The organism is Nonomuraea sp. NPDC049480, assembly GCF_044465905.1.
Lineage (GTDB): Bacteria > Actinomycetota > Actinomycetes > Streptosporangiales > Streptosporangiaceae > Nonomuraea.
Genome location: NZ_JBITMD010000002.1, coordinates 507,967 through 623,309 on the forward strand (window position 1 = coordinate 507,967; position 115,343 = coordinate 623,309).

Genomic DNA, 115,343 nt, shown 5'->3' on the forward strand with positions numbered 1-115,343 from the left:
CGCGGCGATATGGGAGTCGGGCCGGACGAGCCACGCCTCGTCCGGACCGGCGCCGAGCCGGCCGGCGAGCGCGCCGGTCCCGTCCAGCTCCGCGAAACCGCGCACGGACAGCGGCGCCGCGGTGTCCTTGCCCAGGACCTGCGCGAACACGCCCGGATCCGCCGCCTCGCCCAGAAGGACGAGGAACCCGTCACGGCAGCACTCGCGCAGCCGTCCCTCCGGCAGCGCCGCGTCGGGCATGATCACGCCGGGCGCGGGCTCGCACAGCGCCCCCTTGGGCGGCCTGCCCCGGAAGGGGCGCGAGGGCTCCGGCGTGGTCAGCGGCGAATCGACATACCAGTACGGCTCGGCGAACCGGCCGGAGTCGACCTCGGCCACCAGCCCGCCCTCCAGCACGGCCCGCCGGCGCATCCGCTCCTCCACGGTCCTGGGCGCGAGGAAGCGCATGGTGGCGGCGGTGATCTCGAGGTTCTCCAGCGCGGCCGCGTGCCGCTCGACGTGGTACGACTCCAGCAGCTCCGCCCCCGCCCAGCCGTTGAGCACGAAGGCGAGCTTCCAGGCCGCGTTCTCGGCGTCGGGCACGCCGGAGTTGAGCCCGCGTGCCCCGAACGGGGCCACCAGGTGGGCGCAGTCGCCCGCCAGCAGGACCCGGCCGACGCGCATGCGGGAGGCGATGCGGGAGTGGAAGCGGTACGTGCTCTGCCAGATCAGTTCGTAGGACCGGTCACCGATGATCTGCCTAATTTTCCGCGAAATATCATCCTTTGTCGGGATGAAGTCGGGCGCGATTTGCCAGTCGATCCTGAACGTGCCTCCCGGACAGGGATGGATCAGCACCTGCCGGCCCGGGTTCCAGACGGGGTCGAAGAAGAAGCGGCGCTCGTTCTCCCAACCGGGCAGGCCGGCCTTGATGTCGCAGATCAGGAACTGGTCGTCGAACGTCTCCCCGCCGAACGTCACGCCGAGCGCCCGGCGTACCGGCTCCGCCCGGGCGCCCGCGCAGGCCAGCGCGTACGGCGCCCGCAGCAGCCGCTGCCCGCAGTGCACCGTCACGCCGGAGGCGTCCTGCGTGAGCCCGGTGACCTCGTGACTCCAGCGGACCTCGATGAGCGGCTGCCCGGCGATGGCCTCGTCGAGGATCTGCTCGGTACGGGCCTGTGAGATGTTCACGAACGGCGGCAGCGGCCCCTCCCGCTCGAACGACCAGGAGAACAGCTCGCGGTCGCGGTAGTAGGTGCGCGCGGTCGTCCAGGTCAGCCCCTCCTCGGCCACCTTCCCCGCGCCCACGGCGGCCCAGACGTCGAGCACGTCGCGCTGCTGGCAGATGGAGCGCGACCCGGCCGCGTCCCGCGCGGGCCGCCGGTCGAGCACCAGCACCTGGATGCCCCAGCGGGCCAGCAGCAGCGCGGCGCTCTGCCCGACCGGGCCGGCGCCGATCACGATGACCTGCGGTTCGGTGCTCATGGCCGCGGCTCACCTCCCATGGCTCTCCTCCCGTCACCACCACCCGGAGAATCCCTTCCCCTCTTGCGGCCCGGCTCTCCGGCACGGGCGGAGGACCTCCAGGCCGAGCAGCACGCCGGGGCGGGTGGTCATGCCGGGCGTCGGGACTGGACCATGTGGAAGCGGCCGGCCACGTAGCCGGGGTCGGTCAGGGAGGCGGTGGCGGCCGGGTTGGCGCCGGTGCCGTGGTAGTCGCTGAAGGCGGCCGACTGGTTGACGAAGACACCGCCGGTCAGGTTGCACGACAGGTTCACGCCCGCGTCGAGCGCGGCGCGTTCGGCCTCGTCGAGCACCTGCGACGACGTCGAGTAGGCGGCGGCGGTCAGGGCGCCGCGGGCCTTGATCGTACGCCGCAGCACGTCCAGGCTCTCCTCGGTCGAGGAGGTCGGGATGAGGAACGAGATGGGCCCGAAGTGCTCGCGCCCGTAGACGCCGGCCGCGGACGGGTCCACGCGGACGATCATCGGCGTCCTGATCACCGCGTCCGGGAACGACGGATGCGAGACGGCCCGCGACGCCAGCACCACGTCCCCCAGCGACGGCGCGCCCTCCACCCGGGCCAGCACGTCGGGGTTGACGATGGCGCCGGTCAGCTCGACGGCGCGGGCGTCGTCGCCGAGCAGTCTGCCGACCGCCGCGGCGAGCCCCGCGGCGACCTCGTCGAAGCTCTTGTGCCCCTCGTCGGTCTCGATGCCGGCGGCGGGGACGAGGATGTTCTGCGGCGCGGTGCACATCTGGCCGCTGTACAGGGACAGCGAGAACGCCAGATTGCCCAGCATGCCGCGCCACGAGTCCGTCGAGTCCACGACGACGGTGTTGACCCCGGCCTTCTCGGTGTGGACGAGGGCCTGGTGGGCGTTGCGCTCCAGCCAGTCGCCGAACTCGGTGGAGCCGGTGAAGTCGACGATGCGCACGTCGGGATGCGTGGCCAGGGTCTTGGCCAGCCCTCGGCCCTCCTCGGCGGCCAGTGACACGAGCGCCGGGTCGAAGCCCGCCTCGGCCAGCACCTCGCGGGCGATCCGCACGGTGATCGCGAGCGGCAGCACGGCACGGGGATGCGGCTTGACGATCACGGGGTTGCCGGTGACGAGCGAGGCGAACAGCCCCGGGTACGCGTTCCACGTCGGGAACGTGTTGCACCCGATCACCAGCGCCACGCCCCTGGGCACGACGGTGAAGCGCTTGTCCATGACCAGCGGCTCGCCCTTGCCCGGCTTCTCCCAGCGGGCGGCGGCGGCCGAGGAGGTCATGGCGGCGTAGCCGTACGCGACGGCCTCCAGTGCGCGGTCCTGCGCGTGCGGGCCGCCGGCCTGGAAGGCCATCACGAACGCCTGCCCGGTCGTGTGCTGCACCGCGTTGGCGAGCTCGAAGCTGTGCCGGTTGATCCGGTTGACGATCTCGACGCAGGTCAGGGCGCGGGCGTCGGGGCCGGCGTCGCGCCAGGCCAGCATCGCCTCCTTGGCGGCGCCGATCAGGTCCTCGACGACCGGCTCGGGGTAGGTGACGCCGAGGTCGATCCCGTACGGCGAACGCTCGGCGCCGATCCAGGACCCGGTGCCGGGCTGTTCCAGGGGGAACGGCTTGCCGAGGTAGGACTCGAACGCCTCCTTGCCCCGCTCGGCCGCCCCCTCGCCGTACACGCGCGGGCTCGGCGACTCCGGATAGGCGCTCCAGTATCCCCGGCCGGCGATCGCGGAGAGGGCTTTCTCCAGGGTGTCGCGGTGCTGTTCGAACATGGTTGCTCACCCTCTTGACAGAGATCGGCCAGACGGTGAAGTGTTTACCGAACATTCGGTCAGTTGACAAGGGAGACTTGCGTTGGAGAGCGCGCGTCGCATGCTGGACGCCGACACCGCCTCCGCGGCCCTGGGCATCGAGCTGACGGAGCTGGCGGAGGGCCGGGCGGTGTGCCGCATGACCGTGACCGCCCAGATGATCAATGGGCACGACCTGTGCCACGGCGGCTACGTCTTCCTGCTCGCCGACACGGCCTTCGCCTGCGCGTGCAACACCCGCGGCCCGGTGACGGTGGCGGCGGGCGCGGAGATCACGTTCGTCTCCCCCGCCCGCAGGGGCGACGTGCTGGTGGCCGAGGCCGCCGAGCGGACCCGCTACGGCCGCAGCGGCATCTACGACATCACGGTACGCAGGCCGGACGGAGAGGTGGTCGCGGAGTTCCGCGGCCGGAGCCGGGAGTTGAGGTGACAGCGATGTCCGACCACCCGAGCCGGGAGCCGGGATGAGGCTCGCGGATCCCCCACGACCCGAAGAGCTCGACCCGATCGAGCGGGCGTCCCGCGACGAGCTCATGGCGCTGCAGGTGGAGCGCCTGCGGCGGACGCTCAGCCATGCCTATGAAAATGTCCCCTTCTATCGGCAAAAGTTCGACAACGCCGGCGTGCATCCGAGCGACTGCAAGGATCTCGGCGACCTGGCGGCGTTCCCCTTCACCACGAAGCAGGACCTCCGCGACCACTACCCGTTCGGCATGTTCGCCGTCCCGCGCGAGCAGGTGGCCAGGATCCACGCCTCCAGCGGCACCACGGGGCAGCCGACCGTGGTCGGCTACACCAGGGGGGACATCGACGTCTGGGCGGACGTCATGGCCCGTTCGATCCGCGCCTCCGGCGGCCGGCCCGGCGACATCGTGCACGTGGCCTACGGCTACGGCCTGTTCACCGGCGGCCTGGGCGCCCACTACGGGGCCGAGCGGCTGGGCTGCACGGTGGTGCCGGTGTCCGGCGGCATGACGTCCAGGCAGGTACGGCTGATCGCGGACCTGCGGCCCGACATCGTCATGGTGACGCCGTCGTACATGCTGGCCCTGCTGGACGAGTTCGCGGCCCAGGGGCTGGACCCGCGCGCGTCGTCGCCGCGCATCGGGATCTTCGGCGCGGAGCCGTGGACCGAGCGCATGCGCGAGGAGATCGAGGACCGCTTCGATCTGCACGCCGTCGACATCTACGGGTTGTCGGAGGTGATCGGGCCCGGGGTGGCCAACGAGTGCGTGGAGAGCAAGGACGGCCTGCACGTCTGGGAGGACCACTTCTACCCGGAGACGGTCGACCCGTTCACCGGCGAGCCGGCGGACGGGGGCGAGCTGGTGCTCACGAGCCTCACCAAGGAGGCCATGCCGGTCATCCGCTACCGCACGCGCGACCTGACCAGGCTGCTGCCGGGCACCGCGCGGCCGGCGTTCCGGCGGATGGAGAAGGTGACGGGCCGCACCGACGACATGATCATCCTGCGGGGCGTGAACGTGTTCCCGACCCAGGTCGAGGAGCTCGTGCTGCGCGTTCCGGGTCTGTCGCCGCACTTCCAGCTGCACCTGACCCGGCCGGAGCGGCTCGACGTGATGACGGTCAGGGTCGAGGCCAGGCCGGGCTTCGAGGGCCGGGCGGAAGCGGCCGAGGCGCTGCGCGAGTCCGTCAAGGACAGCGTCGGCGTACGCGTGGAGGTCGAGGTGGTGGACCCGGAGACGCTGGAGCGGTCGGTGGGGAAGCTGAAACGGGTCATCGATAAACGTCAGGGATAATTGGCATAAAGGATAATCAGGCATATGGCCACCCCCGTCACCCCCGTCACCCCCGCCCCCACCCGTCAGCGCAGGCGCGGGCACGATCCCGAGTCCGTGCTGTCGATCGCCGTGGACGTCTTCAACGAGCGCGGCTACGACGGGACGAGCATGGAGGACCTGGCCAGGGCGCTCGGCGTGACCAAGTCGGCGATCTACTACCACGTGCCCGGCAAGGAGCAGCTGCTGGCGCGGGCGCTCGACCGGGCGCTGGACGGGCTGGCCGAGCTGGCCGCCGACGAGCGCGCCGCCGCGGGGCCGGCGATCGACCGGCTGGAGTGGGTCGTACGGCAGAGCGTGCGGCTCCTCGTCGACCGGCTGCCGTACGTGACGCTGCTGCTGCGGGTGCGCGGCAACAGCCTGACCGAGCAGGCGGCGCTGGAGCGGCGCAGGGAGTTCGACGCCTTCGTCAGTCACTTGGTCAGGCAGGCGGCGGAGGAGGGGAGCATCCGGCCGGATCTGGATCCGGCGCTGGTGACGCGGCTGTTGTTCGGCGCGGTGAACTCGATCGCCGAGTGGTATCGGCCGGCGCGTGGCGCTTCAGCGGACGAGCTGGCCGACGCGCTGGTCAAGATGGCCTTCGGCGGGCTACGGCGCTAGCTCGTCGCGCCGCGGCGCGGGCGGCAGCTTGCCGCGCAGATCGTTGCGTACGGCCTCGCCGAGCTTCTTGGTCGCCATCCTGTTGAGCGCGCCGCCGGCCACCGCGCCGGTGAGGAAGGGGCCCAGGGTGGTCAGGTGGCGGCCCAGCGTCCTCATGAGGCGGTTGCGCAGCGCGGTCTTGGTGGCGGCGCCGAGCGCGAGCGTGACGGACGCGGGAGCGAGGGGGTCGATGCCGCGTTGCCTGGCCCAGGCGGACGTGAAGGCGACCGCGCGCTGGGCGCCGGTGCCGTGCACGCGCACGCCGTAGACCTCGTGCAGCTCGGCCAGGAGCTTGACCTCGATGGCGGCGACGACGATGGTCTCGGCGACGAGCTGCGCGGGGGCGGAGAGCAGGAGGGGTGGTGCAGCGAACTCGGCCGCCGCGAGCGCTCCGCCGATGGCGCCGACCGTCATCGTGGCCTTCTGCGCGGTGCGCACCAGGTCGTCGGCCAGTTGCTCGCCGGTGAGGCCGTGATGATGCTCGGAGATGGTGTGCAGATCCCGGATCGGGATGCGCGGCGCGATGTTGAGGAAGACGTCGGCCAGCCAGCGCCCCCGGCCCGCCCCGGTCTCCTTCGCCTTCTTGGCTCCGGTCGACAGGGCCCGGGCTAGTCGGCCGAGCAGCTTGCGCCGCTCGGCCGGCTCGAGGTCACCGGGCTCGGTGAGCCTGCCTACGAGCTCGCCGACCTCGTTCTCGGGGTCGGCGATCTCGTTGCCTGGTTGTTGACGATCTTTCTCAGGTACGGCCACGCGATGCCTCCGTCTCTTGGTCGCGACCGCTCAGGTTCGTGGGCTCGGTCTCCCGATACCGTTCCCTGAGCCACGGCGATCAGGCGGCGCACTCCCGGCAAACCTGCTGGCCGTTCTTCTCGGAGGCCAACTGGCTGCGGTGATGCACCAGGAAGCAGCGTGAGCAGGTGAACTCGTCGGCCTGACGGGGAATCACCCGCAGGGACAGCTCTTCGTTCGACAGGTCCGCACCGGGCAGCTCCAGCGACTCGGCCAGGTCGGTCTCATCGATGTCGATGCTGCCAGACGACTTGTCAGTGCGCCGCGCCTGGAGTTCCTGGAGGCTGTCCTCCCCCAGGTCGTCGTCCGTCTTGCGCGGGCTGTCGTAGTCGGTAGCCATTGTGCTTACTCCATCCCCCTCATCCATATGTCTTCGCGCTCGTCGCGCGTCTTCTAACGTCCGGGAGGCCCGTCTTGTGCCCGCTCCGTCGGCGAGATTTCCCATCGGTACCCCGCGGGAACGGAACACGAACCTCCCAACACGTCAGGGCCTGCTGCCGACGGCAATGGTTAGCCAAATATGGCGAAACCCACAGCCTTGGCGTCATGCACCACCGTGTTCGACGGCACATCCAACCACATGTGCGGCGAGAACGAGACGCCCCCCGTGCATCAACACGCGGACGAACGTCCCCGAGGCAACACGGGGTCAGTGCCTCGGCAGCCGAATGGTCACCACAAGTCCTCCGCCATCACGTGGCACGGCGGCCACATTTCCGCCGTGCGCCTGTACGACCGCACGGACGATGGACAGCCCGAGACCCGCTCCCTTGGCCGATTCCACGCGATCGGCGTTGAGCCTCCTGAACGGCTCGAACAGGCTGTTCACCTCGTACGCCGGGACGTGCTGTCCCGTGTTGGCCACCTGAACAACCAAGGCACCGTCCACCATTCCCGTCCGGATCCAAACTTTTCCGTTTTCCGGAATGTTGTACTTGACGGCGTTCTCCAGCAGGTTGCTGACGGAGCGCTCCAAGAGCACGGGATCGCCTATGGTAGGCGCGCTGACCAGTTCGGTCGTTAGCGTTACCCCGTGTTCCTCGGCGAACGGCATGACCTGTTCCACGGCGGTCTGCGCGACTTCCTGAACGTCGACCGGTTTGCGCACGGCGAGTTCGCGCTCGCTCCTGGCGAGCAGCAGCAGGCCCTCGATGAGCTTCTCGTTACGCGCGTTGACTTCGAGGAGGGTGCGGCCCAGCGCTTTGAGATCCTCCGACGCCTCCGGATCAGACAGAGCGATCTCGAGGACGGTCCGGTTAATGGTGAGAGGGGTTCGCAATTCGTGGGAGGCGTTGGCCACGAATCTTCGCTGGGTGTCGAAGGCCACGTTGAGCCGGGTGAGCATGGCGTCGAAGGTGTCGGCCAGCTCCTTCAACTCGTCGTTGGGCCCGTCCAGGGCGATGCGCTGGTGGGCCAGGGTGCTTTCGGAGAGCTTGCGGGCCGTGGTGGTCATCTGCGCCACCGGGCGCAGCGCGCGGTCGGCGACGATGTAGCCGATGATGAGCGCCAGGATGCCCACCCCGATCAGGGCGAGCAAGGCGCTGCCGAACAAGGCGTCCCTGGCGTTCGCTATCGCCTGCTGCTGGAACTGCCGCCACCTGATCTGAAGCTGGGTGTCCTGGATCGGGTCCAGCCCCAGGTCGATGTCGGGCCATGCTGAGCTGATGGCGGTGCCGACGATCGCGTACATCGAGAACAGCAGCACCGCCGCGGCCGCGAAGACGAGCGCGCCGTAGGTGAGCGTCAGCCGCCATCGGATGCTGACCTTGGCGGGAAGCTCCCTCACCCGCTCTATCGTGGTGCGCTGTGCTTGCGGGCGGGCCGGCGGGGGCGGGCCGTCCCAGGCGGGCGGGCCGCTGGGCGGCGGCGCCTCCTGCACGCGCGTCGATTTCCGCGCCGAGTGCGGGCTGATCATCGGGTGTGTCGGCCCTGCCTGGCGCTCAGGCCCTTCAGTCACAGTTTGTACCCAACCCCGGGCACAGTCTCGATCACCTGAGGCTCGCCCAGCTTCTTCCGCAGCGTCATCATGGTCACCCGGACCACGTTCGTGAACGGGTCGATGTTCTCGTCCCACGCCTTGTCCAGCAGGTCCTCCTGGCTGACCACGGCGCCCTCGGCCCGCATCAGCTCCTCCAGGACCGCGAACTCCTTCTTGGTCAGCACGACCTCCCTGCCGTCGCGCTCCACCAGCCGCTTGCCCGGGTCGAGCCGGATCCCGGCCCGCTCCAGCACGGGCGGCAGCGCGGGCGCTGAGCGGCGGCCGAGCGCGCGCACCCGGGCGACGAGCTCGATGAACACGAACGGCTTGGCGAGGTAGTCGTCGGCGCCCAGGCCGAGCCCCTCCACCTTGTCGTCCACGTCGCCGGACGCGGTCAGCATCAGGATCCGTGAGGCGGTCCGCTGTTCGACCAGCTGGCGGCACACCTCGTCGCCGTGCACGACCGGCAGGTCACGGTCCAGCACGATCACGTCGTAATCGATGTAGGACGTCCGCTCGAGCGCCCCGCCGCCGTCGTAGGCCACGTCCACCGCCATGGCCTCGCGCCGCAGCCCGGTCGCGATCGCGTCGGCGAGCACCCGCTCATCCTCCACCACCAGCACTCGCACGCCTGGAACACCTCTCTCCGATTCTGGTCACTCATTCTGCCCACAGGCTCGATAAGCGCACGGTAAGGCATGTTCAGGCGTGGGTGACCAACAGGTGAGGCAGAGCACCAGGAAATTCATGTTTCGGGGGGCAACGAGGTGGGGTATGCCTGCGGGACACCCATTGACCGGACATGGAGCGGCAATGGGCGCACATCGCCCTTTGCACAGAACGAACCCCTAGAGAGTAGGTGAGATGGGCGAGTTCACGACCACGATCGAACACCGCCTCGACCAGGCTTACAAGGGCCTTCGGGAGGCCCGCAGCGTAGGCGACGAGTACCTCGCCGACACGCTCACCGCCGAGATCGAGGACCTGCGCCGACTGGCGGACGATCACGGCATCGCGTTGCCCCGCTAGCCCAGGTGAAACGGCCGGAGCCCCGTGGCTCCGGCCGTTTCGTCGTCAAGCGTCCCGCTCGGGATCCAGTGTCACCAGCAGGTCGTGCAGTTCCTCGAACAGCCCCGGAGCCGCGCACAACGCGAACTCGGGGCTCACCGCCCTGCCGCGCAGCCCGCCCAGCCTGGCCCCCGACTCGGTGGCCACCAGCCCCGCGGCGGCGTAGTCCCACGGGTTGATGCCCCGCTCGTAGTACGCGTCGAGGCGGCCGGCCGCCAGCGAGCATATGTCGATGGCGCACGAACCGCCGCGCCTGATGTCGCGCACCCGCGGCAGCACCGCCGCGACCACCTCGCCCTGGACGGCCCGTCTGGCCACCGCGTAGCCGAACCCGGTCGCGACCAGCGCCTGCGCGAGCGGCACCCCGGTGTTGCAGCGCAGCCGCTGCCCGCCGAGCCAGGCGCCCTCGCCGAGCGCGGCGGTGTAGACCTCGCCGCGCGGCGGGACGTTGACCACGCCGGCCACGACCCTGCCTCCGACCTCGACGGCGATCGACACCGCCCACTCGGGCAGGCCGTACAGGAAGTTGACCGTGCCGTCGATGGGGTCGACGATCCAGCGCACATCGGACTCGCCCGGCTCCTCGCCGCCCTCCTCGCCGAGGATGCGGTCATCGGGCCTGGCGGCCAGGATGCGCTCGCGGATGAGCTCTTCCGACGCCGTGTCGAGTGCGGTCACCACGTCGGTGGGGCTGGACTTGGTCGCGATCTCCTCCGACATCGTGGGCCGCTTGGCGAGGAGCATGTCCCCCGCCTCGCGGGCGATGTCCTCGGCCAGTCTCAGGAAGTCGCTCATCACGCCACCGAGTCCGGGCGCTTCCACTCCTGGCCGAGCACGTGCTGGGCCAGGAAGGCGAGCACGGTCTCGTACCACGCCACGATGTTGCCGGGCTTCTGAATCCAGTGGTTCTCGTCGGGGAAGTACAGGAACTTCGACTCGACCTCGCTGCGCCGCAGGTCCCACCACAGGCGCAGGGCCTCGCCGATGGGCACGCGGTAGTCCTTGTCGCCGTGGATGACGAGCATCGGCGTGGTGATCTTGTCGAGGGACAGGTGCGGGGACAGCAGCTCGTACCGCTCGGAGCCGGGCACGCCGAACTCGCGCTGCCAGTACATCGAGGCGTCGGTGGTCCCGGCGAACTGGTCGAGGCTCCACAACGAGGCGTGGGTGACGATGGCCTTGTAGCGGTCGGTGTGACCGGCCAGCCAGTTGGCCATGTAGCCGCCGTACGAGCCGCCCATGGCGGCGATGCGCTCGCTGTCGATGTCGTCCCTGGCCAGCGCCACGTCCACGATCGCGTCGAGGTCGGCTTGAGTACGCGGGCCCCAGTTGCCCCAGCCCCGATCGATCATGTCCTGACCGTATCCCGTGGACAGGCACGGGTCCGGCATCAACACGGCGTAACCGTGCGCGGCCATGATCCAGGACTGCCAGCGCCACTGCCAGTCGTTCCAGGAGGCGACGGGACCGCCGTGGATCCACAGCAGGAACGGCGCGGGGTCCTCGGCGGAGGCGCCTTCCGGCAGCACGAGCCAGCCGCGGACGGTGGCGCCGTCGTCGGCGGTGGCGGAGATCTCGGTCAGCGTGCCGCGCACCTCGGGCCGGGGCACGGGCGTGGGCAGGTCGGTGATCTCGCCGGTGGCCACGTCGATCCTGGCGGGGGCGGGGGCGAGGCCGATCCCGCTGCGCAGGGCGTACACGAACCGGCCGTCGGCGGAGGCGTTGAGCCCGAGATAGGCGGCGTCGTCCTGGGTGAGCCTGGCCACATCACCGGTCAACGGGACGCGGAAGACGGGACGGCGGCCCTGGAAGTCGGCGACGATGTAGACGGCCGAGGAGTCCGGCGCCCACTCGATGTCGGCGTGGAACAGGTCGGGCGCGTACGCCCGTCCCTCGCCGGTGGCCAGGTCGGCGATCCACAGCTCGCTGCGGGCCGAGACCTCCAGCCCGGTGAACCGATCGCGGGCGCAGGCGACCTTGCCGCCGTCCGGGGAGATCGCGATGGGCTGCGTGAAGTCGTGGCGGTCCTCGCTGAGGAGGACGCGCCGCTCGCCGGTGGCCACGTCGATGGCCACCAGGTCGGTACGCCACTCGCCCTTCGGCAGGATGGTCCGCCACGTCGAGACCACGGTGGCGCCGTCGGGCGTCAGCTCGAACGTGGCGTCGTGCAGCGCGTCGCCCGCGTCGGGCGTCAGGTCGCGCACGTCCTCCAGCCGGTCCCCGCCGCCGAGCCGGGCCGCGAACAGCCTGGTCCGGCCGGGTCCGAGATCGTGGTCCCAGTAGCGGACCGGGGAGCCCTCGTGCAGGATGGCGCTGATCCCGGCGTCCTCGCGAGCCTTGCGCTTCTCCTCGTCGGCCACCTCCTCGCCGTCGAGCACGTCGGCGGCGAAAACGACGACGTCGGCCGCGGTGCGGACCGCGGCGATCCCGCCCGGCCTGGCGGCCACCTGGCGGGCCTCGCCTCCCGCGCGCGGGAGCAGCCACAGCGCGGCGACCTCGTCGGTGGAGTCCTTCACGGTGGGGTCGGGGCGGGCCGAGGTGAACAGCACGTCGCCCGCGTCCGTGAAGACGGCGGCCGTCTCACCCTTGGCGGAGCGGGTCAGACGGTAGGGGTCACCAGTCAGCGGGCCATCGAGGGGCAGGGCCCAGAGCGCGGTGCCGTACGACTTGCCGTCGGGGTTGAGAGACTGGACCGTCGAGATCAGCCTGGAGCCGTCCAGGGAGAGCCGCAGGGAGAGAACCCGGGGTATGGCCACATAGTCACGTATGTCGTTGAATGCGCTCACTCGATCGAACCTACCGCGCAGCAGAGACCACCGACACTCTGCTCATGGCCTCACTCCGTTCGGCGGCTCGGTCGCCACACGCCGCCGCCTGCTCATGGCCTCACTCCGTTCGGCGGCCCCCGCTCTGGTCGCTGCGCTCCCGCCACTCCTCCTCCAGAAGACGGCACTCCCTCGCGGCACTAGGGTTGTCACGTGGGTGACTACGACGCTCTGCTGGTCCTGTCGTTCGGCGGTCCTGAAGGCCCCGACGACGTGATGCCGTTCCTGGAGAACGTCGTGCGCGGTCGCGGCGTGCCGCGCGAGCGGCTGCTCGAAGTGGCCGAGCACTACCAGGGCTTCGGCGGGGTCAGCCCGATCAACCAGCAGAACCGCGACCTGATCGAGGCGCTGCGCCCGGTCGTGGACGTGCCGATCTACTGGGGCAACCGCAACTGGCATCCGTTCGGCGAGGACACCGTGCGGCAGATGAAGGCCGACGGCGTTCGCAAAGCGGCCGTCTTCGCCACGTCGGCGTTCGCGGGCTACTCCAGCTGCCGCCAGTACTACGAGGACATCGCCAGGATCTCCGTCGAGGGCGGCCCCGAGCTGGTCAAGATGCGGCACTTCGGCGATCACCCCGGATTCGTCGCCGCCATGGCCGACCACACGCGCGCGGCGCTGGAGCGCCTCGGCCGCGACGACGCCAGGCTCGTGTTCACCGCGCACAGCATCCCGGTCTCGATGGCCGAGACCGCGGGCCCGTCCGGCGGGCTCTACGAGGCGCAACTGCGCAGGAGCGCCGAGCTGGTCAGCCAGGCGCTCGGCCGGACCGGGCCGTGGGATCTGGTGTGGCAGTCGCGCAGCGGCCCGCCGCAGGTGCCGTGGCTGGAGCCGGACGTCTGCGACTTCCTGCACAAGACGGACGCCCGCTCGGTGGTGCTGGTGCCGATCGGGTTCGTCTCCGACCACATGGAGGTCGTCTACGACCTCGACACCGAGGCCAGGCAGGTGGCGGCCGAGATCGGCCTGCCGCTGGAGCGGGCGGCGACCGCGGGCACGCACCCGCGGTTCGTCCGGATGGTGCGCGAGCTGATGGACGAGCCCGAGCCCGTCCCGTGCGCGCTCACCTGCTGCCCGCCGCCTCGCAGGCGTCCTCAGGCGTAGGTGCGCGCGTAAGCCTCGGCGATGCCCATGACCTTGTTCACGTAGTCCCACGAGTGGTTGTAGAACCAGATCGCCTTGCGCAGCTTCTCGCCGCCCTTGCCCGCGCCGTTGGCGCACAGGTAGTTGGCCGCGCCCGGCACCGCGTCGTACGGGCTCCAGATGTCGGCCTTGCCGTCGCCGTCGCCGTCCACGCCGTAGTGCTTCCAGGTCGCGGGCATGAACTGCATGGGACCCAGCGCGCCCGCGCTCGACGGGCCGTTGTTGCGGCCGTGCCCGCTCTCGACCTGCCCGATCGCGGCCAGCACCGTCCATGACAGGCCCGGGCAGCGGGTGGCCGAGGCCTTGTAGAGCTCCAGGTAGCTGCCGGGGCGGCCGACGTTCACGGTCTGCGGGCTCTGCTGGTCGGGCCGGTTCTGCTTCGGGGTGCGCGCGGCGGCGTCCAGCACGACGACCTGGGAGCCCTTGCCGAGCAGCCTGCGCACCCCGGACTCGTTGATCTTGCCGGGCTTGCCGTGCAGCAGCACCGCGACGCCCGGCGCGAACCCGAGTGATTTGCCCAGGTCGGCGCTCACCAGACCGTCCACGCCCGCCAGCCCGAGCGTGGCCGAGGCCGCGACGCGCAGCCTGGGACCGCCGTCCACCTGGTACATCGCTCCCAGGATCATCCCGAACTTGCGGGTCGTGCCCGCGTCGGCCACCAGTTCGCCCCTGGCCAGGGCGCTCCACACGGCCGGCTGGTCGGCGACGGGCTGCGGCGTCCATGAGCGGAAGTCGGCCGGGTCGACGGCCAGCAGGTTGAGCGAGGTGCCCGACACCTTGACCGCGCCCGCGTCCACGACGATGGCCTTCTGCACGTGCTTCAGCGCGCCGAGCCTGAGCCTGGTCTGCTTGGGCACCGCGGACCGGGTGATCGCCAGCACGCGCGGCGGGGTCGAGGTGACCCCGGGGCCGCCCGCGCCGAAGTCCTTGACCGGGCGGGCCGTGGGCACGAGCTGGTCGAGGCGGGGCGCGGCGGACGGCTGGCGCGTGGGCCTGCGTACCGGCTCTTGTGCGGTTTCGACCAGGTCGCCGTCCAGCATCACGACGATGCCGGCGGTCGCGGCGCTGACCGCGAGCACGGCGGCGACCATGAGCATGACCGCGCGGAACGAGGGAAGACCGGACACTCGGGACACGTTAGCCGAGCCGATCGAAATCCACTTGCTCTCCGGGCATTGGTGCGCAATGGTTGGCGGGCGGAAGTAAGGGGGAAAAGGGGTGGTCGGGCCTTACCGGGGGCTGTTCAACGGGCCTGGCATCAAGGCATTCGTGCTCGCCGGGTTCGTCGGCCGGATGCCGATGTCGATGATCGGGATCGGGATCGTCTTACTGATCTCCGCGCTCACCGGCTCGTACGCCACCGCCGGCGCGGTCGCCGCGGCCACCAACGTCGCCTTCGCCGTCGGCGCCCCGCTGTCCGGGCGGCTCGTGGACCGGTTCGGGCAGAGCCGGGTGATCCCGCCGTTCGCCGTGATCAACGCACTCGCGCTGGCCGCCCTCATGCTGAGCGCCGGCCTCCGGCTGCCCGACTGGACGCTGTACGCCTCCGGCCTGGTCGTCGGCGCCACCTCGCTGTCGGTCGGCTCGATGGTGCGGGCCCGCTGGTCGGTCATCCACGGCGGCTCCAGCAAGTTGCACACCGCCTTCGCCTTCGAGTCCGTGGTCGACGAGGTCATCTTCGTCACCGGACCGGCGCTGGTCACGGTGCTGGCCACCGAGCTGAACCCGTACATGGGCCTGGCCGTCGCCCTGGTCTTCATGTTCGCCGGCCTGCTGGCGCTGGCGGCGCAGCGGCGCACGCAGCCGCCCGTCCAGGAGGTCAAGTCGGCGAACGGCACGCCCATCCTGATCCCCGGGATCGCCATGCTGTCGTGCGTCTACCTGGCGATGGGGGCCGTGTTCGGGTCCGTGGACCTGATCACCGTGGCCTTCGCCGACGAGCGCGGGGCGAAGGGGGCCGCGGGGTTCCTGCTGGCCGCGTTCGCGGGCGGGTCGATGGTGTCGGGGCTCTGGTTCGGCTCCAGGCACTGGCGGATCTCGCTGCGCAGGCGCTTCATCCGGGCGCTGTGCGTGTTCGCGCTGGGGCTGCTGCCGATCGTGTTCATCGGCGACGCGCGGATCATGGCCGCCGCGCTCTTCCTGGCCGGGTTCGCGATCTCGCCGACGCTCATCACCGGCTTCTCTCTCACCGAACGGCTGGTGCCGCCGTCCCTGCTCACCGAGGGCATGGCGTGGATCTCCACCGCGCTGGGCTTCGGCGTGGCGGCCGGCGCGTGGGCGGGCGGGCGGCTCACCGAGGCGTACGGCGCGTCCAACGCGTACGTCTTCTCACTGGGCGCGGCTGTCCTGGCCGTGATGGTCGGGATCGGAGGTTCGGGTTTCCTGAGACTTCCCGAGGCGTCTTCACCCGCGAAGAGCTGATCCGCTACCGTCGGGACATCCCTCGCAACATCCATCACTATGGAAGCTCTATTTATGTCCCGACAAATCAGTTCACTTCTGGCAATCGCGGCTGTTTGCGTCACCCTCACCCCGGCGCCCGCCTCCGCTCAGGCCCCCAAGAAGGCCCCCGTCGACTGCACGCAGGTCAAGTGCATCGCGCTGACCTTCGACGACGGACCGGGCAAGTACGCGGGGACGCTGCTCGACACGCTGAAGAAGCACAACGCCAAGGCGACGTTCTTCCTCGAGGGCCAGTACGCGAAGAGCCGTCCCAAGTACGTCAAGCGCATGGTCGCGGAGGGCCACGAGCTCGGCAACCACAGCTACAAGCACCCTGACTTCACGAAACTCGAGGCCTGGGAGATCAGGAGCGAGATCAAGAAGACCCAGGACGCCGTCAAGAAGGCGGCGGGCGTCGAGCCCAAGCTGCTGCGGCCCCCGTACGGGATGGCCGACATGCAGGTCTCCGAGATCGCCGCCGAGTTCGACATGCCGATCATCCTCTGGACCGGCGGCTCGGAGGACTGGGCCAGCAAGAACGTCGACGCGATCAAGAAGAAGACCCTCGAAGTGGCCAAGCAGGACGGCATCATCCTCATGCACGACTGGGTGAAGCAGACCGTGGACGCCATGCCGTCGATCATCAAGACGCTGCAGAACAAGGGCTACCACCTGGTGACGGTGTCCGACATCGTCAAAAAGGAGAACCTGGAGCCCGGCGACATCTTCCCGGTTCCGGCAGGCTGGGAAAACTGAGTATCGTTCACGTTTAATGTGATTCTGCTCTTCTAGGGGGCTGCTCATGGGCTTCACGAACTGGGCGCAGAACCAGTCGAGCAGCCCCGCCGAGGTGCGTGCCCCGGCGTCCGTCGCGGACGTCGTACGCGCCGTGGGGGACGCCGCCGCCTCCGGGCGGCGGGTCCGCATGGTCGGCACGGGCCACTCCTTCACCGGGGTGGCCCTCACCGACGGCATCATGTTGCGCCCGCACGCGCTGACCGGCGTCAGGTCGTGGGCGGAAGACCGCGTCACCGTGCTGGCCGGCACCCCGCTGCGGGTGCTGAACGAGCTGCTCGACGAGCGCGGGCTGGCGCTGGCCAACATGGGCGACATCACCGAGCAGACCGTCGCCGGCGCGATCCAGACCGGCACCCACGGCACCGGCCGCGACAGCGGCGGGCTCGCCGACCAGGTCGCCGAGCTGGAGCTGGTGCTGGCCGACGGGTCGGTCGCCACCGTCTCTCCCGGCGAGGACCTGTTCGACGCGGCCAGGGTCGGCCTGGGCGCGCTCGGGGTGCTGACCGCCGTGACGTTCCGGGTGGAGCCCGCGTTCCTGCTGCACAACCGCCGGCGCACGATGTCGCTCAGCGAGATCCTCGGCTCGCTCGACGAGCTGACCTCCGCCAACGAGCATCTCGACTTCTTCTGGCTGCCGCACACCGACGCCTGCCTGGTCAAGACCAACAACCGGCATCCGGGGCCGGCGCGGCCGCCGAGCGCGGCCAAGCGGTGGCTGGACAACGTGTTCCTGGAGAACACCGCCTTCGGCGCGGCCTGCGCGGTCGGGGCCCGTTTCCCCGGGCTGATCCCGCGGATCAACGAGGTCAGCGCGGCGGCGCTCGGGGACTCGGAGTCGGTCGACGCCTCGTACAAGATCTTCACGGCGCGGCGGGACGTGCGGTTCCTGGAGGCGGAGTACGCCGTGCCGCGCGAGCGGCTCGCCCAGGCGTTGCGCGAGACCAGGGACCTGATCGAGCGGATGGACTGGAAGATCACCTTTCCGGTCGAGGTCCGGGTCACGCCGCCCAGCGACGCCTGGCTGTCCACCGCGTACGGGCGGGCCTCGGCGTACGTCGCCTGCCACATCTACCGGCCGACCCCGAACCCGGCGTACTTCGAGGGCGTGGAGGAGATCATGGCGCGGCTGGACGGGCGGCCGCACTGGGGCAAGCTGCACACCAGGGACGCCGCCTACCTGGGGAAGGTCTATCCCCGCTTCGCGGACTTCACCGCCCTGCGCGACCGGCTCGACCCGCGGCGCCTGTTCACCAACGACTACCTGGACCTGGTGCTCGGCTAGGCTCGCCCCTCCGCGCGCCACCACGACCCGGCCTGCGTTCCTCCACGGTGCGGGTCCCTTGAGGGCGGGGAGGGGCGACTGACCTGCGACGAAGCGGCACGCGCGGAGGACGGGGCTAGGGGGCGGGCGTCGCGGCCTGCTCCGCCTGGTCGGTCGGCTCCGCCGGGTCGGCCTGGTCCGTCGGCGGGGCCTCGGCCGCCGTCGTCGGCGCCGCGGTCGCGGTCGGCGCGGGCGACGGCGTGACCGTGTCCCGCTCCGCGGGCACCGGCCCGGGCGTCCGCTTCGTGGTCGGTGTCGCGGTCGGGGTCACAGTCGGGGTCGGGGTCGGGGTCGGGGTCCGGGGCTGCTCCGTGGCCGTCGGGGGCTGGTACGCGGGCGGATCGCCCGCCTCAGAGGTCTGCTCGGCCGGCGCCCTGTCCGCCTCGTCGGACTTCTTCGGGGACTTGCCGACGATCTGCTCGTGCACCGTCTGCTGGGCTACGGCCTGGTAGACCAGGATGCCGCCCATGCTCATGGCGAACACCACCGCCGCGGCCGCCCCCACCCTGGCCCAGGGCAGCCTCCTGCGGAACTGCTCGATCGCGGGCATGACCAGTGTCGAGCCCGCCTCACCCGGCTCCTCCGCGGATTCGTCGCGGCGGCCGGTCAGCGTGTGCTGCTTGACCCGCTCGCCCGTCCGCTTGAGGTAGTGCGTGTAGATGGCGGTGGCGACCGTGCTGGCGACGCTGACGACGGCCGCGCCGATCACCGTGCCCGCCACACCCGTATAGGAGGCGGCCACGGCGGCGGTCACCGCGGCCAGGGCGCTGCCCAGGATCTGCGGGACGCTCAGCTCGAACCTCCGCTGTTCGCCGCCCATCTCCTTGATCAGTCCCCTCTTGTCATGCGTTCGGTAAAGAGCTGTCTCGTGAATAGACGTGAAGGCGTGTCCCGTTGTTCCTGTGACATGCGTGACAGGCACCCTCCTAGCTCGTGCCCCGACGACTCGGCCTGCCCTCCCTGTACCTCGCCGCGGCCGTGGCCACGGCCGCCACGACCGCCGTCCCGCTGGCCATGACACCCGCGTCCGGACTCGCCCTGCGCCCAGCCGCCACCGAGCCCACCCGGCCCTACATCGTCATCGCCGGCAGCCGGGCGGACGCCCGCGATCTCGTCGGCGAGGTGCGATGGCGGGTGCGGCGCTACTACACCGCGGCGCTGCCCGGATTCGCCACCTTCCTCACCGCCGCCGAACTGGCCGAGCTGCGGGCCGACCCGCGGGTCAGCGCGGTCGAGCCCGATCGGCAGATCCATCCCATGCCGGTCCGGAGACCGGCCCTTCCGCCCGCCGGCCGGGCCGCGGGCGCCGGCGTCACCGTGTACGTCGTGGACAGCGGCGTGGACGCCGGCCGGCCCGCCTTCGAGGAGCGGGCCTGGCGCGCCTTCGACGCCACCGGCGGAGCCGGGCGCGACTGCACCGGCCACGGCACGCAGGTCGCCGGCCGCGTCCACGCCGCGGCGCCGGGGGCCAGGATCGCCTCCGTACGCGTGCTCGGCTGCGGCGGCCCGGGCACGCTGGCCGACGTGCTGGCGGGACTCGACTGGATCCGCAGGCACGCGCGCGGGCCGTCCGTCGCCGCCCTCTCACTCGACGGCGCCGGCTCCGTCGCGTTCGACACCGCCGTACACGCTCTGGTGCGGTCGGGCGTGTTCGTGGTGGGCGCGGCCGACTCCGCCGCGTGCCGGATGAGGCCGGGCGGCGCGGCGTACACTGCCCTCACCCCGCATCTCGCCGGGGCCGCCGCCCGCTACCTGGAGCTCCACCCCGGCGCAAACCCGGCCATCCTGACGTCTCGGTTCAACTGCACCTCAGCCCGCGGCGCGATTCGCCAGAACCCGTCGAGGGCCTCTAACCTCCTCATGCACAGCGGCGGGCTCTAGAGGGATGGATTCGACAAATGTGACCGGCGTCACATCGCCCCGGGGCTATCCCAGGAAGGCGATGTTCGGACATGCCGGGTACGGTGCTGGCAGGCAACCGGCACACGCGAGAGACTCAAGGGTCCGGGGGAAGAATGGCGACGCTGACGAAGGGACTCGCATGCAGGAGCTCCGACTCGTCGCGGTGAGTGAGGACGGCACCTATCTCGTGCTGGCTACGGCCGGGCGGGGCACCCGCTTCACTCTTCCCGTGGACGACCGGCTCCGTGCTGCCGTCCGCGGCAACTTCTCCCGTCTCGGCCAGTACGAGATCGAAGTGGAGAGTCCGTTGCGCCCCAAGGAGATCCAGGCCCGCATTCGCGCCGGAGAGACTGCGGAGGAGATCGCCGCGACCGCCGGCATCCCAGTCGAGCGGGTGCGCTGGTTCGAGGGGCCGGTGCTGCAGGAGCGGGAGTACGTCGCTCAGCAGGCGCAACGGGTCGCCGTGCGCATGCCGGGGGAGTCCGCCCCCGGACCGACCCTCGGCGATCTCGTCGTGGAGCGGCTGAACAGGCGCGGCGTGCCCACGGACGAGATCGACTGGGACTCCGCCAAGCGCGACGACGGCCTGTGGCGGGTCAATCTCGGCTATGTGTGGAACGGCCACACGCGGCACGCCGAGTGGCTCTTCGACCCGCGCAAGCGTCACGTGACGCCCCATGACGACGAGGCGATGCGCCTGTCCTCGGCCGACTTCGACCCCGAGCCCGCCGTCGTGGAGGACACGACGGTGACGCCGTTCGCGCCGCGCGTGGCCAAGCTGCAGCCGGTGCCGCCGCTCGCCTCGGACGCGGTGCCGTTCCCCCCGGTGGCGCGGCGCGAGCCGGAAGAGCCGGCGGTCGGCTACAACCCGCCGCCCAGGTCGTCGGAGACCGGCTACACGCGCGCCCCTGACGTTCCCTCCCGCGAGGCTCCCTTCGACCGCCCGGACGCTCCGTCCCGAGACGCCTCTTTCGACCGCTCCGGCGTTCCTTCACGTGACGCCTCGTTCGACCGCTCCGAGGTGCCGGCGCGTGAGGCGCCGTTCGACCGTGCCGCTCCCCCGCGCGAGGCGGTCCCGGAGGCGGGACGCGAGCCTTCCCGGCCCGAGCCACCTGCCCAGGAGCCCGGCCATGCCCGCCCCGGCGACAGTTCCTCCCGCCGCGGCGGGTCTTCGCCATGGCTGCCCGACTTCGGCTCCAGCGGCGACGCCGACTCCTCCATCTACGCCCCGGCCACCTCCACGGACTCCCGTCCCGCCTCTCGGCCCACCGCCGGGGAGCCCGCCGCTCCGCAGCCCGTCACCACGGAACCCGCCGCCCAGCAGCCCATCGCCACGGAGCCGGCCACCGCCCAGGAACGCACGCCGACCGCCGAACAGACCCACCACGGCACCGAGAACGCCCGCCCCCTGCCGCCCACCGGTCCTCAGCCGCAGGAGCAGCGTCCCGCCCAGGAGCCGGCCTCGGACCAGAAGCAGCCGGTCACGGCGCCCCAGCCTGCCCCGGAACCGGCCGTCGCCGCCGCCGCCGAGACGATCCCCGTCCCGGAACCGGCCGCCGCCGTCGCCGCCGCCGAGACGGTCCCCGTCCCGGAACCGGCCGCCGCCGTCGCCGCCGCCGAGACGGTCCCCGTCCCCGAACCGGCCGCGCAGCCCGAGGTGGCCACGCCTGCGCCCCTGCAGCCCCAGCCGCTCTCGAAGCCGCAGCCGACCACTCAGCCGACGCCGGCCATCCAGCCGACGCCTGCCGCCCAAACGACGCCTGCCGCCGAGACGACCACACCCGCCACTGAACCAACCGTCGCGGCGAGCACCACGACCGACCCCGGGCCGACCACCGTCGCAAGCGCCCCCTCTGAGGCTGGGGCGACCACCACCGTCGCAAGCACCACCACCGATGCCGGGCCCACCACCGTCGCGGGAGCACCCGCCGACGCCAGGTCGGCCTCCTCCACCGAACCGGCCACCGTGACGGAACCGAGCACCGCCACCGAACCGGCCACCGTGGCGGGGCCGAGCACCGGACCGACTGCCACTGGTGAGTCGCCCGCCGTCGCCGAGACGCGTTCGGAAACCGGGCCGGCCGAAAGCACCGAGCCGACGCCCGTTGCCCAGCAGGAAACCGCTCCTGAGCCTGACACCACCGGACAGGTCAGCGCTGCCGGGCAGACGGACGCCCAGGCGCCGACGGATGCCGACGGGCCAGCCACCGCCCAGCCGGCTGCTTCCGCTCAGCCCACCGCCGCCGCTCAGCCCACCTCCGCCCAGCCGGCCACCGTCACCGCGACCGCCCCCGAGCCGGTTGCGGCGTCGCCCTCCGACGTCGCGCCCGCCCCCGCGGCGGCCGCCGCGCCAACCGCGACGCCCGCGACCGCTGAGAGCAGCGCCGCCGCTCCTCCCACCGATGCGTCTCCCGCCTCTGCCGCTGGGGACACGGCCGGAACCTCGGACGCCTCTGCCTCTGCGGTGGACGTCGCGGCCGAGGCCACCGCTCAACCGGTCGAGGCCGAGGACGCTCAGACCAAGTCCGAGGCCGGAGAAGCCCCGGTCGCGGAGACGCAGGCGGACACGGAGTCCCAGACATCCGGAGCCGTGGAGTCCCAGACCCCCGAGGCCGAGGCGGCCAAGGCCGGGAAGGAGAGCAAGCCTCCGGCGCCCAAGCCGAAGCCCGCTCCCGCCGAGCCCAAGGTGCCGGCGGCGCGGGCCGGCAAGGACGAGGGCAAGGAGGAGCAGGCGGTACCGGTGCCGTCGCCGCCCCCCGCTCCGGCCGCCCGCCAGGCGCGCAAGGGCTCGAGGGGCCGCCGGGCCTCGGTGCCGACCTGGGACGAGATCATGTTCGGCGCCCGCCGCCAGGACTGATCTCGGCGCGGCGCATCCAGCCGAGGCCGGCTCAGGCAGCACCCAGCCGACGCCGGCCTCGTCACGTCTTGCTGACACGGGCCCGGCCACATCCCGCCGCCGCAGGCCGCGCCGCATGCGCCCATGTACGGGTCCCTCGGCCGGACCCGTACATTCACTCGGCAGGGGGCGGATCCCCTGCGGGCGGCGTCAGGAAGGGTGCGAGCCACTCCGGGGTCACCTCGGCCGGGAAGCCGGCCCCCTGGGACTCCGAGACGTCGATCGCCTCATAGCCTCCCTTGCCGGCCCCCACGCCGGCGACGAGTGTGAGCACCCCGGCCCGCCGTTGGAACCACGTCTGCCGCAGCCGCCATCCCACCACGGCCCGGCGTTCGACCACGGCCTGGGCGCGCCGCAGCGAACCCGACCTCACCGCCATCCGCACCCCGTCGTAGCCGTGCCCCAGGGACGCGTACCGGTCGAGCCCCAAAGGGATGCCCACGCCGGCCAGCAGCAGCGACACGACCAGCACGATCCACCACAACATCGTGCCGGTCGCCCAGACGGCCACGGCACTGATCAGCGCCATCACCGCCCACGGGAAGACGGCCCGGAACAGGCGGCGGTTGCGCGCGACAGGCGGATGCCGGCGCAGGGCCGCCTCGTAGGGACCGACCGCCTCCCTGGTCACCTCGATGGCGACCGACCTGGGCACGTCGGGCAGCAACTGCCCTCGGGTCTGCGAGTCGCCGAGCCCCGTCACGATCGCCCACACGCGTACGACCCTGGCCCATCGTTCGGCGAGGCCGTCCACGATCTCGTAGCCGCGCACCCGCTCCGACTCCAGCGACACGCTGCGCCGGTTGATCAGGCCACGCTCCGCCACCAGGTAGCCGTCGCGCCGCTTGAGCACGAAACCCCAGTTGAAGACCGCGTACATGAGCCCGCCGAGTATCGGCATCGCCAGGACGAGCAGCACCGCCACGATCAGCAGCAGGTATGGGCGGTCCCAGAGCCACCGGCCCACCTGCCAGGCGGCGTCCTGCCCGAATCCCAGCTCGTCCCCCCACTGGAACGCCAGTCCCACGGCGCCGCCGGCGAGTGCGAACGGGGTGAGCAGGTACGCGCCGGACAGCGGCCCGTACAGCAGCCACCTGCGCGGCACGCGGATGATCGGCCGTTCCGCGGGGCCGGCGGCCGCCTCTTCCCGGACATGCCCTTCCGGCGGTGCCGCACGCCGCAGGAGCAGCGCCTTGACGCGTTCGGCCTCCGCCAGTGTGACCCCGTCGAGCTCGGCCTCCTCGTCACCGCCGCTGGCACTCGTGTCGATCTTGAGTACGGCCAGGCCGAGCAACCGGTGCATGGGCGGCGTGGACACGTCGACGCCGCGGATGCGCTCCAGCGGGATGGTGCGCACGGAGCGGCTGATCAGCGACCGTTTCGTCTCCAGGCGGTCGCCGGCGATCTCGTACGTGAACGTGGCCCATCTGATGATCGCGAACACCACGGTGCCGACGACGCCGAGCGCCGCCCAGCCGTACGACCTGGCCGAGAAGCCGCCCACGAACAGGACGCCGAGGAGGGGCAGGAGCAGGGACGGCAGCATGCGTACCGGATCGATGAGCAGCACTTTGGGGCTCAACCGCAGCGGCACCCGCACGGGAACCGGAGGCCCCTGCGGCCCGCCCTCCGGCCCTTCCGGCCCGTCTACCTGCCCGCCTCCAGGCCTCGGCGGGAACCCGCTCCCGGGCGAGGGCCGCGACACGGCTCCGGGCCCCGGCGGCGGCACGTCCCCGGACGACGATGGTGAAGCGCCTTCGGGTGCGGGGCCGGTGTCGGGGTCATCGGGCGGGGAGCTGTCGTGGGCACGCCGGGGGTCGGTCATGTCGCGTCGTCCCTGAGCTCCTCGGCCCGGTGCGCGAGCCGCTCGGCCAGTCCCGCCGCCACCCGGTAGTCCAGGCCCTTGATCGTCGACGAGCCGGCGTGGGACGCGGTGCGGATCTCCAGCGTGGCCAGCCCGAGCATCCGCTCGAACCATCCTTGCCCCTTGTCGACCGTCTGGATGCGGCTCACGGGCACGAACACCCACTCCCTGGTCAGGTATCCCGACCTGGCGTAGACGACGTCACCTGAGAGCTCCCAGCGATGTACGGAGTACCGGACGAACGGCTCGGCCGCCAGGAACGGCAGGGTCACCACCACGACCGCCAGGGGCAGCAGCCAGGAGTTGAGGGCGAACCACTCCGGCACCCACGACCACCCGCTCCCCCCGACCCACCTCGATACCAGGATCGAGCCGCCGAGGAAGAACACGAACGCGAGCAGCGCCTCCAGCAGCCACAGGCGGACGGCTTTGGGCGAGACGCGGTTCGCCGGATCGCGCAGCGGGCCTGATGACGTCACAAGGCCAGCTTAGGACCGAAGGCGATCTGTCGGCGGATCGGTGAAGATCCGCCTGCCGGCGGCGGTAAAGATCCGCCGATCGCCGCGGCGTGTCCGGTCGCCCGCGCCCGGCACGGCTGCAATGCTCGGTGGCGGCCGGCCGCAGGCTGTCGAGCTTGGCCACATCGGCGGCGCCACGTTCGTACCAGCCAGGCTCGGGCCCGCGCGGGACCGCACCCCGGCGCGAACGCCTCACGCGACGTGGCAGCCGCCGTCCGCCCGAGGCGATCCCGCCCGGGGCCGAGACTCGACGCGGCCGATTCCAGTCACCATCGCGGTCGCCGTCCGACGGAGACCATCTCGCCCAGCTCCGATACCGCTCACGGCCGATCCGGCGCACCTGGTTTTTGCCCGGGCCGGCGACCGAAACCGATGTCCGTTTTGTCGCAACGCCGTACGGGACCCGGCCCGGCGGCCCGCAGGGGTGACGCAGCAGGCCAGTAAGGGTCTCCCGGCGGGACTCGATTCGGTTCGGCGGGAGGGGCGGGAGGGGCGGATGTGGCCAACCTCACTCCCCTAATGCTGCGATTCTGGCTGATTTCGGATCCTTTACCGACGACGGACCATCGAGAAACGGTCTGCGCACCGCCGAGAGCCGCGTAGCATCGTCCGGCATGGGGCTGTGTAACACGGCATCACGCGTGGGACGCATCGCTGTCACTGTGACGGCGGTGGGTGCGGCGTTCGCGTTGTCGGGTTGCAGCGGCCTCATCGGCAAGTCACAGGCCGACGACATCGCGGAGATCAACGTCTCGAGCCCGGAGCTGCGCGACGGCCGGCCGCTGCCGCGCGAATACTCCTGCAAGGGCAACCAGGGCAGCCCGCCGCTGCGCTGGTCGAGCCAGCCGCTGTCCAAAGCGAAGTCGATCGCGATCGTGGTCGACTCACAGACCTCGTCCAACGCGGCCGTGTACTGGGTGCTCTACAACATCCCGGCGACCACGACCGAGTTGGGCCCCAACGCCGCCGCGGAGCCCCCGTCAGGGGCCGGACAGGCGTCGGTGACCAGTGGAAAAGTGGGCTACGAGCCCCCGTGCGACCCGGGAAGCTACCGCTTCACGGTCTATACGTTGAACGGCAAGGTCGATCCCAATAAGGGCAGTTCCCTGCCCGAGATCCTGAAGCAGATCGCGGACCAGACCATTGCCCGGGGCCGCCTCACAGCGGTCGACATCGAGTGAGAGACCGAACACTGCAGGTAGTACGGTGTACCAATTCTTCACGTAGGGTGTGACAACGCTCATAGTGGTCCGACACAATCAGATCGAATTGTTAGGCATTGGTGATCAAAGGGGGCAGGTCGCGTCGATGGCCGCGCGATCTCACCGATGCCAGAGGGAGGCCATGGCTTTGAGGGTGGTGCAATGACTGCGGTTGTCGTGAGCTTGGTCGCTGTCGTGCTCCTCGTGCTCGTCGTCGTGGCACTGGGCATGCGTTCTATGAACAAGCGGGAGAGCTCTCTCCCTCCGGAACGGCTGAAGGAGATGGCCGAGAAGGAGGAGCAGACTCACGCGCGCTCCACGGACGAGTTCGCCGCGCACGAGCCACGGATGAACAACTTCAGCCCCGACTTCAGCCCCATTGACGCGCCCAAAGCGCCGAAACCGGTTCGCACCGGCCAGCGCGGCAAGCGTGGCGTCGACGAGTGGGGCAACCCGACCTCGGACGACGAGGACGAGGAGTTCTGGGCCAACATCCGCAGCGATGCGGAGCAGGGCGGCTTCGGCGCCGGGGGCACCGTGGCGGCCAGGAAGGCCGCCTCCCGCCCGGATGCCCCGCGTCCCGCGGGCCGGGAGCGCCCGGCCGAGCAGCAACCGCAGCGCGCCGCCGAGCGCCCGGGCCGGACCGAGCGTCCCGCCGCCGAGCGGCGTGGTGAGCGCAAGGCCAAGCCCCAGCCCGTCTCCGCGGCCGTCGACCCCAACGCGGCCACCGTCCAGGCCCCCCTGCCGCAGCGCCAGGTTCCCGCCACCGCCAACCTCGCCGATCTGGTCGAGCCCGCCAAGCGCGCCACTCCCTCGCAGGCCGAACTGGCGGACCAGCGCACCATGACGTTCGCGGCCCCGACGGCCGACGTGATGAGCATCCTCGGCGCGGGCGCCCAGCCGGTGCCCGCCGCGCGGCCCGAGCCGGCCCCGCCCACCCGCCCGCAGCCGGCCACGAACGGCAACGGTTTCGCCAACGGCAGCGGCTCCTATCCGGCCTCCCCGGCGAACGTCAGCGGGTCCTTCCCTGCCTCCCCTTCGACCGGCAGCGGCGCGTTCCCCGCCGCGGGCCCGGCCTCCAGCGGCTCGTTCCCGATCGCCCAGCCCGCGCCCATCCACGGCGCCCCGACGAGCGACCCGTTCCCCGCCTACAACGGCGCGGGCGACCCCCTCGAGACCACCTGGGCCACCCCGCCGACGCCCACCCCGTCCGGCTCCTGGCCCGCCACAGCCTCGCCCGACATCCTGGACGACCCCACCACGGCCACCGTGTACGGCGGCCCGGCGACCTCCTGGCCGGCCTTCGAGCAGCCCGCCGGCCGCTCGTCCTACCCCGCCTCGTACGAGGTGCGCCCCGGCTGGGCCGTGGCCGACGACTCCGAGCCACTCCCCAGCGCCTCCCCCGCCGGCGGCACCCCGACCACGCCGGGGCGGGCGGTGTCGGCGGGCGCCTACGACGACGTGCTCTCGAAGCCGGTTCCCCCGTCCGCGTACCCCGCGTACGAGACGGGCGACATCACGACCGCCGCGGCCGCGTTCCCCGCGTACGAGACCGGCGACATCACCACCATCCCCGCCACCGCTTGGCCTGAGCCGCCGTCGTCGAACGGCACTCAGACGACCTGGCCGGGATACACCGGGGGCGGCGACATGTTCACCGACCCGTCGCAGGCGCCTCGCGGAAACGGCGACGGCGGCCAGCGACGGCCCTCGGAGAAGGACTTCCCGCACGACTACTACCGCTGATCGCAGGCGCCATTAATGCGTAAAACCCATGTGACGCGCCGCTAAAGCGGGGTCGACGGAGCATTAGGGTTTGCTCCATGTTCCGCGACACGCAGAGTAGCTGGGTGAGCACCCTCCGGCATGACATGCCAGCCTCGCTCGTGGTTTTCCTCGTCGCGGTGCCCCTGTCGCTGGGCATCGCGATGGCGTCCGGGGCGCCGCTGGCCGCCGGGCTGATCGCCGCCGTGGTGGGCGGAATCGTGGCGGGCGCGCTGGGCGGGTCTGCCGTACAGGTGAGCGGTCCGGCCGCCGGGCTCTCCCTGGTGGTCGTGGATCTGGTGCACACGTACGGATGGCGCGCCACCTGCATGATCACCTTGCTGGCGGGGGCCGTGCAGCTCGTGCTGGGAGTGTTCAAGGCGGCCAGGGCGGCGCTCGCGGTGTCGCCGGCCGTCATCCACGGCATGCTGGCGGCCGTCGGCGTGATCATCGCGTTGTCCCAGCTCCACGTCGTGCTGGGCGGCAGCTCCCAGCGTTCGGCCGTGGCCAACCTGATCGAGCTGCCCGGGCAGATCGCCGACCTGCACGGCCACAAGGTGGCGGTCGGCCTGCTCACGATCACGGTGCTGGCCGTGTGGACGCGGCTGCCCAAGCGGGTCAAGGCGGTTCCGGCGCCGCTGGTCGCCCTGGTGACGGCGGCGGTCACGGCGTGGGTGTTCGACTGGGACGTCACGCGCGTGGACCTGTCCGACAGCGTCACCGAGTGGGCCTTCCCCGTCCTGCCGCAGGGCGACTGGCATCTGATCGTGGCCGCGGTGCTGCTGGTGGCGCTACTGGCGGGCTGCGAGTCGCTGCTGTGCTGCGTGGCGGTCGACGGCATGCACGGCGGCCGCCGGGCCGACCTCGACCAGGAGCTGACCGGCCAGGGCGTGGCGAACATGGTCACCGGCGCGCTCGGCGGCCTGCCGGTCGCCGGGGTGATCGTGCGCAGCACCGCCAACGTGCACGCCGGCGCGCGCACGCGCTGCTCGACGATCCTGCACGGGGTGTGGGTGCTGGCCTTCGCGCTCGGGTTCGGCTCGGCGATCAAGCTGATCCCGGTGGAGGCACTGGCGGCGCTGCTGGTGTTCATCGGCGTGCAGATGGTGAACCTGGGCCACGTCAAGAAGGTGCACGGCCACGGCGAGGTGCCGGTGTACGTGATGACGATGGTCACCGTGATCCTGCTCGGGCTGGCCGAGGGGGTGCTGGCCGGGCTCGCGCTGGCCGCGCTTCTCGCGCTGCGCCGGCTGACCTGGGTCACCGTGCTGAAGCGCGAGGACAGGGACGGCCGGCTGCACGTGACGATCTCGGGGTCGCTGACGTTCCTGGGCGTGCCGAGGCTGACGCACGAGCTGCGGACGATCCCCGCGGCCACCCCCGTGGACCTCGACCTGAACATCGACTTCATGGACAACGCGGCCTTCGAGGCCCTCCACTCGTGGCGGCTGGACCACGAGCGCATGGGTGGCACGGTCGACATCGACGAGCTGCACGACGAGTGGTACACACTGGCGGCCAGCGGGGCGCGCATGTTCCCCGTGAAGTCGCCGCCCGTGGCGCCGGACCGCTGGTGGCTGCCGTGGGCGCACCGGCACCGCCGCCCGGGCAGCCGCGCGGTGCCGTCGAACGGCGGGACCACGCAGGTGGAATGCCAGCTGACGGCGGGGGCGCGCGAGTACCACCGGCGCACGGCGCCGCTGGTGAAGCCCATCTTCACCGAGCTGGCGCTCAAGCAGCAGCCGTCGCACCTGTTCATCACGTGCGCGGACTCCAGGATCATGCCCAGCCTGATCACCGCCAGCGGCCCCGGCGACCTGTTCACGGTGCGCAACATCGGCAACCTGGTGCCGCGCAGGGGGTCGGAGCCGCACGACGACTCGGTGGTGGCCGCGATCGAGTACGCGACGCAGGTGCTGGGCGTGCACACGATCACGGTGTGCGGCCATTCGGGGTGCGGCGCGATGGCGGGGGTGCTGAGCGCGGGCGTGCAGGCGGGCAGCCTGCCGGGGCTGCGGCGGTGGCTGCGGCACGGCGATCACAGCCTGGCCACGTTCATCGAGACCGAGGGCGACCGGCTGCACAGCGGCGCACTGGACGTGCTGTGCCGGGTCAACGTGCAGCAGCAATTGGAGAACCTTCGCACGTACCGGAAGGTCGACGAGCAGGTCAGAGCCGGGAAGCTGGAGCTGGTGGGGCTGTACTTCGACATCGCGACGGCCCGGGTGCACCTCGTGCCGCCGCTGCGTTCTACGCCCTCGGTGAAGACTGCTGATCGCTGGGTGCCCGCGGGCGAAGAATGAGCCCATGAGGGTTCTTGTCATCGGTGGTTCGGGGTTCCTGGGGCGTGCCGTCGTGGAGGAGGCGCTGGCTCGGGGACACGTGGTCACGACGTTCAACAGAGGGCGTAGCGGGGTGGACGTGCCCGGGGCCGAGCCCGTGCGCGGCGACCGGGAGTCGGCGGAAGACCTGGAGCGGCTGGTCGAGGGGCGTTCGTGGGACTTCGTGGTGGACACCTCCGGCTATGTGCCGCGGGTGGTGGGCGCGTCGGCGCGGGCGCTGTCCGGGCACACGGGGACGTACGCGTTCATCTCCACCATCTCGGCGATCGCCGACTTCCCCGGCAAACCGGCCAAGGAAGATTCGGAGATCTGGCCGTGCGAGCCCGACGCCGGGCCCGACGACGGCAACTACGGGGTGCTGAAGGCGGGCTGCGAGCGGGCGGTGGAGCAGGGGTTCGACGGCAACGTGCTGATCGTCCAGCCGGGCATCATCCTGGGGCCGCACGAGGACGTGGCCAGGCTGCCGTGGTGGCTGACCAGGATCGCGCGGGGCGGGCAGGTGCTGGCGCCGGGGGAGCCGGACGCGCCGATGCAGTTCGTGGACGCGCGCGACCTGGGGATCTTCACGCTGGACCAGGCCGAGCAGGGCATGGCCGGCCGGTTCCTGGTGACGGGGCCGGTGGGCCAGACGACCTTCGGGGAGTGGCTGGGCCTGTGCAAGGAGGCGACCGGGTCCGACGCGGAGTTCGTGTGGGTGGACAGCACGTTCCTGGCGGAGCAGGGCGCCGGCACGTTCGTGGAGCTGCCGCTGTGGGGCGGCCCGCCGGCGGCGGAGACCGGCAACTTCTGGAGTGTGCCGACGGCCAAGGCGCAGGCGGCCGGGCTGCGGATCCGTCCCGTCGCGGAGACCGTACGCGACACGTGGGCATGGTTACGAGAGATCCCGGAAAAGCGCCGCAATTTTGGCACCAACATGACGCACGGGATATCGCCGGACAAGGAGGCCGCGATTCTCGCCGCGTGGGCGTCCCGTTCTGAGTAATCCTGCGCAGACCGCAGGGCGCGGGCGGGGTTAGTGTCGCGGTGCCAGCGAGGTACTCCAGGTGCCCACGGCGCACCTCGCAGCGCCGGTCCTGACTCCCAGGGGCCGGAGGGGCGGAGGTGCCCACTGTCCAGCCGGGGCCCCTGAGCAAGGGGCAGCCGATGGTGGCGGGACAAGCGTGATCACCTCCGCCCCTCACCGCTCGTGCGCGCTCGCGCGGAGACGGACCTCTCCGGCCCCGGAAGGCTCCACGCCCCTGATCGTAGACCCGGGATCCGGCGCCGACCGGGTCTCTGGTCCGTTCTTCGCACGATCGGTCCGTCCGGGCGTCCGTTTCTGTCACGGAAAAGCGCGTGACGGTCACATGAAGCTGCATGCGACGCCTTTATTGCGATTTTCCGGACGATATTCCCGCAGAATACCGGCCAGTAAGTTTCATAGATCCGCTTCATCGGGCCAAAATCCCTTCATGCCGTCTTACGCGCCGCTTACCCCTGGTGACCCCCAGAGGCTTGGAGATCTGGCAATCCTCGGCAAGCTCGGCGAAGGCGGACAGGGTGTTGTCTACCTGGCCAGAAACCCTTCGGGCGCGCAGGTGGCCGTCAAGTGGCTGCAGCCCGACCAGACGGACGACCACGTCAGTGTCGGGCGTTTCCTGCGGGAGGCGGAGGTCGCCCGGCGGGTGGCGCCGTTCTGCACCGCGGCCGTCCTCGGCACCGGTGTCGAAGGCGGGCGGCCGTACATCGTCAGCGAGTTCGTCGAAGGCTCCTCCCTGCAGCAGGTCGTGCAGGACGAGGGCCCGCGGCGCGGCTCGGGGCTGGATCGGCTGGCCATCGGCACCGCCACCGCGCTGGCCGCGATCCACCAGGCCGGGATCGTGCACCGGGACTTCAAGCCGGCCAACGTCATCCTCGGCGCCGACGGGCCACGTGTGATCGACTTCGGCATCGCGCGTGCGCTCAACGCCACCTCGACGTTCAGCAACTCGCCGGTCGGCACGCCCGCGTACATGTCTCCCGAGCAGTTCATGGGGGACACGATCGGACCCGCGTCCGACATGTTCTCCTGGGCCGGCACGATGATCTACGCGTCCAGCGGGTGGGCGCCGTTCGGCAGCGGCGCGATGCACCCGCTGATCAACCGGGTGCTCAGCGGGCAGCCCGACCTGGGGACGCTGGACGGACCACTGCGCGACGTGGTGGCGGAGTGCCTCTCCAAGGACCCGGCGCGGCGGCCGACGGCCCAGCAGGTCATCATGCGGCTGCTGGGGCATCCGGTGCCCCAGCAGCCCGTGGCCGACGTCGGCCTCCTGGAGCGGGGCGCCAGAGAGGCCTCGGCGGTCAGCCGCCCTCAGACGGACCGCCGTCCTGACATGGACCGCCATCCCAGCCTGGAATACCACCCCAGCGTGGAACGCCGTCCTGAGGCCGAACGGACGAAGGCCAAGGGGCGGATCGTCGTCGGCGTGGCCACCGCGGTCGTCGCCCTGATCGTCGTGATCGGGGTGGCGGTGGCCGTGGTCCTGCAGAAGATCTCGATCGCGGCCGGACCCACGACCGCGTCGGCCTCCACGACCGCGTCGCCGAAGGAGACGAGCCAGGCGCCGCAGTCCCCGACCCCCGCCACGCCCACGAAGAGCACGCTGCCCGGCGGCCAGATCACGCTCCACGAGCAATCGTCCGACCCGATCGCGCTGACGGCGTACGAGGTCTACAACAAGAACCTCGACGACGACATCGACTACGCCAGGCGGTCGCTGCGGGGCTCGTTCGACAAGCACCCCGGCAACTGGGAGTCGCTGGTCTCGCCCGACGGCCGCTACCTCGCGGGAAGGCCGCAGGACTACACCTCGGACGACTACGACTCGATCCTCTTCACCGACAGGAAGGCCGGCTCCAGCTTCCGGGTCAAGACTGTGCGCAAGCCGCTGATCAGCACCCTCCGCGCCTGGTCGAAGGACGGCTCGAAGGTCCTGCTCAACATCGACAAGAAAATCAAGGACAACAAGGGCGAGGACGACTGGATCTCAACGGGCTTCGCCGTCGTGGACGTGGCCCAGGCCAAAGCAAGCGTGGTCGAGGTGCCCGACACCTCGATCCAGGACTCCGACTTCGGCTGGGACGCCACCGGGACAGGCGTGGTCATCGTCTACGGCAAGGACGAAGGGCTGCGTTTCTTCGACGCCTCCGGCAAGCACACGCGGGACATAGCGGGCATCGGGCCGCTGGCGTCCGGAACGCTGGACATCTTCTCGCCCTCGGGCAAGATGTTCGTGACCAACTGCCGGGGCGGCGGCGACGGCGACCACTGCATCTGGGACACCGGCACCGGCAAGCGGGCGCGCACGTTCTCCTCCGACTGCGACAAGGTGCTGGGCTGGTACGACGAGTCGCATCTGTACTGCTGGGAGCAGGACAACGCGGCCAACGACGAGGTCCGGGTCGTGGCGTTCGACGGCAAGCTGATGCGCACGCTGCTGGAGGTCCCGGACACCCTGGACTTCACCCCGTACTTCACGGTCAACCCCACCAGGGGCTCATGAACCAGGGCTCCGTACGGCACGCCTCGATCGCGTAGGCTGGGCAGAGCGGCGCTCAGGGCGCCACCGGTCCGCGGGAAGGGCCAAGCCCACCTGATGCTCATCGAACGACTCGGCCCGACCTCTTTTCCAGCCTGATCATGCGGACACCAGGCCAGACGGAAAGGAGGCCCTGGTGCCCATCCATCGCCTGCCCGACAACCCCAGCATCGAACGGCTCCGCAAGCAGGCCAAGACGCTCCTTCAGTATGCGAAGGCGGCAGTTCCCGAGGCGCTCGGACTCGTCACCGAGTTCCATCCCCGGCCGCCGGAGACGCTCAAGCTGTCCGATGCGCAGCTCGTCACCGCCCGCATGTACGGCTTCGCGAGCTGGCCCAAGCTGAAAGAACACATCGGCGCCGTCGAGCGGTACTCCCGGTCGCCGCACCGGGTCGCACCGAGCCAGGAGTTGCCGGAAGAATTCCTGCGGCTGGCCTGCCTCACCTACGGCTCCGACTACCCGGGCCGGACCGGTGAGGCCGGCCTGCTGCTGGCCCGGCATCCGCGGCTGTCCACCGCGAACGTCTTCACCATGGCGGCCACCGGCTCGGCCGACGCGCTGGCAGACGCGCTGGCCGAGAATCCGGGGCTCGCCCGGGCGCAGGGCGGCCCCTTTGGATGGGAGCCGCTGCTGTACCTGGCCTACGCGCGTCTTGATGCGCCTGGCCGGTATGTGGCGGCGGCCCGGCTCCTGCTCGAGCACGGCGCCGACCCCAACGCCGGATTCCTGTGGGACGGCCTGACCTCGCCGTTCACGGCGCTCACCGGCGCATTCGGCGGAGGAGAGGGCGACCAGCCACGGCATCCGCAGGGCCTGGCGCTGGCCAGGTGCCTGCTGGAGGCCGGAGCGGACCCCAACGACAGCCAGACCCTGTACAACCTCGGGCTCGGCGGCTCCTTCTCCGACGACACCGCCCACCTTGAGCTCCTGCTGGAGTTCGGCCTGGGCCGCGGGCAGGGCGGGCCGTGGCATGCCCGGCTGGGTCCGACGCTGCAGTCCCCGCAGCAGATGCTCCGCGACGAACTGGCCACCGCCGCGCTGCGGGGCGGCCCGCAGCGGGCCCGGCTGCTCCTCGCACACGGCGCGGAGGTGAACGGTCTGGGCGGGCATCCGGCGTACGGCGGACGCACCCCCTACGAGCTCGCCCTGCTGCACGGCCACACCGAGGTCGCGGAGATCCTCGCCGCGGCAGGCGGCTCGGCGGCGCTGGAGGAGATGGACGCGTTCACCGCCGCCTGCATGCGCGCCGACGCCGGCGCGGTGGCCGGATTCGGCCCCGAACCGCTGGCACGAGCGCTCGCCCGATCCCCGGAACTCATCAACACCGCGGCCGCGCAGCGCAAGCCAGCGGCGGTGCGGCTCCTCGCCGGTCTCGGCTTCGACGTGAACCACCTGCACCGGACCACCCCGCTGCACCAGGCGGCCTGGAACGACGACGTGGAGACGGCCAGGACGCTGATCGAGCTCGGCGCCGATGCGACGATCAAGGACACCGAGCACGACTCGACCCCGCTCGGCTGGGCCGAGTACGGCGGCAAACGCCGCGTGGCGGCCTACCTGCGAAATCTAGGGCGAGAGTGATGAATGAAACTCCCCAGGGCTCCCGATCACTTCCTGTGCACGAAGACGGGCTTGCACATGGGCGTATCGAGAGGGACATGGCGGAACAGCGCCGGAACAGAGGGAAGCATGCCCTCCAAAGCCCCTGGTCAGGGGGATGGAGGTAACGAGTCGGCCTGTAGGCCGGGAAGAACCAGAGCGGCATAAGCCCAGTTCAGGCTAGTTCAGCCCGGTTCACTCTCCTGGTTTCTGCCCTGGTAGAAGGGCAAGCGGGTTTCACCCTGATTCAGCCCGCTTCCCTCCGTTCCGACCCCTTCTGATGACGCGATGACAGGGGTTCAACCAGGAGGAGAGACCCCATGTCCAGCTCTGACGAGCGGTTCACCTTCGGCTTGCTGCACGACCTGTACGCCGTCCTCGAAGCGCACGGCTACCGGCGACCCAATGACGAGAGCACACGCAACCGGGCCGCTGGCCGCTCCCTGTCCGTCGTCCTGGAGTTGCTGAACGTCCGCCGGGGCTTCGCCCCAACCCGACGAGACATGTCCGGTGCGGGCTGAGGTCCGTAGGTGGAGAACGAGTTACAGATCCGTGGAATGACCCCGGCTAGCGGCTAAGACGGTACACAATGTGTCCGTTCATTCACCGCTCGCAGCGGTCGGGTGGCCGTTGCCGGCCGAGCCTCCAACCGGAGCCTGTGATGACGCTACCGCGTACCGCTGCCGAGGTGTTGTCCGATCATGTGCTCTTCGAGATCCGGTGCGTGGACCGGATGCTGCTGTCCTTCCGGCAGCCCCGGCTACAGTACGGCTCCGGCATCCACGGCTTCTTCTGCCATCATCGCGGCAACCGCTTCGTCTCCTCCACGCTGATGCATCCGATGACCGAGCACTTCGCCGCTGACATTCACCACTGGCTCACCTCACGCGATCTGGACCTGGTCCACTTCACCAAGGACCAGCGTAAAGACGACATCGCCAAGCAATACCTGGCCGGACACGACGGCGGCGAACGGATCCTGTTCGTCGGACGGGACGGGCGCAGGAAAAGGTCCGCATCTGGCGGACCCGGCAGCGCCGCGACGCGGGCACCGGCAAGTCCTACCCATGGCTGGCCAAGGAGCCTGCGCTGGTCAACCACTGGTACTTCTACGGCTTCGACCGTGACTTCGGGCCCGTTCTATGTCAAGTTCTGCGGCTACTTCCCGTTCAACGGGCAGATCTACCTCAACGGTCACGAGTACGCCAAGCGCCAGTGCGAGCGCGCCGGGATCGGCTTCACCGCGGACGACAACGCGATCGTCGCAGCCGAGGAACCGCGGGCGATCCAGAGAATCTGTGACGGCCTGAGCCAGGAGGCGATCTACCGCTTCCTCGGCAAGTGGCTAGCCCGCCTTCCCCACCCCCTCACCCCCGAGGACGAGGCGGCCGACTACCGCTGGCAGGCCTCCATCCAGCAGATCGAACTGTCCACCGCCCAGGTGATGGACCGCCCGCGCTCCGGCCGGATCTTCTTCGACCAGCTCATCCACGACAACATCGACATTGGCCGCCCCGACAAGGTGAGCATCGTCTTCGACCGCCAGATCCGCCGCCATCACGGCAAGGGCGCCACCCCGGGCAGCTTCCGCACCCAGATCATCACCGAGGGCGTCGACCCCTACCTCTACCCGTATTACAAGAAGACCCAGGTCAAGCAGTATCTCAAGGAAGGACGCGCGCTACGGACCGAGACCACCATCAACCAGACCCGCGACTTCGCCATCGGCAAAGAGCTGACTAACCTGCCCACACTTCAGCAGGTCGGCTTCACCGCCAACCGGCGTCTGCTCGACGTCGAATGCATCAGCCACGATCCCGCCGACGGAGCCGCCGCCCTGGCCGCGATCACCGATCCGGTCATCACCGACACCGGAACCCGCATCCCCGGACTACGCTTCACCGACCCCCGCGTCCGCGCCCTGCTCAACGTCTGCTGCGCCCTGGCCCTGCTGCCCGCAGGCTTCACCAACCGCCTCCTGCGCCACCACCTCGCGCCCCTGCTAGGGCTTACCCCCGAGGCCATGACCAGCGGCCAGATCAGCTACGACCTGCGCAGACTCCGCGCCCACGGCATCATCACCCGCATCCCGCACAGCCGCACCTACCAGGTCACCCCACCGGGATCGCGCACGCACTCTTCATCACCCACCTGGCCCAGCGATTCCTGATCCCCGGCCTTGCCCAGATCACCGATCCCGATCCACCGGCCGACAGCCGTCTGCGTTCCGCCTCCCGCGCTTACCAGGCCGCCATCGACGCCCTCGTCCGGGACGCCCACCTGGCCGCCTAACTGCGACTATCACCCAGCGTTACACCGCAGCCGCCACCATCAGCCACACACGCCTCAACATGACTCGATCTTCAAAATCCCGGAGGCGAAATGAAGCTACGACCAACCCCGCCATGCGCACCGCAGACTACCTGATCACGGCGGCGAAGAACCGGCTCAAACCGTATGCAGTACCGCCCAGCCTCCATCACCGGAATCGTGATCGAGATCGCCCTGAACCCCCACCATCTACCGCCCCACTGGCGCGATTACAGCGTTTTTTGGCATTTTCCATGCGGAAGTCAGAAATAGCTCTCAGCTATCCTTAGTCGTGGCCATATCCCGAACTCGCCCCTAATCGTCATATAGCTCTGCGTGATAGCGGACGACTGCTTGTGTTCACAAATTGTTCTGAGACGGTCAGGTCTTTCGATATGGGCGCGCCCGGGCATCTTTCTCATCACGATTCAAAGACCTTATTCAAGTACTATTTCTTGGAGCTCATGCCAATTATTTACATCAACGCGAAGAGGCATTGCCCATCGTACAGTTCTTCGTTTCTGCAAGTGAGCTTATAACAGCTCCCTCCGCCAAAACTTTCACCGACCAAGAAGAGTGGGGAATCATGATCAACAAACCGGTCAGACTTGGCCTATTCGCGCTGCTCTCCATACTCATCTTCGCTGTGCAACCGGCAGCTATGGGATCGGCGTCTGTCGATCCCATAGCGCCCGCACCATCCGGCAGCCAATCGCTTGATGAGGCATCGGGACCGCTCGGCGATGCGATACGTGCCGCGCGAGAAAAGTCGAAGAAGAGTGGCAAGGCCGAAAGGGTCGAGCTGGATCCATACTCCGCGACAAGCCCGTCGTATGAGTATAAGTACTGGTACCTGCAGAACCTGGCCAGTGGGAAATGTCTGGACTTAGAGAACTGGGGCACTGGTCGCTATATCCAGCAGTACTCCTGCCACGGCGGTAGTAATCAGGTCTGGCGGGTCACCTATGACGCTGGTAACGGGTGGTACGAGATCAAACCGTGGGACCGGCCCAACGAGTGCGCTGATGTAGAGAACTATGGGCGTGGCCCCTGGGTGCAGCGGTACCCTTGCCAGCTTTCGGACAACCAGAAGTGGTTTTTCGAGGTCTCTAGTATGCAGTCTGGCATCAGAATACGGAGCGCAATGGCCGGCTATCGTTGCCTTGATGCCTCGGATTATGGCACTGGAGTTCGCATGCAGGCCTACCCGTGTGGATACCAGGCCAATCAGTGGTGGCTTTTCGCTTATATTGTATTGTAATATCAGCGAGTAATTGGAGCGGGGGTCGGGTTTGCGGCCAGGGTGGCCATCAGGGAGTCCGCGCCGGTGAAGGTGAGGTTCTCTTGACGAACTCCACTGAACCTTGTTCAGGCTCCGCGGCGGGTACCCTGGTCACAGCATGATCGCGATGCCGACGTTCGGCCAGTGACGCGAAGAAGCTCCTGGTAGACGGGTTGATCACCACAATCCACACCGTCGCCACCAGGAGCTTCAGGTGCTGTTCTATCAGTGAGGTGATCTCAGCGAAATAGTTCGGGCAATTGGGATTTCTTGGACGCCGCCAGCGGCGTTCCGGGCTTTTCGGGAGGATTCGCCGAAGGCCGGAAACAGGCGTGGAGCCCCCGGTAGAAGAGCTCTCACCACAAGAATCTCAGCCGGCCGGAAGGCTCCACGTGATTGTTCATCGTGCCACGCTCGATGTCTTCCGCGCACTCGTTCACCACCTCCCCTGGCTCCTGCGCAAAGAACGCCGGCTGCGCGCCACCCCGAAAGACAGCCGGGCCTTGACCCCATTCCGGCAAGCGGTCATGGTGCTGCACTGGTTCCGCGGGAGCGCGACATCCCCAAACTCGGCCGTGATCACCGCGTCTCCCGAGCCACCGCCTACCGCTACATCCACGAAGGAATCGACGTTCTCGCAGCTCAAGCACCCGATCTGCATCAAGCTCTCGACCGTGCACAAGCCGACGGGCTGGCGTACGTGATCCTGGACGGCACGCTGATCCCGATCGACCGCTGCGCCGAGCAGACCCTCAGCGTCAAAGGCGAGTCCATCGACGCCTGGTACGCGGGCAAGGCCCACCAGCACGCCGGCAACCTCCAGGCGCTGTCAGCACCAGATGGGCTGCCGTTGTGGATCGCCGAGGTCGAACCCGGCTCCGTCCATGACCTGACGCAGCCCGGACACACGTCCTGGGCGCGCTGTACGCCGCTGCCGCACACGGCCTGCCCACCCTCGCCGACAACGGCTACGACGGCGCCGGAATCGGCATCCACACGCCGATCAAACAACCCGACGGAAACCAGATCCTCAGCCCGGACAACCGCACCTACAACCGGCTCCTTCGAGCCCTGCGCTGCCTCGGCGAACGCGGATTCGCCCTGCTCAAAGACCGCTGGCGAACCCTCCAGCACATCACCATCAGCCCCAGCAGAATCGGCGACATCGCCCGCGCAGCGCTTGTCCTCACCCATTTCGAGCACAACTACCTACCGGAAATTCACTGAGATCACGTCAGTGAGCATCGTGCCACCGTCGTTTTATCGCATCAGACCCTGAACTACGTCGCCGGAATGATCCGGCGGCACCGCAAGACGATCGGGTCGCTCTGGCGGCGACTCAACCCGGGCCAGCAGTCGTTGGTGGTGCTGGTCTACCTGCGTAAGGGCGAGACGTTCAGCGAGCTCGGGGCCGGTTACGGCCCCACCCATGATGGCAAGACGGTGATCCGGACTGCGTCAAGGAGCAGCGTTCGGATTGGCGAAAGGTCGGATCGACTTCGACTCGGGCATGATCCGGGTCGATCAACAGGTGACCGTGGTCAAGAGTCGGCCCATGCTCGGGACGCCCAAGAGTCCGGCGTCTGTCCGAGAGGTCCCCATGCCAGCTTTCCTCGGCAGGCTCTCCACGAGCACATCGCGAAGCACGACCCCATCGACGTGCTGTTCCGCACTACCTTACGGGGCAATCTGATCCAGCGCGACTACTTCCATGATCGTGTCTGGAGACTGGAGATCAAGGCCGCTGGTCTTCTCCCGGATACGACCTTTCACGATCTGCGGCACGGGTTCACCAGTACGGCTCTCGCTGAGGGCGTCCCGATCTCTGAAGTCTCCAGGTGGCTCGGACACGAGTCGATCACGACCACCGTGGATCTGGACCTATATGGCCACCTCGTTCCGGAAGCTTCCACGCGAGCCAGAGGCGCTCCACAGGGCGTTCCGCTCCTCGCTGGTTGTGCCCTTAGAGTGCCTTGATGGTGCTCTGGTCGTGTTCCGTCCCACGTCAGACAACTAAATAGTGACGAGTCGGCCTGTAGGCCGGGTTCTGTCCTTCGTGTGAAGGGGCGACCATCCATCTAGGACCGCCGTTGCCGGCGGTCTCGAGCGGTCTACCCGCGCGGCTCGGGCGGGCAGCCCTCGAACGTCGCGCGCGGAACGCTCCGGAGAGCGTCCCTTCTTGACCTTGCTCCGGGTGGGGTTTACCTAGCCGCCCACGTCACCGTGGGCGCTGGTGGTCTCTTACACCACCCTTTCACCCTTACCTCCCGTGAACCGGGAGGCGGTTTGCTTTCTGTGGCACTGTCCCGCGGGTCACCCCGGGTCGGCGTTACCGACCACCCTGCCCTGTGGAGCCCGGACCTTCCTCGGCGGGCCCCACTGGGGCCCGACGCGGTCGCCCGGCCGACTCGTCTGCTGAACTGTACCAAGTTTCAAGCGGTTCCCAACCCAGCCGCAAGGTGGAGGCGATGAGATGGGCACGTCATCGCCTGAGGGGGGCGATGCGTCGGCGGCCGTGCCGGGCGCCCTGGCGGAAACCCGGCACGGCCCCATGACGTCAGCGCAGGTGCGAGGTGTCGTTGAACGACTTCACCACGGCCGGGCCGTCCGCGTAGTACTCGATCAGCGACAGGCACGCCAGGTCGAGGTGCATCCGGTAGAGGGACTCCAGCGGGGCCATGAGCGCGAATCTGAGGAGCATCTTGATGGGCGTCACGTGGGAGACCGCCAGGACGGTCTTGCCTTCGTACCGCTCCACCAGCCGCTCTCCCACCGCCTCGACGCGGCGCGCGGTCGTGGCGAAGCTCTCGCCGCCCGGCGGGGCGGCTTCCGGGTCGGCGAGCCAGGCGGCCAGCTCGGCCGGCCACTTCCGCTGCACCTCGGTGAACGTGTGGCCCTCCCAGGCGCCGAAGTCGGCCTCCCTGAGGTCGTCGTCCACCTCGACGTCGAGACCGGTCCGCTCGGCCACGGCCGCCGCGGTCTGCCGGGCGCGCTTGAGCGGCGAGGTGACGATCACGTCCGGCCGGTACGGCTCCCGCGACAGCCGCTCAGCCGCCGCCGCCGCCTGGGCCAGGCCGTTGGGCGTGAGCTCGGGGTCGCCCAGGCCGGAGAACCTGCGTTCCACCGACAGCTCCGTCTCGCCGTGGCGGAGGAGGAGCAACGACGTCGCCACACGGGTCGCAGGGCGCCAGCCGGTGCCTTTGCCACGCTGCTGGGCCGCGGCGACGGCAGCGGTTGGGGCGGATATTTCGGAAATGTCGCCCGCATCGAGCAGGTCCGTCGGCCGCGCGACAGGCGGAGGCGATGTCGCGGTCGCGGTCGCTCCCGGTTCCCTGAGGATCGAGCCGCCGGGTACGTCCGGCGCATCCGCGGCGGAGGTGCCGCCCGCCCTCCAGGTCAGGCCTTTGGCCGCGGCGTCCATGGCCTCGTTGGCCAGGCGGTCGGCGTGCTGGTTGCGCGCGCGGGGGATCCAGGTCCATTCCGTCACCCGCAGCCGCCGCACCAGCCCCCCGGCCTCCAGCGCGAGCGGGCGCAACCCCTCGTTCTTGATCTTCCAGCGACCCGCCATCTGCTCGATGACGAGCTTCGAGTCCATCCGCACGGCCACCGGCGCGCCCTCGCCGCCCACCCGGAGCGCGGCCGTGAGCCCGGCGATCAGCCCACGGTATTCGGCGACGTTGTTGGTGGTGACGCCGATCGCCTCGGCCACCTCGGCCAGCACCTGGCCGTCCGCGGCGTCCTTGACGACCGCGCCGTAGCCGGCCGGGCCCGGGTTGCCCCGCGAGCCGCCGTCGGCCTCGATGACGTAATGCGTCACAGGCCCGACTCTGCCGTGCGTACGAGGATGCGGCGGCACTCGTCGCAGCGGATCACCTCGTCGTGGGGGGCGGCCTTGATGCGGTTCATCTCGGCGATGGACAGGGCCACCTTGCAGCCCTGGCACCGGCCGCCGCGCAGCATGGCGGCGCCCACGCCGTACTGCTCCCTGAGCTTCTGGTAGAGCGCGAGCAGGTCTGCGGGGATCTCGCCGGCGACGGCGGTGCGGCGGCCCCGGACGTCGGCCGCCTCCTTGTCGATCTCCTTGAGCGCGGCGTCGCGGCGGTCCTCCAGGGCGGACACGGCGGCGGCCAGCTCGTCGCGCTGCGCCACCAGGTCGGTCGCCTTGGCGTCGGCGGCCTCGCGCCGTTCCATGATCTCCAGGACGATCTCCTCCAGGTCGCCCTGGCGCTTGTGCAGCGAGACGATCTCCGACTGGAGGCTCGCCAGGTCGCGGGGCGAGGTCACGGCGCCGGAGTCGAGGCGCTTCTGGTCGCGTTCGGCGCGCGTGCGCACGGCGTCCACGTCGCTCTCCGCCTTGGTCTGCTCGCGGGCCAGGTCGCCGGCCTCGGTCTCGGCCTCGATGACCTGGGTGGCGAGCCTGGCGTACCGCTTCGACCGCTCGTCGATCTCGGCCAGCTCGGGCAGGGTGCGACGCCGGTGCGCCAGCCGGTCGATCACGGAGTCGAGCTCTGCCAGGTCGAGCAGTCTCTTCTGGGCCTCAGGGGCTGCTTTCATGATCAGTATCCTCTTGTCCAAGCATCGGTGACCGTGGCGGAGACACGCGTTTCAACGGTAACGCCACTGGCGTGCAGGATGGACGCGGCGCTGTCGAGCCAGGGCCACTCGGTCGCCCAGTGTGCCGCGTCGATCAGCGCGGGGCCGCCCGACTCGATGAACTCGCTCGCCGGGTGGTGGCGCAGGTCGGCGGTGAGGAACACGTCGACTCCGGCGGCCGCGGCCGTGGCGAGCAGTGAGTCGCCCGCGCCTCCGCTGACCGCCACGCGGGTGACGGGACGCGACAGATCGCCCGCCACCCGGATCCCCCACGAGGTCCGGGGCAGCCCCTTGGCGGCCTGGGCCGCGAACTCGCCCAGTGTCGTCGCCTCCGGCAGCTCCCCGATGCGGCCGAGCCCGCGCCACGGGTCGTCGGGGAAGGGCTGGAGCGGCACCAGATCGCCGGCCAGCCCGACGGCCCTGGCCAGGGCGTCGGACACGCCGGGGTTGGCGACGTCGGCGTTGGTGTGGGCGGTGTAGAGGGCGATGTCGTTCTTGATCAGGGTGTGGACGAGGCGGCCCTTGGGGGTGGTCGCGGCCACGCTCGTGGTGCCGCGCAGGTAGAGGGGGTGGTGGACGACGATCAGGTCGGCGCCCCACTCCATGGCCTCCTCCGCCACCGCGGCGACGGGGTCGACCGCGAACAGCACCCGCCGCACCTGCTGGGCCGGATCCCCGCTGACCAGCCCCACCGCGTCCCACGACTCGGCTCGGGCGGGCGGGTAGGACGCCTCGAGCACCTCGATCACGTCAGTCAACGTCACGGCAGCCACCTGCGAAGACTACCGGCCCGAGGGAGGGCGCGCGGGCGTGCGGAGGGGTGTCGGTCGAACAGGGTTCGGCGTACGGTAAGTGGACCCTGACACGCGGAGGACGGCATGGCACCAAGGGTCGCGATCATCGGAGCGGGGTTCGGCGGACTGTGCATGGCGATCCAGCTCGAACGGGCCGGGATCCGCTCGTACACGGTGTTCGAGAAGGCGGACGGCCTCGGCGGCACCTGGCGCGACAACAGCTATCCGGGGGCGGGCTGCGACATCCCCTCGCATCTGTACTCCTACTCGTTCGAGAAGTACGCGAGCTGGACGCGCCGCTACCCGGAACAGCCGGAGATCCTCGGCTATCTAGAGCATTGCGCCGATAAGTACGACGTCAGGCGAAAAATTCGGTTCCGTACGGAAGTCCGCCGCGCCGTCTTCGACGGCTCCCAGTGGCAGGTCACGACCTCTCCCCCGGACGGCGAGGCGGAGCGCACGGAGGCGTACGACGTGGTCGTCCTGGGGGTGGGGCAGCTCAACCGGCCCCGGCTCCCGGACATTCCGGGAATGCCGGACTTCGAGGGCGTCTCGTTCCACTCCGCGCGCTGGAACCACGATCACGACCTCACCGGCCGGCGCGTGGCGGTGATCGGGAACGGGTCGTCGGCGGCCCAGTTCATCCCGCGCGTCGCCGAGCAGGCCGAGCGGCTGTACGTCTTCCAGCGCACCCCCAACTGGGTGATCCCCAAGCCGGACGCCACGTTCGGGCCGCTGGCCAGGCTCGCGTTCCGCTTCGTCCCGGGCCTCCAGCGGGCCTACCGCGAGTGGATCTACCGGTACGCGGAGACCACCCTCTACCCCGCACTCGCCCAGGGCTGGAGCGTGGACCTGCTCAAGAAGCGGGCGCTCGGGCACCTGCGCGACCAGGTGCCCGATCCGGAACTGCGGGCCAAGCTCACGCCCGACCACCCGCCGGGGTGCAAGCGGGTGGTCATCGACAGCGCCTTCTATCCGGCCCTGACCAGGCCCAACGTCGACGTGGTCACCGACAAGATCGCCCGGATCGCGCCGAAGGGCATAGAGACCACCGAGGGCCTGCGCGCGGTCGACACGATCGTGTACGCCACCGGTTTCAGGAGCACCGAGTTCCTGACCCCCATGGAGATCGCCGGGCGTGGCGGACGGTCGCTGCGGGAGCAGTGGGCGGGCGGGGCGGAGGCGTACCTGGGCATCTCCGTGCCGAACTTCCCGAACATGTTCCTGCTGTACGGCCCGAACACGAACCTCGGGCACAACTCCATCGTCTTCATGATCGAATGCCAGGTGAACCACATCATGGCATGCCTGCCGCACCTGTCCGAGCGCGGGCCGATCGAGGTGCGGCCCGAGGTGATGGCGGCGTGGAGCAGGCGGCTCGACGCGGCGATGGAGCGGATGGTGTGGGGCGCGGGGTGCCAGAGCTGGTACAAGACGGCGGACGGCCGCGTCACGAACAACTGGCCCGGCCGCACGACGCTCTACCGCAGGCTGACGGCCAGGCCACCGCTCGACGCCTACCGCCCGGTCCCCGCAGGCTGAGCGGAGCCCGGACGGGGTTCATCAGATTCCCGGCACAATGGTGCAGATCGGGCAGCCGCGATACTTTCCAGGCATGACGCTTCCCCTGCATCAGCGCGCCGTCGTGGCCGACACGCACAACGACCTGCTGATGGCCGTCTCCGCCCGGCCGCCCCGGCAGTGGGCCTCGTTCTTCCGCGAGAGATGGCTGCCCCAGCTCGTCGCGGGCGGGGTCGACCTGCAGGTGCTGCCGGTCTTCATCGACGACCAGCACCTGCCGGAGGGGGCGCTGCGGCAGACGCTGCGCATGATCGAGTGCGCGCACGTGCTCGCCGAGGGGAACGCCGGGCACGTGCGCCTCTGCCGCGACGCCGCCGAGATCGACGCGGCGCTCGACGCCGGCAAGATCGCCCTGGTGCTGGCACTGGAGAGCATGCCGGGCCTCGACACCGACGTCGAGCTGATCTCGACCGTCCACCGCCTCGGCGTGCGGGTGGCGTCCATCGCGCACTTCGGCCGCACCCCGCTGGCCGACGGCAGCGGCGAGGACGCCACGGGCAGCGGGCTGACCTCGCACGGCGTCGCGGCCCTGGCCGAGATGGAGCGGCTCGGCATCGTCTTCGACGTCTCCCACCTGGGCGCCTCCGGCGTCGCCCACGTGCTGGAGCTGGCCACCAAGCCGGTCATGGCCACCCACTCCTCCGCCCGGGCGCTGCGCGACCACCACCGCAACCTCACCGACGAGCAACTACGCGGCGTGGCCGCCACAGGCGGCGTGATCTGCGTCAACTTCTTCGCCCCCTTCCTCGCCGACCGCCCGGAGGACATGACGCTCGACCGTCTGCTCGACCACATCGAGCACGTCGCGGCGGTCGCCGGCATCGACCATGTCGGCCTCGGCCCGGACTTCATCCGCGAGGTCATGGACGACCTGACGCCCCCGTACTGCGAGGGCGTCAACACGAGGGGCGTGGACCCGAAGAGCGCGGTGCCCGGCCTGGAGGGGCCATCGGGTCTGCCCATGGTCACCGAGGGCCTGCTCGCCCGTGGCCTGCCGGAGAAGGACGTCATGCGGATCATCGGAGGGAACGTGCACCGGTTCCTCGGGGAACGGCTGGCCTGACCGGACGCGGCGCCCCGCCCCCGATCAGGCCCCGATCACGCCATGGCCACCGCTACACGACCGGGCCGAGGGCCCTGCGCATCACGCAGTCGTTCGGGAACTCGCGGTGGTACGAAACCTCCCGTCCGCGCCAGTCGCCGGTGACCTCGACGTCCACCGGCAGATAGATCAACGGACACGGGCCGGGATCGACGTCCAGGTCCCCGACCCACCCGTCGACGGCGCGCAGCACGTCACACGCGTCCGCCGGCCGGGGGTGGGTGCCGCCATCCGGGTCACACGCGAGGCCCATCGCGTACGCGCCACCGTCGACGGGAGTGACGGTGATGTACAGCTCCGCGCCCGACGCGGCGGCGGCGGCGGGCAGCGCCCCGGACGGCGCGACCAGGATCGCTGCGGCGCAGAGTCCGAGCGCGGCCGGCCTGCGGGCGGCGGTCAGCACGAAAGTCATGGGGATCCTCCTGGTCAACGGGCGTCCCGGCTGGAACGGCATACCCTCACATGACTACATTCAGTGATCGATCGATGACCATTCGTGAATCGGGCACCTCAACGTGATGACGTGGATACATCCTGCTGTCCGCGCCGGTGAACGGCCGGGTCCCGGGCCGGTCCGGACGTCCGGCGGGGGGCCGGGCGGGGTCGGATTCGGCGGGCCCCCGCTCGCCTCCGCCTGGTGCGGCGTGGGTAAATGGGGACGTGAGCAGCCAGAGCGCAAAGGCGGCGGCCAAGGCCGGCGTGGAGATCAGGGAATTGCGGGAGATCGGCGAGTTCCAGCAGGTCTACCGGCTCTTCGACCAGATATGGCATCCGGATCCACGCAACGCGCCCGTCACCGTGGAGTTGATGATCGGGTTCGCGCACACGGGCAACTACGTGACAGGGGCCTTTGACGGGGACACGCTCGTCGGCGCGTCCGTCGGGTTCCTGGCCGCCGGCCGGACGTTGCACTCGCATGTGACCGGCGCCGTCATCGGGCACGGCATCGGATACGCGCTGAAGCTGCACCAGCGGGACTGGTGCCGGGAGCGGGGACTGGAGCGGATCACGTGGACGTTCGATCCGCTGGTGCGGAGGAACGCCCGGTTCAACCTGGTCAAGCTGGGCGCGCTGCCCGAGGCGTACCTGGAGGAGTTCTACGGGCCGATGGCGGATGCGATCAACGAGGGGGACGCGTCCGACCGGCTGCTGGCGGTGTGGCGGGTGGCTCCCGGCGAAGGCGCGGGCGCGTCGCCTCCAGAGACCGAGGGGTTGCCCGTGCTGCTGGGTTCCGAGGACGAGCGGCCCGTGGTGCGAGGGGTCCTGGGGGAAGCGGTTCTGGTGGGGACGCCGCGGGACATCGAGGAGTTGCGGCGGACGGATCCTGCGGCCGCGAAAGAGTGGCGCATGGCGGTGCGGACAGTGCTGGGAACGCTCATAGGCGCGGGCGGACAGGTGGTGGGATTTACCGACAGGGGAGAGTACATAGTGATGGTTAACTAGCTATTCCACCGGCGTTTCAGGTCTCTGTAATGTGACGGATAGGTAAGCCGAACAAGGAGACCGCATGGCGGAATTCATCCCGACCGTTCCTGCGCGCGTCCTACCGCCCGTCACCATCCGCGACCTTCCCGAGCCGCCTACGTCGAAGTGGCGCATCATCGGCCCCGGCCTGGTCGGCGCGGGTGTGGGGCTGGCGTCGGGCGAATTCATCCTCTGGCCGTACATCGCCTCCCAAGTCGGGCTCATCTTCATCTGGGGAGCCGCGATCGGGATCATCACCCAGTGGTTCCTCAACATGGAGATCGAGCGTTACACCCTGGCCACCGGTGAGACGGCGCTCACCGGGTTCAGCCGGATGTGGCGGCACTGGGGACTCGTCTTCGTCCTGATGACACTCGCGTCCAACCTGTGGCCGGGCTGGGTGACCAGCTCCGCGACCATGGTGACCTACCTGACCGGGGCGGACGCGAGCAGCGTGCGCTGGATCGCCATCGGCATGCTCGTCGTGATCGCGCTCGGGCTGACGATGGCGCCGGTGATCTACGTGGCGCTGGAACGGGTGATCTTCGTGAAGATCGCTCTGGTGGCAACGCTGATCGTGGTCGCGGTCATATTCGCGATCAACGCCGAGAGCTGGGTCGAATTCGGCAAGGGGATGACCGTCGGGGCGAGGTTCCCGGTGCCGCCGCTGGAGTTCGCGCTGCTGATGGGCGCCATCGCGTACGCCGGCGCGGGCGGCGGCCAGAACCTGTGCCAGAGCAACTGGATCCGCGACAAGGGCTTCGGCATGGGCGCGTACGTGCCGCGCCTGGTCAGCCCGGTGACCGGACAGGAGGAGGCGGCCGCGTCGACCGGCTTCCAGTTCGCGCCGACCAAGGAGAATCTGGCGCGGTGGCGGCAGTGGTGGCGGTTCGCGAACCTCGAGCAGGCGTGGACGTTCGCGGTGGTGACGTTCGTGACGATCGCCCTCATGTCGATGCTGGCGTACTCCACGGTCTTCGGGAAGGAAGGGCTGGCCAACAGCATCGCCTTCCTGAAGGTCGAGGGCGAGACGCTGCAGAGCGTCGTCGGCCCCTGGTTCGGGGTGCTGTTCTGGCTGATCGGGGCGCTGGCGCTGTTCGCCTCGGCCATGGGCATCGTCGACTACACCTCCCGGCTGGCCTCGGACACGATCAAGACGATGTACCTGCGCGAGAAGCCCGTGTCCGTGAACAAGATCTACTTCTACACCGTCTGGGCGATGGTGCTGATCGGGATCGGGATCCTGCTGCTGGGCTTCGACCAGCCGCTCGTCCTGCTGGTGTTCTCGGCGAGCTTCTCGGCCGTGATGATGTTCGTCTACTCGATCCTGCTGATCATCCTGAACCGGCGGGCGCTGCCCGACGTCATCAAGGTGCGTTCGTTCCGGCTAGGGGCGCTGATCTGGTCGGTGGCGTTCTTCGGCTCGCTGACCCTGCTGACCCTCTTCCAGCAGGCGCAGCGGCTGCTCGGCGGAGACTGACGGCGACCGGGCCATCCGGATCGGCGCCTGTTCCGCCGCAGCCGGACGGCCCGGCGTACGGCCTGGCCTGAGCCGCTTCATCAACGCGGAAGCTCCCTTGCCGCATTGGCGGGCACACTGGTGACCATGCTGGAAACCTCCGCCCGCCTGCTCAAGCTGCTCTCCCTCCTCCAGGCGTACCGGGAGTGGTCCGGCCCCGAGCTGTCCGCCCGCCTCGGGGTCTCGACCCGGACGATCCGCAACGACATCGAGCGCCTGCGCTCACTCGGCTACCCCGTGCACGCCACGCCGGGCGTCGCGGGCGGCTACCGGCTGGGCGCCGGCGCCGCGCTGCCACCGCTGCTGCTCGACGACGAGGAGGCGGTGGCGGTGGCGGTCGGGCTCGGCCGGGCGGCGGGCGGCGGCGTGGAGGGCATCGAGGAGACGTCGGTACGCGCCCTGGCCAAGCTGGAGCAGGTGCTGCCGTCCCGGCTGCGCCGCAGGGTGAACGCGCTCAACGCGTACACCGTGCAGATCCCGGGCAACGCCCCGTCGGTGCCCCCGGAGGTGCTGACCACGATCGCGAACGCGGCCCGCGACCACGAGCGGCTCCGCTTCGACTACACCGGCCACGAGGGCGAGACGACCGTACGCGACGTGGAGCCGCACCGCCTGGTGCACCGGCGCGGCCGCTGGTACCTCGTGGGGTACGACGTCGATCGGCAGGACTGGCGCACGTTCCGGGTCGACCGGGTGCGGCCGCGCACGCCGCAGGGTCCCCGCTTCACCCCGCGCGAGCTGCCGGAGAACGGCGACGTGGCGGCGTACGTGGAGAAGGGCGTCAACACGGCGATGTGGCGCTACCGGGCCACCGTGCTGCTGCACGCCCCGGCCGGCCACGTGGCGGGGCTGCCGCTCGGACTGGAGGTCGAGCCGGTGGACGACGCGACGTGCCTGGTCAAGCTGGGCGGCGACGACCTGAACGGCATGGCCGTGTGGATCGGGTTCATCGGCGTGGACTTCGAGGTGCTCGACCCGCCGGAGCTGGCCGACCACGTGCTCCGGCTGTCAGAGCGGTACCGCCGGGCGGTCAGCCGCCGGTAGGTGGACGGTCAGCGGCCGGGCGCAGGCTCGCTGCCATGACGAACATGACACGTGTGGCCGGTAGCAGGGACGACTTCCAGCTCGTCCACCACCTCACCCTGACCGGCAGCCAGTTCGAGATCGGCCGGGCGCTCACCGAGGAGGCCCGCAGGCTCGGCTGGTCCCCCATGCCGGTCGATCCGATCGTGGGCCGGGCCCGCAGGACCTGGTTCGAACGGCACTGGCCGCAGCACCACGCCCGCATGGACGGCGCGGCGGCCGCCCTCGGCCTCGACCCCGACCAGGACGAGCTCGCTCTCGACGGCCTGAGCTACATCCCCGAGGGCTCGGGCTGCTCTGCTATGTGGATCCCGCCCTCGGCCGCCGCGGACGGCCACGGCCGGATCGGCCGCAACTACGACTTCTTCCCCACGACCGCCGGCGAGATCATGGGCGGCGCCCCGGGGCCGGACGAGCTGCCGATGGCCTCCCGCCCCTACGTGATCACGACGGTGCCCGACGAAGGGCTCTCCGCGACCGTGATCACCATGAACGACCTCGACGGCTGCATGGACGGCATCAACTCGGCGGGCCTGGCGGTCATGCTGCTGATCGCCGACTTCGAGACCGCCGCGCCGCCGGAGAGCGTCGCGCCGCAGGTGGGGCTGGCCAGCGTGCAGCTGCCCCGGTTCCTCGTCGACACCTGCGAGAACGCCGACCAGGCCAAGCAGGCGCTGCTGGGCGCCAAGCACTACGACTACGGCACGCCCTTGCACTACCTGGTGGCCGACGCGCACGGGCAGGCGTTCGTGTGGGAGCGCGGCCGGGACGGTCGCGAGCACATCGTCGAGTTCGGCGACGGCCCGCTGTGCGTCACGAACCACCTGCTGCACCGCAACCCGGACCCGATGCACCTGCCCGCCGACAGCCCGGCGTCGTTCGGCAGCTTCGGCCGGCTGCGCACGCTGTACGAGCGCAGCAAGGGCACCACCATGTCCGGGCAGGACCTGCGCGACAGCCTGCGGGCCGTCGCGCAGGCCGAGGACCCGGATGTGCCGTTCCGCACGCTGTGGAGCAGCGTCTTCGACACCGCGGACCGTACCCTGTCGGCCCGCTTCTACCTGGGCGAGGGCAGGCGCTACAGCGAGGAGCTGGTTTTCGCCGCGAGATAGTCCGCGCGGACCTTCGAGCGTGACAACTTGCCCGTGGGCGTGCGCGGGAGCGTCGCGCGGTATTCGACCGCCTTCGGGTGCTTGAACCTGGCGATGCGCGGTTCGCAGTGCTCCAGCAGCTCGGCCGTGAGCTCGGGCCCCGGCTCGATCCCGCCGGCGGGCTGCACGAGCGCGACCACGTTGTGGCCCCACTCCTCGTCGGGCACCCCGATGACGGCCACGTCGGCCACCGCGGGGTGCTCGAGCAGGGCGGCCTCGATCTCGGCGGGGTAGATGTTGACCCCGCCGGAGACGATCAGGTCGGTGCGCCGGTCGCACAGGAACAGGTAGCCGTCCGCGTCCAGGTAGCCGATGTCGCCCGGGGTGTACCACTCACCGCGCATGCTGGCGGCCGTCTTCTCCGGGTCCTTGCGGTACTCGAACTTGCCGAGACTGGATTTGACGTAGACCAGGCCTGGCTCGCCGGGCGGCAGCTCGTCGCCGGCCTCGTCGAGGATCCTGACCTCGAACGTGGGCGCGGGCCGTCCCACCGTGCCCGGCCTGGCCAGCCATTCGTGCGGCTTGACCGCGAACGCGATCGTCGACTCGGTCGAGCCGTAGTACTCGTACAGCACCGGCCCCCACCAGTCCATGATCTGCTGCTTGACCGCGACCGGGCAGGCCGCGGCCGTGTGGATCACCTGCCGCAGGCTGGAGACGTCGTACTTGCCGCGCACGTCCTCCGGAAGCTGCAGCATGCGGTGGAACATGGTGGGCACCATCATCGCGTTGGACACCCGGTGCCGCTCGACCAGCTCCAGGATCTGCACCGGCTCGAACCTCGGCGTGATCACCACCGTGTGCCCGAGTTGCAGCGCGAACTGGGTGTGCGCACACGGCGCGGAGTGGTACATCGGCGAGGTCACCAGATGCACGTCGTCACCCGGCCTCAGGTCGACGACCTCGCCGAGGAACCACGTGTACAGCGGCACGATCTCCTCCGGCGTGGCGCCCGGCAGCGGCCGCTGCACGCCCTTCGGGAAGCCGGTGGTGCCGGATGTGTACCACATGACCGCCCCGGACGTGCGGTCCGCGGGCGCGTCCTCAGGCTGCCCCGCGGCCAGCCCCTCCGTGCCGATCTCCCCGCCGGGCACGGCGAAGTCCGGGCCGGTGACGACGAGCTTCGCGTCGCAGTCCTTGAGGATGTACGCCACCTCCGACGCGGTCAGATGCCAGTTGATCGGCACGTAGTAGACGCCGATCTGGCCGGTCGCCATGAGCATGATCACGGCGTCGATCCCGTTGGGCAGCACGCCCGCCGCCACGTCTCCCGTGGTGAGCCCGCGGGCCCTGAGCCCGTGCGAGACCTGGTTGACCTTGGCGAGCAACTGTCCGTACGTGGTCCGGGCGCCGTCGGAGCCGATCACGGCGAGGCGATCGGGGTCGGCGGCGGCGATGGCGTAGAAGCCGGCTTCCATCACAGCTCCAGCAGTTCGGCGAGGCGTTCGCGGTGGAGGCGGGGCGGGCCCAGCAGTACCTCGTCCGCCTTGGCCCGTTTGTAGAACAGATGAGCGTCGTGCTCCCAGGTGAAGCCGATGCCGCCGTGCAGGAGCAGGTGGTCGCGGGCCACCTCGAAGCAGGCGCGGCCGACGTACGCCTGGGCGAGTGCGGCGGCCTCGGGCAGCTCGTCAGGGGACTCGTCGGCGGCCCAGGCCGCGTACCTGACGATGGACTCGGCCTGTTCGAGCTTGCAGTGCATGTCGGCGAGCTTGTGCTTCACCCCTTGATAAGAGCCGATGTAGCGGCCGAAAGCCACCCGGATCTTGGCGTGGGCGACGATGGCGTCCAGCGCCGCCCGCATCACGCCGAGCTGCTCGGCCGCGACCGCCACGCACAGCAGGTCCCCGATGCCGCCCTCCGGCTGCGGCCCGAGCACCCGGCACGGCGCCCCGTCCATGACCACCCGCGCCTGGCCCCGCGTGATGTCGATCGTCTCCAGAGCGGTCCTGGTGACGCCGGGCGCGTCCAGCTCGACGGCCACCATGACGACGCCGTCGCCGGTGCGCGCGGGCGCCACCAGCACGCCGGCTTCCATGCCGCTGAGCACCTGTGTCAGAGTCCCGTGCACGGCCGTGCCGTCACAGGTGAGCTCGTGCCCGGTGAGCGTGGCCGCGATCCGGCCCTCGGCGATGCCGGTCAACAACTCTGTGCTTATGGTCGCGCTCCCTTCGGCCCCGTCTTGGTTACGCAAGCTGCCGCTTCCGGGGCCGGCTCGCCGCTCCGTGTCAGGCACCTTGGTCAGGGCGACAGTGGCGAACACGGTGGCCAGGAACGGTCCGGGCAGCAGGGCCGCGCCCGTCTCCTCCAGTGCGACCGCCAGCTCGGTCATGCCCGCGCCCGCGCCGCCGTACTCCTCGGGAATGATCAGGCCCGACAGGCCGAGCTCGCCGTTGAGCCGGGCGTACACCTGCGGATCGTAGCCCTGGCGGACCTTGGGCAGCGGCGCGGCCGTGCGCAGGAAGGACCGTACGGACTCGCGCAGCTGCTGTTGTTCCTGGCCGAGTACGAGCTTCACGCCTGGGTCCCCACCTTCAGGTCCTTGAACGGCACGGTCTTGTCCACGCGCGGCTCGGGCGGCAGTCCGAGCACGCGGTCGCCCACGATGTTGCGCATGATCTCGTTGGTGCCGCCGCCCAGCGCCATGCCCGGGGCCAGGGAGAGGGCCTGGGCGAGCGGATGGTCCGCCAGCACGGACTCGGGCCCGACGAGCTGCGTGGCCAGGTCGGCCTGGAACAACGTGAGCTCGGCGAGCAGCAGCTTGGCGGCGCTCCCCCGCGCGCCGGGGAAGATCCCGGCCTTGGTCTCCTGGGCCAGGCGCTGGTTGAACAGCGCGAGCGCGCGGCTGCGGATGTGCAGCTCGACGAGCTGGTCGCGGACCAGCGGGTCGCTCGTGTCGACCGCCCGGCGCAGCGCATCCAGGGACGCCGGGTTGTCCTTCTGCCCGCCCATGCCGACGCCGGCCGAGATCGACAGCCGCTCGTGCAGCAGCGTCGTGACGGCCACGCTCCAGCCGTCGTTCACCTCGCCCACGCGGTGCTCGTCGGGGATCGTCACGTCGTCGAAGAAGACCTCGTTGAAGTTGGCCTTGCCCGACATGTCCCTGAGCGGCCGGACCGTCACGCCCGGGTGGTGCATGTCCACCACGAACATGGTCAGCCCCTTGTGCTTGGGCACGTCCACGTCGGTGCGGGCCAGCAGCAGGCCCCAGTCGGCGTGGTGGGCGACCGAGGTCCACACCTTCTGGCCGTTGACGATCCAGTGGTCGCCGTCATGCTCGGCCCTGGTCTGGAGGCTGGCCACGTCGCTGCCCGCGCCCGGCTCGGAGAACAGCTGGCACCAGATCTCCTCGCCGCGCAGCAGCGGCCGGATGAAGCGCTCGCGCTGCTCGTCGGTGCCCCGGTCGAGGATGGTCGGGCCGGTCATGCCGAGGCCGATGGAGAAGACGTACGTGGGGAGGGTGAAGTCGCGGGCCGCGGCGGCGAACGCGCGCTCCTCCGCCTGCGTCAGCCCCTGGCCGCCCCAGCGTTCGGGCCAGGTGATGCCGGAGTAGCCGGCGTCGTAGAGCTTGGCCATGAACTCCTTGGCCCTGGTGACGCCGTCCGCCGCTTCGTCCGCCGGAAGGTTGTCCTCGAGCCAGGCCCTGGCGGCACGCCGATACTCAGCAAGGTCCACGTCGTCTCCTTCGTATCAGTGCCCACTTACTCTAATCAGGCGGCCGCACCACGCATAGAGCACCTGATTTGTTGTGGAATCTCCGCTAGTTGGCAGTGGAGGGGCCATGTGTGATCACCTGATCACGGAGGGATGGGTGTGATCGCACGGCTGGGCCGTTCCATGCGCGCGCGGCTGGCGCTGTTCGCCGGCGTCGCCGTGGCGCTGCTCTGCCTGGCGACCAGCGCGCTGTTGCTGTGGGCGGCGCACAACACGGCCGCCGACATCCGCACGAACGAGGTGATCACCGCCGCGCTGCGCGTGGTCCACCTGATCAAGACGCACCAGATCCCCCGTGTGATCTCTCTCGACCTGGAGGGTCTCCAGGTCGTGGACGCGGCCGGGCGCATCGTGTCCACGACGCCCAACCTCGCCGGCTCGCCCCGCCTGACCACGCTCGTTCCCGACCCGGACAACGCCAACCGCCTGGGCAGGGTGTGCGACCTGCCGCAGTTCTCCGGCGAGTGCCGGCTCTTGGTCGCCTTCCGGGTGTACGAGCCGGAGGGCGACTGGATGGTCTACGCCTTCGGCTCCATGACGCCCTGGTACGTCCACCCGGCCGTGCTCGCCTTCCTGGCCTGCGCCTCCGCAGGGCTCGTCGCGCTGACCTGGTTCGGCGTGTCGAGAGTGGTGGCCAGGACCCTCGCGCCGGTGCACCTCATCACGGGCCGCCTCGCCGAGATCACGGCAGGCGACGGCGGCATGCGCGTGCCCGTGCCCGAGAACGCCGAGGAGATCAAGGCGCTGGCCGAGACCGCGAACCAGACGCTCGCGCGCCTGGAGGAAGCGATGGAGCAGCAGCGCAGGTTCGCCTCCGACGCCTCGCACGACCTGCGCAGCCCGATCACCGCGATGCGCGCCGAGCTCGAGGAGGCCCTGCTGGCCCCGGACGAGATCGAATGGCGCGAGACCGGCGACAAGCTGCTCACCAGCCTCGACCGGTTGGAGAACATCGTCACCGACCTGCTGATGCTGGCCAGGCTCGACGCCGGCGCCCCCGCGCGGCTCGACCCGGTGGACCTGGCCGACCTGGTCACCGCCGAGACCGCCAGGGTGCGGTCGAAGAAGGTCGTCACCAAGCTGCAGCCCGGCGTGCTCGTCACCGCCGACCACGTCCGGCTGTCCCGCCTGCTGACGAACCTGCTCGACAACGCCGAGCGGCACGCCGAGAGCACGGTCATCGTGACCCTGCGGCAGGACGGCGAGGCCGTGCTGGAGGTCCTCGACGACGGGGCGGGCATCGCGCCGGAGCACCGCGAGGTCGTCTTCAGGCGCTTCACGAGGCTGGACGCCTCGCGCAACCGCGACGCGGGCGGCACCGGGCTCGGCCTGCCCATCGCACGGGAGATCGCGGAGACGTACGGCGGCACGCTCAAGATCGAGGATTCGGAGGCAGGAGCCCGTTTTGTGCTACGGATGCCGGTCCGAAAGGACTGACGACGGTAAAGAACGGGTACTGAAAGGTTTTCGGGCTTGATCGAAACTGTCGTTGGCCCTAGCTACCATGATCACGATGAACGCTGGAAGGAGGGGCGATCACGACCGTTCGCGCTCCACTCAGCCAGACCAGAAGTTAGCCAGTTCGAAAAGAGTTACCCGTTGTGACAACAGGTTTCAGCCGATTACGGCGTGAGGATCTTCTCAAGACCGCCTGCGAGGTGATCGCGGACCAGGGGTTCGGCCACACCAGGACCATCGACATCGCCCGAGCCGCCGGCGTCAGCCAAGCCCTGCTGTTCTACCACTTCGAGAACAAGGAACAGCTGTTCGCGCAGGCCTTCACGTACGCGGCCCGCCTCCACATGGACGCGCTCGGCGACGTCGAGCGCTCCACGGGCACGCCGCTCGAACGGCTGCGCTCCCTGCTCAGGCTCTGCTCGCCGGCGATCCCGAGCGAGGGCTGGCGCCTGTGGATCGACGCCTGGGCGGAGGCGATGCGCAGCTCCAAGCTGGAGGAGATCTCGCGGCGGATCGACACGCAGGGCCGCCTGCTGATGCGCGCGATCATCGAGGCCGGCACGGAGTGCGGCGACTTCGACTGCGCCGACCCCGACTCGGCGGCCTGGCGGATCTTCGCGCTCATCGACGGGCTCGCGATCCAGACGCACGTGCACCCCAAGGCGCTGTCGCGCCGCCGGGCCAACGCGCTCATCCGCACGGCCGCGGCGAACGAGCTCGGTGTGTCCGTCGAAAAGCTGTGACTCCACTCTTCCCGAGTTATTGGACGCTTCGTACAATTACTTGGCGAGGAGAGGAGCGCACGCGATGACACCCGCACCGAGCTCTACAACCGCCAGGGAAAGCGACGAGCAGGTCGCGAGCCGCAGCGCCTACGAAGCGGTCATCGAACGCCTCTCGAAGGCGTCGGTCGACAAGCACTGGGAGCCGTACCGGGACATCCCCTGGGACGACCCGGAGTTCCTCGTCGATCCGGCCGACCCGCGCTGGGAGCTGCCCGAGGTGGACGAACTGGGCGGCCATCCGTGGTACCGGAGCCGGCCACCCGAGGTGCGCGCGGCGATCGGGCTGTGGCGGGTGGCGACCGCCATGAAGATCGGGCTGCAGTTCGAGAACCTGCTCAAGCGCGGCCTGCTCAACTACGCCTACCGGCTGCCGAACGGGGCGCCGGAGTTCCGGTACGTGTATCACGAGACCATCGAAGAGGGACATCACGGGATGATGTTCCAGGAATTCGTGAACCGCACCGGGCTGCCGATCCGCGGCATGCCGCGGCCGCTGTCGATGATCGCCCAGGTCACGCCATGGATCCCGCTGATCTCCACCGAGCTGTTCTTCGTGTTCGTGCTGGGCGGCGAGGACCCGATCGACCACGTGCAGCGCAAGATGCTCAAGGACGGGCGGGCCCACCATCCGCTGGAAGAGACGATCATGCGCATCCACGTCGCGGAGGAGGCCAGGCACATCTCCTTCGCCCGGCACTACCTGCGCAACCGGGTGCCGCGGATGCCCGCGTACCGGCGCCTCCTGCTGGGCGTCGCGGCGCCGATCATCCTCGGCGTGATGGCCCGCATCATGCTGGCGCCACCCGGGGCGATGATCAGGCACTTCAGGATCCCCGTGACCGTGGTCTCCGAGGTCTACCTGCGCAACGCGGCCGCCCAGCAGGAGATCCGCGACTCGGTCGGCAAGACCCGCGAGCTCTGCGCCGAGCTGGGGCTGGTCAACCCGCTCACCCGGCGCATCTGGCGGGCCATGGGCATCTGGGCCTAACGCGCGGGGCGCCTGGCGATCAGGACCTCGGTCACCTTTCCGTGCTCCCACCTGCCTAGGGGATTGCTCTCCAGCAGCGCGTTCCTGACCGCCTCGGTGAAAGCGCCCAGCCGGTCGCCGAGCTGGGCGGGCGTGGAGTACGAGAAGGACAGCTGCAGACCGATCACATCGAGGACGTTGTGGGTCAGGCGCCTCTCGTAGAGGGTCGAGCTCAGGTCGGAGAAGGGCGAGGCGGCCAGCACGTCGTCATGGTGCTCGCCGGTCGCCTGGAAGGAATTGGTGGCCTTCATGGCGCCCACGCCGAACTCCGCGCGTACCCGCCGCATCACCGGCTCCCAGGGGTCCTCGCCGGGGTCGCGGCCCGGGCCGACGAGCGCCACGACGCCGTCCGGCGGGAGCAGCTCGTCCAGCTCGGCCAGCACCGCACGGCGGTCCATCCAGTGGAACGACCTGCCCATGACGACGTGGCCGAACGGCGGCAGCTCGCGCAGCATCGTGGAGTCGCCCCTGAGCCAGCGGATGTTGGGCACACCCTCCGCCAGACGCCTGCCCTCGGCGAGCATCCCCTCGTCCGGGTCCACGGCCGTGACCTCGCGGACGCGCCGGGCCAGCGGGATCGCCACCGTCCCGGGGCCGCAGCCGAGGTCGAGCACGCTGCTGTCCGGGCCGAACGTCCCGGCCAGGTGCTCGATGGCCGCGTCGCCGTGGTCGGCCCGGTATCTGGCGTAGTAGTGCGCCGCGCCGCCGAAGAGGTCGGTCATCGGGCTGTCCTCAGGGGTCGCACGGGTGTCTTCCTCCTTGGTCGCGTAAGCGTGGCCGTCAGCCCGTCAAGGGCAGGCCAAGTCCGGGGAGCGGCTGACGGATGGCACCATATACAGGTTCGCGACCGATTCTATGGAGGGCTTGGAGCTTTGAGACGGCTACTCACGATCCTGCTGCTCGCCTGGGCCGCGGTGGGGATCGTCCCTCTTCCGGCCGCCCAGGCGCACAACGTGCTGATCGGCAGCGACCCGAAGGACGGGGCCACGCTGACGGCCTCGCCCGAGCGGGTGACGCTGGTCTTCGACCAGGCGGTGCGCCAGGGATACGCGCAGGTGGGAGTGACGGGGGCGGACGGGTCGTCGTGGACCGGCGGGGGCGCCGTCGTGGCCGCCGAGCGGGTGTCGGTCAAGGTCCGGCCGTTGCGGGCCGGAGGCTCGTACGTGGTCGGATACCGGATCCTGTCGGCCGACGGGCACCCGGTGACCGGGAAGATCACCTTCAGTCTGTCCCCGGACGCCTCCGGGGTGACGGCCGGCGAGGCCGCACAGGGGCCGGGCGCGGAAGCGGCGGAGGCCGCGGCGAACGGCGGAGCCGGGATGGCCGTGGTGTGGATCGTCGGCGCGCTGCTCGTGCTGGCCGCCGGCACGGCGGTGGCCCTGCGCCGCGCCACCCCGTCCCCGGCCGCCGGACCCGGCGCGGCGGATCCCGTGGAGGCGTCCGCCGGTGTGGGGGCGGACTCCGGCGGGAAGGCCTCCGCAGACGCCCCGGAGCCTGCTGTCAGGCGATCAGGGGCCGAGGGGGCACGGTCGTGAACGTCGGCGCTCCCGCCCTCCCCCAGCAGCGTCTCGGCGGCCGGCTCGTGGCCGGGGCGTTCGGCGTCTGCGCCGTCGTCGCGGCCGTGGCCGCGAGTTCGCTCACCGCCCAGGAGGCGGTCCCCGGCATCCCCATGCCGAGCCCGATCGTGGCGGTCGGCCTGCCGGTCGTGCGGGTCCTGCTCGACGTGGCCGCCGTGGCCGTGGTCGGGCTGAGCCTGCTGCCCAAGCTGCTCGGTTTCGACGCCCCCGACCGCACCGAGCCGGTCCTGCTCAGGACGCGCCCGCTGACCGTGACCGCCGCCTGGGCGTGGGCGATCTGCGCACTGCTCACCATCGTGTTCCAGGCCGCCGAGCTGAACCCCGGCGCCGGCGTGCCGACGTTCGGGATGATCGCCGCTTATGTCGGCGATGTCGGCACGGGTCAGGGGCTGCTGTTCAGTGCGGCGTGCGCGCTGGCGGCGGCGGGCATCGGGCTGATGGCGGTGCGGTTCGGGGAGAAGGTGCCGGCCGAGCTGCGGGTGATCGTGGCATTGTTCGGGCTGCTGCCCATCCCGGTCACCGGCCACGCCGTGAACTCGGTCTGGCACGACCCGATCATGGTCTCGATGGAGATCCACGTGATGGGCGCGGCGGCGTGGACGGGCGGGCTGGTGGCGACGGCCGTGTTCGTGGCGCCGCACCGGGACCTGCTGGCCGTGGTGCTGCCGAAGTTCTCCAGGATGGCCACGGTCTGCCTACTCCTGGTGGGCCTGTCCGGCCTGATCACGGGGCTGGGCACGATGGCGCTGACGCCGGGCGTGAGGTTGCCCGACGCGATCGTGACCAGCCCGTACGGGCTGCTGGTGGTGGTCAAGACGGCGCTGGTGGCGCTGCTCGTGCCGCTGGCCGCGCACATCCGCTTCCGCCTGCTGCCCGCCGTACGCCGGGGCGGGGCCACCGCCCTGGTGGGGTGGGCGGCGGCCGAGGTGGCGGTGATGGGCCTGGCCTACGGGGTCGCGGTGGCGATCACCCGGGCCTCGATCGGCTGAAGGTCACGCTTCACGGCGATCCACTCGACCGCCAGCCAGACGGCCAGTAAACCCAGCCCGGCCCACAGGGCGGACGCGGTCACCAGCGGAGGCGCGCCCAGCAAGCCGTCCTGGCCCTTGAGCGCGCCGTACACCTGACCCATGATCGCGCTCTGCGCGACCAGCGCGCCGTACGCGACGGCGGTGGCGCCGGCCGCGCCGAGCACCGCGCGCGCCACCGGCATCCGCACCAGGAACGCGACGTCCACCGCGAGCCCGGCCAGCACCAGGAAGAACGGCACCGCCGACGGAGGGAAGCCGGTGAACGTCAGCAGCGGCCAGATCGCGGCCCTGAAGCCGACGTACGCGGCCGCCACGAGGGTGGCGGCGCCGAAGCGGCCGATCAGCAGCCGCGCCACCACCAGCACCGACACCCCGGCGGCCACGGCGTAGACGGGGTAGAGGAAGTCCGGCACCGGCAGCGCGAACCCGGTCATCGTCGTCCGGTCCACCGGCCGTCCCAGCTGGTCGGCGGCGAACTGGAGCAAGATCGGCTCAGCATAGACGGCCTGGTTGTCCCAGGCGCCGATCGACAGGATGCCGTACTCCTGGTGCTGTTCGGGAAAGTGCACGTTCTCCAGGAAGAACGCGAAGAACGCGCCCAGCACGACCGTGCGCTCCCTGCCCGGCGGGGCGCCCATGAACCAGCCGCGGATCACGCCTGCGATCATGAAGAACGTTCCGGCGTAGAGCATGAGGTGCGACGGGCTCCACGAGGTGATGTCGAGCCCGTTGACGCGGTGGTTGATCAGGTCGAGCGGGACCGCGACGAGGAAGATCCCGGTTCCCCACTGGATCAGCCTGAGCGCGGCCTTGTCCACGCCGTAGCCGGTGTAGCCGTGGATGATCGTCAGGGCGAGTGCGAGGGCCGTGCCGGCGGAGTTGAGCAGGTGCGGCGGGGCGAGGTCGTCACGCAGCCACTTGAAGTGCCAGGAGACGTCCCAGGCCGAGCCGAGCAGCTTGAGCGTGAACGCCGCCAGCCAGCCGAAGTAGAGCACCCTGAAGAGGTCTTGCGGCGTCTCGCGCCCCGCCTGGCCTCTGGTCCAGTACGGCAAGGCCCACTCTGCGGCCTTTTTGATCGATGCTGGGGACTTCACGGGAGAGAATCTTACGGTCCCGGGGGCGGGAACGATCCACGCTGCCCGGTATTTCCTTCCTCCGGCAAATGGCGGAAAGGCACCGCATGGAGGAGTACGCCCTCGACGTGCTGCCGGAGGAGTTCTCTACCGGCGCCGGGCAGTCGAAGATGCCGCCGGACCCGCCGCTGGAGAAGGCGCACTCCCTGCTGATGCTCGCAGCGAGTACATGAGCGGAATCCTGGGCGCGCCCTCCGGCACGCGGTAGCCGGTGCCGTCGCCGGACAGCGTGGCGAAGCGGCGGAAGAGGGTGTGGTCGTGCTCGTGCAGGAACTCCACCCGCAGGCCCGCCGCGGCCACCGCGCTGACGACCTCCCCGAGGCCGTGCTGGAACTGCATGGTGGTCATGGGTGCGGCCAGCTTCCCGCCGGTGTAGGTATAGGCCTCCTCCCAGAGGTATGGGTCCCGGGCGAAGTAGTCGAGGGTGACGGTGGTGCCCGTCTCGTCGTCCAGGATGTCGGAGAACGGGTGGAATTCCGCGAGGTAGAGGAATCCATCCGGCTTCAGGAGCGCGGCGACGGTCTCGGCCCAGCGGGTGATGTCGGGCAGCCAGACCAGGGCGCCGAGACCCGTGTAGACGATGTCGTACGTCTCGCCGAGCGCCTGCGCCGCGTCGTACACGTCGGCGGTGACGAATCTCGCCGGGATCCCGCAGTCGGCCGCGATGGCCCTGGCCTGGTCAATGGCGGCGTCGGAGAAGTCGAGCCCGGTCACCTCGGCGCCGAGCCTGGCCCAGGAGAGCGTGTCCAGGCCGAAGTGGCACTGCAGGTGCGCCAGGCGGCGGCCGGACACGTCGCCGACCTCCGCCACCTCGAACGGCCTCAGGACGCTCCGGCCGTTCGCCTTGAAGCCGTCGACGTCGTAGAAGGCGCTGCCGACGTGGATCGGGACCCGCGCGTTCCAATTGGCCCGGTTCGTCTCCAGATAGTCCATGGCGCCCGAGCGTAGGACAGGGCGCGGTCACGGCACCTCCGATTAAGCCTGCCGGCCCCTCCTGAGCTGTGCCGTCGGCAGCCGGCCTGCCACGAAGCGCCCTGTGCGGACGACGGATCGACCGAGCGTACGGGCTGGTCAGGGGTTGCGGCGTCGCAGGCGTACGGGGAGGTGCTTGAGGCCGTTCTGGAAGTTGGACGTCAGCCGCTGGGGGCTGCCCGCCAGGTCGACGTCCCAGGCGAGCAGTTCCCTGAAGATCGAGCGCATCTGGGCGCGGGCCAGGTGGGCGCCGAGGCAGAAGTGCGGGCCGAAGCCGAAGCTGACGTGGTCGTTCGGGGTGCGGGCGATGTCGAAACGATCGGGGTCGGGGAAGACGGACGGGTCGCGGTTCGCGGAGGCGTGGTAGACGACCACCTTCTCGCCCGCGCGGACGGCGTGGCCGCCGAGGGTGAGGTCGCGCGTGGCCGTGCGGCGGAAGTGCATGACGGGCGGCCAGAAGCGCAGCATCTCCTCGATCGCGGAGTCGAGCAGGGAGGGGTCGTCGCGCAGGCGGGCCAGCTCGGCGGGGTGCTGGAGGAGCGTGAGGAGGCCGCCCGGGATGCCGTTGCGGACCGTCTCGTTGCCTGCGACGGCGAAGAGGGAGAACATGTTCTCGAATTCGGCCACGGTCAGGCCGCCCTCCCTCATGGCGGACATGAGGGATTGGTCGTCCACGGGGGTCTCGGCGAGGTCGTGCGCATAGGCGAACACGTCGGCCAGCGCCGCCTTGGAGCGCGGATTCGTCCCGGGCTCGAGCTTCGGCCGCAACGCGACGGCACGGCGGCCCATCGGGGTGAGGGACTCGACGTCGGCCGTCGAAAGGTCCGCGTGGTCGGCGTCCTGGTAGCCGATGACCCGCGACGCCCAGTCGTACAGCAGTCGCCTGTCCTGCTCCGGGAAGCCCATGACGTGGGCCAGCGTCCACACGGGCAGGTCGGCGGTCACCTCCACGAAGTCGCACTCGCCCTCCGCGAACAACGCCGCCGCGCGTTCGGCGATCGTCCGCTCCAGCGCCCGCACGGCGCGCGGCGTGAAGGCCGCCGCCACGATCTTGCGCAGCCTGGAGTGGCCGGGCGCGTCCATGTTGACCATCATGTTCTGAACGAAGGCCAGGTCGGCGGGGTCGTCGAAGTCGCGGAGCTGGGTGGCGCCCGAGTGGGAGGAGAAGTCCTCGGAATTGCGCAGGACCTGCTTGACGTCGGCGTGCCTGAAGACGGCCCAGTAGCCCGGGCCCTCACGCCACGGGCCGATGGCGGGCTCGGGGATCCAGCAGACGGGGGTGTCCCGTCTCAGGCGGGCCAACAGGTCGTACGGTACGTCTGTCGCGTAGGTGGACGGCAGGAACACCTCTACCGCCGAGTGGACCGTCACCTGTGCCTCCTCGCCTTGTGGGGTGTACGTCAAGATCGCGTACTCGCGCACGATACTTACCCCTCCTGCAGTCCCGGGGCAAGGCGGTCCGGGCACCCAGTCGTCCACAGGCGGCGCGGCCTCCGCCGGCTTGTCCACAGGACCGGTTCCCGCGGCCTCGCCCCTGCGGCCGAGCGTGGATGATGAGCGCGTGACTCCAGCAGACGCAGAGGCGATACTCCGGGAAAACTTCGCCCCCTGGATCCAGCGGCTCGGACTGCGGGTGGAAGAGGTGGGCGAGCGCCGCATGATCGTGCGGCTGCCCTGGTCCGACGACCTGGCCAGAGAGGGCGGCGGGCTGTCCGGCCAGGCGATGATGGCCGCCGCCGACACGGCCACGGCCCTGGCCGTGGCCGCGGCCCGGGGCGGGTTCGTGCCGATGACCACGGTGCAGCAGTCCACGACGTTCCAGCGGCCGGTGGTGGGCAAGGACGTGCTGATCGACGTCCGCGTCACGAAGCTGGGCCGCACGCTGGCCTTCGCGGAGATCACCCTCGCGTCCGAGGGCAGCACGGAGACGGCGGCCCTGGCCACGACGGTCTACGCCATTTTGTGATCTCCGTGCTCCCGCAGCCCGACGACACGGAGCACCACAAGGGCGATCCCGGCGTGAGCGCTGTCTCAGGGATCTCTCAGGTGCGGAAAGTAGGCTCACGGTCATGAAGCGTGTGGCCGCGCTGGTAGCGGCACTCGCCCTCATCGGGGTGACGGCGTGGCTGGTGTGGCCGTCCGCCCCTGAGGCGCGGGGCCAGGACCAGAAAATAACCGTCGTCGACGGACCCGCCGACGACCAACGGGTGGAACTCGATACGACGTTCTTCCCGCCGCCCGATGGCGGGAAGGCACCTGTCGTGTTGATCGCCCACGGTTTCGGCGGCAGCAAGCAAAGCGTCAGGCAGCAGGCGATCCGCGTCGCCCAGGACGGTTACGCGGTGCTGACCTGGTCGGCGCGCGGCTTCGGCCGCTCGACCGGCGAGATCGCGCTCAACTCCCCCGACTACGAGGTCAAGGACGTCAAGCAGCTCATCGACTGGCTGGCCAAGCGTCCCGAAGTCCAGCTCGACGCCTCGGGCGACCCGCGCGTCGGCATCGTGGGCGGCTCGTACGGGGGCGCCATCGCCCTGATGACGGCGGCCCACGACCAGCGGATCGACGCGATCGTGCCGCAGATCACCTGGTCCGACCTGGCCGACGCCCTCTTCCCCAACGCGGCCGCCCAGATCCCCGCGACCTCCACGACCTCCACGACCTCCACGACCTCCACGACTGGCCAGACCGCCGGTCAGGGGTCGGAGAGCGGCGTGTTCAAGCGCATGTGGGCAGGCATCTTCTTCGGGCAGGGCGTCTCTCTGGACAGCTTCGCGCTGCAGGGGCAGCGGCAGGCGGCCGGGCCGCTGACGCCCGAGCAGGCGCGGTGCGGCAGGTTCCTGCCCGCGATCTGCGACGTCTACCAGCAGGTCGCCAAGGACGGCAGGGCCACGCCCGAGGCCGTCACCCTGCTCCGCAAGTCGAGCCCGATCACCGTGGCCGGCCAGATCAAGGCGCCCACGCTGCTCATCCAGGGCCAGCGCGACTCGCTGTTCCCGCTGAGCCACGCGGACGCCAACGCCAAGGCGATCGCCGCCGCCGGCACCCCTGTCAGCCTGGCCTGGTTCGACGGCGGTCACGACGGCGGCAACGGCGAGGCCGACTGGCTGTTCGAGCAGTCCTCGGCCTGGTTCGCCCGCTATCTGAAGGGTGACGGCTCCGCGCAGACGGCCCCGCCGGTCAGCGCCTTCACGGTGACGCGCGACGGCGGCCGCGACCCCGGCACCCGCCAGCGCATCCGCCTGCACCCGGAGGCCGCCTCCTACCCCGGCCTCGCGGGCACCGACACCACGAGCGTGGAGCTGAGCGGCCCCGAGCAGAACATCGTCAACCCGCCCGGCGGCGCCCCCGCCTCCATCTCGACGGTGCCGGGCATCGGCGGCCTGCTGGGCGGCCAGAACAGCACCGGCGTGTCGATCGACATGCCGGGCCAGAGCGCCACGTTCGAGTCCCAGCCGCTCACGGCCCCACTCCAGCTCACCGGCAGCACCACCGCCAAGATCAAGGTGTCGGGCAAGGGCGAGGCCACGTTGTTCGCGAAGCTGTACGACGTGGCCGACAGCATGCAGTTGCCGACCCTGCCGGCCGGGCTGGTGGCGCCGATCCGGGTGACGATCCCGGAGGGCGCGGGCAGCGCGGAGGCCACGATCACCCTGCCCGCCGTGGACCACCGCTTCGCCGTCGGCCACCGCCTCCGTCTGGTGGTGACCACGACCGACATGGGCTTCGCGACCTCCGCCGAGCCTGCCACATACCAGGTGTCGCTGGCCTCTCCCACCCTCGTCGTCCCGACGGTGCGCACGCTGGCGGCCCCGCCGACCGGAGTCGCCTGGTGGGTGTGGGCGATGCCGCTGACAGCCGTGGTGATCGCCGCCATCCTGCTGGCGACCGGCCGCACCTCGACCCTCGCGCCGGCCGGCGCCAGGACCCGCCGCCGGGCCGTGCCGGCCTCGGAGGGCAACGGCCACCCGGACGACGCGCCTGCCCAGGCTCACGATGGGCAGCCGCATGACGCACCGGTCCACACGCTGAACGGCCAGGCACACGACGCGCCGCCCGTCAGCCCGAACGGCCAGGCACACGACGCGCCGCCCGTCAGCCCGAACGGCCAGGCACACGACGTGCCTGCCTCCACCGCCCCGGACAGCGAGCCGGCGGACCTGGCGGACGTGTCCGGCCGGGGCGCCTCAGGCGGCGAGCCGGTGCCGCTGGAGATCAAGGGGCTGACGAAGGCGTACCGGAACGGGGAGCTGGCCGTCGACGGGCTGTCGTTCCGGGTCGAGCAGGGCCAGGTGCTGGGCCTGCTCGGTCCGAACGGCGCGGGCAAGACGACCACGATGCGGATGATGATGGGACTCATCCGGCCGGACGGCGGGGAGATCCGGATCTTCGGCGACCGCGTGACGCCGGGCGCGCCCGTGCTCTCCAGGCTCGGATCGTTCGTCGAGGGCCCCGGATTCCTGCCGCACCTGTCCGGACGGGACAACATCGAGCTGTACTGGGCCGCAACCGGACGACCTGCCGCCGACGCCCACTTCGACGAGGCGCTGGAGATCGCGGGCCTGGGCAAGGCTCTGGAGCGTGCCGTCCGCACCTACTCGCAGGGCATGCGGCAGCGGCTCGCCATCGCGCAGGCCATGCTCGGGCTGCCGGACCTGCTGGTGCTCGACGAGCCCACCAACGGTCTCGACCCGCCCCAGATCAGGGAGATGCGCGAGGTGCTCAAGCGCTACGCGCGCGACGGCCGTACCGTGATCGTCTCCAGCCACATGCTCGCCGAGGTGGAGCAGACCTGCAGCCACGTCGTGGTCATGCACCGGGGCCGGCTGGTCTCGAGCGGGCCGGTGTCGCGGCTGCTCACGTCGGCCGCCACCGCCGCCAACGGGCACGGGACACGCCTGGAAGACGTGTTCCTCGACCTCATCGGAGAGAAGTCATGACGGCCGCGACAGGTTACGCGCCCCGCCGCACGCTGCCGTTGCGCGTGGAGATCATCAGGCAGTTCAAGCGGCGGCGGACGATGGTCATGTTCGGGCTGCTGCTGGCGCTGCCGTGGATCCTGGTGATCGCGTTCCAGTTCGGGCCGCAGGGCAGCGGACAGGCGCAGTCGGCACTGCGCATCTCCGACCTGGCGACGGAGAGCGGGCTCAACTTCGCCGCGTTCGCCCTGTCGGTGTCGGCCAGCTTCCTGCTGGTGGTGGCGGTCGCGCTGTTCTGCGGCGACACCGTGGCCAGCGAGGCCGGCTGGTCGTCGCTGCGTTACCTGCTGGCCGCGCCGATTCCCCGGGACCGGCTGCTGCGGCAGAAGCTGATCGTGGCGCTCGGCTACTCGGCGGCGGCGGTGATCTGCCTGCCGCTGATGGCGCTGGTGGCGGGCACGCTGGCGTTCGGATGGAACGACATCCAGGTGCCCGGCACGGGCGAGACGATCCCGGCGCTCGACGTGCTCCCGCGCTTCGGCATCGTGATCGGATATGCCCTGGTCAGCCAGCTCGTGGTGGCCGCGCTGGCCTTCCTCATCTCCACCCTCACCGACTCCCCGCTGGGCGCGGTCGGCGGGGCGGTCGGGCTCTGGATCGTGTGCAACATCCTGCAGGCGGTCGAGGCGCTGGGGGTGCTGCGCGAGTTCCTGCCCACGTTCTGGAACAACGCCTGGCTCGACGCGCTGGCACCGGAGCTGGACTGGAGCGGCATGGCCAAGGGCGCTTCGGTGTCGATCACGTACGCGGCCGTATTGATCGCGGTGGCCTTCCGCCGCTTCCGCCGCAAGGACGTGGTCAGTTAGCGGACCGGCCGGGTGCGCCGGGAGGGTGTGCAGACTAGAGCGCGAAGATCAATTCGATGGCGATCAGCACGTCGAGGATGCCGCACCACAGCGCGTACGAGCGGGACACGACCTTGTCCAGCTTGAGGTGGACGAAGTCCCACACGCCGTGCAAGAACCAGCCCGCCGCCACCAGGTAGCGGCCCAGCTCCGGATCCGCGATCAGCCCGGCCACTGCGAACGCGGCGAACCCGGCCATCCCGAGCGCCTGCACCCGGAACGGGCCCGGCCTGCGCAGTTGCCCGTCCATGGCGCCCCAGATCAGCACCGCCAGCGCCAGGCCGCCGAAGACGGCGGACGGCGGGATGACGTCCAGGGCGCGCAGGACGATGAACGGCAGGATCAGGATCCCGAGCACGGGCCACGACGCCTCGCGCCGGTCCAGCTTGGCGACCACGAGGTAGAGGAGCGGCAGCAGCACAAGGACGTGGGCGAGGGACTCCATCTTCTCTGGTGAGCCGGTCCCGCCGAAGGTGGCGGCCGTCATTCCCACGGCCAACGCGGCGGGCCACAGCCCTCGTACGGCTGAGATCCAGGGCTTGCGTGCGGGCAGCCCGCGGTCTCCGTCAGGTGTCGTCATGGCGGCGCTCCTCTCGGTACGGGGATGGGGTATCCACCGCACCCAGACTGACGTCACGAGGGCGGCGCCAGTAGTGCCGGAAGGCCATGGGGAGGCATGGAGGTGTCACGACATTTTGTGACATCTGTCATCCGGCTCCCCTGCGCCCCGAGCTGCTGCCGAGGCCGTCCAGCACGTCCGGGCACGCCTTCTTCGAAACGGACCCCGCCCGCCGTAGCCGATCGGACCCCCGGGCGCGTGCGACCACGGGGGGCGTCCGGCCTCGACGGCGGCCCCGCTCCACAGCCCGCAAGCCGAAGGATCCGCCGGGGCGGCAGGGGCCGTCAGAGGGGACGTTCGAAGGTGACCAGGTGGGCGCCAGGGCCGTTGTAGTCCGAAATCGGGCCGGTCACCGTGAAACCCATGCGGCGGTGGAAGGCGATCGACGCCTCGTTGACCGGCGAGGTGATGGCCTTGACCACGCGGCGATCGTGAGCGCGCGCCAGCACGAAGAAGTGTTCGTACAGCGTCCGCCCCAGACCCGCGCCCCGGGCGGCGGGAGAGACGCCGACGAAGTGGATATACGCCTCGTCCGCCGCGGACGGCGACAGGAAGCCGATCAGGAAGCCCGCCATCCCGTCAGGCCCCTCGGCGACCATGCTGGTCCGGTGGAAGTGATCGAGGAAGAGCCGCGGAAGGGAGCCCAGGACCGGGCGGCCCCACCACCCGTCGACCACGGCGGCCATGGCGTCGTAGTCGCCGGGTGTGGCGGGGCGCAAGGTGTGTGCGGGCAACGGCGTCAATCCCAGTGCGGCGGCCTGTTGTCCAGGTAGAAGCCGTCCGGGTCTTCCTCCGGCAGGTCGTCGCCCCAGCCGAGGTCCATGTCGTCCGCCGTCTGTTCGGGGTAGAAATCTTCCACGACTGACATGCTACCCAGACGTACAAACCAGCACCCAGCGTGTCCGCAGGCCCAGGGACAGGTCGCAGCCTCGGCGGTACGATGCGAAGGCAGGTGTCGCCTACCCCCCGTGAGGCTGCTCATGGCCACCCCGACAGGCTGGCGGCGAGAAGGCAATCTGCCGGCGGAGCTCACGAGCTTCATCGGCCGGACGCGTCTCCTCGCCAACCTCAAACGGCACCTCGGCGAATCGCGACTGGTGACCGTCACGGGCATCGGGGGCGTGGGGAAGTCGCGCACGGTGCTGCGGCTGGCCCATCTGGTGCGCCCTCTGTACCCCGACGGCGTCTGGTTCGCCGATCTCGCCCGGCTGCAGGACGCCGGCATGGTCAAGCACACCATCTCCTCGGCGCTGCGCATCGCCGACCAGTCCTCCCGCGCGGAGTCGGAGTCGCTGTCGGAGTGGGTGGGCGAGCGCGACATGCTGCTCATCATCGACACGTGCGAGCACGTCGTGCAGGGCTGCGCGGAGCTGGTGCACGAGCTGCTGGAGGCGGCGCCCAACCTGAAGGTGCTGGCCACCAGCCGCCAGTCGCTGCACCTGCCGTACGAGCACGTGGTCCCGGTGCCGCCGCTGCAGGTGCCCGGGGACGACCCGGCGGAAAGCCTGTTCACCAACGAGGCCGTGCAGCTGTTCGCGGCCCGGGCCGGGGCGAGCGTGCCCGACTTCCAGCTGGACGAGAGCAACATCGGCGCGGTGGCCGAGCTGTGCCGGCGGCTGGACGGCATCCCGCTGGCGATCGAGCTGGCGGCGGTGCGGCTGCGGGCGCTGTCGGTGGAGCAGATCCTGGGTCTGCTGGCCGACCGGTTCAGCCTGCTGGCCGGCGCCAGCCGTACGGCGCTGCCGCGGCACCAGACGCTGCGCGCGGCCATCGGCTGGAGCCACGAGCTGTGCGAGCCGGCCGAGCGGCTGCTGTGGGCGCGGCTGTCGGTGTTCGCGGGCGACTTCGAGCTGGACGCGGCCCGCTTCGTCTGCTCGGACGCGCGGCTGCCCTCGGAGGACATCACGGACCTCGTGACCGGCCTGGTCGAGAAGTCGATCCTGCTGATCAGGAGCAACCACGCCGGGGTCCGCTACAAACTGATCGACACCCTCGCCGAGTACGGCGAGGAGTGGCTGGACAAGCTCGGGCAGAAGCAGCAGATGCAGCAGCGGCATCTGGAGTACTACCTGAGCCTGGCCCAGCGCAGCGAGGACGCCTGGTCGGGGCCACGGCAGATCTACTGGTTCGTCCGCATGCGGCAGGAGCACGACAACGTGCGGGTCGCGCTGGAGCACGCGCTGAAGACACCCGGCAAAGAAGTGCTGGCGCTGACGCTGCTGTCGTCGCTGTGGTTCATGTGGGTGTGCTGCGGCTTCGCCCGCGAGGGCCGCCTCTACCTGGAGCGGGCGCTGGAGGCCAACCCCGGGCACAGCAGGGAGCGGTGCAAGGCGCTGTGGGTGCTGTCGTACGTCAAGAGCGCCCAGGGTGACAGCGCGGGCGCCCAGGCGGCGGCCGAGACGTGCAGCACCGAGGCCGTCAGGGTCGGCGACTCCAGGGCGGTGATCCTGGCCTCCAAGATGCAGGGCACGGCCGCGTTGCTCCAGGGCGACCTGCAGAAGGCCAGCGCGCTGCTGGGCGTGGCGATCGAGTTCAACACCGACAACAAGGAGCTCAACCCCGGCCTGCTGCCCGCCATCGTGGAGCTGTCGCTGGTGCTGTCCTCGCAGGGCGAGCTGTACGAGGCGGAGTCACTGCTGCAGGACTGCCTGCAGGTGTGCAGGGAGCGCGGTGAGCTGTGGGTCAGCTCGCACGCGCAGTGGGCGCTGGCGGGCGCCAGGATCGCCACCGGCCTGGTCGACGAGGCGCTGCAGAACGTCAGGGAGGCGCTGCGGATCAAGCGCCACTTCCACGACACCCTCGGCACCCTGCTGGCGCTGGAGACGGCGGCTCGCATCTTCGCCGCGCAGGAGGAGCTGCCGACGACCGCCAAGCTGCTGGGGGCGCTGCAGCAAAACTGGAAGACGGCCGGCCTGCCGCAGCTCGGCGCGCCCTGGATGACCGAGGACCACAACGCGTGCGTACGCGACTGCGTGCGCCGGATGGGCGAGCTGGCCTACAAGAACGCGTTCGAGGAGGGCGCCAGGCTGGACCTCGATGAGGCGTCCGCGCTCGCGCTCGGCGAACTGGACGCCCCAGCCGAGAGCGGGCCTCAGACAGCTTGAGGCCAGCGGGTGTCGTCAGGCCAGGCCCTCAGGTAGCGGGCGCTGCCGAGCGAGAACTCGATGTGCCCGCGCACCCAGTGTTCGAGCCCGCGTACGTACTTGCGGACCGGCAGTGTGGCCCAGCGGTCGAGTGACGAGCGCCGGTCGAGGAACGCGGCGATCGCGTCGTTGTGCATCTGGGAGACCTTGAGCAGGGCCTCCTGGAGCGAGAGGGACCGGTGCGTGGCCAGCACCGTGACCAGGTTGTGCCGGGCCTTGTCGTTCCCGCGCTCCTTGGCGTAGGACAGCAGGTCGTTGTCCCACCCGATGAGGTCGCACGCCAGGTCGGAGAGCGTCCGCACGTCGGGGTGGTGCCACTCCTCCGCCTCGAGCCGGTAGCCGCCGCCGGCGTCGATGAGGGCGAAGCAGGTGTACGTGGCCCCGGTGATGCGGCGCATCAGCATGTAGTCCTCGGGGGTGGGGATCAGGTCGACTTCACGGTTGGCGGCCTCCCAGATCTGCGCGAACAGGTACTCCTTCACCGTGATCCGCCATCGGTCCACCTGTGCGGGTGTGGCCTTCTCGCGGATGCGGTGCAGGAGCTCCTTGAGCGCGAGGCCGAAGGGGTCGTCCTCGTCCGGCTCCTTGCGGCCGTCCAGGATCTCGAGAAGCGGCGGCAGGGCGTGGGCCAATGCGGAGGCCCGGTGTCCCATGAGCTCGCCCTCGCAGAACGCGTCGTCGAACGCGAAGAGCCAGTTGTACCAGTCGTTGATCAGCCGGAGGCTGGCACGCGGCACGGTCGGGTTGGTCCGTGCCGCGAGCAGGCCGATCTTGGAGCGCCGGAAATGATCCACGGTCGCGGCGCCCGTGAGCATGTGTGAGGCGGCCAGCCATGCGTGACTCTCCGCGTCGACCTCCGAGGCATGCTCGTTGATCTCATTCGGGAACGGGCACGGCAGCGGAGGGATGTGGAGGGGTCGCCTACTGAAGGAGTGCGCAGAAGTAGCCACGCCATCAAGCATGACTATGGATAGTTCGAAAGGCCACACTCGACAACTTCGAGGCCTTTAATGCTTATTTCACACTATGAATCTCTTTGCGAGAACCATTGGATAAACTCGTCATTTGCAACATTCGCGCCGTGTCCATCGCCGGAGGCGTGCCTGCTCCGGGACCGGCTCCGGCGTCCGGCAACGCTCTGACCACGGCGGATTCCTCTTCGACCACGGCCCTGGCGAGCGGTGTCCACCCACGGTCGTCGGCACGGTTGACATCGGCGCCGCATGTTACAAGCATGCGTGCAGTCTCAGCGTGACCGTAATAAGCCGCCGGCATCAGCAAAGTGTCACCTTTGCCGTTGGCCAGGTCGACCGGCATTCCGGCCTCCGCATGAGCGCACGCGGCCTCTCCGTGTCACCCGCCCTGGCCAGGCCGAACGTCCTGGTGGCGAACTCTTCCCGCTCCGGGTCCCCGTCCGGGGATGCCCCTGTGCCTCGATAGGGTGCCGTGCACGGAATCGTTCCGACCCGCCGTAGGTTCTGGCTATGAGTACCTAGGGAAAGGCTGTCCAACCGTGTTCGACCCGCAGGATCTCTACAAGCTCGCAGATGACGCGCCCGAGCTGCATGACCCGGTGTTGCTGTACCACTTCGACGGCTTCGTCGACGCGGGCGGTGCCGGACGTCTCGCGCTGGGCCACCTGCTGGCCGAGCTGGAGCACCGGGTCGTGGCGACGTTCGACGTGGACCGGTTGCTCGACTACCGGTCACGCCGGCCCATCATGACCTTCGACACCGACCGCTGGGTCGAGTGCGAGAGCCCGGAGCTGGCCGTTCACGTCTTGCAGGACTCGACGGGAACGCAGTTCCTGGTGATGAGCGGACCCGAACCCGACCGGGAGTGGGAGCTGTTCGTCAAGGCGGTGAAGGCGCTGGCGGAGCGGCTGGGGGTGAGCAAGCTGGTGACGATGCACGGCATCCCGATGGCGGTCCCCCACACCCGCCCGCTGGGTCTCACGATGCACGCCAGCCGGCCCGAGCTCATCAATTCGCAGACGAGCACGTTCGGGCGTGTCCAGGTGCCGGGGAGCGTGGCGGCGCTGATCGAGTTCCGGCTGGGGGCGCAGGGGCACGACGCGCTGGGGTATGCGGTCCACGTGCCGCACTACCTGTCCCAGGCCGAATACCCGACCGCCGCCGTGACGGCGCTGGAGGCGGTGACGCGCGGGACGGGGCTGGTGTTCCCGATGGACGCGCTGCGTGACGCGGCTCAGCGAACGACGACGGAGATCGAGGAGCAGATCCAGGCCTCCGCCGAGCTGTCCACGGCCATCACGGGGCTCGAGCAGCAATACGACGCTTTCGCGGCAGGCGCGGATCGCGAAAACCTCATCGCCGAGTCGACCCCGATGCCGACAGGAGACGAGCTCGCCGCTCAATTCGAGCGTTTCCTGGCCGAGCGCGACGATCCTCAAAACCCGTAAACCCCTTCTGTTCACGGCGGTGCCGGGTGAGGCCACCAGTCGGCGCGCCTGGGGCGGAGAGCGGTAGCTCGCGTGACCGGCGCAGCCCCGTGCGAGCGCGTTCTCGGCCGGCTGAGGGGTTTCGGTAGCATCTCTGATCGGCTTGGCGATCCTGAGGAATTCCCAGGAACAGTGCACGGCGAAATGCCGGGCATGCACCGATCGTCTTCGTGCCCTGGTGCCGGTGGACAAGCCCCCGGCCCGCGTGGCACGTCCCTCCGGACGCCATCGGTCCAGCGTGCACGGCTATGGGACCGAGGAGGGTGCCCCGCGTCGCCCGGGCACGAGGCGTGCTGATACCAGAACGATACCATAGGATCACCAAGAGTCACTGATGAAAGAAGGGAGCCTGGGCCGATGAGTGAGATCCGGGTGGGGCTGGTCGGGTACGGCGTCGCGGGGGCGTACTTCCATGCTCCCTTCATCCATGCCACGCCCGGATTGTCGCTGGCCGCTGTCGTGACCAGGAATCCGGAGCGGCAGGCCGAGGCCCGCGCCAGGTACGGTGCGGTGGGCGTCGCCGATGTGCGGGAGTTGTGGGGGCGATGTGATCTTGTTGTGGTCGCGTCGCCCAACCGGACGCACGTCTCCACCACGGCGGCGGCGATCGCCGAAGGGCTGCCCGTCGTCGTCGACAAGCCGCTGGCCAGGACCGCCGAGGAAGGGCGGGAGCTGGTGCGGATGGCCAAGGAGCGCGGAGTCATGCTGACCGTGTTCCAGAACCGGCGGTGGGACGGCGACTTCCTGACCGTGCGGCGGCTGGTCGCTGAGGGGGCGCTCGGTGAGGTGCGGCGGTTCGAGTCGCGGTTCGAGCGGTGGCGGCCGATGCCCAAGGGCGGCTGGCGGGAGGCCGGCGGGCCCGAAGAGGTCGGCGGGCTGCTGTACGACCTGGGCAGCCACCTCATCGACCAGGCGGTGCAGCTGCTCGGCCCGGTGCGGGAGGTCTACTGCGAGAGCGACGTCAGGCGCGACGGCGTGGCCTCGGACGACGACACGTTCGTCGCGTTGACGCACGCGAGCGGTGCCCGGTCGCAGCTGTGGGTGAGCTCCGTGGCGGCGCGTCTCGGGCCCCGGTTCCGGGTCCTGGGGTCGGCGGCCGCGTACGTGAAGCACGGGATGGACGTGCAGGAGGAACGGCTGCGGGCGGGGGTCTCGCCCGGCTCGCCGGGGTTCGGGGAGGACGAAGAGGCGCGCTGGGGCGTGCTCGGCACGGAGGACGACCATCGGGTCGTGCGTACCGAGGCGGGGGCGTACCTGGACTTCTACCGGGGCGTCGAGGCGGCGCTGCGGGAGGGGACGCCGCCGCCCGTGGACCCGGACGGCGTGATCGACGCGCTGGGCGTCATCGAGGCGGCCCGCCTGTCGGCGGCCCAGCGCATCGTCGTCCACCTGATCTGACCGCCGAGGGCGTCGTCGTACGCCTGAGCCGGCCGCCCGGCGCGTCGTCGTACGCCCGGGCGTCAGTCCCGCAGCCTGGCGCGCAGCGCGGAGGTGTCCGCCTCCGTCCAGCCGTGCTGGGTCAGCCAGCCCATCGGGCCGCCGAAGCGGCCGGCGAGGACGTCGAGGAACTGCTCGATGTACTCCACCCGGGGCATGTGGTCGTCGGCCGGCCTGGAGTCCAGGTCCCCGCGGTAGGTGTCGCTCCCCCGCAGCCGCTCGAGTATCAGCTCCAGCCGCTCCCCCGTGGCCGCGTAGTCCGCCACGATGGCCTCCCTGGTGACGCCGGCCACCTCCAGCGCCAGTGCCACCAGCACTCCGGTGCGGTCCTTGCCCGCCGCGCAGTGCACCAGCGCCGCCCCGTCGTCCAGCGCCATCGCGCGCAGGGCCGCCACCACGGCGGACGGGCGGTCGCGCAGGTAGCCGAAGTAGAAGCCGGTGACACGCAGCTCCTCGTCCAGCCCCCGCTCGGCCCACGGCAGCACCCGGTCGCCATCGATGGCGCCGGGAGCGGTGTCGGCCTCGACGTCGGTGTGCCGGCCGCCCTCGGCGAACAGCGTCAGATGGTGATGCCGTACCTCGGCCACCTTGGTCAGCGGCCCCGGCCCCTCCAGCGCGACCTCGGCGTTGGAGCGGAGGTCCACGACGTGCCGCAGTTTCAGCTCGCCGACCAGCAGGTTCACGTCCCGGGGGGTGAGCCCCTGAAGATTGTCGGCGCGGAAGATCCGGCCGCTGCGGGTGACGCCGCCGTCACGCGTGGGGAGTCCGCCCAGGTCACGCGCGTTGACCGCGCCTTCAAGATCGATCCACCTCGTCATCTCTCTCATCGTCTCGACCCTATATGTCCCCCAAATATGAGCGAATTCGAGGTTCATAACGCAGCATGAACGTATGGATCCACGAGCTCTGCCTCCACGGCTGGTGATCGATCCCTCGCTGCCCCCGGAGATCTCGGTAGAGCTGCGGTCGAGCCCCCACATCCTCCGCATGGCTCGAACCGGCATGCGAATGGACACCACGTACAACCCCGCCCTGCTGTTCGTGCTCCCGGGCTTCCTGTTGTTGATCTTCATGGTGACCAACATCCAGGGTGTCTTCGTGGCAGGCCTCGGCATCGGGCTGATCGTCTTGATCCGCTGGATGGCGCTGGACAGCTCCTATCGCGCGACGAAACGAAGACTCCGCCTGGCGCAGACCCACGCCGACCGCTACATCCTGGCCGAGGATCTCGACTATCCCTGCCAGATGCTGCTGCGCCGCGCGCAGAACGCGGTCGGGGCGATACTCAACTCCAAGGTGCAGCAGGCCGGCCTGATCGACAGCATCGACAACCAGGTGACGCTGCCGGAGGAGATCTGGCAGATCGCGCAGCGGCTGCGCAAGCTGTCGTCCATGCACGCCGAGCACGGCAAGCTCATCCCCCGCGAGCTGCCGCCCGGCATGGAGGACGCGTTCAAGCCGTACACGAGCGCGCTGGACGCCGCCTGGACGTCGCTGTCGCAGCGGGTGCGCCACCTGGAGAAGTACGCCAAGCAGGTGATCAAGGCCGACAAGGTCTACCACACGCACAAGCGGCTGGAGGCGCTGGCCGCCAGGACGCCGGAGTACCAGCAGCTGATCGCCGAGACCGTGCACGACCAGCTGGCCCGCGAGCACATCAGGCAGCTGGCCGACCAGGCGGCGCACGCGCGCAAGATGTTCGAGGAGAGCATCGCCCAGGCCAGGCTGGCGGCCGGGGAGCTGCTCAGGACCCCGCTCACGTAGCGGCCGGCGGCGCCGCCCGTCTGAGCAGCTCCAGGGTCCTGCGCATGCCTGCCTCGTTGCCGAGGCTGCGGTAGATCTCCCTGGCCTGCTCCAGCGGCTCCACGGCCGCCTGGCGGCCGCCCGCGTCCAGGTGCGCCTCCCCCAGGTAGCGCAGGCTCATCGCCATCCACCACCGATCCTGCAGCTCCTCGAACTCGAGGACGGCGCGGCGCAGCTCCGCCTCCGACTCCTCGATCCGCCCCAGCCGGGCCAGCGCCCGCCCCGCCGACACGGCGTTGCGGGCCACCCCCCACGAATCGCCCAGGGCGACGAGGATCTCCTCGGCCCGCCGGACGTAGTCCAGCTCCCGCAGCCCGTTGGACGGGTCGCCGACCTCGCCGGCGGCCCGCAGGCAGCGGGCCTCCTCCCACAGCTCGCCGCGCTGCCGGAACATCTCGGCCGCCCGGTCCAGGCTGTAGCCGGCCTTCGTGAACAGGTTGGCCGCGGCCCGGTGGTCGCCCGCGCGGCGCTCGCCCCGCGCCTGCGCCGCCAGCACCTCCCCGTAGACGCGCAGCGTCTGCGCCTCGGAGTAGCGGTTGCCCTCCCGCTCGAAGATCTCCAGGGCGCCCTCCAGCAGCTCCCTGGCCTCCTCGGGGCGCCGCTCGGCCATCCGCATCTCGGCCAGGTTTCGCTGGGTGCGGGCCATCCACCACACGTCCTCCTCGCCCTTGAACCCGGTGATGGCCCCGATCAGGTAATCCTGCGCCCGGTCCAGGTGGCCCTCGCTGAACAGCGTCATGCCGACCGTGCGCATGGACCTGGCCGCCCACCACGACTCGCCCAGCTCGGTGAAGATCTCCAGCGCCCGCTCGGCCTCCTCCAGCGCCGGCTCGCGCAGGCCGAGCCCGCCGTGCACGGAAGAGGCGTCGAGCAGGGCGATCGCCAGGGAGCGCCGGTCACCGGTCCGCTCGGCGGCCTCGCAACCGATCTCCGCCACCGCCTTCCAGTCGGCCCAGTACGCGCGCAGCGAGTGGCACAGCGAGCAGAACGCCCGGGCCAGCCCCCACGTCAGCTCCCACAGCTCCAGCTGCCGGGCCAGGTTGATCATGGCGAGGAGCGAGAGCCGCTCGGCGTTGAGCCAGTCACCGGCCCGCAGCTGCCCGTCGGCGCTGGCGCGGCGCCCGCCTCTGCTCCAGTCCTGCGGCCAGCGGTTCTGAGCGGCCTCCTCGGCGCGGCGGCGGTAGCCGTAGAGCACCCGCTCGATCGCGGCCCGGCGGCGCTCGGCCTCGTCCTGCTCGGTCAGCTCGGCGGCGAACACGCGGACCAGGTCGTGCAGCCGGTACCGCATGGTGCCGGTCTGGTCGGTGCCCGAGCACTCGGCGAGCTGGGCGTCGATGAGGGCCTCCAGCTGGTCGGCGCCGTCGAGGCCGGAGATGTCGAGCAGGTCGCCGGCCACCCAGCCCGGCACGTCGGGCGCGGTCAGCGAGCCGAGCAGGCGCAGCAGGCGGCGCTGCATGCCGGTGCAGTCGTCGTAGCTGAGCTGCACCGAGGCGCGCACGCTCTTGTCGACGGTCGGGGCCACCTCCAGCTGGTCGAGGCGGCGGCGCGTGTCGGCCAGCCGGCCCGCCATCTCCCGCAGCGTCCACTGCTCGCGGGTGGCCAGGCGGCCGCCGCAGATGTTGATCGCCAGCGGCAGGTAGTCGCACATCCGGACGAGCTCTTTGGCGGAGTCGAGGTCGTCGACGATCCTGGCGCCGCCGGCCAGCCTGGCCAGCAGCTCCACGCCGTGCGCCTCGCTGAACACGCCGAGCCGCGTGTCGTGGGTGCCGTTGAGGAAGAGCGGCGCGCGGGAGGTCACCAGCACGGCGCAGCCCGGCTCGGCCGGGATCAGCGGTTTGACCTGCGCGGCGTCCTGGGCGTTGTCCAGGCCGATGAGGATCCTGCGGCCCTTGGTCCAGCTCAGCCAGAGCTTGCGTAACTCCTCCAGGCCGCCGGGGTCGGTGGTCAGGCGCACGTCCAGCGCGCGCAGGAAGCCGATGAGGACCTCGTCGGGGCGTACGGGGGCGTCGACGCCGCCGCGCAGGTCGGCGTAGAGCCTGCCGTCGGGGAACCAGTCGGCGACCTCCTGGCCGAAGCGCGTCATGAGGGCCGACTTGCCGACGCCGCCGCGGCCGTACACGGAGACGACGATCGGCGGCGAGAGGTCGGAGGCCTTGCGCCGGGCGCCGAAGACGTCGTGCAGCTCGGCGAGGGCCTCGGCGCGGCCGGTGAAGTGCTCGGGGACGGGCGGCCACTGGTCGGGCGCGACGCCGCCGGGGTCGGCGGGGGCCGGGCGTCTGGGCCGCGCCTCGGTGGTGGCCCAGGTGGTGAGCCCCACGAGGACGGCCGCGGCCACGGTCACGCCGATCTTGGCGGCGGGCGGGATCTCCCACTCCACGGAGGCCGCCAGGACGCTCGCGGCGGCGGCCGCGAGGCCGGCGGAGACCGACGCCGCCCACGGCACCTTCCTGCGCCGTTGCGGCGGCGGCTGGTCGGGCAGTTCGCCTATCTTGTCCGGCAGGTCCCCTGTCAATGAACGTCTCTTCCTCTCTTCGGAAGGGACGCGGGGAATCCGCTCCCCGCGTTGGACGAACGCCTCTCTGGCCGGCTTGCCCCGCGGGTGTGATTCAAGCCGATGGGGCACGGCCCGCGCCAGCCGTGGACGGGTGCCCGCCCGAGCGAGAATCCGCCCCCTCATGGGTCATATGAGGGGGCGGATCAGGCGGAGTACGGCTAGAGGCCGATCACGGTGCAGGTGGCGGTCGCCGTCTTGGCCGGGTCGCTCTCCGAGATGGCGGTGAGCTTGACCCTGGCCAGCCGGTCGCCGCCGGACTCACGGACCGCGTTCACGGTCACGAGCGCCTGCTTGCCGAACGCGACGGAGGCCAGCGCGTTGGGTGTCTGGGCGGTCCAGCCCTTGCCCTGGACCTCCGCCTTGAGCCGGTAGACGTCGGAGTTCAGGTAGGCGCTGACGTCCTCCGGGTGCTGCCCCTGCGCCGGGGCCGCCTTACCGGTGTTGAACAGCGGGAACTTGCAGGAGGAGATGTTCCTGTCGGAGGGGATGCCGACCGCGGGGAGCAGCTTGACGCCGCGCCGCTGCGGGCCGGAGCCGTCGAGCGAGCGGACGGCGACCGTGTACGACAGCTCGCCCTCCCGGTTGCGCTTCAGGTCGGTGACGTAGAAGTGCAGGCGGTTGGCCTGGTCGACGTACTCGTACTCGCTGCCGGAGTCGGTGCCGGCGTGGAAGAGGGCGTCGGAGAGCTGCCGGTAGTCGCCGATCGTGATCGGCACCTTGGTCCCGTCGGGGAGCACGTAGTCGGTCATGCCGATGTCCTGCGGGTTGGCGTCGACCACCCACTCGAACGGGGCCCGGTCCTGGTTCTTGGTCTTGGCCAGGAGCACGCCGGAGTCCGGGGTGAAGGAGTCGGTGCCCATGCGGTCCACGACCTCGACGGTGTAGTTCTCGTAGCCGCCGCCGTCGCAGAGCGGGTCGGCCTGGTCGCACGTGCTCTTGTCACCGGTGTCGAAGGAGACGTTGACGCCGGCGAGCTCGTTCTGCCCCGGCTGGACGGCGCGGGCGAGGACCTTGGCGGTGACCAGCCCGGACTCGTCCAACGCCTCGCGGGACAGGCGCAGCACGTTCTGCTCGTCCACCATCTCCAGCTTGATCTTGTTGCGGAGCATGTGCTGAGCGCCCATGGACGCGCCGGAGGTGGGCGGGATCAGCCAGCGCGAGTGCGGGCCGCCGGGGCCGTTGAAGCTGCCGCGGCTCAACATCTCCCAGATGCCGGTGAACGCCCGTTTCGGCGGCACGGCGTAGGGGTTGTTGTAGTTGTCCGCGATGCCCATGATGTGGCTGAGCTCGTGGGCGTACACGGCCATCCCGGAGCTCTCGGCCTGCACCGAGTCGACGCCGAAGCGGGCGTTGGGCCAGAAGTTGGAGCCGGCCTGCCAGGAGGTCCACTCGACGTAGCGGGTCCTGGACCAGTTGGTCAGGTTGGGGTCGGGCGGGCCCCACTCGTCGGGCACGTCCTCCTTCACCGGGAACTTCATCATCCCGAACTCCTGCCAGGTGGACGACTCGTCCTGGCCGGCGCTCAGGTAGAACACGAAGTCGAACTGCCCGGCCACCTCCTCGCCGACGTCGGTGAGCCAGGCGGCGTTGCCGTCGGCGCGCAGGTTCCTGGTGCAGGTGTCGCCGGCCGGACATGCGTCCCGCTGGTACTCCATGGCGTACTCGTGGTCCTTGCCCGGCATCGTGTACGGGCCGAAGCCGGTGAGCTCCACGCCGAAGCGGCCTCCGGAGTCCTCCATCCAGTACTCATGGATGGTGTGGCCCTTGTTGAGGTCGTTCGGGGTGTTGAGGAAGTCCTGGTAGAACTTCGCGACCTGGTCGCGCGGGATGTCGTGGGCCTCGGCGCTCGGGTTCGCGTAGATCGTCGAGCCCTTGGGCTGGGTGACGACGAACGGCTGGTTCGGGTAGTCGAGCAGGATGAGCGCACCCTTGAAGGTGCGCTTGGAGCCCTTGACGGCGGGGTCGTTCCACTTGGTGCCGGGCGGCTTCTTGTAGTCCGCCCATGTCATGTTGTCGGGATTCTCCCAGTTCTGCGGGTCGATGGGCTGGAGGCCGCCCGGTGGGCGGGGGCGGGTGCGCAGGGCCTGGGCGTCGAGGGGTTCGTCGAGCTGCCAGGGCTGCGTCTGCGGCCAGTGGTTCTGCCGCCACGGGTGCTCGGGATCGGTGGGGGGTGCTGCGGAAGCGGGGGTCGCCAGCAGGCTCAGCGGAATCAGCACAATGGCCGCCGATAACGCCCTCAGCAGCTTCTTCGGGGGATTCACAAATTGACGGTATAGAGGTTGCCCACGAAGATCAACGGACCGGCGTCGGCCACGACTCGATTCTGCGCCGGCACCCCGCGCCCGGGGCCGCCGCTCGCGCGCCGGACGAGCCGCACGCGGGGACGGTGGGGCGGGATTTGCCTCGTTCGCCCTGATTGCTTCCCTGGCTTACCTCACGTTTAATGCCCTGAAGGGTAATCGGACGGGGAGAGCTGATGCCATTTGCGACGCGAGCTGGACCGACTGCCGGACGGCCTGCGCGGCCGTTTCCGGGAAGGCGCGCGCCCGCGCCCGTCGTGCTCCACTCCGCGCCGCTCGTGCTGCCCGTCTGCGACGATCCCGTCCGCGACGGGGCCGTGGTGATCAGAGGCGACCGGGTCCTGCAGGTGGGTGTGCGGGACGAGCTGCTGTCGTGCTTTCCGGTCACGGAGGAGCGCCGGTGGCCGGGGATGATCGTGGCGGGGCCCGTCGACGCCTGCTCGGCCGGATCCCCTCCCGGGCCGGGGGTGACCGCCCGGGCCGGTGTGGTGAGCGATCTGGCCGATCTCCCGGGGCTGCCCGGCATCTCGTACATCCAGGTGACCAGCGCTTCCGAGGAGGAGTGGGAGGAGCGCGAGCGGGACGCGATGATCACGGCGATCCGTGAGGTCGACCGGCCGTACGCGGTCGGGATCGCGGCCCGCACCCGGAATCCGCAGGTGCTGGAGGACGTGGCCGTGCTGGCCAGGACGTTCGGGCTGCGGCTGCTCGCCGATCTGGACCGGCACTCGCCCGTCGAACTGGACGAGGCCGGAGTGCTGGGGCCGCTGTGCCACGTCGCCTGCGCCCGGACGCTGGATCCGGGCGACCGCAAGCTGCTCCGGCTGCGCAAGACCGCGATCGCCCTGTGCCCCTCGGAGTCCCCGCCCGTCGCCGACATGCTGTCCCTGCTGGACGAGGGCAACACCGTCGCCCTCGGCAGCGCCGCTCCGAGTCCGCCGGACCGCCTTCCCGGCCCGTTGAACGCCTCCGGCTCCCGGGGTGGTTCCGGCCCGCGAGGCGGCTCCGGTCCGCTGGGCGCGGCGGAAGGCCCGGCGCCCGCTTCCGGTCCGATCGCGCTGGCGGCGGCCATCAGGCGGCACGCGCGCGCGCTCGGGCTGCGGCCCCGTGGGCTGGATCGCCGGCTCGTCGAAGCGGCCACCCTGGGCGGCGCCAGGGCGCTGGGCATGGATCGCGGAGCGGGCCGGATCGGATCACTGGGCCCCGGAGCCCGCGCGGACTTCGCCGTCTTCGACGCCCGCGGCCGCTACCCGTACGCGGCCCTCCTGAGCGAGGCGCCCTGCGTCGGCACGGTGGTCGGCGGTGTGATCACGCACGCCTCCCCTATCTGAACTGGGCGTCCACCACGCTCAGCAGCTCTCTCAACTGCTCACGCTGCTCCTCCGACAACCCCGCGAACAGGTCCTCGCCCGCCTCCCTGCGTGCGTCGCGCGCCCGGTCGGCGGCGGCGCGCCCCTCCGGCGTGATCACGACCAGCGTGGAGCGGCGGTTGCCTGGATCGGTCTGCCTGCGCACGAGTCCCGCCTCCTCCAGCGCGTCCACGACGGGCGTGAGGGAGCGCGGCACGATGCGCAGCTCCTCGGCCAGCCGCACCATCCGCAGCGGCCGCTCCGGGCCCGCGTCGGCGAGCACCCGTAGCGCCCGTGCCTGGCTGGGGCTGAGCCCCAGCGGGACCAGCCGCCGCACGTACCCCTGCCGCAGCCGCTTGCCGACCAGGTGCACGAGCTCGGCGAGCTCCCTCTCCTCCATGTCGCTAAGTTTAGCCGGAACAAATATGAGTTAACCTCTGTTTGAGTGGACATCTGAAAGGAGCACCACTTGGCGGAGGAACCACGGGCGCCGTTGCGGCGCATCATCAAGCTGTTTCGCCCCTACAGCGGCCGGATGGCCGTGGTGGGCTCGTTCATCCTGCTCTCGTCACTGGTGTCGCTCGCCTCTCCGTTCCTGCTGCGCGAGGTGCTGGACGTGGCGATCCCGTCCAGGGACGCCGGACTGCTCGCGTTGCTGGCCCTGGGCATGATCGCGGTGGCGGTCACGACCAGTGTGTTCGACGTGCTGCAGACGCTGATGTCCACCACGGTCGGCCAGCGGGTCATGCACGACCTGCGCATCGCCGTGTACGCGCATCTGCAGCGCATGTCGCTGGCCTTCTTCACCCGCACCAGGACCGGCGAGGTGCAGTCGCGCATCGCCAACGACATCGGCGGCATGCAGCAGGTCGTCACCTCGACCGCCTCCTCCTTCATCTCCAGCCTCACCACCGTGGTCGCCACGATCGTGGCCATGGTCGCGCTCGACTGGCGGCTGACCGTGATCTCGCTCCTGCTGCTGCCGGTGTTCGTGTGGATCAGCCGCAAGGTGGGCACGGAGCGCAAGCGCATCACCTCCGAACGGCAGCGCAAGCTGGCGAACATCGCCTCGACGGTGCAGGAATCGCTGTCGGTCAGCGGCATCCTGCTGGGCCGTACGATGGGCCGCTCCGCCACGCTGATCGAGCGCTTCGGCCGGGACTCCGACGAGCTGGCCGACCTCGGCGTACGGATGAGCATGGCCGGGCGGTGGCGGCAGTCGTCGATCCAGATCATCATGGCCGCGATGCCCGCGATGATCTACTGGGCCGTCGGCTACACCGGCGCCATCTCGGTCGGCACGCTGGTGGCGTTCACGACGTTGCAGACGAGCCTGTTCCGGCCGGCGGTGCAGTTGCTGCGGCTCGGCGTGGACGCCCAGACCTCGCTGGCGCTGTTCGGGCGCATCTTCGAGTATCTGGACCTGCCGGTGGACATCCATCCGGGCCCGCGCACGCTCGGCTCCGTACGCGGCGAGGTCCGCTTCGAGGACGTCCACTTCTCGTACGGCGAGACACCCACGCTCACCGGCGTGGACATCACCGTCCCGGCGGGGACCAGCCTGGCCGTCGTGGGCGAGACGGGCTCGGGCAAGACCACGCTGAGCTACCTGCCGCCCCGGCTCTACGACGTCACGGGCGGGCGGGTGACGATCGACGGGACGGACGTGCGGGAGCTGACGTTCGAGACGCTGAGCGCGGCGGTCGGGGTGGTCTCGCAGGAGACGTACCTGTTCCACGCCTCGATCGCGGACAACCTGCGCTTCGCCAAGCCGGAGGCCACGGACGAGGAGCTGGAGGCGGCGGCGCGGGCGGCGCGCATCCACGACCACATCGCCGCGCTGCCGGACGGCTACGACACGCTGGTGGGCGAGCGCGGCTACCGGTTCTCCGGGGGCGAGAAGCAGCGCCTGGCCATCGCCCGCACACTGCTGCGCGACCCGCCGGTGCTGATCCTCGACGAGGCCACCAGCGCGCTGGACACGCAGACCGAGCGGGCCGTGCAGGAGGCGCTCGACGCGCTGGCGCGGGGGCGCACCACGATCACCATCGCACACCGCCTCTCCACCGTCCGCGACGCGGACCAGATCGTCGTGCTCGACCACGGGAGCATCGTCGAGCGCGGCACCCACGACGAGCTGATGGCGCGCGGCGGCCATTACGCGGCGCTCGTCAGCAGGGACCGGCCGGAGCTGGAGCCGGCCCGGCCGTGAGGGCAGACACCCTTCACCACACTTGCCTGCATGCGGTTCGAGAGCTAATCTGTAATTGAAGTTGGAGGTTAGCTACAAGCCAGCCATCAGCAAGGGGGTTCCGACATGCTTTTGACCTCGATCGATCCGTTCTTCCAGGAGTTCGAGCGCCAGTTCGACCGCCTGACCCGTCAGGCGCTCGGCGCCGAAGGGACCGTCATGCCCATGGACGGGCTGCGCCGCGACGACGACGTGCTGCTGCGCTTCGACCTGCCCGGCATCGACCCCGACTCCATCGAGGTGACGGTCGACCGCGGCGTCCTCAGTGTCACCGCACGTCGCGAAGAGGAGATCGCGGAGAACGAGCGGCTGTTCGTACGGGAGCGCCCTATGGGCTCCTTCACCCGGCGCGTCTACCTCTCCGAGCACCTCGACAGCGACAAGATCGACGCGGGCTACGCCAACGGCGTGCTGACCGTCCGCATCCCGGTGCTGGAGCGTGCCAAGCCGCGGAAGGTGGAGATCTCGCGAGGCGAGAGCAAGGCCATCAGGGCCTGACCGGCGCGGTGACGGGGGCGGGGCTCCTGTCCCGCCCCCGTTACCATGGGGAGCTCATGATGGCCGATCTGCCCTTCGACGACGAGCACGCCCCTCTCTACTCCCTCGGGCAGGTGGCGGAGATGCTCCAGGTCCAGCAGGCTTACCTGAGAAGGCTGGACCAGCACGACGTCATCAGCCCGAGCAGGTCGAGCGGCGGCCAGCGGCGCTACTCCCGGCGTGACATCATGATCGTCCAGCATGTCACGCGGATGGCGGACGAGGGCATGACGCTCATCGCGATCCGCCGCATCCTCGAGTTGGAGCAGGAGCTCGCCGAGGTCCGCGAGCAGCTGAAGCAGGCCCGGGCGAGGCTCCGTGAGCTGGAATGACCCGCGCATCATCGGGTAGCGGCGGTCCCATGGCAACCGACGTCATCACCTTGATCACAAATGACCACAGGACCGTCGAGTCCCTCTTCGAGCGGCTCAAGAAGCAGGAGGGCGACCCGAAGGCCACCGTGGCCGAGCTGCACGCCCTCCTGATCGCGCACGCGCGCGCCGAGGAGGACCGGGTCTATCCCGGCATCGACGCGCACCACAGCGTCGAGGAACACAAGCAGGCCGAGGTCCTGCTCGACTCGCTCGTCCGCGCCAGGCCGGGGACTCCGGAGTTCCGCAAGACGCTGGAGGAGCTCGAGCGGTCCGTCAAGCACCACGTCGAAGAGGAGGAGAGCAAGATCCTTCCCGCCCTGGCCAAGTCGGCCGGCGACAAGGGTCTCAAGGAGCTCGGCAAGGCGTTCCAGGAGCGCAGGGCGCAGGAGCTGAAGGCGCTCAGCGTCCCCAAGCAGGCCGCCCCGTCGAAGGCCGAGCTGTACGAGAAGGCGCAGAAGGCCGACATCCCCGGCCGGTCCCACATGGGCAAGGAGGAGTTGGCCGAGGCCCTGAGGCACGCCAAGTCATAGGATTCCGGGCCGCTCCCTGGGTAGGGGACGCGTATGACCGAAAAACCTCCGGACCGGTACGGCTTGAGCGATGAGCAGGACATCGAGGTCAGAGAGTGGACCGAAGACCTCGGACTGCACCATGAGGTCGTCGAGAACGACCCGCGGCGCAGGGACACGCTCGACGAGCGGCTGCGGCGGGAGGCCCGCGAACGGCTGCACGAGCCCCGGCCCAGGCACCGGCTGACCCAGCCCGACGAAGGGCTGGAGCCGGACGTCGAGGACGAGGAGATCGGCTCCGACTGGGGCGGCGACTCCGACGACCTCTCGGCCGAGGAGCGGGCGGTCCGCATCGATCCCGGCGAGGACCTCAGGTGAGCCGCCGCGCGGCGGGCAGAACGGCGTGCAGGTCGTCGACGATCGTGTCGGCGGCCGCCGCCTCCGGCCGCGCGGCGTGCAGGTAGCCCCACGGGCCGCGGCGCAGCAGCGCCGTACGCATGCCCGCCCGGCCCGCCGGCAGCACGTCGTTGTCGAGCCGGTCGCCCACGTAAAGGATCTCGCCGGGCTCCCGCCCCGCGACCGCGGCCACCTTGGCGAAGAACTCCCGCTGGGGCTTGGACACGCCCCACCCGTCGGAGGTGTGCACGGAGTCGGCCGGCAGGTCCATCGCCACCAGCGCGTCGTAGGCGCGCCTCGGCTGGTTGCCCGCGATGATCACCTGGAATCCGGCCGCGCGCAGCGCGCCCAGCGCCTCGCGGACGTCCGGGTAGAGGTCGTCGGCATCGAAGTGATTACGCAGGCCGCCGGGGTCGTCGCGCTCCCAGGCGGCCTCCTCCGCGTCCAGGTCGAATCCGGGCCGGACGAGCTCGAACGCCTCCGCGTGCGGGCGGTCCAGGGCGGCCATGCCGCCGAGCGCGCCCATCAGCACGAAGTCGCTCACGCCCAGCCGTTCAGCCCAGCGCGACCAGATGCGCGTCTCGTCGATCAGCGTCTCCCCGACGTCGAACACCACAGCCTTGATCATCAATCCCCCTGCTCGACCCTGTTGCAGCCCATTCACCCGGGCACTAGGCGAAAGCCCCACAAAAGGCTACAAGGGGATTTTTCCATGCCACCCGAGCGCGACGCGAAGGACCGTTCGCGGAGACGGTGGCGGGGCATCGCCGCTACGAGCGGGATGTGGTGGCCGTGCCCGCGTAAGTCCGTGGCGCGGGCCCGCAGGAGATGGAATACTTAGCGTGCCCGTTCGAACACGAAGGGACAGATTCGATGGTAGCCACGGCGATCGAACCTCCGACGGCCAAGCCGGAGAAGCCCAGCACGCGCATGCCACGAACCGTAAGAGAGCTGTTCGATGCCCTACCCCCCCTCCCCGGTTTCCGGGTTGAGGTCATCGAAGGGAAACTGATCGTGAGCCCTATGGGCAATCCGGAGCACACCTGGATGGCCGTGGACCTGCACAACGCTCTACTTCCGTTGAGCATCGAACGAGGATGGAGGGGAGCGCCCGGCGGCCTCAACGTTTGCATCCAAGGCCCCCGAGACTCGTTTGTGCCGGACTACGTCCTGACGCCTCCCGACTGCCATCGCTGGGGAGCGGGAGAGTTGCTGTCGTCCGGAGTGATCATGGTCGCCGAGGTGGTCTCGCCCAGCAGCGTCCGCATTGATCGTGAGGACAAGGTGCGCCTCTACGCCTTGGGGCAGGTGCCCGTCTACTTGCTGATCGACCCTCTGGCGAAAGAGCCGTCGGCCACCGTGCACAGCGACATCAAAAAGGACATATACGACACGATCTTCACCGTGCCCCTGGGAAAGCCGCTCTATCTGCCCGACCCCGTCGACTTCGAGCTCGACACCTCCATCTTCATGGTGTGAGCCTCTCCATCGCCTTCGCGATCCGCTTCTCCGAAACAGGCGTCGGTGTCCCCAGCGTCTGGGCGAAGAAGCTCACTCTCAGCTCCTCGATCATCCACTGGATCTCCACCACGTCGGGATCCCCGCGCCGCGCCGGATGCAGCTTCTCCAGCACGTCGTGGTAGTCGTCCTCGACCTTGTGCACCCGGTCCATCCACTCCTGGTCCCGCCACGGCTCCTCGGGAAGCTTGGTCAGGCGGCGGTCGATGGCCCGGATGTAGCGCAGGATGTCCGATAGGCGGCGGTAGCCGGTGCCCGTGACGAAGCCCTTGTAGACCAGTCTGCTCAGTTGATCGCGGATGTCGTCCGTGGCGGCGCTCGAGCGAAGGGCGTCCAGGCGGACGTTCGCCTCGTGCCAGACCGCGAGGATCTGCTCCACCTTCGCCAGCACGTCCCTCGCCGCGTCGTGCAGGTTGGCCCGTACGTGCTGGTAGAGGCGGTCGAAGGCGACCGGTTCCCAGGCCTCTCCGCCGGCGTCGAGCATGAGCTTGTCCACGGCCGCGTTGACCACGTCGTCGAACAGTGCCACCGCCCCGCCGTGCGGGCTGCGGGACAACGCCAGCTTGGCCTGGTTGGACAGGCCGCCGAGCAGTGACTTGGCGGGGTTGGTGACGTTGAGGAGCAGCAGGCGGCGTACGCCGGGCCAGTGGGAGCGGCGCTGCTCGGCCTCCGTCTCGAAAATCTTGATCGAGACCGAGTCGCCCGCGTCCACCAGAGCCGGATAGCCCTTCATCCGGCCCTGCTCGAAGACCTTCGGCAACCGGCCGAAGCTCCACGTGTGCAGGCCCGTCTGCTCCAGGTCATCGCCGGCCTGTGACAGCGTCTGGCGCAGGCGCGGGGCCAGGCGGCGCTTGAGCGCGTCGAGGTCCTTGTCCTCGGCCACCGTGCGCTTGCGCTCGTCGATGATCCGGTACGTGATCCGCAGGTGGTCCGGCACCTGGTCGAACTGCCAGGCGTCACGCGGCACGCGTACGCCGGTGAGCCGCAGCAGCTCGCGCTCCACGGCCGCCAGCAGCGGCTCCCCGCCCTGCTCGACCCCGGCCAGCACCTGCTTGGCGTAGTTGGGGGCGGGCACGAAGTTACGGCGCAGGTTCTTCGGCAGCGAGCGGATCAGCGCGGTGATCAGCTCCTCGCGCAGGCCCGGGATCTGCCAGTCGAAGCCGTCGGCGCTGACCTGGTTGAGCACCTGGAGCGGCACGTGCACGGTCACGCCGTCGGCGTCCGCGCCCGGCTCGAACTGGTAGGTCAGCTTCATCCGCTGGCCGAGCTGCTTCCACGTGTCCGGGTAGTCGCGGGAGCTGATGTCCGCGCCCTCGTTGACCAGCATCTCCGGCGAGAACGTCAGCAGGTCCGGCTGCTCCTGCCTGACCTGCTTCCACCAGGAGTCGAAGTGGCGGGCGGAGACCACGTCGGCTGGGACACGCTGGTCGTAGAAGTCGAACAGTGCCTCGTCGTCGACCAGGATGTCGCGGCGGCGGGCGCGGTTCTCCAGCTCCTCGACCTCCTCCAGGAGCCTGCGGTTGTCCTTGAGGAAGCGGTGGTGGGTGTCCCAGTCGCCCTCGACCAGGGCATGCCTGATGAACAGCTCGCGCGACAGGTCGGGATCGATGCGGCCGTAGTTGACCTTGCGGCCGACCACGAGCGGCACGCCGTACAGCGTGACCTTCTCCAGGGCGATCACCGCGCCCTGGTTCTTCTCCCAGTGGGGCTCGGAGTAGGTGCGCTTGATCAGGTGCTGGGCGAGGGGCTCGACCCAGTCGGGCTCGATCTTGGCGTTGACGCGGGCCCAGAGGCGGGAGGTCTCGACCAGCTCGGCCGACATGACCCACTGCGGCTGCTTCTTGGCCAGCGTGGAGCCGGGGAAGATGGCGAAGCGGGCGTTGCGGGCGCCGACGTACTCCTGGATCGGGCGGCGGCCGTCCTGGCCGCGCTTCTCCACGACGTCCTTGACGCCGATGTGCGACAGGAGACCGACGAGCAGGGACGCGTGCACGTGGTGCGGGTCGGCGGGCGCGCTGTTGGGCTGGGCGCCGAGCGACTGGCGGAGCTGGCTGTAGATGTCCTGCCACTCGCGGACGCGCAGGTAGTTGAGGAATTCGGCCTTGCAGAGCCTCCTGAACGCGCTGGAGGACAGCTCCTTCTGCTTGTCGCGCAGGTAGTTCCACAGGTTGAGGTAGGCCATGAAGTCCGACTCGGGGTCGGCGAAGCGGCGGTGCTTCTCGTCGGCCTGCTGCTGCTTGTCCGCGGGCCGCTCACGCGGGTCCTGGATGGACAGGGCGGCGGCGATCACCATGACCTCGCGCAGGCAGCCGTTCTTCTCGGCCTCCAGCACCATGCGTCCCAGCCGGGGGTCCACGGGGAGATTGGCCAGCTTGCGGCCGATGGGGGTGAGCTTGCCGAGGGCGTCGAACGCGCCCAGCTCGTGGAGCAGGTTGACGCCGTCCTTGACCTGGCGGCGGTCCGGCGGCTCGACGAACGGGAACGCCTCGATGTCGCCGAGCCCGATGGAGGTCATCTGCAGGATGACGGACGCGAGGTTGGTCCGCAGGATCTCCGGGTCGGTGAACTCCGGCCGGTTGAGGAAGTCCTCCTCCTCGTACAGCCGGATGCAGACGCCGTCCGAGGTGCGCCCCGAGCGGCCCTTGCGCTGGTTGGCGCTGGCCTGCGAGATGGCCTCGATCGGCAGGCGCTGCACCTTGGTGCGGTGGCTGTAGCGGGAGATGCGGGCGAAGCCGGGGTCGACGACGTATTTGATGCCCGGGACCGTGAGCGACGTCTCGGCGACGTTGGTGGCCAGGACGACGCGGCGGCCGGTGTGGCGCTGGAAGACGCGGTGCTGCTCGGCGGCGCTGAGCCGGGCGTAGAGCGGGAGGATCTCGGTGTTGCGGAACTCGGCCTTGGCCAGCGCGTCGGCGGCGTCGCGGATCTCCCGCTCGCCGGACAGGAAGACCAGGATGTCGCCGGGGCCTTCGGTGACGAGCTCACGGCAGGCGTTGACGATGCCCTGCGTCTGGTCGTCGTCCTCCTCCATCGGCCGGTAGCGGACCTCGACGGGGTAGGTGCGGCCGGAGACCTCGACGATCGGCGCGTCGCCGAAGTGGCGGGAGAACCGCTCGGGGTCGATCGTGGCGCTGGTGATGACGACCTTGAGGTCGGGGCGTTTGGGGAGGAGCTGTTTCAGATAGCCGAGGATGAAGTCGATGTTGAGGCTGCGCTCGTGGGCCTCGTCGATGATCAGCGTGTCGTACTGGTCGAGCATCCGGTCGTTCTGCAACTCGGCCAGCAGGATGCCGTCGGTCATCAGCTTGACCAGGGTGCGGTCGCTCGCCTGGTCGGTGAAGCGGACCTTGTAGCCCACCACCTCGCCCAGCTCGGTGCCGAGCTCCTCGGCGATGCGCTCGGCGACCGTGCGGGCGGCGATGCGACGGGGCTGGGTGTGGCCGATCAGGCCGCGTACGCCGCGGCCCAGCTCCAGGCAGATCTTGGGGATCTGAGTGGTCTTGCCCGAGCCCGTCTCGCCGGCGATGATCACGACCTGGTGGTCGCGGATGGCCGCGAGGATGTCGTCCTTGCGCTGCGAGACCGGTAGGTTTTCCGGATATTTCACTACTGGTACGGCTTCGCGGCGCCGTACCAGTCGCTGCTCGGCCCGCTCAACATCGGCGAGGATCTCTGCGACGATCTTGTCCCGGGTGTCGTGGGACCGCACCCGGCGCATGCCGTCGAGCCTGCGCCGCAGCCGCCGCTGGTCGCGCGGCATGAGCTCGGGCAGGCGGGACTGGAGGTCGGCGAGTGGAGAGGACAACGAAGACGTTCCCATACTGCTTTCAGGATATTTGAGCTCCGCTTCGCCGGAGCCAACGGCCCATGGTGCCCCACCGCCGCCTCCCGCGCATCCCAATAACGCGCCGGCGGCGGGGCGGGCGTGGCCCTGGCGGAGTCCGGGGCCACGTGGCGAAGGCCGTGCGGCCCAGGTAGCGGGCGGGGTCAGGGACGGGCGGCGAGGGCGGCGCCGATGATGCCGGCCTCGTTCTGGAGGGCGGCGGGAACCACGGGCGTACGGATCGTGATGTGCGGCAGGAACTTGTCGGCCTTCTTGCTCGCTCCCCCGCCGATCACGATCAGCGACGGAGAGAAGAGCATCTCGACGTGCTCAAGGTACTCCTGCACCCGCTCGGCCCACTGGTCCCAGCTCAGCTCGTGCTCCTCGCGGGCGCGCGCCGAGGCCCGGTGCTCGGCGTCCTTGCCGTGGAGCTCCAGGTGCCCCAGCTCGGTGTTGGGCACCAGCGTCCCGTCCGCGAACAACGCGCTGCCGATCCCCGTCCCGAACGTCAGCACGAGCACGGTCCCCCGCTCCTCACGCCCGCAGCCGAAGGTCATCTCGGCGACCCCGGCCGCGTCGGCGTCGTTGAGCACGCTCGCGCCGCCGAACAACGCGGCCGCGTCCTCGCCGATCCAGGATCGGTCCACGTTGGCCGCCGACCGCACAACGCCGTTCACGACCACACCGGGGAAGGTGACCCCGACCGGGCCGGTCCAGCCGAAATGCTCGACGATCTCGGCTACCGCCTCAGCCACCTCGCCGGGGCCGGACGGTTGAGGCGTGGGGACGCGCAGGCGCTCCTCGATCAGTCGCCCAGCCTCGGTGTCCACGGGTGCGCCCTTGATTCCCGAGCCGCCGATGTCGATGCCCAAGACGTTCATCTGAATTGTGGCGCGGAGCCCTGGTCGTTCAGGGCCGGTGGAAGCGCCACCCTCCTTTCGCGAGCAGTGGGGAAACGGTATGCGATCGGGCGCGCAGGCGGCCCTGCATGCCATTGCCCAGGTCGCAGGAGCCTACGCCAACCGGCGCGTCACCAAGAAACGCACCCCCGTTTGCGACAGCGTCGGAGAAACACACCTACCCATATTTCCGGCACCGGCTGAACCGGCCTCCCGCCCTCCGCGTATCTCGCGTCACAAGCGCTAATTAGGAGGCAACGGATGCGGCCACGCATCATCACACTCTGCGCTGTTGCGGTCGTCTTGGGAGCGACTCTCACCACTCCCGCACACGCCACCACCAGGATTGAGTTCGACGTACACAACCTTGTGTCGGATGTTCAGGGCAAAGCCCAGGTCACCGACCCCAAGGTCGTCAACCCGTGGGGCCTGGCCATGGGCAAGACTCTGTGGGTGTCCAACACCGGCACGGGCACCGCCACCGTCTACTCCGGCGCGGGCAAGAAGGAGCAGATTGAGGTGTGGATCCCCGGTGGAGCCCCTACCGGCCAGGTGCACAACCCCGGCGAAGGCTTCACCGTGAAGGGCAAGCCGGCCACGTTCATCTTCTCCAGCCCCAGCGGCGCCATCACCGGCTGGAACGCCGAGGTGGACCCGAAGAACGCGATCATAGCGGCGTTCACGCGCGGTGCCGACTACAAGGGCCTGGAGCTCGTCCAGACCGAGGACGACGAGGCCTTCCTCCTGGCCGCCGACTTCGCCAGCGGCCGCATCCATGCCTTCGACGAGGACTTCCGGCGCATCCGGCTGTCCCGCTCGCAGTTCCAGGACCCTGACCTGCCGGACAACTACCACGCGTACAACGTCGCGGTCGCCAACGGCAGCATCTGGGTCTCCTACGCGCTGCGCGACCCCTCCACCGGCAAGCCGGTCTTCGGCAACGGCAAGGGCTTCGTGAGCCGCTTCAACGCCGCCGGACGCCTCACCGGCCGCATCTCCAGGGTCGGGCTCAACGCCCCCTGGGGCATCACGGCCGCGCCGGAGGGCTGGAGCCAGTACCGCGGCGCGCTGCTGGTCGGCAACTTCGGCGACGGCACCGTGCACGCGTACAAGAACAGGCGTCACCTGGGCGCGCTGCGCGACGGCAACGGCAAGCCCATCGTGCTGCCCGGCCTGTGGGACCTGGAGCTGGGCACCGCGGCCGTCGGCGGCGAGAAGTCCCTGTGGTTCTCCGCCGGCATCGACGGCACCAAGCACGGGCTGATCGGCATCATCGCCCCGCAGGGCATCAAGCCCACGGGAACCGCCCCGAGCTCCTCCCCGTCCCCCACGCCGACACGGAGCCACCCGTCCGGCCACCAGTCGAGCGCCCCTGCTACCTCGTCGTCCTCCCAGAATCCGTACGGCGGGTATTAGTCAGGCGCTCTCGCGCCGCCGCCCCCGGTCTGGCGAGGAGCGCAGCTCGCCGACAGCAGGCAGGGGGCGGCGGTCCCCGACGTTTCCGGCGCGGTTGGCGCGAGCCGCGCCGGAAACAAATCACTGCGTGACTGAGCGATCCTTCAGCGAGTGGCTCCGCGAACAGTGCGAGCCGGAGTGGACGGCGGTCGTGACGCACCCGTTCGCCATGGCGATCACGACGGGTACGACGGCCGGCGACGATATGAGGCGCTACCTGGAGCAGGACTTCCAGTTCGTGGACTCCTTCACGGCACTGCTCGGGGCGGCCGTGGCGAGCGCCGACACGTTCGAGGCGCGGGTGCCGTACGGGAAGTTCCTCGGACAGGTGGCGACCACCGAGGAGAAGACCTATTTCCACCGGGCCCTGGCGGAGCTGGGCGGGCGGACGGACGTGCCGCTGGAGCCGGTGACCGTCGCGTTCCGGCAGCTCATGGACGAGGTGCGGGCCCGGCAGGACTACCTGCTGATCGCCGCGGTGCTGTGCGTGGCCGAGTGGTGTTACCTCGGCTGGGCGTCACGGGCCCAGGAGCCGCTTCCGGAGAGCTTCGTGCACCGGGAGTGGATCGAGCTGCACGAGGGCGCGGATTTCCGCGGCTGGGTCGCGTTCCTGCGCGGCGAGCTGGACCGGCTGGGCGTGGGGCTGGACGAGGCGCGGCGGCACGAGGTGCTGGGCGTGTTCCGCAGGGCCGTCGAGCTGGAGCGGGCGTTCTTCGACATGGCGACTGGTTAGGCGAGCACGGCCGCCAGGTCCTCGATCGTGCGGTAGTGGACGCCGGTCATGCCGAGGGCCCTGGCGGCCTCCACGTTCGGGAGCCGGTCGTCGACGAACAGGCAGCGCTCCGGCGGGACCCCGGCACGCTCGGCGGCGATCTCGTAGATCCGCCGGTCGGGCTTGGCCACGCCCACCCTGGCGCTGCTGACCAGGTCGTCGGCGAAGTACGTGAGCCCCAGCCGGTCCAGGTGCTGCTCCACCGTGTCCATGGCGTTGGTCACGAGGATCACCGGGACGTGCTCCTGCGCCCTGGCCAGCAGCGCCTTGACCTCCTCGTCCACCCAGAACCGCACCTCGATGAACTCGGCGACGGCCTGGCGCGCCCGCTCGTCCCCGCCGAGCGCGACGACGATCGACTCCGCCCACTGCGCCTCGGTGGCCAGTCCGAGCGTGGGAGGCGTGATCAGCTCCGGGTCGAAGGCCGTCTTCATCAGCGGCAGGCCGTAGCGGGCCTCGATGTCGGCCTGGGCGGCGTGGTCGAAGTGGCGCAGGACGCCGTCGAGGTCGGACAGAACCGCGGCATAAGAGATCACAGTCCCTCATTGTGGCAGCACCCGGCATTTCGCGTACCGCTGAAGGTGCCGGGGCGACCAGCGGCACTACCATCTCCGAGACAGGATTCGGTATCGGAACGGTAGGGCATGAACGATCACCGGCTGCCACGTGAGCTGTGCCAGCTGTTCCCCGACGGCGGCAGGGGGCGGATGCTGCCCGGAACCCTGCCCCCCGGTGGCGTGGTCTGGCCTGATCCCGGCTACACCCGGCAGGGAGAGGCGGCCAGGCCGGCGTTCTGGATGAGCGACGGTCCCGTGACCGCCGAGGATTGGGCGCGGCTGCGCGAGTGGCACCCGCACAGCGGGCTGTGGCCGCTGCTGCTGGACGAGTCGGCGCAGCCCTGGGCGGTCGGGCAGGTCGTCCCGGACGATCCCCGCCAGATCGACCATTTCACCGTCGAGGGATTCATGACCGAGGTGTGGCAGGAGTGGGTGGCGCAGATGCCACCGGACGCGCTGGACGAGCTGGAGCCGTACGGCGCGATCTGCCCGGGTCCGGCGCCGCCGGGCGTGCTGAAGGCCGACCCGGAGGCGGTCGCCGACTGGTACGCCGGCCAGCTGGCCGCCAAGGGCATGCCGCTCGGCCTGGTCGTCGCCGCGAGGGGCGCGGACGCGCTCGCGGCCATGGGCTGGCAGGGCGCGCTGCACCACAACGACTGGATGGTGCCGATGGCGGCCGTGGTGCGCAGCTGGGAGGACCGGTTCGGGGCGCGGGTGGTGAGCGTCGGCTTCAACACGCTGGACCTGAGCGTGGCCGCGCCGCCGGTCGATCCTGAGCACGCCCTGCACGTGGCGGCCGAGCACTGGGCGTTCTGCCCGGACAATGTCGTCCAGGGTCCCGGGGATCTCCAGGGGTACGCCGAGCAGATCATCGGCGGACACGCGTGGTCGTTCTGGTGGGACTGATCCAAGCCCTTCTTCGCCACCACGGCGCCGCGGGGGGCGATTCCCCTCGTGCCGGCGGTGATCGCGTTCGGCGTCGAGCCGGCCGAGGGTCCGGCCACGGAGCCGGCCGGACCCTCGGTCGCGACCTGATCTGATTCACGGGATGCAGGCCACGGCGCCGTAATTGCCGGATGAACCCGGTTCTTCACGGCAGGCGGTGTCGTGGCCGTTCGGCCGCCATTCCGGGACCCACACCAATCCCGGATCGACCAGCACCAGACCCTCGAGCAACGCCTCAACCTCCTCCCGGGTGCGAATCGCGTGTCCGGGCAGCGTCATCGCCAGCAGGTCGTGAATGGCCGGCAGCAGCTCCGGAGGAATGGCGTCGAACGTGGTCTGCAGCAACGACAGATAACTGCCTTCCGGCACTGCCTGCCTGATCCGCTTGATCACGTAATGGACATACTCGTCATCGTTCATGCTGTGCGTCGACAGCAGCAGAACGGCCATGGGCCGGTCCCAGTCCAGGAACGTCTGGACGACCCTGTCATCGAGAATGTCATCGATCTCGCGCACGTCGCCCTCTACAACGCGGACGAGGTCGGTGACGGGCTCGATGGTCGCCCGCGCCCCGGCCAGCACCATGGGGTCGCTCTCCACGTAGACCACCCGGGGGGCCGAGGCTCCCAGGGCATCACGCGCAACGTCGTGCAACTGCCTGCCCGCGGGCAGGCCGCTGGGGACGCCACTGCCGACGATCACGAACTGATCCACGCCCTCGGTCGCCAGGTGACGAACCACACGGCATAAATATTGGAGCACGGCCCGTGCGGCCGTCGTGGCGATGGGCGCGGCCTGGTCGTAGCGGCGCACCGCGTCCCTGTCCGCTACGAAATTGTTCTTTCCACCCGCCGCGGCGTCGAGAATCCGGGTGACACTTGCTTGGGTCATCTCCAGCTTCGCCAGGTTTCGGATGGCACGCTGACGCATTGAGTGTTGCCCCTTTCCCCTCGCCCACTATCTCGGGAAAAGATGATCCTTTCGGACCCCACTCGATGACCCAGACCATATGATCCTCGCCACTCGCGAGAACACAACACGAAAAGCCATTAGTTTTGGGTATATCTGCGTAACCCACACCCATGCATAAACGATCATTTATGCGGGAAAGAGATCACTTTCCCAGCGAACGCGAGAGCCTTTCGAGATGGCAATTCAGCATCTCGACGGTCTCCTCGCGGGTGGTGGTCGTCACCGACAGCTTGGTGAACGCCTGGTGGTACGCCTCCACCGCGGCGGTGTCGGTGATCAGCTCGTCCTGCTCGATGCCGTGCGCGCAGGCGATGTCGGGCTCGAAGGCCTCGGCGAAGCGCCAGAGCGTGAAGGGGCCGGTGCGCGGCACGTAGGCGGGGTCGTCCATCGGCACCACGTGCAGCGAGACGTTGGGCCGCTTGGCCTGATCCATCAGCATCTCGAGCTGGCGCAGCTGGACGTGCCGCCCGACGATCGAGCGGGTCAGCACGCTCTCGTCGATCACCGCCCACACCACGATCCCGCTGTCCCGGCTCAGGGCCTCCTGCCTGGCCAGCACGAGGGCCAGCGCCTCCTCGACCGTCGCCTGCCCGAGGGTGACGGGGCCGGCCACGGTGATCGCGGCCCTGGCGTACTCCTCGGTCTGCAGCAGCGGCGGGACGAACTGGGTATGGAAGGTGCGGATCAGCGTGGCCCGCTGCTCCAGCGCGTAGGTGGTGGCCAGCCAGACGGGGATGGACTGCGCGTCGTACCAGGCGGCCTCGCGCTCCCCCCTGGCCAGGGACAGCACGTATTCGCGGATCGGCGGCGAGGCGACGCCGTAGAGGGTGAGCAGGCGCTCGACGGTGATCGGCGCCGGGGCGATGCGGCCCTCCTCGATGGCGGGGATCGCGGCCGCGCCCCTGCCGATCGCGGTCTCGACCTGCTCCTCGGACAGCTGCGCGGCCAGGCGCAGGCCGTGCAGCCGCCGGCCGAGCGCCCGGCGCTGCGGCCCGCTCAGCGGCGCGGCGGCGTCGGGGATGTGCGGTGTCCTCTCGCTTTGCTCGGGCTCGTCGGGCAGGCCCTCGGCCTTGCGGGCGAGCTCGACCACGCCGCGCAGCACGGTCAGGGAGTTTTCCGACAGTCCTGAGGCGGACAGGCCGATGGTGGCCGCCCGCAGCTGCAGGTCCTCGGCGGAGCCCGACTCCAGGTAGTCGTCGCCGACCAGCCAGCCGACGCTCACCTGCAAGCAGGAGGCCAGGGCGCGGAGCACCTGGAGCGTCGGGTTGGTCTGCTTGCCCGTGCGCAGCTGGCTGACGTAGGCACGGGTGATCGGTATGCCGGCCTCCGTCAGGGCGGAGGCCACCTGCGCGCCGGTGAAACCGCGCTTGGTCAGCGCGAGATCGAGCCGCTCGGCGAAGTTCGCCACGGCACACCTCCTACCGCCCGTGAACTTTTCCAGCGTAAGGGACGCGGGCCCCACTGTCCCCTGCCATGCGGGCAACCTCTGCCCCGCGGACAGCTATCAACATATGCGGAAACTGTGAGTTGACATAGTCCCCACCAAGAGCGGAGTATCAGACCACGTGGTAACTGTGGCTTAACAGCTACGGGGTTCTGGAGAGTTTCCCGCGAGGAGGTGGCCGGACGTGACCATGGATTCAGCGGGCGGTTCCTGGTTCGGCGACGATCCGGTCTCTCCCGGGCAGGAGCAGGTCGTCCAGCGCATCTGCGCGCGGGTGGCCGGGCCCGTGGCCGGGCCGGACGTCCACGTCGCGAGCCTGCCCCTCGGCGGCGTCCAGGTCTGGCTGGACAGCCCTCGTCACCGTTGGCGTTTCCACCACCGGATGGCCCGCGAGCTGCGGCTGGCCGGCTGGCACACGGAGACGGGCCCCGACCGGCTGCTGTTGCTCGGGTGGAGCTCGGTCTGCCTGACCCACCGCGTCAGGATGCTGAGGGCGGCCCTCTTGGGGCGGCTGGCCGACTTCGACAAGACGGCCTTCATGGCCGTCATGATCGCCACTCGGCTGTGCCACCGGGGATTCCCGGTGGAGGATCTTCCAGCCGAGGTGGAGGACCGCTGCAGCGACGCGTTGCGCTGGCCCGCGCGGCTGGCCGACCTCGACGGCCTCGAACGCAGGTCGTCACTGGAGCCGCTGAGGCTCCGGCTCGCCCAGGTGGCCGGGCTGGAGGCCAAGGTGAGTCGTCGCTGCGGCGAGCACCTGGTGCTCGCCTCGAAGGTCGCGCGCACGGTCGCCGGTGGTGCGGTGCCGGCCCGGCCGCGCGTGCGTGGCGAGCACGCTTCAGGACAGGAGGCCGGGCTGACGGAGCGGATGGTCTGCGTCAGCGTGCCCAACCTGGCCATGAGCGCGGGGACGGCGCGATGACGCCGGCCCTCGTTCGCGAACACCGGGCCCGACCGGCCGCGCCGCCCGTCCCCTGTGCGGGACCGACGGCGGCGCTCTTGACGCCGGCCCCGGCGCTTCCCCACCCCCACGGCACCGTGCGGCACGTGCCCGACCTAGTCGGCGCGGTGCTGTCGGCCAGCGCGGTAGCGGCTGGCGTGCTGGCCGTCTCAAGGGGTAGCGCCTGGGGCTGGTTTTCTTCGCGTTCGCCGGAACCGGCGGACGCCTTCGGAGCCACCGGCACGGGGGTGGTGCTGGGTGGGGCGATCGGCGTGACGGGCGCCACGGTGCTGATCGACCGGCTGTTCCTGCCGGTGCCCGGGCACGCCTCCGTGCTGGTGGCCGTCCTGATGGCCGCCGTATTGCTCGCCGCCACGGCGCTGGTGCGGGTCGCCGGGGCGTCGGGCCGTGAGACCGGATATCGATCTCAACGCGCGGTGGCAGAGGAGCCGGCGATGCTCCGCCGGCTCCTCGCCGCGCCGCGCACACCTCTCGACCACGTACGGAGCACGGCCGAGGCCCGCTCCTACGCAAGCGACTCCCGAGTCGTCAACCCGCGATAGACAGGAGCGAACATGCTCGCCGACGAGATGCGCAGGTCGCAACCACACGAAGTGCACGCGCGCGGCATACGGCCGGACGCGCCGCCGCCGTCCTGGGGCGAGGACCGGGACGACGGCAGATCCGCGCGTACCGTGCATCGGCTGCGCCGCATCCGGCAGGTGTCCGTACAGGCCGTCAACGAGATCGACCAGGCGCTGCGGCACCGCGCCTCCTGAGCCCCGGCCCTTCTTCCCCCTCGCAGGAGGAGACCCATGCGCACCGGTTCGGTGAGCCGCGGCAGGGTGGGCGTGATCGTGGCGCCCGCGAACCCGTCGGCGGAGCCAGAGCTGACCCGTCTGCTCGGGTCGCGGGCCGACATGCACGTCGCCCGCTTCCCCGCACGGCCCGGAACATCCCTGGCAGAACGGCTGGAGAGCTACAACGACGACCTGCCCGTCATGCTGTACGCGTTCGACGGCCTGCCGCTGGACGCGATGGTCATGGCCTGCAGCGAGCCCCGCTACCTGCTAGGCCCCGACGAGGACCGCGACCAGTGCGACCGGCTGAGCGCCGCGACGGGCGTGCCGTTCGCCTCGGCCACGCTGGCCACGCGTGAGGCGATGGAGCACGTCGGGGTGACCGACATCGTGCTCGTGTCGCCGTACCAGCCGTGGCTGACGGAGCTGGCCGAGCGCTTCTGGAAGACCACCGGCCTGACCGTGACCCAGGTGGTGCAGGTACGGGCCAAGGACGGCTACTCGTCGTACGCCGTCACCCCGGCCGAGCTGATCGCCCAGGTCGAGCTGGCCGAGCCGCCGGAGGACGCGGTGCTGCTGCTCACCGGCACCGGCATCCCCACGCTGCCCGTGCTGGCGCCGCTCAGCACCGGCAACGACCGCCTGCTGCTCACCTCCAACCTCTGCACGGCCTGGTGGGCCCTGTCGCGGGCCATCGGGCAGCACGTGACGCTCAGCCGCGTGCCCCATCACCGCCCCATGGCGGCTCCGAGGGTGGCGCACACGGGAGGCAGGGCATGAACGGCGTCATCGTGGTCGGAGCGGGCCCCGCGGGACTGACCGCGGCGCTCTCGCTGGCCAGGGCGGGAATCCCGGTCACCGTCCTGGAGCGCGAGAGCGAGCTGCCCCGGCTGCCGCGCGCCTGCACCTTCCATCCGGCCACGCTCGACCTGCTCGACGAACTCGGCGTGGCCGCCCAGCTCGTCGCCAAGGGCCGCGTGGTGGACAGAGTGCAGTGGCGGGACCGGTCGGGGATCGTGCTGGCCGAGATGGGGATGAACCGGCTGGACGGCCTGACCAGGCATCCGTTCAGGATCCACGCCGACCAGGGCGCGCTCACCCCGCTGCTGCTCGCGGCGCTCAGCGTCTACCCGGACGTCGACGTGCGGTTCGGTACCCGCGTGGACGGCGTGGCCGAAGGCGGCACAGGGATCCGGGTCCGCGTCGGCCACACCTGGACGCGGGCCCGGTACATGATCGCCGCCGACGGCGCGCACAGCACCGTACGCGGCTCGCTGGGGCTGCCGTTCCCCAGGTCCGGCTATCCGACGCAGGCGCTGCGGGTGTTCAGCGACTCGCCACTGGACCGGCTGCTGCCGAGCCTGGCGCCGCTGACGTACGTACGGGACGTGCAGCAGTCGTGCACCCTGCTCGGGCTGCCCGACCACTGGCGGATCATCTTCAAGATCCCGGTCGACTCGCACGAGCCGCTGTCCCCGGGGAACCTGTCGCTGCTGATCCGCAGGGCGCTGCCGGGCGCGAGCGAGCCGATCCACGTGACGGGCGCGGACCGGTTCGCGCTCTCGAGGGGCGTGCTGACCTCGTACCGGTGCGGGCGGGTGATGTTCGTCGGCGACGCCGCGCACCTCACCTCCACGGTCGGCGGGCTCAACATGAACGCGGGCATCCACGACGCGGCCGAGGCCGCCCAGGTGATCGCGGCCGTGATCGGCGGCTTCGCGCCCCCGGCGGCGCTGGAGGCCTGGGCCTGGCGGCGGCGCTCGGTGCTGATGCAGCGGGTGATCCCGCGCGGCGAGACGCGGCTGGCCGGCGTGCGCGAGCGCGACAGCGCCAGGCTGGCCGCGGCCATGGCGGGGCTGCGGGCGATCGCCGGCGACCCCGACGCGACCCGGGCGTACCTGGCCCAGGCCTCCCTGCTGGACACCACCGTGCCGGGAAAGACGTGAGCTCTTCGAGGAGGTGACGCCGGATGTGGCGAACCCTGTCCGACGACGCGCGGCAGGCCATTCGCGACCTGTGCGACAAGCACGGGGCACGCCTGTACGACTACTGCCGCACCGAGCTCGCCGCGGGCGACGCCGAGCAGGCGGTCGCCGGCGCGCTGCTGACGGCGCACCTGTACGCCGACCGCGCGCCGGATCCGGCCCTGCGCCGGCCCTGGCTGTACGCGCTGGCCCGAGCGCACCGCGCGATCGTGGCCAAGCCCGCCAGCATCGGCTCCTGGTCGCGCCCCGGGCGCATGTCGGAGCTGCTGCCCGAGGCCCTGCTGTCCCTCGACCGCCCGCAGCGGGAGCTGCTCGACCTGTCGGTGCGGCACGGCCTGGCCGACGCCGAGCTCGCCGCGATCTTCGAGCTGGACGCGGCCGAGGTGCGGGCCATCGTGACCCAGGCCGCCGCCGGCCTGGAGGAGTGGTTCGCCGCCATCATGGCCGCGCGCGTCGGTGCGGACGGCTGCTCCGACCTGACGGCACGGATCGCGGAGTGGGTCGCGGCCCCCGGCCGGCGGGCCAGGGCCAGGATCGGCCGTCACATCCAGTCCTGCGCGACCTGCCGGGCCGCGCCCAGGGCGATGTCGGCGGCGGCGTTGCTGCGCCGCCTGCCGATCACGACGATGCCCGGCACACTTCCCAACCGGCTGGCGCTGGCGCAGCCGTTGCCCGGCGAAGGGCCTCTCTGGCGAGCGGACGGCTTTCCTGTGCAGGCCCGCACGCTGGTGGAGACCGGATCCGCGGGAGTCCCCCCGGCCGCCGCCGACGCCACGCCGCCCGTCCCCGTCGCCGACCCCACGACGGCGACGCCGGGAAAGCCCTGGTCGGCGGCGGGCGCGGCCGCCGCCGACCAGGAGCATCCCCCTGCCGCCCCGGCCGTGCGCGGACGGCACCCGTTCACGCCGCCGAGTCGCACGCGGGCCTTCCGCGGCGGCGTCCACGGCGACAAGCTCGTCTACAGCGCCGCGATCAAGGGCGAGAGCAACGGAACCGCCAAACCCCCTGGCGCGATCATCCGGTACGGCGGGATCAACCTCAGCAGCGAGCTGGCCGAGTTGCAGGGCGCGCAGTGGCAGGAGTACTGGCGCGATCGCGCCGCCGCGGCGGACGACGACGATCCCGAGGCCGGGGCGCCGATCAGGACGGTGGCCAGGCTCGGGCTGATCCTGGGCGTGGGCCTGCTGGCGGCCGGGCTGGTGTGGGCGATGCTCAACGCCCGCGAGCACCCGGCCACGATCACCAAGGCCGCCGCGCAGACGAACGTGCTGCTGGAGGAGCCCTCCCGGTGGGTGGCCGAGGTCACGACGGCCGCCCGGTCCGGGCTGACCAGCGTGCCCAGGAAGGCGGACCTGCCCAAGCCCCCGCCGCCGGTGGCGCGGCTGTCGCCGGCGTCGGTGTGGCTGGGCTCGGGGCGCACCGGGTCGTTCGCGCTGTCGTGCACGGGACGCTGCGAGATCACCTCGGCCGCCGGCACGGACGGCATCGCCGTGTCGGGGACGAGATTCCGGGTGCGGGAGCCCGTGTCACGGCCCGGCTGCGGCACGCGGGCGACCGTGCGGCGCGGTCAGATCGTCGTCCGCTGGGCCGGCACGGCCACCGGCGACGGCGCCCGCACCGGCGGCACGACCGCCGCGAAGGGGGTCCTCACACTGAAGGTGGCCTGGACCGTCGCCAGGGACAGGGGCAGGCTGATTCTGGACGCCGACGGCGTCCGCTGGAGCAACTGCCGGTAGGCCCCGGACTCCCTTCGGACCTTCGGAAAGCCCGGGGCCGCGGGCGTTCTAGAAGAACTGGAACTCGGGCTCGGGCTGCGGCAGCTCGATCCGGTCAGGACCGTGGAACCTGGCCCTGTCCTGCGGCATGCCGGCCAGCGGCGTGCCCAGTACGAACGGCACGACGACGCTGCTCCCGGCCAGGTCGACGGTGACGGCGGCGCCGGTTCCGGTCTCCCTGCTGTAGGTCGAGTCGGTGCCCGCGATCACCAGGCCGATCCTGTGCCCCTTCCTGAAGGTGTAGTCCTGCGGCAGCGTCAGCCACTTGACCGTGCCGTACGTGCCCACGGGCAGCGGTGCGGCCTGGCTGAGCGAGTTGCGGTTCTGCACGTCGATCCAGCCACGGGCGACGATCTCCAGCGGGCGGGTGGCCACGTTCGTGACGACCTTCTTGTAGCAGGCGTCGTCGGCCGTGGTGCTCTCGCCGTGACAGTCCTCCTCGGCCAGCGTGGTGATGCCCTGGCTCCGACGCCAGTCGACGCGCGTGTCCTCACCGAAGTCCACGAGCAGGGCGGTCAGGTTGGAGGTCGGCTTGTCCAGCTTGACCCGCAGGTCGGCGGTGGGTGTGCCGGACAGGCGCAGGTCGAGCGGGAGCGCGCCGGTGGTGAACGCCACCCGTCCCGGGTTGGCCGTGCCGACGTCGGCCACCATGTCGGTCTCGCTCATGGCCACGTCGGTGAAGGTCGCGGTGCTGCCCTTCGCGGCGCGCTTGAGCCCGAGCGAGCCGTCCGCCGCCGGCCGCAGCGACGCCTTGAGCGCGAACGGCGCCGGCCAGTCGCGCTGGGTGATCCACTTCGCCGGGCCGGTCTCGACGTCGGCGCGGGGCTCGCTCATGATCCCGTTGCGTACGCCGTGCAGCCAGTGGTCGAACCAGCGGTGCAGCGTGTCCACCCACAGGCCCCTGCGGCCCTCGAAGTCGAACGGGTCCACGTGCTGGGTCTGGCCGACCCAGATCTTGCGCGGCACGTTCCGGTCGGCCAGGGCCTTCCACCAGACGGAGAAGTTGTCCGGCTTGACGTTGAGGTCGTTGACCGTGTGGATCACGAACACGCTGGCCTTGACCTTGGAGACGTCGCCGAGCAGGCCCTTGATGTAGTCGCGCTCGGCCCAGAACGGGTTGTAGTTCCCCGTGTCGTCGCCGTCCTCGGCGTCCATCTTGTCGCGGACGGGCCGGCACTTGGGCTCCGGGTCGGTGTCGACGTAGTTGGCCAGCCAGGAGGCGTAGTCGTAGTTGTAGATGACGCCGTTGCTGCGCTGGTACTTGTACCAGGAGCTGATCGCCGAGATCGGCACGATCGTCTTCAGGCCCTCGACGCCGGTCGCGGCGACGGCGTTGGCCAGGGTGCCGTCGTACGACTTGCCGATCATGGCGGACTTGCCCGTCGTCCAGTCGGCCACGGCCGGGCTGCCGTCGGCCTTGTACGCCTTGGCGCGGCCGTTCAGCCAGTCGATGACGGCCTTGCCGCCCAGCACGTCGGCCTTGCCGCCGATGTCGGGGCAACCTTCGGACCTGGTGGTGCCGAGCATGTCGACGTTGAGGACGGCGTAGCCGCGGGGGACGAAGTAGTTGTCGTAGAACAGCGGGAATTTCACGACATTTCCGGCGGCGTCGTAGACCTTTCGCTCGCCTTCGTTGCCGCGGCCCGAATTGTCGTAGTACGGGCTCTCATCGATGATCACCGGCACCTTGAGTCCGGGGCCGGACTCCTTGGGCCGGATGATGTCCACGCGTACCTTGTCGAGGTTGCCGTCCAGGTCGCTGTCGACCGTCGACTCGACGTACACGTGCTCGCGGATCGCGTCCGCGTAGGAGAAGACCGGCTGCGTACGGCCGTTCTCGATCGTGATGGCAGGTCCGGCGGCAGCCTGCGCTGGGGTCGCGATCGCCAGGATGAGGGCGACGGCGACCAGGGCCGGGCGTAATTGTGGCACGCGTGACCTCCGTGAGGGTGTCCGGGACAAACCGCAATCTTTCAGACGGCCCCGGACCTGACAAGATCCGACTATGGATGTTCAGGATCGAGTACGGGGCTGTCTCCTCGGCGGCGCGATCGGTGACGCGCTCGGGGCACCGATCGAGTTCGTTTCACTGCGGGAGATCCGCAAGCATCATGGCGCGGACGGCATAGCCGGATATGTCACGGATTGGCGCGGCAAAGCCGGCCTCATCACGGACGACACCCAGATGACGCTCTTCACCGTCGAGGGCCTGGTCCGTGCCGATGACGCAAGCGGATCACCGGCTGCCGGGGCGGGAGCGGTGGTGGAGTCGGTCCGGCAGGCGTACCTGCGCTGGCTCGACACCCAGGACCACCACGCTCCCCCGCCCGCCGGCCTCCCCCACCGCACGGGACCGCTGCGAGAGGAGGGCTGGCTGTACTCCCGCCGGGCGCCCGGCAACACCTGCCTCTCGGGGCTGCACCGGAGCTTCCCCGGGCCGTCCTCACTCGGCGAGCCCGGTCCGGTGAACCCCGGCTCGAAGGGGTGCGGCACGGTCATGCGCTCAGCCCCGTTCGGACTGGTCCGGCGGGAGGCGCGGGAGGCGTTCGAACTGGCGGCGGCGTGCGCTCAGATCACCCACGGGCACCCCACGGGGTACCTGGCCGCGGGGGCCTTCGCGGCGATCGTCGCGTACCTGATGGCGGGCGAGGCGCTGGAGCCCGCCGTGCGCCGCGCCCTGGACCTGCTGGCCGGCTACCCGGCGCACGAGGAGACCACGGCGGCCCTGCGCGCGGCGCTCGCCATGGACGGGCCTGCGTCGCCCGAGCGCGTGGAGTCGCTGGGCGGCGCGTGGGTGGCCGAGGAGGCGCTGGCCATCGGCGTGTACTGCGCGCTGGCCGAGCCGTCCGTCGAGCGGGCGCTGCTGCTGTCGGTCAACCACTCCGGGGACAGCGACTCGACCGGCTCGGTGTGCGGCAACCTCCTGGGCACGCTGCACGGCGCCGCTGCCCTCCCCGCCGCCTGGCTGCGCCCGCTGGAGGGCCGCGACACGATCGAACGCCTCGCCGCCGAACTGACCTCGACCAGCGCTTAGGCTGGGAATCCCCCAGCCGGATGAGAAGAGGATGCATGCGGAACGTCGCTCGGACCTCGCTCGTCGACGCGGCCATCGACGAGCTCCGCCGGGAGATCGCCCGAGGGGCGTGGCCGGTCGGCACGAAGATCCCTTCTGAGAGCCAGCTCGCTCAGAGCCTGGGCATGAGCCGGCTGTCCGTACGCGAGGCGGTCCGGGTCCTCGCCCACGCGGGACTGCTGCACACCCGGCAGGGCGACGGCACGTACGTGACCGCGACCGACGAGTCCAAGATCGCGCTGCGCCGCCGGCTCGACACGGCGGCCGCCATGGACATCATCGACGTACGCCGCGGGCTCGACCTCGTGGCGGCCCGGCTGGCGGCCGGCCGGCGCACCGAGGAGGACCTGGTGGCGCTGCGGGAGACGCTGGCCCGCAGGGACGCGCTGGGACGGGCGGGTGACCTGGACGGGTTCGCGGACGCGGATGTGGAGTTCCACGTGCTGGTGGCCGACGCCGCCCACAACGTGCTGCTCGCCGACCTGTACCGGAGCATGAGCGACGCGCTGCGCGACAGCGTGCGGGACCAGCAGCAGGCGGCGCTGGATCCGGACAGCTCGCACGAGGAGCTGTTGCGGGCGATCGAGGCCGGGGATCCCGCGCGGGCGGTCGCGGTGTCGGTCGCCATCCTCGACCAGCAGGAACGCGGTCTCTGACCCTCGGCGTCCCTCCGACGCGGTCGCGGGCTTTGGTCACGACCGTGAAGCGGCATTTCTGATTACCAGACAAATCGTGACTCGTTGCGGCAAGGTCGTGGACGACCCGATCTTCGGGAGGTTCACTGCAATGGACTGGACGACTTGTCCCGGTTGCGATGCCGCCCTGCTCAGCCCGCGGCCCGTCACCTGCCCCGCGTGCCGTCTGCTCCTGCGCGGGCCGGCCGCCAGCGCCTACCTCGCCGCCGTGGACGCCCTCGCCCAGCTGGAGCAGCGCCGTACGGGCCTGCTGAGGCGCCGCGACGAGGCCCTCGCCGCGATGCGCGCCACCGCCACCGCCGGCGTTGCGGGTGCTGCCGGGGGCGCGGCTGCCGGGCCGATGGCGACCCCGGTCTCCGCCACGGCGGGCGCGCAGGCCGCGATGGGCGCACAGAGCGCGACCCGCGGACACGGCGCGACCGGCACCACCAGTCCCACCGGCGCTACCGACACCACCACCGAGATCGCATCGGCCGCCCAGGAAGCGGATGACGGCAGGCCGACGGCCCCCCACGGGCGTGCGGACGCCGGCGAGCGGGCGCACGTCAGCGGGCGCACGGACGTCCGCCGCCGCGAGGACGCCGACGGGCGGGCGGACCGTGGGAAGCGGGCGCCGCGGCGGGATCTGTCGCATCGGGCGGTCCAGAACCTGTTGCTGCTGCTCGGCGGTGTGCTCCTGTCGATCGCCGCCATCGTGTTCACGCTGGTGAGCTGGCAGGTCCCGGCGCTGCGGGCACTCATACTCAGCGTGTTCACGCTGGGGGTCCTGGCCGCGCCCTGGCTGCTGGTACGCCGCCGCCTGGTCGCGACCGCCGAGACGGTGGCTCTGATCGGCCTCGTGCTCATCCCCCTGGACGGCGTCGCGATCATGCAGGTCTTCGACGACGGCGCCCCCTCCACTGGACCGGGTCTGAACCCGCTGTGGGGATACTCGATGGGGGGCGCCGCGCTGGCCGTGGGCTGGGCACTGTACTCGCGGTGGGCCCCGTTACGCCTGCCCGCGCCGGTCGCGATCGCGCTGGCCCAGGCGCCGCTCCCGCTGGCCGGGCTGGCCATGGAGTTCGACGGCTCGATCGGGTACGGATGGCACGCCGGAGCGCTGATCGCCACGGCCGCGTTCGACCTGGCCCTGTGGCAGGCGGCCCGGCGGGCACGGGCCGCGATCGAGTACGTGACCACGGCCGTCGCCGGCTCCCTCGCCTGGTTGTCCGGCATCGGCCTGATCGCGCTCCAGGAGGCCGAGAGGAACGCCGCCGGCGTCCTCCTGGCCGTGATGCCGCCGCCGGTGACGGCCCTCGTCCTGGCCGCCGCCTGGGCGGTGGCGTTGTTGTGGGCGGACGCGACGCGTGGACCGTCGGCGCGCCACCTCATCGCCGCCTTCGCCTCCCTCGCCGCGATCGGGGCGCTCCTCGTCGTGCCCGTCTCGATGGTGCCCGTCTCATGGCCGGCCGCCGTCGCCGCGGGTGGCGCCTGCCTGGTCCTCGCCGCCACGCTGAAGCTTCCGGTACGGCTGCGGGGCGGCATGCGTACCGGGGCCGTGCTGGCTCTGGCGGCGGCCGCGGCCGGGAAGGCGCCGGCCGTGGGCGCGGCCGCGTTCATCCCGCTGAGCTGGGTGGGGTGGTTGTGGTCGGAGGCCGGCGGTCCTGCCGCGGCGGTGCTCGGGCCCCATGACGTCCGGTGGGATGACACGGCGGCCACGCCGCTGGTGATGGGTGCTGTGGCGCTGGGGATGGCCCTCGTGCCGCCGTGGGGTGAGGTGTGGACTCCGGGAGTCCGTCGTACCACCTGCCTGGTGTTCGGCTCGCTGGCCGTGCTCACGGCGCCGGTGGCGACGGGGATGCCGTACGAGGCGGCGCTGGCGGTCCTCGTGGCCCTGGCCGGCGCCCTGCTCTTCACCGCCGCCCGCAGGCCCGGGGACGCTCCGAGCCCTCTCGGCAACGTGGCGCTCTGGCTGGGCGGGTATGTGGCCGTGCTGGCGATGGGCTGGGCGCTGGCCGATCGGCAGGCGACCGTCGGGGTGGCGGGCGGGCTGCTGGTGCTCCTGCTGGCCTGTGCCATGGCGGCCCACCCGAAGGCGGTGCAGGCCGTGGGCGGGGCCGGGGCGACCCTGGCGGCGGGGCTGCTCGTCTGGGGACTGTTCGCGGACGGGCTCGGGGCGGCGTTCGCGCTGCTCGGCGTGCGGGCGGCGACGCTGTTCGTGACGCGCCCGTCGCGCAGGCTCGCCCGCGCCGTCGTACGGGCCCGCCGCACGGGCGCCACGCTCACGCTCGGGTCCCTGGACCGGCTCACCAGGACGATCAAACCCGGCGGGCGTACGGCGGTCGAGGCGGCGGCCGTCGCGGTGGGGCTGTTCGCGCTCGGGTTGCAGGTTGTGCACGGAGGGCCATGGCTCGCGCTCCTGCTGGCGATGGCCGCCGTGCTGGCGGCGGCCTCCGCGTGGCGGCGGCCCAGGGGCCCATGGCGGACGGCGGCGGTGGTCGAGGCGTGTGTGCTGGCCGCTCTCGCGCCGCTGCCGGTGAGCAGGGCCGTCGTGCCGGCGCTGGTGGGCCCGTACGCGTGGGTGACCCAGGCCTGGGCGGGTGCGACGGAAGGCGCCCGCGAGATGCTCAGCCCGTCGGGGCCGTGGCAGGAGCAGCCGATGCTGCTGCCGGTCCTGGTGCTGGCGGGCGTGGCGGGGATGTTCGCCGCCTGGGCGAGGTGGGGCCGGGCGGCCGCGATGGGGGTGGCGCGGATCGTGTTCCCGCTGGCGGCCACGACGCTGCCGGTGGTGGCGGACCTGCCGTACTGGGCGGCGCTTGGCTTCCTCGTCGTGCTCACGGCCGTGCTGGCGCTCTGGTCGGCGGTGAGCCGGTCGGCAGCGGGCAGCGCGAGCCTGTGGACGGCGACGCTGGCCGTGTCGTGGTCGCTGGCCGACCGTACGGCGACGCTCGCGGTCCTGGCGGCCATCGTGGTGACCGGAGTGCTCTGCGCGATCCGGGGCAAGGGCTCGCCGGTCACGAGCGTGGCCTCGACCGTGACCGGGCTGGCCGTGGGGGCGGAGAGCGTGGCCGCGGCGCTCGGCGGCGGGCTCGGCGCGGAGAACGCGGCGCTGGTGCTGCTGCTGGTGGCGGTGCTGCTGTCGCGGGCCGCCGCGCTGCCTGTCCTGCCCGGCGCGGTCGCGGGGCCGGTGGGCGGGACGGCGCTGGCGCTGTGGCTGGTCGCCATGGTGCTGACCGGGGACGATCTCGCGCGGATGTCGCTGGTGCTGGCGGTGGGCGCCCTCGCGCTCGCCGGCGCGGCGGGACGGCTGGGGACCGGGAGCAGGAAGGGTGCGTACGTGCTGGCGGCGGCCGTGTCAGGGGCCGCCGTCCTGCCGCATCTGAAGATCTGGAGCAGCGTGCTGTGGCTGCCCTACACGCGGGCCGGCGCGCCGTGGGGTGAGCGGTTCCGCGGGTGGTCGATCCATCCTGAGGTGTATGAGTGGTCCGTGGCGCAGGGGGAGCCGTTCCAGCTGGTGCCGTCGGGGTTCCGGCTGTCGGGAGTGGAGACCGCCTTGGGGGTGGGCGTCTTCGTGGCGGTCACCGGCGTGATCGTCGCACGCGGGCTGGGCGGGGCGCTCGCCGGGCGGACCGCGGGGACGGTGGGGGCGTTCGGGTGCCTGGTGCTCGTTCCCGCCATGGCGGACATGCCGTATCCCGCGATCCTGGCCTTCTACGGGGCCGTGCTGGTGGCGCTCGCCGCGCAGGCCGCCCTCGCCCCGCGGGCCGGAGCGGCCGGGGTGCTGGCGGTGGGGCTGGCGGTGCACCTGGCCGTGTGGTCGCTGGATGCGGAGGCGTACACGCTGGCGATCCTGGGC

Annotated in this window: 95 protein-coding genes, 1 other RNA gene and 1 pseudogene (2 of these 97 only partly in view); 58 read left to right on the forward strand and 39 right to left on the reverse strand. The window is 70.4% G+C overall.

All coding sequences use genetic code 11. From position 1 onward, the window contains the following. Together ACIBX3_RS07790 and paaN are read right to left on the reverse strand one after the other, a co-directional pair. Positions 1–1,464, reverse strand: partial view of an FAD-dependent monooxygenase gene (locus ACIBX3_RS07790; protein WP_397114279.1) — the 5' portion only. Its footprint begins 66 nt before the window's first position; 1,464 of the gene's 1,530 nt are visible here — the first part of the coding sequence; it begins with the start codon at positions 1,462–1,464; its stop codon lies off the left edge, out of view. 128 nt (positions 1,465–1,592) lie between these two features. After that, positions 1,593–3,239 (reverse strand): phenylacetic acid degradation protein PaaN, encoded by a 1,647-nt coding sequence (paaN, locus tag ACIBX3_RS07795; RefSeq protein ID WP_397114281.1) that lies wholly within the window; start codon positions 3,237–3,239, stop codon positions 1,593–1,595. A 100-nt stretch (positions 3,240–3,339) separates the two neighbouring features. Between paaN and paaI the strand changes: the two genes are divergently transcribed. The 3 genes from paaI to ACIBX3_RS07810 are packed head-to-tail and all read left to right on the forward strand — an operon-like array spanning position 3,340 to position 5,677. After that, complete coding sequence (paaI, locus tag ACIBX3_RS07800; protein ID WP_397115007.1) at positions 3,340–3,708, forward strand: hydroxyphenylacetyl-CoA thioesterase PaaI; 369 nt, start codon at positions 3,340–3,342, stop codon at positions 3,706–3,708. Positions 3,709–3,742: 34 nt separating this feature from the next. Then, the gene (paaK, locus tag ACIBX3_RS07805; protein ID WP_397114283.1) at positions 3,743–5,038 is read left to right on the forward strand and encodes a phenylacetate--CoA ligase PaaK; all 1,296 of its coding nucleotides are present in this window, start codon (positions 3,743–3,745) and stop codon (positions 5,036–5,038) included. A 24-nt stretch (positions 5,039–5,062) separates the two neighbouring features. Beyond that, positions 5,063–5,677, forward strand: coding sequence for a TetR/AcrR family transcriptional regulator (locus ACIBX3_RS07810; RefSeq protein ID WP_397114285.1), 615 nt, complete (start codon positions 5,063–5,065; stop codon positions 5,675–5,677). Here ACIBX3_RS07810 and ACIBX3_RS07815 read toward each other — a convergent pair. The 4 genes from ACIBX3_RS07815 to ACIBX3_RS07830 form a co-directional block, all read right to left on the reverse strand. Then, positions 5,666–6,466 (reverse strand): hypothetical protein, encoded by an 801-nt coding sequence (locus ACIBX3_RS07815; protein WP_397114287.1) that lies wholly within the window; start codon positions 6,464–6,466, stop codon positions 5,666–5,668. The two genes, ACIBX3_RS07810 and ACIBX3_RS07815, sit on opposite strands and share 12 nt — an antisense overlap. 79 nt (positions 6,467–6,545) lie before the next feature. After that, positions 6,546–6,845, reverse strand: a complete 300-nt coding sequence (locus ACIBX3_RS07820; protein ID WP_020542847.1) for a DUF4193 domain-containing protein — start codon at positions 6,843–6,845, stop codon at positions 6,546–6,548. Positions 6,846–7,154: 309 nt separating this feature from the next. After that, entirely contained in the window at positions 7,155–8,420 is a 1,266-nt protein-coding gene (locus ACIBX3_RS07825; RefSeq protein WP_397115009.1) for a sensor histidine kinase, read from the reverse strand. A 38-nt stretch (positions 8,421–8,458) separates the two neighbouring features. After that, the gene (locus tag ACIBX3_RS07830) at positions 8,459–9,112 is read right to left on the reverse strand and encodes a response regulator transcription factor (protein ID WP_138668011.1); all 654 of its coding nucleotides are present in this window, start codon (positions 9,110–9,112) and stop codon (positions 8,459–8,461) included. Between the two features lie 235 nt (positions 9,113–9,347). Here ACIBX3_RS07830 and ACIBX3_RS07835 point away from each other — a divergent pair, with 235 nt between their 5' ends. After that, positions 9,348–9,512 carry a hypothetical protein gene (locus tag ACIBX3_RS07835; protein ID WP_164903829.1) on the forward strand — a complete coding sequence of 55 codons (165 nt, stop codon included), beginning with the start codon at positions 9,348–9,350 and terminating at the stop codon, positions 9,510–9,512. A gap of 45 nt (positions 9,513–9,557) precedes the next feature. Here ACIBX3_RS07835 and ACIBX3_RS07840 read toward each other — a convergent pair whose 3' ends face one another. Both ACIBX3_RS07840 and ACIBX3_RS07845 read right to left on the reverse strand, forming a co-directional pair. Beyond that, on the reverse strand, positions 9,558–10,346 hold the full coding sequence (locus ACIBX3_RS07840; RefSeq protein WP_397114290.1) for an inositol monophosphatase family protein: 789 nt from the start codon (positions 10,344–10,346) through the stop codon (positions 9,558–9,560). Then, complete coding sequence (locus ACIBX3_RS07845; protein ID WP_397114292.1) at positions 10,346–12,337, reverse strand: S9 family peptidase; 1,992 nt, start codon at positions 12,335–12,337, stop codon at positions 10,346–10,348. The genes ACIBX3_RS07840 and ACIBX3_RS07845 overlap by 1 nt, the downstream gene beginning before the upstream one ends. Before the next feature lie 192 nt (positions 12,338–12,529). Here ACIBX3_RS07845 and ACIBX3_RS07850 point away from each other — a divergent pair, with 192 nt between their 5' ends. Further along, positions 12,530–13,480: a ferrochelatase gene (locus tag ACIBX3_RS07850; protein ID WP_397114294.1), complete on the forward strand. Its 951-nt coding sequence runs from the start codon at positions 12,530–12,532 to the stop codon at positions 13,478–13,480. On the opposite strand, the gene ACIBX3_RS07855 is transcribed toward ACIBX3_RS07850, so the two are convergent. Continuing rightward, complete coding sequence (locus ACIBX3_RS07855) at positions 13,471–14,646, reverse strand: lytic transglycosylase domain-containing protein (RefSeq protein ID WP_397114296.1); 1,176 nt, start codon at positions 14,644–14,646, stop codon at positions 13,471–13,473. The genes ACIBX3_RS07850 and ACIBX3_RS07855 overlap by 10 nt on opposite strands. A gap of 91 nt (positions 14,647–14,737) precedes the next feature. Here ACIBX3_RS07855 and ACIBX3_RS07860 point away from each other — a divergent pair, with 91 nt between their 5' ends. The 3 genes from ACIBX3_RS07860 to ACIBX3_RS07870 are packed head-to-tail and all read left to right on the forward strand — an operon-like array spanning position 14,738 to position 18,041. Beyond that, complete coding sequence (locus tag ACIBX3_RS07860) at positions 14,738–15,940, forward strand: MFS transporter (RefSeq protein ID WP_397114298.1); 1,203 nt, start codon at positions 14,738–14,740, stop codon at positions 15,938–15,940. A gap of 54 nt (positions 15,941–15,994) precedes the next feature. Next, the gene (locus tag ACIBX3_RS07865) at positions 15,995–16,717 is read left to right on the forward strand and encodes a polysaccharide deacetylase family protein (protein ID WP_397114300.1); all 723 of its coding nucleotides are present in this window, start codon (positions 15,995–15,997) and stop codon (positions 16,715–16,717) included. A 46-nt stretch (positions 16,718–16,763) separates the two neighbouring features. Beyond that, positions 16,764–18,041, forward strand: a complete 1,278-nt coding sequence (locus ACIBX3_RS07870; protein ID WP_397114302.1) for a D-arabinono-1,4-lactone oxidase — start codon at positions 16,764–16,766, stop codon at positions 18,039–18,041. A gap of 115 nt (positions 18,042–18,156) precedes the next feature. On the opposite strand, the gene ACIBX3_RS07875 is transcribed toward ACIBX3_RS07870, so the two are convergent. After that, positions 18,157–18,900, reverse strand: a complete 744-nt coding sequence (locus ACIBX3_RS07875; RefSeq protein ID WP_397114304.1) for a hypothetical protein — start codon at positions 18,898–18,900, stop codon at positions 18,157–18,159. Between the two features lie 113 nt (positions 18,901–19,013). On the opposite strand from ACIBX3_RS07875, the gene ACIBX3_RS07880 reads away from it, so the two are divergent. After that, entirely contained in the window at positions 19,014–19,961 is a 948-nt protein-coding gene (locus ACIBX3_RS07880) for a S8 family serine peptidase (protein WP_397114306.1), read from the forward strand. Between the two features lie 160 nt (positions 19,962–20,121). Next, positions 20,122–22,839 (forward strand): septation protein SepH, encoded by a 2,718-nt coding sequence (gene sepH / locus ACIBX3_RS07885; protein ID WP_397114308.1) that lies wholly within the window; start codon positions 20,122–20,124, stop codon positions 22,837–22,839. Between the two features lie 154 nt (positions 22,840–22,993). On the opposite strand, the gene ACIBX3_RS07890 is transcribed toward sepH, so the two are convergent. Together ACIBX3_RS07890 and ACIBX3_RS07895 are read right to left on the reverse strand one after the other, a co-directional pair. After that, the gene (locus ACIBX3_RS07890; RefSeq protein ID WP_397114310.1) at positions 22,994–24,703 is read right to left on the reverse strand and encodes a PH domain-containing protein; all 1,710 of its coding nucleotides are present in this window, start codon (positions 24,701–24,703) and stop codon (positions 22,994–22,996) included. Further along, positions 24,700–25,221 (reverse strand): PH domain-containing protein, encoded by a 522-nt coding sequence (locus ACIBX3_RS07895; protein ID WP_397114312.1) that lies wholly within the window; start codon positions 25,219–25,221, stop codon positions 24,700–24,702. Before ACIBX3_RS07895 ends, ACIBX3_RS07890 begins: the two co-directional genes overlap by 4 nt. A 680-nt stretch (positions 25,222–25,901) precedes the next feature. On the opposite strand from ACIBX3_RS07895, the gene ACIBX3_RS07900 reads away from it, so the two are divergent. From ACIBX3_RS07900 to ACIBX3_RS07950, 11 genes and pseudogenes are all read left to right on the forward strand, one after another. Then, positions 25,902–26,441, forward strand: coding sequence for a YbhB/YbcL family Raf kinase inhibitor-like protein (locus ACIBX3_RS07900; RefSeq protein ID WP_397114314.1), 540 nt, complete (start codon positions 25,902–25,904; stop codon positions 26,439–26,441). A gap of 183 nt (positions 26,442–26,624) precedes the next feature. Then, positions 26,625–28,208 (forward strand): hypothetical protein, encoded by a 1,584-nt coding sequence (locus ACIBX3_RS07905; RefSeq protein WP_397114316.1) that lies wholly within the window; start codon positions 26,625–26,627, stop codon positions 28,206–28,208. Positions 28,209–28,333: 125 nt separating this feature from the next. After that, positions 28,334–30,529 carry a SulP family inorganic anion transporter gene (locus tag ACIBX3_RS07910; RefSeq protein ID WP_397114318.1) on the forward strand — a complete coding sequence of 732 codons (2,196 nt, stop codon included), beginning with the start codon at positions 28,334–28,336 and terminating at the stop codon, positions 30,527–30,529. A 4-nt stretch (positions 30,530–30,533) separates the two neighbouring features. Then, positions 30,534–31,550: an NAD-dependent epimerase/dehydratase family protein gene (locus ACIBX3_RS07915; protein WP_397114320.1), complete on the forward strand. Its 1,017-nt coding sequence runs from the start codon at positions 30,534–30,536 to the stop codon at positions 31,548–31,550. A 469-nt stretch (positions 31,551–32,019) separates the two neighbouring features. Further along, complete coding sequence (locus ACIBX3_RS07920) at positions 32,020–34,092, forward strand: protein kinase (RefSeq protein ID WP_397114322.1); 2,073 nt, start codon at positions 32,020–32,022, stop codon at positions 34,090–34,092. A 172-nt stretch (positions 34,093–34,264) separates the two neighbouring features. Further along, the gene (locus tag ACIBX3_RS07925) at positions 34,265–35,710 is read left to right on the forward strand and encodes an ankyrin repeat domain-containing protein (protein ID WP_397114324.1); all 1,446 of its coding nucleotides are present in this window, start codon (positions 34,265–34,267) and stop codon (positions 35,708–35,710) included. A gap of 338 nt (positions 35,711–36,048) precedes the next feature. Then, complete coding sequence (locus ACIBX3_RS07930; RefSeq protein WP_397114326.1) at positions 36,049–36,249, forward strand: hypothetical protein; 201 nt, start codon at positions 36,049–36,051, stop codon at positions 36,247–36,249. Positions 36,250–36,389: 140 nt separating this feature from the next. Further along, positions 36,390–37,898 (forward strand): hypothetical protein, encoded by a 1,509-nt coding sequence (locus tag ACIBX3_RS07935; protein ID WP_397114328.1) that lies wholly within the window; start codon positions 36,390–36,392, stop codon positions 37,896–37,898. 636 nt (positions 37,899–38,534) lie between these two features. Continuing rightward, a complete protein-coding gene (locus tag ACIBX3_RS07940) occupies positions 38,535–39,299 on the forward strand; it encodes an RICIN domain-containing protein (RefSeq protein ID WP_397114330.1) in 765 nt (254 codons plus the stop codon). Between the two features lie 413 nt (positions 39,300–39,712). Continuing rightward, positions 39,713–40,547, forward strand: a pseudogene (locus ACIBX3_RS07945) (transposase family protein). Positions 40,548–40,613: 66 nt separating this feature from the next. Beyond that, a complete protein-coding gene (locus ACIBX3_RS07950; RefSeq protein ID WP_397114332.1) occupies positions 40,614–41,297 on the forward strand; it encodes a tyrosine-type recombinase/integrase in 684 nt (227 codons plus the stop codon). A 43-nt stretch (positions 41,298–41,340) separates the two neighbouring features. On the opposite strand, the gene rnpB is transcribed toward ACIBX3_RS07950, so the two are convergent. From rnpB to ACIBX3_RS07970, 4 genes are all read right to left on the reverse strand, one after another. Further along, positions 41,341–41,731: RNase P RNA component class A (rnpB, locus tag ACIBX3_RS07955), an RNA gene on the reverse strand. A 146-nt stretch (positions 41,732–41,877) separates the two neighbouring features. Then, positions 41,878–43,137 carry a bifunctional RNase H/acid phosphatase gene (locus ACIBX3_RS07960; protein ID WP_397114334.1) on the reverse strand — a complete coding sequence of 420 codons (1,260 nt, stop codon included), beginning with the start codon at positions 43,135–43,137 and terminating at the stop codon, positions 41,878–41,880. Further along, entirely contained in the window at positions 43,134–43,874 is a 741-nt protein-coding gene (locus tag ACIBX3_RS07965) for a zinc ribbon domain-containing protein (RefSeq protein WP_397114336.1), read from the reverse strand. Before ACIBX3_RS07965 ends, ACIBX3_RS07960 begins: the two co-directional genes overlap by 4 nt. A gap of 2 nt (positions 43,875–43,876) precedes the next feature. Further along, positions 43,877–44,677, reverse strand: a complete 801-nt coding sequence (locus tag ACIBX3_RS07970; protein ID WP_397114338.1) for a Nif3-like dinuclear metal center hexameric protein — start codon at positions 44,675–44,677, stop codon at positions 43,877–43,879. Positions 44,678–44,791: 114 nt separating this feature from the next. Between ACIBX3_RS07970 and ACIBX3_RS07975 the strand changes: the two genes are divergently transcribed. Both ACIBX3_RS07975 and ACIBX3_RS07980 read left to right on the forward strand, forming a co-directional pair. After that, positions 44,792–46,249, forward strand: a complete 1,458-nt coding sequence (locus tag ACIBX3_RS07975) for a flavin-containing monooxygenase (RefSeq protein WP_397114340.1) — start codon at positions 44,792–44,794, stop codon at positions 46,247–46,249. 73 nt (positions 46,250–46,322) lie between these two features. Then, entirely contained in the window at positions 46,323–47,351 is a 1,029-nt protein-coding gene (locus ACIBX3_RS07980) for a dipeptidase (RefSeq protein ID WP_397114342.1), read from the forward strand. A gap of 52 nt (positions 47,352–47,403) precedes the next feature. Here the strand turns inward: ACIBX3_RS07980 and ACIBX3_RS07985 are convergent, their stop codons facing one another. Next, positions 47,404–47,802 carry an SSI family serine proteinase inhibitor gene (locus tag ACIBX3_RS07985; RefSeq protein WP_397114344.1) on the reverse strand — a complete coding sequence of 133 codons (399 nt, stop codon included), beginning with the start codon at positions 47,800–47,802 and terminating at the stop codon, positions 47,404–47,406. 248 nt (positions 47,803–48,050) lie between these two features. On the opposite strand from ACIBX3_RS07985, the gene ACIBX3_RS07990 reads away from it, so the two are divergent. The 4 genes from ACIBX3_RS07990 (at position 48,051) to ACIBX3_RS08005 (ending at position 52,568) form a co-directional block, all read left to right on the forward strand. Next, a complete protein-coding gene (locus ACIBX3_RS07990; RefSeq protein ID WP_397114346.1) occupies positions 48,051–48,833 on the forward strand; it encodes a GNAT family N-acetyltransferase in 783 nt (260 codons plus the stop codon). Between the two features lie 64 nt (positions 48,834–48,897). Continuing rightward, entirely contained in the window at positions 48,898–50,334 is a 1,437-nt protein-coding gene (locus tag ACIBX3_RS07995) for an Nramp family divalent metal transporter (protein ID WP_397114348.1), read from the forward strand. Between the two features lie 126 nt (positions 50,335–50,460). Then, a complete protein-coding gene (locus ACIBX3_RS08000) occupies positions 50,461–51,417 on the forward strand; it encodes a helix-turn-helix transcriptional regulator (RefSeq protein WP_397114350.1) in 957 nt (318 codons plus the stop codon). A gap of 35 nt (positions 51,418–51,452) precedes the next feature. Then, a complete protein-coding gene (locus ACIBX3_RS08005; RefSeq protein ID WP_397114353.1) occupies positions 51,453–52,568 on the forward strand; it encodes a C45 family autoproteolytic acyltransferase/hydolase in 1,116 nt (371 codons plus the stop codon). Here ACIBX3_RS08005 and ACIBX3_RS08010 read toward each other — a convergent pair. The 3 genes from ACIBX3_RS08010 to ACIBX3_RS08020 are packed head-to-tail and all read right to left on the reverse strand — an operon-like array spanning position 52,535 to position 56,279. After that, positions 52,535–54,025, reverse strand: coding sequence for an AMP-binding protein (locus ACIBX3_RS08010; protein WP_397114355.1), 1,491 nt, complete (start codon positions 54,023–54,025; stop codon positions 52,535–52,537). The genes ACIBX3_RS08005 and ACIBX3_RS08010 overlap by 34 nt on opposite strands. Next, a complete protein-coding gene (locus ACIBX3_RS08015; RefSeq protein WP_397114357.1) occupies positions 54,025–55,122 on the reverse strand; it encodes an acyl-CoA dehydrogenase family protein in 1,098 nt (365 codons plus the stop codon). The genes ACIBX3_RS08010 and ACIBX3_RS08015 overlap by 1 nt, the downstream gene beginning before the upstream one ends. After that, positions 55,119–56,279 (reverse strand): acyl-CoA dehydrogenase family protein, encoded by a 1,161-nt coding sequence (locus ACIBX3_RS08020; RefSeq protein ID WP_397114359.1) that lies wholly within the window; start codon positions 56,277–56,279, stop codon positions 55,119–55,121. Before ACIBX3_RS08020 ends, ACIBX3_RS08015 begins: the two co-directional genes overlap by 4 nt. A 132-nt stretch (positions 56,280–56,411) precedes the next feature. On the opposite strand from ACIBX3_RS08020, the gene ACIBX3_RS08025 reads away from it, so the two are divergent. The 3 genes from ACIBX3_RS08025 (at position 56,412) to ACIBX3_RS08035 (ending at position 59,549) form a co-directional block, all read left to right on the forward strand. Continuing rightward, the gene (locus tag ACIBX3_RS08025) at positions 56,412–57,755 is read left to right on the forward strand and encodes a sensor histidine kinase (protein ID WP_397114361.1); all 1,344 of its coding nucleotides are present in this window, start codon (positions 56,412–56,414) and stop codon (positions 57,753–57,755) included. A gap of 164 nt (positions 57,756–57,919) precedes the next feature. Continuing rightward, positions 57,920–58,519: a TetR/AcrR family transcriptional regulator gene (locus tag ACIBX3_RS08030; RefSeq protein ID WP_397114363.1), complete on the forward strand. Its 600-nt coding sequence runs from the start codon at positions 57,920–57,922 to the stop codon at positions 58,517–58,519. 64 nt (positions 58,520–58,583) lie between these two features. Further along, positions 58,584–59,549, forward strand: coding sequence for a diiron oxygenase (locus tag ACIBX3_RS08035; RefSeq protein ID WP_397114365.1), 966 nt, complete (start codon positions 58,584–58,586; stop codon positions 59,547–59,549). Here the strand turns inward: ACIBX3_RS08035 and ACIBX3_RS08040 are convergent. Then, positions 59,546–60,310: a class I SAM-dependent methyltransferase gene (locus ACIBX3_RS08040; protein ID WP_397114367.1), complete on the reverse strand. Its 765-nt coding sequence runs from the start codon at positions 60,308–60,310 to the stop codon at positions 59,546–59,548. The two genes, ACIBX3_RS08035 and ACIBX3_RS08040, sit on opposite strands and share 4 nt — an antisense overlap. Positions 60,311–60,460: 150 nt before the next feature. Between ACIBX3_RS08040 and ACIBX3_RS08045 the strand changes: the two genes are divergently transcribed. After that, on the forward strand, positions 60,461–61,123 hold the full coding sequence (locus ACIBX3_RS08045) for a copper resistance protein CopC (RefSeq protein WP_397114369.1): 663 nt from the start codon (positions 60,461–60,463) through the stop codon (positions 61,121–61,123). After that, positions 61,120–62,154, forward strand: coding sequence for a copper resistance D family protein (locus ACIBX3_RS08050; RefSeq protein ID WP_397114371.1), 1,035 nt, complete (start codon positions 61,120–61,122; stop codon positions 62,152–62,154). Before ACIBX3_RS08045 ends, ACIBX3_RS08050 begins: the two co-directional genes overlap by 4 nt. Here ACIBX3_RS08050 and ACIBX3_RS08055 read toward each other — a convergent pair. The 3 genes from ACIBX3_RS08055 to ACIBX3_RS08065 form a co-directional block, all read right to left on the reverse strand. Then, positions 62,112–63,290: a hypothetical protein gene (locus tag ACIBX3_RS08055; protein ID WP_397114373.1), complete on the reverse strand. Its 1,179-nt coding sequence runs from the start codon at positions 63,288–63,290 to the stop codon at positions 62,112–62,114. The two genes, ACIBX3_RS08050 and ACIBX3_RS08055, sit on opposite strands and share 43 nt — an antisense overlap. 126 nt (positions 63,291–63,416) lie before the next feature. Next, complete coding sequence (locus tag ACIBX3_RS08060) at positions 63,417–64,262, reverse strand: class I SAM-dependent methyltransferase (protein WP_397114375.1); 846 nt, start codon at positions 64,260–64,262, stop codon at positions 63,417–63,419. A 138-nt stretch (positions 64,263–64,400) separates the two neighbouring features. Further along, the gene (locus tag ACIBX3_RS08065; protein ID WP_397114377.1) at positions 64,401–65,723 is read right to left on the reverse strand and encodes a cytochrome P450; all 1,323 of its coding nucleotides are present in this window, start codon (positions 65,721–65,723) and stop codon (positions 64,401–64,403) included. A gap of 139 nt (positions 65,724–65,862) precedes the next feature. On the opposite strand from ACIBX3_RS08065, the gene ACIBX3_RS08070 reads away from it, so the two are divergent. From ACIBX3_RS08070 to ACIBX3_RS08080, 3 genes are all read left to right on the forward strand, one after another. Then, the gene (locus ACIBX3_RS08070; RefSeq protein WP_397114379.1) at positions 65,863–66,267 is read left to right on the forward strand and encodes a PaaI family thioesterase; all 405 of its coding nucleotides are present in this window, start codon (positions 65,863–65,865) and stop codon (positions 66,265–66,267) included. 103 nt (positions 66,268–66,370) lie between these two features. After that, a complete protein-coding gene (locus ACIBX3_RS08075; RefSeq protein ID WP_397114381.1) occupies positions 66,371–69,238 on the forward strand; it encodes an alpha/beta fold hydrolase in 2,868 nt (955 codons plus the stop codon). Further along, positions 69,235–70,083 (forward strand): ABC transporter permease, encoded by an 849-nt coding sequence (locus ACIBX3_RS08080; protein WP_397114383.1) that lies wholly within the window; start codon positions 69,235–69,237, stop codon positions 70,081–70,083. Before ACIBX3_RS08075 ends, ACIBX3_RS08080 begins: the two co-directional genes overlap by 4 nt. A 34-nt stretch (positions 70,084–70,117) precedes the next feature. Here ACIBX3_RS08080 and ACIBX3_RS08085 read toward each other — a convergent pair whose 3' ends face one another. Both ACIBX3_RS08085 and ACIBX3_RS08090 read right to left on the reverse strand, forming a co-directional pair. Then, entirely contained in the window at positions 70,118–70,702 is a 585-nt protein-coding gene (locus ACIBX3_RS08085) for a hypothetical protein (RefSeq protein ID WP_397114385.1), read from the reverse strand. A gap of 323 nt (positions 70,703–71,025) precedes the next feature. Beyond that, a complete protein-coding gene (locus ACIBX3_RS08090; RefSeq protein WP_397115011.1) occupies positions 71,026–71,427 on the reverse strand; it encodes a GNAT family N-acetyltransferase in 402 nt (133 codons plus the stop codon). A 282-nt stretch (positions 71,428–71,709) separates the two neighbouring features. Between ACIBX3_RS08090 and ACIBX3_RS08095 the strand changes: the two genes are divergently transcribed. Then, a complete protein-coding gene (locus tag ACIBX3_RS08095; RefSeq protein ID WP_397114387.1) occupies positions 71,710–73,845 on the forward strand; it encodes an ATP-binding protein in 2,136 nt (711 codons plus the stop codon). Here ACIBX3_RS08095 and ACIBX3_RS08100 read toward each other — a convergent pair. Together ACIBX3_RS08100 and ACIBX3_RS08105 are read right to left on the reverse strand one after the other, a co-directional pair. Beyond that, complete coding sequence (locus tag ACIBX3_RS08100; protein WP_397114389.1) at positions 73,833–74,834, reverse strand: hypothetical protein; 1,002 nt, start codon at positions 74,832–74,834, stop codon at positions 73,833–73,835. The two genes, ACIBX3_RS08095 and ACIBX3_RS08100, sit on opposite strands and share 13 nt — an antisense overlap. A 64-nt stretch (positions 74,835–74,898) precedes the next feature. After that, a complete protein-coding gene (locus ACIBX3_RS08105; RefSeq protein ID WP_397114391.1) occupies positions 74,899–75,201 on the reverse strand; it encodes an ankyrin repeat domain-containing protein in 303 nt (100 codons plus the stop codon). A 196-nt stretch (positions 75,202–75,397) separates the two neighbouring features. On the opposite strand from ACIBX3_RS08105, the gene ACIBX3_RS08110 reads away from it, so the two are divergent. Together ACIBX3_RS08110 and ACIBX3_RS08115 are read left to right on the forward strand one after the other, a co-directional pair. After that, positions 75,398–76,306, forward strand: a complete 909-nt coding sequence (locus ACIBX3_RS08110) for a proteasome assembly chaperone family protein (RefSeq protein WP_397114393.1) — start codon at positions 75,398–75,400, stop codon at positions 76,304–76,306. A 396-nt stretch (positions 76,307–76,702) separates the two neighbouring features. Next, entirely contained in the window at positions 76,703–77,743 is a 1,041-nt protein-coding gene (locus ACIBX3_RS08115; RefSeq protein WP_397114395.1) for a Gfo/Idh/MocA family oxidoreductase, read from the forward strand. A 62-nt stretch (positions 77,744–77,805) separates the two neighbouring features. Here ACIBX3_RS08115 and ACIBX3_RS08120 read toward each other — a convergent pair whose 3' ends face one another. Further along, complete coding sequence (locus tag ACIBX3_RS08120; RefSeq protein WP_397114397.1) at positions 77,806–78,600, reverse strand: tyrosine-protein phosphatase; 795 nt, start codon at positions 78,598–78,600, stop codon at positions 77,806–77,808. 73 nt (positions 78,601–78,673) lie between these two features. Between ACIBX3_RS08120 and ACIBX3_RS08125 the strand changes: the two genes are divergently transcribed. Next, positions 78,674–79,546 carry a hypothetical protein gene (locus ACIBX3_RS08125; RefSeq protein ID WP_397114399.1) on the forward strand — a complete coding sequence of 291 codons (873 nt, stop codon included), beginning with the start codon at positions 78,674–78,676 and terminating at the stop codon, positions 79,544–79,546. On the opposite strand, the gene ACIBX3_RS08130 is transcribed toward ACIBX3_RS08125, so the two are convergent. Further along, complete coding sequence (locus ACIBX3_RS08130; RefSeq protein WP_397114401.1) at positions 79,539–82,097, reverse strand: ATP-binding protein; 2,559 nt, start codon at positions 82,095–82,097, stop codon at positions 79,539–79,541. The two genes, ACIBX3_RS08125 and ACIBX3_RS08130, sit on opposite strands and share 8 nt — an antisense overlap. A gap of 200 nt (positions 82,098–82,297) precedes the next feature. Continuing rightward, the gene (locus ACIBX3_RS08135) at positions 82,298–84,400 is read right to left on the reverse strand and encodes a M6 family metalloprotease domain-containing protein (RefSeq protein ID WP_397114403.1); all 2,103 of its coding nucleotides are present in this window, start codon (positions 84,398–84,400) and stop codon (positions 82,298–82,300) included. Between the two features lie 296 nt (positions 84,401–84,696). Between ACIBX3_RS08135 and ACIBX3_RS08140 the strand changes: the two genes are divergently transcribed. Beyond that, the gene (locus tag ACIBX3_RS08140; protein WP_397114405.1) at positions 84,697–85,770 is read left to right on the forward strand and encodes an amidohydrolase family protein; all 1,074 of its coding nucleotides are present in this window, start codon (positions 84,697–84,699) and stop codon (positions 85,768–85,770) included. Here ACIBX3_RS08140 and ACIBX3_RS08145 read toward each other — a convergent pair. After that, on the reverse strand, positions 85,763–86,188 hold the full coding sequence (locus ACIBX3_RS08145) for a MarR family winged helix-turn-helix transcriptional regulator (protein WP_397114407.1): 426 nt from the start codon (positions 86,186–86,188) through the stop codon (positions 85,763–85,765). The genes ACIBX3_RS08140 and ACIBX3_RS08145 overlap by 8 nt on opposite strands. 69 nt (positions 86,189–86,257) lie before the next feature. Between ACIBX3_RS08145 and ACIBX3_RS08150 the strand changes: the two genes are divergently transcribed. From ACIBX3_RS08150 to ACIBX3_RS08170, 5 genes are all read left to right on the forward strand, one after another. Next, positions 86,258–88,000, forward strand: coding sequence for an ABC transporter ATP-binding protein (locus tag ACIBX3_RS08150; RefSeq protein ID WP_397114409.1), 1,743 nt, complete (start codon positions 86,258–86,260; stop codon positions 87,998–88,000). Between the two features lie 105 nt (positions 88,001–88,105). After that, entirely contained in the window at positions 88,106–88,537 is a 432-nt protein-coding gene (locus tag ACIBX3_RS08155) for an Hsp20/alpha crystallin family protein (RefSeq protein ID WP_397114411.1), read from the forward strand. A gap of 59 nt (positions 88,538–88,596) precedes the next feature. Continuing rightward, entirely contained in the window at positions 88,597–88,908 is a 312-nt protein-coding gene (locus ACIBX3_RS08160) for a MerR family transcriptional regulator (RefSeq protein WP_397114413.1), read from the forward strand. A 29-nt stretch (positions 88,909–88,937) separates the two neighbouring features. Next, positions 88,938–89,480 (forward strand): hemerythrin domain-containing protein, encoded by a 543-nt coding sequence (locus tag ACIBX3_RS08165; RefSeq protein ID WP_397114415.1) that lies wholly within the window; start codon positions 88,938–88,940, stop codon positions 89,478–89,480. Positions 89,481–89,513: 33 nt separating this feature from the next. Then, positions 89,514–89,837 (forward strand): DUF5709 domain-containing protein, encoded by a 324-nt coding sequence (locus tag ACIBX3_RS08170; protein WP_397114417.1) that lies wholly within the window; start codon positions 89,514–89,516, stop codon positions 89,835–89,837. On the opposite strand, the gene ACIBX3_RS08175 is transcribed toward ACIBX3_RS08170, so the two are convergent. After that, entirely contained in the window at positions 89,830–90,483 is a 654-nt protein-coding gene (locus tag ACIBX3_RS08175; RefSeq protein ID WP_397114419.1) for an HAD family hydrolase, read from the reverse strand. The genes ACIBX3_RS08170 and ACIBX3_RS08175 overlap by 8 nt on opposite strands. A gap of 302 nt (positions 90,484–90,785) precedes the next feature. Between ACIBX3_RS08175 and ACIBX3_RS08180 the strand changes: the two genes are divergently transcribed. Beyond that, positions 90,786–91,334, forward strand: a complete 549-nt coding sequence (locus ACIBX3_RS08180) for a Uma2 family endonuclease (RefSeq protein ID WP_397115013.1) — start codon at positions 90,786–90,788, stop codon at positions 91,332–91,334. On the opposite strand, the gene hrpA is transcribed toward ACIBX3_RS08180, so the two are convergent. Both hrpA and ppgK read right to left on the reverse strand, forming a co-directional pair. Further along, positions 91,324–95,193 carry an ATP-dependent RNA helicase HrpA gene (hrpA, locus tag ACIBX3_RS08185; protein WP_397114421.1) on the reverse strand — a complete coding sequence of 1,290 codons (3,870 nt, stop codon included), beginning with the start codon at positions 95,191–95,193 and terminating at the stop codon, positions 91,324–91,326. The genes ACIBX3_RS08180 and hrpA overlap by 11 nt on opposite strands. 167 nt (positions 95,194–95,360) lie before the next feature. Next, on the reverse strand, positions 95,361–96,077 hold the full coding sequence (gene ppgK / locus ACIBX3_RS08190) for a polyphosphate--glucose phosphotransferase (RefSeq protein ID WP_397114423.1): 717 nt from the start codon (positions 96,075–96,077) through the stop codon (positions 95,361–95,363). A 279-nt stretch (positions 96,078–96,356) separates the two neighbouring features. On the opposite strand from ppgK, the gene ACIBX3_RS08195 reads away from it, so the two are divergent. Both ACIBX3_RS08195 and ACIBX3_RS08200 read left to right on the forward strand, forming a co-directional pair. Next, on the forward strand, positions 96,357–97,511 hold the full coding sequence (locus ACIBX3_RS08195; RefSeq protein WP_397114425.1) for a TIGR03118 family protein: 1,155 nt from the start codon (positions 96,357–96,359) through the stop codon (positions 97,509–97,511). Positions 97,512–97,638: 127 nt separating this feature from the next. Beyond that, positions 97,639–98,283, forward strand: coding sequence for a TenA family protein (locus ACIBX3_RS08200; protein WP_397114427.1), 645 nt, complete (start codon positions 97,639–97,641; stop codon positions 98,281–98,283). Here ACIBX3_RS08200 and ACIBX3_RS08205 read toward each other — a convergent pair. After that, positions 98,280–98,858 (reverse strand): HAD family hydrolase, encoded by a 579-nt coding sequence (locus tag ACIBX3_RS08205; protein WP_397114429.1) that lies wholly within the window; start codon positions 98,856–98,858, stop codon positions 98,280–98,282. The genes ACIBX3_RS08200 and ACIBX3_RS08205 overlap by 4 nt on opposite strands. A 108-nt stretch (positions 98,859–98,966) precedes the next feature. Here ACIBX3_RS08205 and ACIBX3_RS08210 point away from each other — a divergent pair, with 108 nt between their 5' ends. Continuing rightward, positions 98,967–99,785: a DUF4253 domain-containing protein gene (locus ACIBX3_RS08210; RefSeq protein WP_397114431.1), complete on the forward strand. Its 819-nt coding sequence runs from the start codon at positions 98,967–98,969 to the stop codon at positions 99,783–99,785. A gap of 135 nt (positions 99,786–99,920) precedes the next feature. Here ACIBX3_RS08210 and ACIBX3_RS08215 read toward each other — a convergent pair whose 3' ends face one another. Together ACIBX3_RS08215 and ACIBX3_RS08220 are read right to left on the reverse strand one after the other, a co-directional pair. Beyond that, complete coding sequence (locus ACIBX3_RS08215; protein WP_397114433.1) at positions 99,921–100,754, reverse strand: SAM-dependent methyltransferase; 834 nt, start codon at positions 100,752–100,754, stop codon at positions 99,921–99,923. A gap of 184 nt (positions 100,755–100,938) precedes the next feature. Then, positions 100,939–102,204, reverse strand: a complete 1,266-nt coding sequence (locus tag ACIBX3_RS08220; RefSeq protein WP_397114435.1) for a Scr1 family TA system antitoxin-like transcriptional regulator — start codon at positions 102,202–102,204, stop codon at positions 100,939–100,941. 220 nt (positions 102,205–102,424) lie between these two features. On the opposite strand from ACIBX3_RS08220, the gene ACIBX3_RS08225 reads away from it, so the two are divergent. From ACIBX3_RS08225 to ACIBX3_RS08250, 6 genes are all read left to right on the forward strand, one after another. After that, positions 102,425–103,162: a hypothetical protein gene (locus ACIBX3_RS08225; RefSeq protein WP_397114437.1), complete on the forward strand. Its 738-nt coding sequence runs from the start codon at positions 102,425–102,427 to the stop codon at positions 103,160–103,162. A 125-nt stretch (positions 103,163–103,287) separates the two neighbouring features. Then, the gene (locus tag ACIBX3_RS08230) at positions 103,288–103,743 is read left to right on the forward strand and encodes a hypothetical protein (RefSeq protein ID WP_397114439.1); all 456 of its coding nucleotides are present in this window, start codon (positions 103,288–103,290) and stop codon (positions 103,741–103,743) included. 12 nt (positions 103,744–103,755) lie between these two features. Next, entirely contained in the window at positions 103,756–103,959 is a 204-nt protein-coding gene (locus ACIBX3_RS08235; RefSeq protein WP_397114441.1) for a hypothetical protein, read from the forward strand. 36 nt (positions 103,960–103,995) lie between these two features. Continuing rightward, positions 103,996–104,760, forward strand: a complete 765-nt coding sequence (locus tag ACIBX3_RS08240) for a hypothetical protein (RefSeq protein WP_397114443.1) — start codon at positions 103,996–103,998, stop codon at positions 104,758–104,760. Beyond that, entirely contained in the window at positions 104,757–105,926 is a 1,170-nt protein-coding gene (locus ACIBX3_RS08245; protein WP_397114445.1) for an FAD-dependent oxidoreductase, read from the forward strand. The genes ACIBX3_RS08240 and ACIBX3_RS08245 overlap by 4 nt, the downstream gene beginning before the upstream one ends. A 23-nt stretch (positions 105,927–105,949) precedes the next feature. Beyond that, entirely contained in the window at positions 105,950–107,701 is a 1,752-nt protein-coding gene (locus ACIBX3_RS08250) for an RNA polymerase sigma factor (protein WP_397114447.1), read from the forward strand. A 48-nt stretch (positions 107,702–107,749) separates the two neighbouring features. On the opposite strand, the gene ACIBX3_RS08255 is transcribed toward ACIBX3_RS08250, so the two are convergent. Further along, positions 107,750–109,672, reverse strand: a complete 1,923-nt coding sequence (locus ACIBX3_RS08255; protein ID WP_397114449.1) for a Xaa-Pro dipeptidyl-peptidase — start codon at positions 109,670–109,672, stop codon at positions 107,750–107,752. A gap of 73 nt (positions 109,673–109,745) precedes the next feature. On the opposite strand from ACIBX3_RS08255, the gene ACIBX3_RS08260 reads away from it, so the two are divergent. The 3 genes from ACIBX3_RS08260 to ACIBX3_RS08270 form a co-directional block, all read left to right on the forward strand. After that, entirely contained in the window at positions 109,746–110,774 is a 1,029-nt protein-coding gene (locus ACIBX3_RS08260) for an ADP-ribosylglycohydrolase family protein (RefSeq protein ID WP_397114451.1), read from the forward strand. Between the two features lie 35 nt (positions 110,775–110,809). Further along, the gene (locus ACIBX3_RS08265) at positions 110,810–111,469 is read left to right on the forward strand and encodes a FadR/GntR family transcriptional regulator (protein ID WP_397114453.1); all 660 of its coding nucleotides are present in this window, start codon (positions 110,810–110,812) and stop codon (positions 111,467–111,469) included. A gap of 130 nt (positions 111,470–111,599) precedes the next feature. Further along, positions 111,600–115,343, forward strand: the 5' portion of a protein-coding gene (locus ACIBX3_RS08270; RefSeq protein ID WP_397114455.1) for an SCO7613 C-terminal domain-containing membrane protein. Its footprint extends 909 nt past the window's final position; the window shows 3,744 of its 4,653 coding nt (coding positions 1–3,744); it begins with the start codon at positions 111,600–111,602; the stop codon falls past the right edge of the window.

What these genes read in the sequence shown, in the direction of transcription:
- paaI (WP_397115007.1), top strand. Translation starts at nt 3,340, where the DNA reads ATGCTGGACGCCGACACCGCCTCCGCGGCCCTGGGCATCGAGCTGACG.
- ppgK (WP_397114423.1), bottom strand. Translation starts at nt 96,077, where the DNA reads ATGAACGTCTTGGGCATCGACATCGGCGGCTCGGGAATCAAGGGCGCA.
- ACIBX3_RS08195 (WP_397114425.1), top strand. Translation starts at nt 96,357, where the DNA reads ATGCGGCCACGCATCATCACACTCTGCGCTGTTGCGGTCGTCTTGGGA.
- ACIBX3_RS07985 (WP_397114344.1), bottom strand. Translation starts at nt 47,802, where the DNA reads ATGACTTTCGTGCTGACCGCCGCCCGCAGGCCGGCCGCGCTCGGACTC.
- ACIBX3_RS08175 (WP_397114419.1), bottom strand. Translation starts at nt 90,483, where the DNA reads ATGATCAAGGCTGTGGTGTTCGACGTCGGGGAGACGCTGATCGACGAG.
- ACIBX3_RS07920 (WP_397114322.1), top strand. Translation starts at nt 32,020, where the DNA reads ATGCCGTCTTACGCGCCGCTTACCCCTGGTGACCCCCAGAGGCTTGGA.
- ACIBX3_RS07875 (WP_397114304.1), bottom strand. Translation starts at nt 18,900, where the DNA reads ATGGGCGGCGAACAGCGGAGGTTCGAGCTGAGCGTCCCGCAGATCCTG.
- ACIBX3_RS08245 (WP_397114445.1), top strand. Translation starts at nt 104,757, where the DNA reads ATGAACGGCGTCATCGTGGTCGGAGCGGGCCCCGCGGGACTGACCGCG.
- ACIBX3_RS07980 (WP_397114342.1), top strand. Translation starts at nt 46,323, where the DNA reads ATGACGCTTCCCCTGCATCAGCGCGCCGTCGTGGCCGACACGCACAAC.
- ACIBX3_RS08260 (WP_397114451.1), top strand. Translation starts at nt 109,746, where the DNA reads ATGGATGTTCAGGATCGAGTACGGGGCTGTCTCCTCGGCGGCGCGATC.
- ACIBX3_RS08035 (WP_397114365.1), top strand. Translation starts at nt 58,584, where the DNA reads ATGACACCCGCACCGAGCTCTACAACCGCCAGGGAAAGCGACGAGCAG.
- ACIBX3_RS07935 (WP_397114328.1), top strand. Translation starts at nt 36,390, where the DNA reads ATGACGCTACCGCGTACCGCTGCCGAGGTGTTGTCCGATCATGTGCTC.
- ACIBX3_RS08265 (WP_397114453.1), top strand. Translation starts at nt 110,810, where the DNA reads ATGCGGAACGTCGCTCGGACCTCGCTCGTCGACGCGGCCATCGACGAG.
- ACIBX3_RS08210 (WP_397114431.1), top strand. Translation starts at nt 98,967, where the DNA reads ATGAACGATCACCGGCTGCCACGTGAGCTGTGCCAGCTGTTCCCCGAC.
- ACIBX3_RS07915 (WP_397114320.1), top strand. Translation starts at nt 30,534, where the DNA reads ATGAGGGTTCTTGTCATCGGTGGTTCGGGGTTCCTGGGGCGTGCCGTC.
- ACIBX3_RS07995 (WP_397114348.1), top strand. Translation starts at nt 48,898, where the DNA reads ATGGCGGAATTCATCCCGACCGTTCCTGCGCGCGTCCTACCGCCCGTC.
- ACIBX3_RS08120 (WP_397114397.1), bottom strand. Translation starts at nt 78,600, where the DNA reads ATGACGAGGTGGATCGATCTTGAAGGCGCGGTCAACGCGCGTGACCTG.
- ACIBX3_RS08165 (WP_397114415.1), top strand. Translation starts at nt 88,938, where the DNA reads ATGGCAACCGACGTCATCACCTTGATCACAAATGACCACAGGACCGTC.
- ACIBX3_RS08060 (WP_397114375.1), bottom strand. Translation starts at nt 64,262, where the DNA reads ATGGACTATCTGGAGACGAACCGGGCCAATTGGAACGCGCGGGTCCCG.
- ACIBX3_RS07840 (WP_397114290.1), bottom strand. Translation starts at nt 10,346, where the DNA reads ATGAGCGACTTCCTGAGACTGGCCGAGGACATCGCCCGCGAGGCGGGG.
- ACIBX3_RS08115 (WP_397114395.1), top strand. Translation starts at nt 76,703, where the DNA reads ATGAGTGAGATCCGGGTGGGGCTGGTCGGGTACGGCGTCGCGGGGGCG.
- ACIBX3_RS08000 (WP_397114350.1), top strand. Translation starts at nt 50,461, where the DNA reads ATGCTGGAAACCTCCGCCCGCCTGCTCAAGCTGCTCTCCCTCCTCCAG.
- ACIBX3_RS08010 (WP_397114355.1), bottom strand. Translation starts at nt 54,025, where the DNA reads ATGGAAGCCGGCTTCTACGCCATCGCCGCCGCCGACCCCGATCGCCTC.
- ACIBX3_RS08155 (WP_397114411.1), top strand. Translation starts at nt 88,106, where the DNA reads ATGCTTTTGACCTCGATCGATCCGTTCTTCCAGGAGTTCGAGCGCCAG.
- ACIBX3_RS08105 (WP_397114391.1), bottom strand. Translation starts at nt 75,201, where the DNA reads ATGCCGGTCGACCTGGCCAACGGCAAAGGTGACACTTTGCTGATGCCG.
- ACIBX3_RS07975 (WP_397114340.1), top strand. Translation starts at nt 44,792, where the DNA reads ATGGCACCAAGGGTCGCGATCATCGGAGCGGGGTTCGGCGGACTGTGC.
- ACIBX3_RS08160 (WP_397114413.1), top strand. Translation starts at nt 88,597, where the DNA reads ATGGCCGATCTGCCCTTCGACGACGAGCACGCCCCTCTCTACTCCCTC.
- ACIBX3_RS08040 (WP_397114367.1), bottom strand. Translation starts at nt 60,310, where the DNA reads ATGACCGACCTCTTCGGCGGCGCGGCGCACTACTACGCCAGATACCGG.
- sepH (WP_397114308.1), top strand. Translation starts at nt 20,122, where the DNA reads ATGCAGGAGCTCCGACTCGTCGCGGTGAGTGAGGACGGCACCTATCTC.
- ACIBX3_RS08215 (WP_397114433.1), bottom strand. Translation starts at nt 100,754, where the DNA reads ATGCGTCAGCGTGCCATCCGAAACCTGGCGAAGCTGGAGATGACCCAA.
- ACIBX3_RS07930 (WP_397114326.1), top strand. Translation starts at nt 36,049, where the DNA reads ATGTCCAGCTCTGACGAGCGGTTCACCTTCGGCTTGCTGCACGACCTG.
- ACIBX3_RS08090 (WP_397115011.1), bottom strand. Translation starts at nt 71,427, where the DNA reads ATGGCCGCCGTGGTCGACGGGTGGTGGGGCCGCCCGGTCCTGGGCTCC.
- ACIBX3_RS08080 (WP_397114383.1), top strand. Translation starts at nt 69,235, where the DNA reads ATGACGGCCGCGACAGGTTACGCGCCCCGCCGCACGCTGCCGTTGCGC.
- ACIBX3_RS08025 (WP_397114361.1), top strand. Translation starts at nt 56,412, where the DNA reads ATGGGTGTGATCGCACGGCTGGGCCGTTCCATGCGCGCGCGGCTGGCG.
- ACIBX3_RS08005 (WP_397114353.1), top strand. Translation starts at nt 51,453, where the DNA reads ATGACGAACATGACACGTGTGGCCGGTAGCAGGGACGACTTCCAGCTC.
- ACIBX3_RS07890 (WP_397114310.1), bottom strand. Translation starts at nt 24,703, where the DNA reads ATGACCGACCCCCGGCGTGCCCACGACAGCTCCCCGCCCGATGACCCC.
- paaK (WP_397114283.1), top strand. Translation starts at nt 3,743, where the DNA reads ATGAGGCTCGCGGATCCCCCACGACCCGAAGAGCTCGACCCGATCGAG.
- ACIBX3_RS07865 (WP_397114300.1), top strand. Translation starts at nt 15,995, where the DNA reads ATGTCCCGACAAATCAGTTCACTTCTGGCAATCGCGGCTGTTTGCGTC.
- ACIBX3_RS08170 (WP_397114417.1), top strand. Translation starts at nt 89,514, where the DNA reads ATGACCGAAAAACCTCCGGACCGGTACGGCTTGAGCGATGAGCAGGAC.
- ACIBX3_RS08145 (WP_397114407.1), bottom strand. Translation starts at nt 86,188, where the DNA reads ATGGAGGAGAGGGAGCTCGCCGAGCTCGTGCACCTGGTCGGCAAGCGG.
- ACIBX3_RS08075 (WP_397114381.1), top strand. Translation starts at nt 66,371, where the DNA reads ATGAAGCGTGTGGCCGCGCTGGTAGCGGCACTCGCCCTCATCGGGGTG.
- ACIBX3_RS08250 (WP_397114447.1), top strand. Translation starts at nt 105,950, where the DNA reads ATGTGGCGAACCCTGTCCGACGACGCGCGGCAGGCCATTCGCGACCTG.
- ACIBX3_RS07825 (WP_397115009.1), bottom strand. Translation starts at nt 8,420, where the DNA reads ATGATCAGCCCGCACTCGGCGCGGAAATCGACGCGCGTGCAGGAGGCG.
- ACIBX3_RS07820 (WP_020542847.1), bottom strand. Translation starts at nt 6,845, where the DNA reads ATGGCTACCGACTACGACAGCCCGCGCAAGACGGACGACGACCTGGGG.
- ACIBX3_RS07870 (WP_397114302.1), top strand. Translation starts at nt 16,764, where the DNA reads ATGGGCTTCACGAACTGGGCGCAGAACCAGTCGAGCAGCCCCGCCGAG.
- ACIBX3_RS08235 (WP_397114441.1), top strand. Translation starts at nt 103,756, where the DNA reads ATGCTCGCCGACGAGATGCGCAGGTCGCAACCACACGAAGTGCACGCG.
- paaN (WP_397114281.1), bottom strand. Translation starts at nt 3,239, where the DNA reads ATGTTCGAACAGCACCGCGACACCCTGGAGAAAGCCCTCTCCGCGATC.
- ACIBX3_RS08085 (WP_397114385.1), bottom strand. Translation starts at nt 70,702, where the DNA reads ATGACGACACCTGACGGAGACCGCGGGCTGCCCGCACGCAAGCCCTGG.
- ACIBX3_RS07965 (WP_397114336.1), bottom strand. Translation starts at nt 43,874, where the DNA reads ATGAAAGCAGCCCCTGAGGCCCAGAAGAGACTGCTCGACCTGGCAGAG.
- ACIBX3_RS07910 (WP_397114318.1), top strand. Translation starts at nt 28,334, where the DNA reads ATGCCAGCCTCGCTCGTGGTTTTCCTCGTCGCGGTGCCCCTGTCGCTG.
- ACIBX3_RS07835 (WP_164903829.1), top strand. Translation starts at nt 9,348, where the DNA reads ATGGGCGAGTTCACGACCACGATCGAACACCGCCTCGACCAGGCTTAC.
- ACIBX3_RS07905 (WP_397114316.1), top strand. Translation starts at nt 26,625, where the DNA reads ATGACTGCGGTTGTCGTGAGCTTGGTCGCTGTCGTGCTCCTCGTGCTC.
- ACIBX3_RS08180 (WP_397115013.1), top strand. Translation starts at nt 90,786, where the DNA reads ATGCCACGAACCGTAAGAGAGCTGTTCGATGCCCTACCCCCCCTCCCC.
- ACIBX3_RS07950 (WP_397114332.1), top strand. Translation starts at nt 40,614, where the DNA reads ATGATCCGGCGGCACCGCAAGACGATCGGGTCGCTCTGGCGGCGACTC.
- ACIBX3_RS08240 (WP_397114443.1), top strand. Translation starts at nt 103,996, where the DNA reads ATGCGCACCGGTTCGGTGAGCCGCGGCAGGGTGGGCGTGATCGTGGCG.
- ACIBX3_RS08125 (WP_397114399.1), top strand. Translation starts at nt 78,674, where the DNA reads ATGGATCCACGAGCTCTGCCTCCACGGCTGGTGATCGATCCCTCGCTG.
- hrpA (WP_397114421.1), bottom strand. Translation starts at nt 95,193, where the DNA reads ATGGGAACGTCTTCGTTGTCCTCTCCACTCGCCGACCTCCAGTCCCGC.
- ACIBX3_RS07810 (WP_397114285.1), top strand. Translation starts at nt 5,063, where the DNA reads ATGGCCACCCCCGTCACCCCCGTCACCCCCGCCCCCACCCGTCAGCGC.